Origin of the sequence: Mesorhizobium sp. M1169 (assembly GCF_040318345.1) — a bacterium.
In the GTDB taxonomy this organism is placed as follows: Bacteria; Pseudomonadota; Alphaproteobacteria; order Rhizobiales; family Rhizobiaceae; genus Mesorhizobium.
Genome location: NZ_JAMYME010000024.1, coordinates 1 through 93,828, shown reverse-complemented (window position 1 = coordinate 93,828; position 93,828 = coordinate 1). Strand labels below are relative to the sequence as shown.

General features: G+C 58.6%; 80 protein-coding genes, 2 tRNA genes and 9 pseudogenes. 26 read left to right on the top strand and 65 right to left on the bottom strand.

All coding sequences use genetic code 11. The annotated features are described in order from the left end of the window. Nucleotides 1-140: 140 nt before the first annotated feature. The 7 genes from NKH41_RS21960 to NKH41_RS21930 all read right to left on the bottom strand — a co-directional run bounded on the left by NKH41_RS21960 (nt 141) and on the right by NKH41_RS21930 (nt 8,344). Entirely contained in the window at nt 141-1,457 is a 1,317-nt protein-coding gene (locus NKH41_RS21960; protein WP_352934010.1) for an O-antigen ligase family protein, read from the bottom strand. Further along, nucleotides 1,454-2,713 carry a tetratricopeptide repeat protein gene (locus tag NKH41_RS21955; RefSeq protein WP_352934008.1) on the bottom strand — a complete coding sequence of 420 codons (1,260 nt, stop codon included), beginning with the start codon at nt 2,711-2,713 and terminating at the stop codon, nt 1,454-1,456. Before NKH41_RS21955 ends, NKH41_RS21960 begins: the two co-directional genes overlap by 4 nt. Next, the gene (locus NKH41_RS21950) at nt 2,601-4,985 is read right to left on the bottom strand and encodes a GumC family protein (protein WP_352934005.1); all 2,385 of its coding nucleotides are present in this window, start codon (nt 4,983-4,985) and stop codon (nt 2,601-2,603) included. Before NKH41_RS21950 ends, NKH41_RS21955 begins: the two co-directional genes overlap by 113 nt. Nucleotides 4,986-5,022: 37 nt before the next feature. Next, nucleotides 5,023-5,811 (bottom strand): polysaccharide biosynthesis/export family protein, encoded by a 789-nt coding sequence (locus NKH41_RS21945; RefSeq protein ID WP_352934003.1) that lies wholly within the window; start codon nt 5,809-5,811, stop codon nt 5,023-5,025. After that, complete coding sequence (locus tag NKH41_RS21940; RefSeq protein ID WP_352934000.1) at nt 5,811-6,620, bottom strand: tyrosine-protein phosphatase; 810 nt, start codon at nt 6,618-6,620, stop codon at nt 5,811-5,813. The genes NKH41_RS21945 and NKH41_RS21940 overlap by 1 nt, the downstream gene beginning before the upstream one ends. A 506-nt stretch (nt 6,621-7,126) precedes the next feature. Beyond that, nucleotides 7,127-7,609 carry a hypothetical protein gene (locus NKH41_RS21935; RefSeq protein ID WP_352933997.1) on the bottom strand — a complete coding sequence of 161 codons (483 nt, stop codon included), beginning with the start codon at nt 7,607-7,609 and terminating at the stop codon, nt 7,127-7,129. Between the two features lie 261 nt (nt 7,610-7,870). Further along, complete coding sequence (locus NKH41_RS21930) at nt 7,871-8,344, bottom strand: hypothetical protein (RefSeq protein WP_352933995.1); 474 nt, start codon at nt 8,342-8,344, stop codon at nt 7,871-7,873. A 322-nt stretch (nt 8,345-8,666) separates the two neighbouring features. Here NKH41_RS21930 and NKH41_RS21925 point away from each other — a divergent pair. Beyond that, nucleotides 8,667-8,902 (top strand): annotated as a pseudogene (locus NKH41_RS21925) (IS66 family transposase); the annotation flags it as partial. A gap of 12 nt (nt 8,903-8,914) precedes the next feature. Here NKH41_RS21925 and NKH41_RS21920 read toward each other — a convergent pair. Both NKH41_RS21920 and NKH41_RS21915 read right to left on the bottom strand, forming a co-directional pair. Further along, nucleotides 8,915-9,462: pseudogene (locus NKH41_RS21920) on the bottom strand (recombinase family protein); the annotation flags it as partial. Nucleotides 9,463-9,770: 308 nt separating this feature from the next. Then, nucleotides 9,771-11,051 carry a sugar transferase gene (locus NKH41_RS21915; RefSeq protein ID WP_352933992.1) on the bottom strand — a complete coding sequence of 427 codons (1,281 nt, stop codon included), beginning with the start codon at nt 11,049-11,051 and terminating at the stop codon, nt 9,771-9,773. A 362-nt stretch (nt 11,052-11,413) separates the two neighbouring features. On the opposite strand from NKH41_RS21915, the pseudogene NKH41_RS21910 reads away from it, so the two are divergent. Together NKH41_RS21910 and NKH41_RS21905 are read left to right on the top strand one after the other, a co-directional pair. Continuing rightward, nucleotides 11,414-11,641 (top strand): annotated as a pseudogene (locus tag NKH41_RS21910) (IS66 family transposase); the annotation flags it as partial. A 313-nt stretch (nt 11,642-11,954) separates the two neighbouring features. Next, nucleotides 11,955-13,703: a glycosyl hydrolase family 28-related protein gene (locus NKH41_RS21905; RefSeq protein ID WP_352933989.1), complete on the top strand. Its 1,749-nt coding sequence runs from the start codon at nt 11,955-11,957 to the stop codon at nt 13,701-13,703. Nucleotides 13,704-13,919: 216 nt separating this feature from the next. On the opposite strand, the gene NKH41_RS21900 is transcribed toward NKH41_RS21905, so the two are convergent. From NKH41_RS21900 to NKH41_RS21825, 16 genes are all read right to left on the bottom strand, one after another. After that, nucleotides 13,920-15,461, bottom strand: coding sequence for a GMC oxidoreductase (locus NKH41_RS21900; RefSeq protein WP_352933986.1), 1,542 nt, complete (start codon nt 15,459-15,461; stop codon nt 13,920-13,922). Continuing rightward, entirely contained in the window at nt 15,458-16,288 is an 831-nt protein-coding gene (locus tag NKH41_RS21895) for an aldo/keto reductase (RefSeq protein ID WP_352933983.1), read from the bottom strand. Before NKH41_RS21895 ends, NKH41_RS21900 begins: the two co-directional genes overlap by 4 nt. A 2-nt stretch (nt 16,289-16,290) precedes the next feature. Next, entirely contained in the window at nt 16,291-16,854 is a 564-nt protein-coding gene (locus tag NKH41_RS21890) for an LbetaH domain-containing protein (RefSeq protein ID WP_352933980.1), read from the bottom strand. A 169-nt stretch (nt 16,855-17,023) separates the two neighbouring features. Continuing rightward, nucleotides 17,024-17,752, bottom strand: coding sequence for a class I SAM-dependent methyltransferase (locus NKH41_RS21885; protein WP_352933977.1), 729 nt, complete (start codon nt 17,750-17,752; stop codon nt 17,024-17,026). Nucleotides 17,753-18,356: 604 nt separating this feature from the next. Continuing rightward, a complete protein-coding gene (gmd, locus tag NKH41_RS21880) occupies nt 18,357-19,478 on the bottom strand; it encodes a GDP-mannose 4,6-dehydratase (protein ID WP_352933974.1) in 1,122 nt (373 codons plus the stop codon). A gap of 9 nt (nt 19,479-19,487) precedes the next feature. Continuing rightward, nucleotides 19,488-20,282, bottom strand: a complete 795-nt coding sequence (locus NKH41_RS21875) for a glycosyltransferase family 2 protein (RefSeq protein ID WP_352933971.1) — start codon at nt 20,280-20,282, stop codon at nt 19,488-19,490. A gap of 46 nt (nt 20,283-20,328) precedes the next feature. After that, entirely contained in the window at nt 20,329-21,219 is an 891-nt protein-coding gene (locus NKH41_RS21870; RefSeq protein WP_352933968.1) for a glycosyltransferase family 2 protein, read from the bottom strand. Then, nucleotides 21,213-22,469: a glycosyltransferase gene (locus NKH41_RS21865; protein WP_352933965.1), complete on the bottom strand. Its 1,257-nt coding sequence runs from the start codon at nt 22,467-22,469 to the stop codon at nt 21,213-21,215. The genes NKH41_RS21870 and NKH41_RS21865 overlap by 7 nt, the downstream gene beginning before the upstream one ends. Then, on the bottom strand, nt 22,466-23,956 hold the full coding sequence (locus NKH41_RS21860) for a hypothetical protein (RefSeq protein WP_352933962.1): 1,491 nt from the start codon (nt 23,954-23,956) through the stop codon (nt 22,466-22,468). Before NKH41_RS21860 ends, NKH41_RS21865 begins: the two co-directional genes overlap by 4 nt. 64 nt (nt 23,957-24,020) lie before the next feature. Continuing rightward, the gene (locus tag NKH41_RS21855) at nt 24,021-25,049 is read right to left on the bottom strand and encodes a glycosyltransferase family 4 protein (protein WP_502906036.1); all 1,029 of its coding nucleotides are present in this window, start codon (nt 25,047-25,049) and stop codon (nt 24,021-24,023) included. A gap of 110 nt (nt 25,050-25,159) precedes the next feature. Then, nucleotides 25,160-25,861, bottom strand: a complete 702-nt coding sequence (locus tag NKH41_RS21850) for an acyltransferase (RefSeq protein WP_352933956.1) — start codon at nt 25,859-25,861, stop codon at nt 25,160-25,162. 4 nt (nt 25,862-25,865) lie between these two features. After that, nucleotides 25,866-26,978, bottom strand: coding sequence for a DegT/DnrJ/EryC1/StrS family aminotransferase (locus NKH41_RS21845; protein WP_352933953.1), 1,113 nt, complete (start codon nt 26,976-26,978; stop codon nt 25,866-25,868). Nucleotides 26,979-27,013: 35 nt separating this feature from the next. Further along, a complete protein-coding gene (locus NKH41_RS21840; RefSeq protein WP_352933950.1) occupies nt 27,014-28,336 on the bottom strand; it encodes an oligosaccharide flippase family protein in 1,323 nt (440 codons plus the stop codon). Nucleotides 28,337-28,452: 116 nt separating this feature from the next. Next, the gene (locus tag NKH41_RS21835) at nt 28,453-29,805 is read right to left on the bottom strand and encodes a UDP-glucose dehydrogenase family protein (protein ID WP_352933947.1); all 1,353 of its coding nucleotides are present in this window, start codon (nt 29,803-29,805) and stop codon (nt 28,453-28,455) included. Between the two features lie 148 nt (nt 29,806-29,953). Next, a complete protein-coding gene (gene nusG, locus NKH41_RS21830; protein WP_352933945.1) occupies nt 29,954-30,544 on the bottom strand; it encodes a transcription termination/antitermination protein NusG in 591 nt (196 codons plus the stop codon). 455 nt (nt 30,545-30,999) lie between these two features. Next, nucleotides 31,000-31,590 carry a biotin transporter BioY gene (locus NKH41_RS21825; protein WP_352478465.1) on the bottom strand — a complete coding sequence of 197 codons (591 nt, stop codon included), beginning with the start codon at nt 31,588-31,590 and terminating at the stop codon, nt 31,000-31,002. A 114-nt stretch (nt 31,591-31,704) separates the two neighbouring features. On the opposite strand from NKH41_RS21825, the gene NKH41_RS21820 reads away from it, so the two are divergent. Next, entirely contained in the window at nt 31,705-32,613 is a 909-nt protein-coding gene (locus NKH41_RS21820; protein WP_352933942.1) for an MBL fold metallo-hydrolase, read from the top strand. A gap of 13 nt (nt 32,614-32,626) precedes the next feature. On the opposite strand, the gene NKH41_RS21815 is transcribed toward NKH41_RS21820, so the two are convergent. Continuing rightward, nucleotides 32,627-33,412 carry a DUF1499 domain-containing protein gene (locus NKH41_RS21815; RefSeq protein ID WP_352933939.1) on the bottom strand — a complete coding sequence of 262 codons (786 nt, stop codon included), beginning with the start codon at nt 33,410-33,412 and terminating at the stop codon, nt 32,627-32,629. Between the two features lie 83 nt (nt 33,413-33,495). Next, nucleotides 33,496-35,124, bottom strand: a complete 1,629-nt coding sequence (locus NKH41_RS21810) for a fatty-acid--CoA ligase (protein WP_352933936.1) — start codon at nt 35,122-35,124, stop codon at nt 33,496-33,498. Nucleotides 35,125-35,301: 177 nt separating this feature from the next. Here NKH41_RS21810 and NKH41_RS21805 point away from each other — a divergent pair, with 177 nt between their 5' ends. Together NKH41_RS21805 and NKH41_RS21800 are read left to right on the top strand one after the other, a co-directional pair. Continuing rightward, the gene (locus NKH41_RS21805) at nt 35,302-35,688 is read left to right on the top strand and encodes a hypothetical protein (RefSeq protein ID WP_352503741.1); all 387 of its coding nucleotides are present in this window, start codon (nt 35,302-35,304) and stop codon (nt 35,686-35,688) included. Nucleotides 35,689-35,813: 125 nt separating this feature from the next. Continuing rightward, entirely contained in the window at nt 35,814-36,203 is a 390-nt protein-coding gene (locus tag NKH41_RS21800; protein ID WP_352933933.1) for a DUF427 domain-containing protein, read from the top strand. Here NKH41_RS21800 and NKH41_RS21795 read toward each other — a convergent pair whose 3' ends face one another. The 3 genes from NKH41_RS21795 to ppdK all read right to left on the bottom strand — a co-directional run bounded on the left by NKH41_RS21795 (nt 36,204) and on the right by ppdK (nt 41,000). Further along, nucleotides 36,204-36,941, bottom strand: a complete 738-nt coding sequence (locus NKH41_RS21795) for a polysaccharide deacetylase family protein (protein WP_352933930.1) — start codon at nt 36,939-36,941, stop codon at nt 36,204-36,206. A 141-nt stretch (nt 36,942-37,082) separates the two neighbouring features. Next, nucleotides 37,083-38,186 carry a glycosyltransferase family 9 protein gene (locus NKH41_RS21790; RefSeq protein ID WP_352933927.1) on the bottom strand — a complete coding sequence of 368 codons (1,104 nt, stop codon included), beginning with the start codon at nt 38,184-38,186 and terminating at the stop codon, nt 37,083-37,085. Between the two features lie 135 nt (nt 38,187-38,321). Next, complete coding sequence (ppdK, locus tag NKH41_RS21785; RefSeq protein ID WP_352933924.1) at nt 38,322-41,000, bottom strand: pyruvate, phosphate dikinase; 2,679 nt, start codon at nt 40,998-41,000, stop codon at nt 38,322-38,324. Between the two features lie 190 nt (nt 41,001-41,190). Here ppdK and NKH41_RS21780 point away from each other — a divergent pair, with 190 nt between their 5' ends. The 4 genes from NKH41_RS21780 (at nt 41,191) to NKH41_RS21765 (ending at nt 46,259) form a co-directional block, all read left to right on the top strand. Further along, complete coding sequence (locus NKH41_RS21780; protein WP_352750862.1) at nt 41,191-41,535, top strand: VOC family protein; 345 nt, start codon at nt 41,191-41,193, stop codon at nt 41,533-41,535. A gap of 122 nt (nt 41,536-41,657) precedes the next feature. Next, nucleotides 41,658-41,732: transfer RNA gene (locus NKH41_RS21775), tRNA-Gln, on the top strand. Between the two features lie 635 nt (nt 41,733-42,367). Further along, entirely contained in the window at nt 42,368-45,073 is a 2,706-nt protein-coding gene (locus NKH41_RS21770) for a beta strand repeat-containing protein (protein WP_352933922.1), read from the top strand. A 298-nt stretch (nt 45,074-45,371) separates the two neighbouring features. Beyond that, nucleotides 45,372-46,259 carry a LysR family transcriptional regulator gene (locus NKH41_RS21765; protein ID WP_352933919.1) on the top strand — a complete coding sequence of 296 codons (888 nt, stop codon included), beginning with the start codon at nt 45,372-45,374 and terminating at the stop codon, nt 46,257-46,259. Nucleotides 46,260-46,492: 233 nt separating this feature from the next. On the opposite strand, the gene NKH41_RS21760 is transcribed toward NKH41_RS21765, so the two are convergent. Further along, nucleotides 46,493-47,134: a hypothetical protein gene (locus NKH41_RS21760; protein ID WP_352933916.1), complete on the bottom strand. Its 642-nt coding sequence runs from the start codon at nt 47,132-47,134 to the stop codon at nt 46,493-46,495. Between the two features lie 138 nt (nt 47,135-47,272). On the opposite strand from NKH41_RS21760, the gene NKH41_RS21755 reads away from it, so the two are divergent. Continuing rightward, entirely contained in the window at nt 47,273-47,509 is a 237-nt protein-coding gene (locus tag NKH41_RS21755; RefSeq protein ID WP_352933913.1) for a helix-turn-helix transcriptional regulator, read from the top strand. Between the two features lie 286 nt (nt 47,510-47,795). On the opposite strand, the gene NKH41_RS34180 is transcribed toward NKH41_RS21755, so the two are convergent. From NKH41_RS34180 to NKH41_RS34170, 3 genes are read right to left on the bottom strand one after another with little or no spacing between them, the layout of a single operon-like run. Continuing rightward, on the bottom strand, nt 47,796-47,957 hold the full coding sequence (locus NKH41_RS34180; RefSeq protein WP_502906040.1) for a hypothetical protein: 162 nt from the start codon (nt 47,955-47,957) through the stop codon (nt 47,796-47,798). Next, nucleotides 47,923-48,222, bottom strand: a complete 300-nt coding sequence (locus NKH41_RS34175; protein ID WP_502906038.1) for a TIM barrel protein — start codon at nt 48,220-48,222, stop codon at nt 47,923-47,925. The genes NKH41_RS34180 and NKH41_RS34175 overlap by 35 nt, the downstream gene beginning before the upstream one ends. After that, the gene (locus NKH41_RS34170) at nt 48,188-48,541 is read right to left on the bottom strand and encodes a hypothetical protein (protein WP_502906039.1); all 354 of its coding nucleotides are present in this window, start codon (nt 48,539-48,541) and stop codon (nt 48,188-48,190) included. The genes NKH41_RS34175 and NKH41_RS34170 overlap by 35 nt, the downstream gene beginning before the upstream one ends. A gap of 736 nt (nt 48,542-49,277) precedes the next feature. Between NKH41_RS34170 and NKH41_RS21745 the strand changes: the two genes are divergently transcribed. The 4 genes from NKH41_RS21745 (at nt 49,278) to NKH41_RS21730 (ending at nt 55,107) form a co-directional block, all read left to right on the top strand. Then, nucleotides 49,278-50,465: a magnesium transporter gene (locus tag NKH41_RS21745; RefSeq protein WP_352686937.1), complete on the top strand. Its 1,188-nt coding sequence runs from the start codon at nt 49,278-49,280 to the stop codon at nt 50,463-50,465. Nucleotides 50,466-50,950: 485 nt separating this feature from the next. Further along, nucleotides 50,951-52,225, top strand: a complete 1,275-nt coding sequence (locus NKH41_RS21740; protein ID WP_352933910.1) for a tetratricopeptide repeat protein — start codon at nt 50,951-50,953, stop codon at nt 52,223-52,225. Next, nucleotides 52,222-53,046 (top strand): FecR family protein, encoded by an 825-nt coding sequence (locus NKH41_RS21735; protein ID WP_352933907.1) that lies wholly within the window; start codon nt 52,222-52,224, stop codon nt 53,044-53,046. Before NKH41_RS21740 ends, NKH41_RS21735 begins: the two co-directional genes overlap by 4 nt. A 15-nt stretch (nt 53,047-53,061) precedes the next feature. Further along, nucleotides 53,062-55,107, top strand: a complete 2,046-nt coding sequence (locus NKH41_RS21730; RefSeq protein WP_352933904.1) for a CHASE2 domain-containing protein — start codon at nt 53,062-53,064, stop codon at nt 55,105-55,107. 98 nt (nt 55,108-55,205) lie between these two features. Here the strand turns inward: NKH41_RS21730 and NKH41_RS21725 are convergent, their stop codons facing one another. Next, the gene (locus tag NKH41_RS21725) at nt 55,206-55,436 is read right to left on the bottom strand and encodes a hypothetical protein (RefSeq protein ID WP_352933901.1); all 231 of its coding nucleotides are present in this window, start codon (nt 55,434-55,436) and stop codon (nt 55,206-55,208) included. A gap of 63 nt (nt 55,437-55,499) precedes the next feature. On the opposite strand from NKH41_RS21725, the gene NKH41_RS21720 reads away from it, so the two are divergent. After that, a complete protein-coding gene (locus NKH41_RS21720) occupies nt 55,500-56,081 on the top strand; it encodes a type II toxin-antitoxin system VapB family antitoxin (RefSeq protein ID WP_352933898.1) in 582 nt (193 codons plus the stop codon). Beyond that, on the top strand, nt 56,081-56,509 hold the full coding sequence (locus NKH41_RS21715) for a type II toxin-antitoxin system VapC family toxin (RefSeq protein ID WP_352933895.1): 429 nt from the start codon (nt 56,081-56,083) through the stop codon (nt 56,507-56,509). The genes NKH41_RS21720 and NKH41_RS21715 overlap by 1 nt, the downstream gene beginning before the upstream one ends. 462 nt (nt 56,510-56,971) lie before the next feature. Here the strand turns inward: NKH41_RS21715 and NKH41_RS21710 are convergent. Beyond that, nucleotides 56,972-57,118: pseudogene (locus NKH41_RS21710) on the bottom strand (IS5/IS1182 family transposase); the annotation flags it as partial. A 138-nt stretch (nt 57,119-57,256) separates the two neighbouring features. Here NKH41_RS21710 and NKH41_RS21705 point away from each other — a divergent pair. After that, a complete protein-coding gene (locus NKH41_RS21705) occupies nt 57,257-59,008 on the top strand; it encodes an adenylate/guanylate cyclase domain-containing protein (RefSeq protein ID WP_352933893.1) in 1,752 nt (583 codons plus the stop codon). A 253-nt stretch (nt 59,009-59,261) separates the two neighbouring features. Here the strand turns inward: NKH41_RS21705 and NKH41_RS21700 are convergent, their stop codons facing one another. The 3 genes from NKH41_RS21700 to NKH41_RS21690 are packed head-to-tail and all read right to left on the bottom strand — an operon-like array spanning nt 59,262 to nt 61,733. Beyond that, the gene (locus tag NKH41_RS21700; RefSeq protein WP_352617938.1) at nt 59,262-60,053 is read right to left on the bottom strand and encodes a sugar isomerase domain-containing protein; all 792 of its coding nucleotides are present in this window, start codon (nt 60,051-60,053) and stop codon (nt 59,262-59,264) included. A 37-nt stretch (nt 60,054-60,090) separates the two neighbouring features. Beyond that, nucleotides 60,091-60,861, bottom strand: a complete 771-nt coding sequence (locus NKH41_RS21695) for a GntR family transcriptional regulator (RefSeq protein WP_352933890.1) — start codon at nt 60,859-60,861, stop codon at nt 60,091-60,093. After that, nucleotides 60,858-61,733: an ROK family protein gene (locus NKH41_RS21690; RefSeq protein WP_352933887.1), complete on the bottom strand. Its 876-nt coding sequence runs from the start codon at nt 61,731-61,733 to the stop codon at nt 60,858-60,860. The genes NKH41_RS21695 and NKH41_RS21690 overlap by 4 nt, the downstream gene beginning before the upstream one ends. A 485-nt stretch (nt 61,734-62,218) precedes the next feature. Between NKH41_RS21690 and NKH41_RS21685 the strand changes: the two genes are divergently transcribed. The 3 genes from NKH41_RS21685 to NKH41_RS21675 are packed head-to-tail and all read left to right on the top strand — an operon-like array spanning nt 62,219 to nt 65,314. Then, on the top strand, nt 62,219-63,511 hold the full coding sequence (locus NKH41_RS21685) for an ABC transporter substrate-binding protein (protein ID WP_352933884.1): 1,293 nt from the start codon (nt 62,219-62,221) through the stop codon (nt 63,509-63,511). Between the two features lie 43 nt (nt 63,512-63,554). After that, nucleotides 63,555-64,445 carry a carbohydrate ABC transporter permease gene (locus tag NKH41_RS21680; protein ID WP_023678713.1) on the top strand — a complete coding sequence of 297 codons (891 nt, stop codon included), beginning with the start codon at nt 63,555-63,557 and terminating at the stop codon, nt 64,443-64,445. Then, nucleotides 64,442-65,314 (top strand): carbohydrate ABC transporter permease, encoded by an 873-nt coding sequence (locus NKH41_RS21675; RefSeq protein WP_352933881.1) that lies wholly within the window; start codon nt 64,442-64,444, stop codon nt 65,312-65,314. The genes NKH41_RS21680 and NKH41_RS21675 overlap by 4 nt, the downstream gene beginning before the upstream one ends. A 631-nt stretch (nt 65,315-65,945) precedes the next feature. Here NKH41_RS21675 and NKH41_RS21670 read toward each other — a convergent pair. Beyond that, on the bottom strand, nt 65,946-66,095 hold the full coding sequence (locus tag NKH41_RS21670) for a hypothetical protein (protein WP_352451701.1): 150 nt from the start codon (nt 66,093-66,095) through the stop codon (nt 65,946-65,948). A gap of 57 nt (nt 66,096-66,152) precedes the next feature. On the opposite strand from NKH41_RS21670, the gene NKH41_RS21665 reads away from it, so the two are divergent. Then, nucleotides 66,153-66,278, top strand: a complete 126-nt coding sequence (locus NKH41_RS21665; RefSeq protein ID WP_352933879.1) for a hypothetical protein — start codon at nt 66,153-66,155, stop codon at nt 66,276-66,278. A 179-nt stretch (nt 66,279-66,457) separates the two neighbouring features. Here the strand turns inward: NKH41_RS21665 and NKH41_RS21660 are convergent, their stop codons facing one another. The 3 genes from NKH41_RS21660 to NKH41_RS21650 all read right to left on the bottom strand — a co-directional run bounded on the left by NKH41_RS21660 (nt 66,458) and on the right by NKH41_RS21650 (nt 68,387). After that, complete coding sequence (locus NKH41_RS21660) at nt 66,458-66,889, bottom strand: plasmid maintenance toxin (PemK-like) (RefSeq protein WP_352933876.1); 432 nt, start codon at nt 66,887-66,889, stop codon at nt 66,458-66,460. 9 nt (nt 66,890-66,898) lie between these two features. Then, nucleotides 66,899-67,198, bottom strand: a complete 300-nt coding sequence (locus NKH41_RS21655; protein ID WP_352678672.1) for a type II toxin-antitoxin system Phd/YefM family antitoxin — start codon at nt 67,196-67,198, stop codon at nt 66,899-66,901. Nucleotides 67,199-67,487: 289 nt separating this feature from the next. Further along, nucleotides 67,488-68,387, bottom strand: a complete 900-nt coding sequence (locus NKH41_RS21650; protein WP_352933873.1) for a LysR family transcriptional regulator — start codon at nt 68,385-68,387, stop codon at nt 67,488-67,490. A gap of 97 nt (nt 68,388-68,484) precedes the next feature. On the opposite strand from NKH41_RS21650, the gene NKH41_RS21645 reads away from it, so the two are divergent. Both NKH41_RS21645 and NKH41_RS21640 read left to right on the top strand, forming a co-directional pair. Next, nucleotides 68,485-69,333, top strand: coding sequence for an SDR family oxidoreductase (locus NKH41_RS21645; RefSeq protein WP_352933870.1), 849 nt, complete (start codon nt 68,485-68,487; stop codon nt 69,331-69,333). Between the two features lie 59 nt (nt 69,334-69,392). Beyond that, on the top strand, nt 69,393-69,815 hold the full coding sequence (locus NKH41_RS21640) for a RidA family protein (protein ID WP_352934013.1): 423 nt from the start codon (nt 69,393-69,395) through the stop codon (nt 69,813-69,815). Nucleotides 69,816-70,009: 194 nt separating this feature from the next. Here the strand turns inward: NKH41_RS21640 and NKH41_RS34165 are convergent, their stop codons facing one another. The 19 genes and pseudogenes from NKH41_RS34165 to fdnG all read right to left on the bottom strand — a co-directional run bounded on the left by NKH41_RS34165 (nt 70,010) and on the right by fdnG (nt 88,894). Continuing rightward, nucleotides 70,010-70,282, bottom strand: coding sequence for a 3-methyl-2-oxobutanoate hydroxymethyltransferase (locus NKH41_RS34165; protein ID WP_502906035.1), 273 nt, complete (start codon nt 70,280-70,282; stop codon nt 70,010-70,012). Nucleotides 70,283-70,299: 17 nt separating this feature from the next. Then, nucleotides 70,300-70,665 carry an aspartate/glutamate racemase family protein gene (locus NKH41_RS34160; RefSeq protein ID WP_502906034.1) on the bottom strand — a complete coding sequence of 122 codons (366 nt, stop codon included), beginning with the start codon at nt 70,663-70,665 and terminating at the stop codon, nt 70,300-70,302. Nucleotides 70,666-70,888: 223 nt separating this feature from the next. Continuing rightward, on the bottom strand, nt 70,889-72,121 hold the full coding sequence (locus tag NKH41_RS21630) for a MalY/PatB family protein (protein WP_352933867.1): 1,233 nt from the start codon (nt 72,119-72,121) through the stop codon (nt 70,889-70,891). A gap of 62 nt (nt 72,122-72,183) precedes the next feature. Next, nucleotides 72,184-72,942 (bottom strand): annotated as a pseudogene (locus NKH41_RS21625) (amino acid ABC transporter ATP-binding protein). 24 nt (nt 72,943-72,966) lie between these two features. Next, nucleotides 72,967-74,106 (bottom strand): amino acid ABC transporter permease, encoded by a 1,140-nt coding sequence (locus tag NKH41_RS21620; protein ID WP_352933864.1) that lies wholly within the window; start codon nt 74,104-74,106, stop codon nt 72,967-72,969. 3 nt (nt 74,107-74,109) lie between these two features. Further along, the gene (locus NKH41_RS21615) at nt 74,110-75,297 is read right to left on the bottom strand and encodes an amino acid ABC transporter permease (RefSeq protein ID WP_352933861.1); all 1,188 of its coding nucleotides are present in this window, start codon (nt 75,295-75,297) and stop codon (nt 74,110-74,112) included. A gap of 70 nt (nt 75,298-75,367) precedes the next feature. Next, nucleotides 75,368-76,381, bottom strand: coding sequence for an amino acid ABC transporter substrate-binding protein (locus NKH41_RS21610; protein ID WP_352451692.1), 1,014 nt, complete (start codon nt 76,379-76,381; stop codon nt 75,368-75,370). A 196-nt stretch (nt 76,382-76,577) separates the two neighbouring features. Next, on the bottom strand, nt 76,578-77,540 hold the full coding sequence (locus tag NKH41_RS21605; RefSeq protein WP_352475066.1) for a LysR family transcriptional regulator: 963 nt from the start codon (nt 77,538-77,540) through the stop codon (nt 76,578-76,580). 222 nt (nt 77,541-77,762) lie between these two features. Beyond that, the gene (locus NKH41_RS21600) at nt 77,763-78,050 is read right to left on the bottom strand and encodes an NADPH-dependent FMN reductase family protein (RefSeq protein ID WP_352771980.1); all 288 of its coding nucleotides are present in this window, start codon (nt 78,048-78,050) and stop codon (nt 77,763-77,765) included. Further along, nucleotides 78,014-78,238, bottom strand: a pseudogene (locus NKH41_RS21595) (aldo/keto reductase); the annotation flags it as partial. The gene NKH41_RS21600 and the pseudogene NKH41_RS21595, both read right to left, overlap by 37 nt. A gap of 159 nt (nt 78,239-78,397) precedes the next feature. Beyond that, on the bottom strand, nt 78,398-78,706 hold the full coding sequence (locus tag NKH41_RS21590) for a hypothetical protein (protein ID WP_352933857.1): 309 nt from the start codon (nt 78,704-78,706) through the stop codon (nt 78,398-78,400). A gap of 162 nt (nt 78,707-78,868) precedes the next feature. Continuing rightward, nucleotides 78,869-78,964, bottom strand: a tRNA-Sec gene (locus tag NKH41_RS21585). A gap of 123 nt (nt 78,965-79,087) precedes the next feature. Then, nucleotides 79,088-80,923, bottom strand: a pseudogene (selB, locus tag NKH41_RS21580) (selenocysteine-specific translation elongation factor); the annotation flags it as partial. Then, on the bottom strand, nt 80,920-81,711 hold the full coding sequence (locus tag NKH41_RS21575) for a tetratricopeptide repeat protein (RefSeq protein WP_352933854.1): 792 nt from the start codon (nt 81,709-81,711) through the stop codon (nt 80,920-80,922). The pseudogene selB and the gene NKH41_RS21575, both read right to left, overlap by 4 nt. Continuing rightward, nucleotides 81,698-83,119, bottom strand: a complete 1,422-nt coding sequence (gene selA / locus NKH41_RS21570; RefSeq protein WP_352933851.1) for an L-seryl-tRNA(Sec) selenium transferase — start codon at nt 83,117-83,119, stop codon at nt 81,698-81,700. Before selA ends, NKH41_RS21575 begins: the two co-directional genes overlap by 14 nt. 4 nt (nt 83,120-83,123) lie before the next feature. After that, a pseudogene (gene fdhE, locus NKH41_RS34155) lies at nt 83,124-84,045 on the bottom strand (formate dehydrogenase accessory protein FdhE). A gap of 114 nt (nt 84,046-84,159) precedes the next feature. Continuing rightward, complete coding sequence (locus tag NKH41_RS21555; RefSeq protein ID WP_352451684.1) at nt 84,160-84,858, bottom strand: formate dehydrogenase subunit gamma; 699 nt, start codon at nt 84,856-84,858, stop codon at nt 84,160-84,162. After that, complete coding sequence (fdxH, locus tag NKH41_RS21550; RefSeq protein ID WP_352774620.1) at nt 84,845-85,795, bottom strand: formate dehydrogenase subunit beta; 951 nt, start codon at nt 85,793-85,795, stop codon at nt 84,845-84,847. The genes NKH41_RS21555 and fdxH overlap by 14 nt, the downstream gene beginning before the upstream one ends. A gap of 12 nt (nt 85,796-85,807) precedes the next feature. After that, a complete protein-coding gene (fdnG, locus tag NKH41_RS21545; RefSeq protein WP_352933845.1) occupies nt 85,808-88,894 on the bottom strand; it encodes a formate dehydrogenase-N subunit alpha in 3,087 nt (1,028 codons plus the stop codon). A gap of 478 nt (nt 88,895-89,372) precedes the next feature. On the opposite strand from fdnG, the gene selD reads away from it, so the two are divergent. Further along, nucleotides 89,373-90,449, top strand: a complete 1,077-nt coding sequence (selD, locus tag NKH41_RS21540) for a selenide, water dikinase SelD (RefSeq protein ID WP_352933842.1) — start codon at nt 89,373-89,375, stop codon at nt 90,447-90,449. A 279-nt stretch (nt 90,450-90,728) separates the two neighbouring features. After that, nucleotides 90,729-91,616 (top strand): hypothetical protein, encoded by an 888-nt coding sequence (locus NKH41_RS21535; RefSeq protein WP_352933839.1) that lies wholly within the window; start codon nt 90,729-90,731, stop codon nt 91,614-91,616. Nucleotides 91,617-92,272: 656 nt separating this feature from the next. Here the strand turns inward: NKH41_RS21535 and NKH41_RS21530 are convergent. From NKH41_RS21530 to NKH41_RS21520, 3 genes and pseudogenes are all read right to left on the bottom strand, one after another. After that, nucleotides 92,273-92,581 carry an NAD(P)-dependent oxidoreductase gene (locus tag NKH41_RS21530; RefSeq protein WP_352774614.1) on the bottom strand — a complete coding sequence of 103 codons (309 nt, stop codon included), beginning with the start codon at nt 92,579-92,581 and terminating at the stop codon, nt 92,273-92,275. 54 nt (nt 92,582-92,635) lie between these two features. After that, the gene (locus NKH41_RS21525) at nt 92,636-92,827 is read right to left on the bottom strand and encodes a DUF6494 family protein (protein WP_023679340.1); all 192 of its coding nucleotides are present in this window, start codon (nt 92,825-92,827) and stop codon (nt 92,636-92,638) included. An 822-nt stretch (nt 92,828-93,649) separates the two neighbouring features. Then, a pseudogene (locus NKH41_RS21520) lies at nt 93,650-93,828 on the bottom strand (MFS transporter); the annotation flags it as partial.

Here is a 93,828-nt window from a genome sequence, read left to right as displayed (position 1 = left end):
CCCATCAAAAACTTGACCCGGCACCGCGGTGCTCAGGTCCTCATGGCCGCCGGATACACGTCTGCGGTCTTCACCGGATGGGTACAGCTTGTCTGACATCGTCCGCCTCATTCAGCTGACGGCCAGCCGCGACGGGGTCGCTAGGACGAAGTTCCGATGGGAACAAACAGCTTGTCACCGTTGTGATCGATCTCGATCATCTCGCTCGTGCGGCTCAAGCGTCCGGCAAATCCTTTGTGGAAGATGATGGCGTTCATATAGGCAAAGGCCATCGCCAGAGCCCCGGTTCGCAGCGGATAGTCGACCAGCGAATGAATGAGCAGAAAAGACACCGAGAGGAATGCCGCCTTCTGAAGGGGATCACGGCGAACCCTGGCCAGTGCAGCGAAAAGCAGTACAAAATAGCCTACCAAAAGCAGGATGGCAGGAATTCCCCCTTCGAAAGCAATTTCAAGATATTCATTGTGGGCATGATTGACGTATTTTTGAAAGATCATGCTTTCTCTTTCGTACATCTGATAGGCCTTTGGAAATGTCCCGAATCCAACACCCGTCGCCCAATTGCCCTTGATCCCCTCTATTGTGGTTAGGGCAAATTCTCCTCTCCCGAACGCCGGGTCGAGCGCCTCTGCATCGAGCTTAGTCCAGGCGCTTATCGTATAGATCGAAAGACCGATAAAAATCAGGAGAACGCCGAATCCACTCACCCTCGAACGGGCTGAAAGAAAGATCACGGACAATACTGTGATCGCCAACCCGATAAGAACGCCGGCGCGGGAACCGGCGGCCAAAAGAAGCAGCAAAAGCGCGATCAGGCCGAAGGATCCGGACAAGAGATGCCCGCGGAACAGACCATAATAGACGACGAAGGGAATAGACACAAAAAGCAACGCCGAAAAATGATTTACGTTGGCAAAAAGGCCGGCATTGATCGTAAAAGGCAACAGCCCGACAATAGCGACGTCGTCGGAGAGGGAATATTGAATTGCTCCCGCCAAACCATTACAGATAACACCCATGAAGAAAAACGGAAGGAGCGCGCTGACCTGCTCGGCACGCAAACGCAATATAGCCAAAAAAAACGCTGCGGCGGCCAGAAGATAAAGCAGGCATTCGACCGTCCGGCCGACCCCTACGCTGATGAAACGAAATCGGCTTTCTCCCATCCAGGGATCTCCGAGCAACAGCTCCGGCCGCAACCCGTTGAATATGGCTGACGGCAATGGGACGACTTGCAAGACCGTCCACGCCACGCCGAAAGTCAACAGCCATAGAATAGATCGGGGGATTCTCTGGCCGGGGATTTTCGAAAAGACGGCCGCGGCCGAAACAATGGCCGCAACCTCGATCAGAGTATCGGTGTACAGGCCGCTCGCAGTACCGCCCCCTATTAGCAGCGATACGACCAAGACCGTGCCGAGGAGATATTTATCCCATTCCGACGGCCGAGCGTTCAAGATGAAAGTCTCTCAATGCTCAATTTGTGCATTACCAAAGTGCCGACATATCGAAATCGCCAGCTCTCTGCAATCGCGGCGGTCTGCAACGTCAATAGTTGCATGGGGCAACCAGTCGGCACAACCGAGAAATCCTGGCCCAGCTTTCGGCGGCTATATGTGCCCTCGGGAATGTTGAAGATCGCAATTTCGCCGGCCGGGCCTAGGCATTTGACCGACCAGAACAATTCTTTTGGAAGCTTCAGATTTCGTGCAGAGGCTACGAGGGAAATTTTATACGAGCCTGGAGGCAGCTGAATATATTGTTGAAGGGCAGTGTTCTTGACTGGCGTGTTCAAGAACCGGATTGTTGCCCCCCCCTCGCCCTCCACAGCGTCCTGAGATGTTGCAAATGTAACTTCCAAGCCGGAGTGATCAGGGACTTGCCAATCGAAGGGCTTCCCGTCGGAGACGGGCTCAAACGTGCTGTTAAAAATGTATCCGCCTAGTTTGCGCTCTTCATCAGACAGACTGAAAAGAAACAGTCGATAGGCCGGTTCGTATTGCTTCTGACGAATATAGCCATTGATCACACCGGACAATTCGCTTGACGTGGGCGGCGCGGCTGATCCGGTCAAATCGAGCAGAAGCCGATTTGATAAGTCTAGCCCCGCCGGAGTTCTGCTAAGAGCGATGAACAGATTGGCTCTCCAGGGCGCCTGCGCCCTGATGGCCGTCAGCATAGCCTGGTACCCATCCGGATTCGAGAGAATCATCGGCAGACCTTCGGCGATCGCCGAAAATTGTTCCGGCCATCGCCGCAACAATATGTCGATCTCGCGAACTCCCTTGGGCAAATCACCCGTTTCTACTGCACGGCTAATGGATCGCTGCAGCGCATGGATTTCTGTTTTGGATAGCTTTCGGGCTTGATCGAAAACCCGGTAGGCCTCATCCTTTTCGCCCTGCCGGTATTTGATCTCGCCTATCAGACTGTAGAGACGCGCGTCCGCAACATCGAAGGCCAGCGCGCGCATAGCCCTGTGAAGCAAGACATCAAGATCAGGAGCATTGTTCGTGTCGTTCAGATCACTGGTGATTTCATCTATCACCGCGTCAACATTCAACGGATCCAGGGCAACAGAAACGGCTGGCGTTTCCGTTTCAAGAAATCGACTTAGCCCGATCGACAAAGCCAGCAACACCAGAACGGATGCGACGAACCAAACGCTTGAACGCCGCAGACTTTGCATAAGCGGGCTGGCCTGCTCCATCATCTAATTTGCCCTCAATCTTTGGAGTACTAGTGTCCGTGCCGTAGTTGTAATATTGGTAGTTCATGTATTTGTAGCCATAATTGTAGTCGAATTTGTTCACCGCAAACTTTGACATCGCGGCTCCCACTACGTTCGAGCCAGCAGATCGCAAGCGCTTCAGCGCGGTTTTTGCCGACTTGCGTGTCACCTGATTCGATGAAATGACCAGCAATGTGCCCTCAGCGAGCCGACTGAGGATCGGAGCATCCGAAAGACCAACGACTGGTGGCGCATCGACAATGACAATATCGAAGCGCTTGCCAAGATTGGTTATGATCAGAGCCATCTTTGGTGAGGACAGCAGATCCGCAGGATTTGGCGGGATCGTTCCAGAGGTCAAAACGGTCACATTGGGATATTTTGTCGCCCTGAAAATGTTCGCCAAATCGTCCTTGCGAACCGTATTTGTCAGCAGGTTACTGAGTCCAATCGTATTATCAAGACCAAACAGGCGATGAAGGTTCGGCTTTCGAAGATCGCCGTCGACAATGAGAACTCTTGCTCCAAGAGCTGCGAACTCCTGCCCGAGTTTGAACGATGTGGTCGACTTGCCTTCCGAAGGCTCCGAACTCGTGACAACCAGCGATCGTGGTGCGCCTTCCGCACCGGAAAATTGCAGCGAAGTTCGAAGCGAACGGTAAGCCTCCGACAACCCGGACTTCTGATCGGCGATGCTGGCTGTAAGCTCCCGGTCGTCAACGAGTGGCAAGATGCCGAGCATGGCCAATCCAAGCTCCTTTTCAACCTGCTCGGGGTTGGTAAAGGTATTATTCAACAACTCGATGATATAGATGATCGATGCACTGAAAGCGAGGAAAAGGGCCAGTGCAATCGCGAGATTGATGCTCAAACGCGGCGAATATGGGCGTTCCGGCTGAGTGGCAAAATCGGTGATTGCCGCGCTTTGCGTCTTGAGCTCGGAGCTGACGCCAACCTCGTTCAGCTTAGCTATAAAGTTGTCATATTGCGACCGGTTTGAATCGACCTCGCGCTTTAGGATTGTGTATTTTATGTTCTTGTCATTGAAGGTAACCTGCTGCTTTTCCATCTCGGCCAACTTGGACCTAAGATCGGCCTCTTTGTTCTGCGCCTCCTGGTATTTCAGCCGCAGTGAATCCGTTATTGCAAGCACACCATTGTTATAGAGACGCTGCAACTCCTTGATCTGCGATTGAAGCTGCTGCATTTCGGGAAAACCGGGCTTGAGAATGCCCAGCTTCTGCTGGTACTGGCTGGTCAAGTCCGCCAGCTTCTCACTGAGTTTCTGCAGACCTTCACTTTCCAGGACGGGGGACAAACTCGAGCCGCGGCCTTTATCTATCTGGTCCACCACCCGTCCGGCATCCAGACGATCCTGGATCGCCGTCGCAAGGGCGGTGTTCAGCGCCTCGATGTTAGACCCTATCAGCGACTTGTCGTCACCAGTTATCGTGATGCCAGCATCCTTCGCATACGCAACCAGTTCTTCTTCGGATTTCTGGAGCTTTTGCTTTACCTGCGCAACCTGTTCCTGGATGAATTGCCGTGCCAGGTCTGACGTCTCGCTTGTTTGGTCGAGGCGTTGATCAATAAAGCTTTGCGCAACCTGATTGGCTACATCGCTTGCATATTTCGGCTTCTGATCTACAAAGGTGATCGATAGCAAGCTGGTATTGGGGACCAAATTGACAGTGAGATCATCTAGAATGCGCTCGATAGCAATTGCTTCACGCTGCTCTGGAGTTTTCTCTTGAATGGAAGGCGATTTCGAAATTCCGAACGCACGATAGAAGACGTTGCCGAGAGAAAAGCTCGGCGTGGGAAAGAGGAAATCCGGCTTTTCAGTCAGCCCTAATTGGAACACAACACGCTGCGCCAATGCGCGGCTTTTGAGCTTTTCACGGGCGGTGAGGAATGCCCGCACGTCCGCATTCTCAGACACTACCTCGATATCCTGGAAGACCTTGGCCGAAGGAACTAGCACTTCCAATTGCGTTGTCGCCTGGTATCTTGGTGTCTGCATCATAGTAATGATGACGCCGGCGATGAGTCCTGCAGCCGCCATCATGGTGATAAGCCAGCGGTACTGGACAACGTAGAAGAGCAGCTTTAGCGGATTGAAGCTCTCTTCCTGCTCGGAGTAATCGCGGCCATACGGGCTATAGCTTTGTGCGCCGTCGTAATAAAGGTCGGCGGACAAGGCCTGGACATTTCCTGGACCTGCAATTTGATGCTGCCTGTTGCGATCGAGCATGGTGCGAAGTGATCCTATTCGACTGACCGGCTGCAGACTATATTCCCGGGATGACGGCAATTCGCGCGGCACTGGAGGCAATGCCTAGCGCGTCCTTGAGATTGTTCACCGCAATCTTCGTTTTTGAGGCAAAAACGACAACCTTGTCACCGCCGTAGATCCGCGGATTACGGGCCTTGCCAGCACGAATTGCCTCGACGTTGTAATTTGCCACCAGCGTATTCTGGCCGATATTGCGGTAAACGAACACCTTGCTCGCATCCCCAACTGGGCTGAAATTTCCTGCCAGAGCGATCGCATCCAGAAGCGAGGAATTACTCGTCACCGGAAAGATGCCGGCCCGGTTGACTTCACCATCGACGGTTATGCGTTGCCCAATCGACTCCTTGACGAAGATCGTCACATCAGGCGACTGTAGGTAGTTGGCACCGTAGGACGTCTCAATCTCTTGCTCCAGCTGACGGACGGTTTTTCCTGCCGCCGTAATGGTTCCGATAAGCGGAAGCGATATCTGGCCGCTGGAGTCGACTTGAACCGTTCTGCTCAAGTTGTCCACCTGGAATACATTCACTTCGAGTACATCGTTCGGAGACAAAGGCTGCTCGCTGCCGTTCTGAGTGTTTTGCGGCGGAGGCAGGTCCTTCACCACCTTCAGCGCGCCGCCGCCCGAAAGTGGCGTCGATGACGACGTCAATTGCAGCGCATCGACCGCACTCGAGGAAGTCGGTGTCGTCGACGAGGTGCTCGTGCATGCCGACATTGCAAGCGAAGCTAGCAAGACGAGTGCCGTGCCTATGTGGTGTTTTGCCAAATGAAAAATACCCATCACGCTATCCCGCCCTTGAATAGGCGGCCCAATCCTCCAAAACGGCCGGCATTACCGGCGGCTGGGTTTCTCGGACGTGCTTTTCCGATCGGCTCAATGGGCCGGTTCGCCAATATTTCCCCTGGACGTTTCAACACCATGTTGCGGGCCTCGTCTTCCCCACATCGCTTGGCAGCAGCAGCAACCGCCTTAGAAAGCCCAGGACGGCGGCGCGTTGCGCTATGAGTGTCCGATGCGATGATATCCACCCTACCCTCGTCAATCAGCTTTTCCGAATAATAAAGCGCCGTGCGTCCAAAAGCACCAATAATCGAGTCTGCGGTAAGCTGGATAAGGCAGCCGACCGCATTCAACCTCTCGATAACGTCGTAATTCGTTTTGATCCAGGTCAAACGCTCAGGATGAGTAAGAATCGGAATGAAACCGGTGTTTATGAGGCGTAGAGCAAGATCCTCCATTCGTGGAGGTAAGACATGATGCGGCGGTTCGAACAGAAAATAGCGGGACCTGTTCAAGGTAGGTACGCTGCCCGCCGCCAACTGGTCCGGAAGATCCGGCGCTATGTGAACATCGGCGCCGATGTAGAGAGCAAGTGGTATGGCGGCGCTACGCAGCGCCTGGTGCAACTCTTGAACAGCCCGAACGATGTTCGATGTTCCGTTCTCGTAAACGCCCGGTATCACGTGTGGCGTGCACGCCATGTGGGTCGTTCCGTCGGCCACCGCCAGCCGAGCCATTTCGAGCGATTCGGCAAGGCTGGGCGAGCCGTCGTCGAGGCCGGGCAAGATATGAGAATGTAGATCGATCATGGGCTTTTGTGACTGCAGCGAAGCAACGTGGCGGCGTAATCCCCAAAAAGTATAAATGCGTCACTCGCAAGACAGCGAATGACGCATTTGTCAAGTTCATACGATACGATGGACGCCAGGTTCCGGCTACCGGCGGAGAGAGTCGTCATCATCATGCAGGCCGACGATCAGCACCGCACCGGCGGCAAACGCTGCGCCTGATGTTTCCAGCGCTAGACACATGCCGCCCTCCGCAGGATTGATCTGATCGTCGCGTTTGCAGTATCCGAAACTTGCACCAACACGCAGCAGCAAAAAATTGCGATTCGACCATTTTGCCTGGGTAGACCGGCACTTCGCCCTTCATCCCGGCATGTTCGCCAGACATCTGCGTGTCGCCTTGGCTTAGGCGATCCGGCAGTCGCGACACAAGCATTCACGCCAAGCTCGCTCTGTCGCCAACAACAAACACAGCAGAAGCGCCACACGCCTCTGCTGCCGTTGCGTTATTTACTACGCGGTCAAACTTAGTCGCTAACGGCGTGGCCGTGATCTTTGTCCGCCGTTGCAGCCAGAACACCAGCCCCAAGAGCCATGCCGCCAAAAATAAGGGCCGGCGTGTAGTTGGTGCTGTTGGTATTGCCCGTCTGGGCGGTCTTCTCAGAACCCAAGACATTGAGGCAGATCTTATTCTCGACACGCGAGATATCGAGCGTCGAATTCGCCGGGACGCTCACATTGCAGCCACCAACCTGAACCGAAGCCGAGCCCTTGGAGCCAACCACGACACGGCTGCCGAAATCAAGCGCACCGCCGGCTTTCGCCGGGCCATAGCCAGCCACCTGCGAGATCATCACGTCGCCATTGACGCTGCCGAGCGATCCAATCGGATTAACGCCGTTATAGGCGGTTGCACAGGTGCACGACCCATCCTGCGCGAAAGACGACACCGGGGCGAAGCCGGCCAACACAACAACTCCGGCCAACGCACTTTTCAAAACTAGATTCATCCGCATCAATCCTTCTGTCTCACGTTACCTGAGGCCCACCCAACCGCCAAGGTACTAAAAAGCGCGTAACAGCTTTCTGCGCCAATTCCAACCCATTTCGCATATGCGAGATAATTTTTGGTTTCGGTGTGGTTGATAAAACACACTACTGACCGTTGGGATCTATCGCAATAGAGTCGGTCCCCAAAGCGAGCCGATCTGGCGTTCCTTGTGGCACTTTCGTCACCTCGTTTCGACGGTTATGTGAAGGCTCCGGAGGGGCTACGAGCCTGGCGCGCACGACTTGTAGGCCGAACCCGCCTGCGCGGGGAGCCCGCACAGGATGCCGGCCTCGATCAGTTTCGCAGCCAGATCCGTGCCGTCGGAGGTGAGGCACTGAACCACGGCGGCGTCACGGAAGTTCGGCGCGACATTGCCGTCGCACGGTGTCCCCACGCCCACGGGTTTGCATCTCAAGGCGAGCCCTTGATAATCCCGACGCATCGCCGCGGTCGCCAAGACGCGCATGGATTGGGGTTTGGTGAATGCAGCGCCGCACAACACAATCTTGCGGCCGGCGACGCGCAGATCGTCGACCGATTCGATGGCAAGCTTGCCATCGAAAGGTGTAAGGGCCGCCACCGGCTTAGGCACCGGCGCGAATCTATTCGTTCCCTTGTTGACGATGATAAGAAGAAAAGCGCCCACGAAGGCCAGCGCTATCAATGCAAGTATTGGTACTTTCCCGATCGACAAAGGTCCCACTCCCGCTTAGCTGGAGGCCGATTTCAAGAGATTTCACCCAACGAATGCCCATGGCTCAGGCGGCGATCAACCATCCTCAACAGATTGCCGCAGCGACGCAAGGGCCCGTAACCGGTCTCTTGCCAGAGGCCGTCTATTGACGCGGGATCTACTTGCCAGAATTTAATTACGACTATCGCGCCGCGGCGCCCGGCCGCAGACGGCCAATCAAGTCGGGTACCAAAGGCCACAATAGGGATCTCTGACCCGACGTCGATGCAACTTGCGTTGCCATGGCGCGAATTGACCGAAGTTTGTAAATGCTGCTCCGCAGGTTCTTGAAGCCAGCTGCTTGGCCCGCAGCCGGCACAAAGTGTTCGAGCAGGCCGATGTCGAAGCGGCTGCGAACGAGGGCGGACGGCGAGAAGCCCAACCGGGTCTATCCGCTAGCGGTTGAAGCCGTGAAGCTGAAGCGCATCGATGCGCCTGTTCGATCTCGAGCGCACGATCAACAGCCTGCCGACGGGCCAACCCAGCGCCGTGCGCCAAGGGCGGAGCGCGCCGCTGGTCGCTGGCTCGAGCGCGGGTGGTCTCCTGCAGTCGCATTTCGGGGTCGAATCCGACGCCATAATCGCGGTGCCAGACATAGCCGAAGGACACGGAGATGCGCAGTTCCCCGTGCTGGCCTTGGCGGGCGGCCTCGTACATGCGGCCACGCAGCACGCCGAGCTCGAACTCGCTGATGCTGCCCTTCATACCGCGCCGGCAGGCGATCGTTCAGCAATCCCGGATCGTAACTGCGTCCCAGATCGGACACGCGTGCATCGACCTCGCCGCACAACTCGAGCAGCCGATGCCAGTCCGGCCCGTTGCGTGAAAGGCGGGACGCCTCCAGGCAAAGCACAGCGCCCACCATGGCCGGTACACCGATCGTCGACAAGGCGTTCGAAACCGGGACGATCGACAGCCACGCTTGCGGTTCGTCCCAGATCCTCCTCGATCACCTCTACTTTGCGGAATCCCCAGCACCGCGCGACGTCGACAAGCTCATATTGCCGACGCTGGCCCTCAAGGTTGAGCTGTACCTGCGCCAGAGTGGAGTGACGGCAGGAAAGCTTGGCCGTTTGCAGGCTCCGGTCGCGGTGCCGATCGGCCCCTTCAGCCTTCAGCTCACACCCAAACCGGACCAATGAAGTCCTCAGATGGATATCGCTGCTCCGCTGTTTAACGCCGAGATGCTCGGGGCTCGATCGAGATGTTGCCGGAAGACGGTTGCCTGCCTCCAGGATTTGCGGCGCGTTCATCAGTTAGATTGGTCTTGTGATGGGAAGGACCGTTTCATGGCCGGCGCCTTGCGTCATCGAATGGATTTGGATCGTCTTCAGACAGTTATGGGTTGGCCAGCAGCAGGAGAAATAACGCATGTTCACCGCACATCCTAGCGCGCGCCGAACCCCGTCAACATCGTCTGGATCGTTCTCAGCACGATGACCAGGTCCAGCCATGGAGAAAAGTTTTTGATATAGTAAAAATCGTAATGCAATTTTTCCAGCACGTCGCTAATGTCTGCGACATGACCTTGATTTACTTGGGCCCATCCAGTTATCCCGGGCCGGACAATATGGCGATATCGATAGAATGGTAGTTCACTCTCATACCAGCGCGAAAGAGCCAGCGCCTCGGGACGTGGGCCGATCCAGCTCATCTCGCCCCGAAGTATGTTCAGCGCCTGCGGCAATTCATCGATACGCGATTTTCTAAGGACTTTTCCAACGCGTGTTATTCGAAAGTCCTTCACCTTAGTCATCGCCTTGTCACGATCGTCTACATCCAAGCTATCGTCCATCGACATCGTTCTAAATTTGTAAACCCAAAAAATCTTGCCATGAAACCCGATGCGTTCCTGCCGAAACAGTGCGGGGCCGGAAGAGTCCAGCCGTATGGCGAGTGCGACAACAAGAAGAATAGGAGCTAGAAGTATGAGCAACAACAATGCAGCGATCCAGTCGATCAACTGCTTCAGCTTGATATAGGCGTGATTGGGATTGAGCGAACCCAGCGTGTTTTCGGCCAGATGCTCGATCTCGACCCTACCGGTTAGCGACTCGCTGATGTGCCTGATGTGGTAGACTGGCACCCCGGATAGGGCGCTGTCGGCGATATAACGCTCCCATTCCCCCGGAAGGTCAGCCCGCAAATCCGCCACAACCCCGCTCAGCCCATCAAGGCTGTCGTTGGCAGAAGTCAACCGACTCCAAGTCACGCCACTAATGGTCAGGATCTTCTCTACCCCGCCACCCGGAACCACTGCCAGCCGGTAGGGTTCAAGTTGCCGAGTCCAAAGGCTCACACCGAAGTACCAGGAAATGGAAAGCAAAAAACTTCCAATCGCTTGGAACCGACTATATTCGTAGCGCAAGAGGAAGATGGTGAGCAGCGCAGCTCCATAAGTCATCGCAAACGTCGGCAGAATGTAAGAGGCCGCTGCGAAACCTGGGAAGTTTCCCATTCGTCGATAGGCGAAAAAGCCCAGAACATGGGCAACCCCGGCCGCAGCCATGGTGGTCTGGAGATTTGACTCCAACAAGACGTTGTAATCCATAGTCGACCGAATCATTGCGGGAACAAGGATCGCCACGAAGATGCCGCCGAGCAATTGAAAGCGAATCCGCAATAGCCAATGCTGGCGGATACCGATCGTCTGAACGGGAGCATTCAATGGAGTTCTCACTGTATGAAACAATTTAGCTAGCTTTGTTGAAGACGTTCCCTGCATACCCATGTCCGTCCAACTGACCTCTTTCTATATATATATTCTGCCCCAGATCAATCCATCCACCGATCGCGACATGCTTAGCGGAGATGACGTTAACGTGGCCAACTTTGATGTACTTTTCCGGCTAGCACTGTTTTTCAGCTTGATGCCCCCCAATCCGCGCTCTGGACGACACGCGTCGCGGTTCCAACCAAGTTGCAAGTTATACGTTATCATACGTTAGGGTTTGCGGCGTTGAATTCGTTTCGCACAAACTACGAATCCCGAGCCCCTTCAAGCCAGATCAGGCGCAAATCTAGGCCTGACAAGGCATCAATCTCGATCGTTCCACGGTCGCCGACTGGGTCGGCTGCGCCCGCCTGGCAACTGCGTCCGGTGCATGAGCGGCTGCTTGGCCGAAGTCGTCTCCAAGCTCTTCGCCGACCCAGACGATCGGGCGAGTGCTCGATCCCGGCCACGGCAAAACGAAGACAGGCCAACCCTTGGCCTATCCCTGCGATGACCAACCACGGAATGGCGGCCACCCGCCGGGCGGTCGCCTAGCCGCTCGGCTATCTCGCCAAGGTTCTCACCAAGATCGTCAATGGCCACCTGACAGCCAGATCGATGATCTCCTGCCATGCGCCTACATCCGGGCTCCCGAGATCAGAGCCGTGGGCTGAAGACCGCTTATGATAATTCGGGGCGTGGCGTTGCTGCTCTGGCCGAGCCGGCGTATAGGCATGTCGCATCATGAGACTCCCAGTTTTCAACCGACGAAAAGTCCTCGCCTGTCTCTCAAGCTTGGCTTGCGGCAAGCACACCCACCTCGCACTCCCAGACTATGAAAGCCGTTTAGCACTGTCGATGGCCAATGTCTCTACATGGCGAAGTGTGCTGCACGTCGGCGGCTATGCAGCAGCCAGAGATGGCGGTGCAGCATGTTACCGCCGTGTTTTGAGTGAACCCAACCATGCGGGCAAGGTACAGTCTCAGGACGGTGCCTGGTGGGAGATCATTGGAGATGTCGTTACACCGCAAATGTTTGGGGCAAAGGCCGACGGCCTTGCGGACGACACCCCTTCGATCCAGGCAGCGATCGATCGTGGGGGCCGCTATATATATTTGCCTGAAGGGATCTATATCCACACGCATATTGAGCTGGGCGAAGGTCAAACTCTCTTTGGTGCCGGCATGTACGGAAAGTCCATTCTTAAGCTGAAAGACGGTGCAGCTGATCTATTTTCTGCTGTCGGCCTGCGTGGATTAACTGCCAAGTCCGGCATTACGGAATGCACATTTCGGGATTTTGAGTACGACGGGAATACCGAGAAAAACCGAGACTGGGGCAGCGGATCAACGCGGTGGTCGAAAGATGAATACGATCTAATTTATACTCAGGGAATTTACTTTGGGACTCTCGGTAACAGGGTTCCGCCTCTTCGGGCATTTCTTGAAAACATATATATTCACGATACCGTGCGAAGCTCAATTGTTTGGGGTAGTACAAAGATATTTGGCAAAAACTGGCACCTAGCCAACTCAGACGCGGACCACCTAATCTACGAAAGCGGTTTCACCGGCTCTGATATTACAGATGTCGTTCTAGAAGGGTTTTCTCGAAACGGGTATATTGTTTGCGATGAGGGCATCCAACTTAAGAACTTGACCTTTCGCAACCTTTCCGGAAATCCCACAGCCTATGATGGGCAGCTTCTAATCGGAACTCGAAACAGCGGAAAAAATCCTGCGGCATTGATTTCTAATGTTACGGTACACAAACTTGACCCGGATGTCTTACGAGGATCAGGCACTCTGGCCATCGTGTTTCAATTTCTTGGTTCGGTCATTCTGAGCGGTTTCACCTACATCGGTGGCAATACTGCGCATAAAACGTCCATAGCAATTTTTTCTTGGAACAAACACCTTGGATCTGACCAACATTATGAGATTTACCATGTCAGCGCTAGCAATTTAGGATCCAGAACCCAACTGGTTCAGGTTGACAGCGTAGCCGCACCAATACGTGACCTGCTACTAAAAAGCATCACGCTCAGTTTCGCCGAAAAAATGGCCGTGGCAGACCAGTTTCTGGTTAATCTTCAGGGATCTATCGAAGGCCTGACGATTGACGGGCTCTCCATATCAGGACGGGGCACGAACAACTTCGCGTTAGCCGCTCCCAATAGGATTGTCACCGACGTGAAGTTTAAGAGGGTTTTTATGGAAAGTTGCAAAGGTTGGGTCCTTACAAAGGGAGGCAGCGGACACATAGCTTTTGAGCAGTGTGACTTCCAAGGCCCTGAGGTGAAAGGCCTGACCTCCGATGGCTCGACAGACAACGTGTTCACGAGCAACGTTCGCATTGGAAATGCCCCACGCATGAGCTCTGGTAAAAGTATCCAAAGTGGAAACGGCGTCAGCACAACATTCCAAATTCCTCATGGCCTTAACATTGCTCCGAAAAGCTTCAAGATTACTCCGATCGGCGCTGCTGGAATGGCTAAGCATAAAACAACTGCAAACTCGACCAACCTGGTAATAACATTTGACGCTGCACCGCCAGAGGGAAACGCCAATCTGGTGTTCATCTGGGTCGCGAAGGGTCCCATCTGATTTAGGTCATCGTGGTCTGGGTACGCCGGGCCGTTCTGCAGGTCAGTCGCCTCGCCGAAGTCCCTCACCAGGATCATCAGCGGCCAACCCAACAGCCACCCTGGGGCTACATCAACAAACCTGAGCTTGGGGCCGTGGCGTGAGAAGGGCGGTTTCCAAAGTGGGCAGCGGTTTTGTGACATTGATCGGCAAGCGGAGTTCACTGCCTGAAAATTGTTACCTCCCAGGCATCAGCTCAGCCTTGATCCGCTGGGCACAACGCAAAGTCAGAAGCAAAAGCATCATCGTAGGGTTTGCACCACCACCTGTCGGCAAGACGGACGTTGAGCAAACAGAAACATCTTGAAGGGCGAATACCCGAAGCTCACGATCAACCACGCCATCAGAGGGATTGTAAGCCATGCGAGTTGAGCCCGTCGGATGATATATCCCGCCACCTGATTTCATATCGATTGCGACATCCTCTGATGCCCGCAGGTCGAGTTTCGCAAGATGCGCAATCTCACTTCGACGCCAACTATCCTCAATGGCATCCGTTGCTCGCTGCATCGCGGCTACTTCCCGCTCACCAACAGACCAGTGAATAGAGGCGAGCGGCTGACCAAACACGTCTTTGAACTGATCGGACAAAGCTATTTGGTTCGACCGGTGCGCTCCTTGGTCGATCACCATGTGCATGTCAAGTCGACTTTCGTCAGGGTAAAGTAGGCGCTGATGGACCAAGCGCCACCAAACCGCACGCAGAAACCATGGCAACCCACGCAGGAGGTGCACGAAAACCATACTACTTGGAAGCTCACGCCGCTGCATCGACCGCAAGAGATCGCGGAGTGCCTCAAATCCGCTAGAATCTCCAGAAAAAGCAATGTGCGCGAAGCACGCGGGCACAACAGTACGCAATTGGGATTGAGGAGACAGTTCAAAGCGTAAATTTCGCATTACTCCGCCACGTTCAAAGCGAAACCCGACCAATTTATTGAGCTTTGGTCTGTTCGAAACTTTGAGCGTTGCTACCTTTGCAGACAGGTGGTCCTGAAAGTAACATCCGAGGCTGGAGCTCATTGAAGTGATCATGCCATTCGATACACGGTCTATGAGAAGTAGGATTCTAGTGCTCTCGATCGCACCGGCCGCTATAACTGTATGCAGGGGACGAACAACAACTTTGCCACCATTCAAAGCCTGAGCCTCGACCTCCGCAAGCCTCCCTCTATCGATCCCGAATCTCGTTGCGGTTGCATTGATAATTATCTCCAGCATTTTCGCTGCCCTCGCGCGACGATGCAAAAGAGTGTAGACGTTCCGCCGCGAAAACCGAGGCCATTTCGCTAATCGAGCGACGTGGTCCTCTCCCATGGGCGTAGTGCCATCTTCATAGGAATTGTTAGAAAATCCAAAAAGCCTTTCAATATTAGTAAGAAAAGGGCTAAGATCATCCCATTGAACGGGCCAAATGCTCGGATTAAGATCAACGGGCTGAAACGGAATAAGCGCTCCACCCCAGCGCGTCGAACTGCCGCCTAAGCAACGGAATCTGCCGTATTCAGCTCCAGCATAGGGCTCGCCCAGTTGATGTACTGCATTTAAGGGATGCGTCTCGCCTCGTTGTTCCTCGGCGCCAGATTCTAAGCAGACGACACGCAGGCCTGCTTCGGCTAGGGTTACGGCGAGTATAAGCCCTGCAGTACCTGCTCCTACAATAAGAACATCTGCTTGTCGCTCAAGCTTCTCCCCTGACACCTTTAAGTCAAATATCAAATTACTTTCTCCAATATCTCCGCGTATTGCCTAATCCGTTCCTTCTTTTTCGTACTAACTATAATAGCTCCTGTCGTATTACGCCGCAGCGCACCGCGAAGTATCTCATCAACAGAACGGGCTGGATTTATCGACAACGCCGACGAAACGTATCCGTATGTTATTTGCAACGGCCGCTCATATTTAAGAAGAACGTCGGCCTCCTCTCCATCTAAGCTGTCTAGAACCTGAACCAAATGAGATAGGCGATCGGCGCTGTCCAAGAACGGTACAAGTTTACTGGCTGTCGACGCGAGACCAAAGCTGCCAATTCGACCTCTTGACACTTCGCATTCCAGCCAGCGCTGCCATTCTTCGGATCGGACACAGGCAACGTCAGGCTCGTGCAGCAAATAGATTTCAATATGATCCGTTCGCAACCTAGATAGGCTAGCCTCCAGAGCCACCATGGCGCGTTTCAATTGAAAATCGACCGTGGGGCGCGAAATAGACGGAAATGCTCGACCAGCCGCTTTTCGCAGGAACACTGTTGACTGCCAACTATCTTCACCGCCAGGCGAGTATATCCCCACTTTCGTTGTCACTGTGAATTTCGTCCCGGCAGCGCGAAGAGCGCCAAGATCCCGCTCAGCCCAACCAAAACCATAGTACGGAGCAGTATCGAAGTGTGACAATCCCGCCTCTACGGCTGCGGAAAGCAAGGCAAGACGTTTCTTACGTGGCCCCGCATTAAACAATGATGCAGTTCCGAAAATTAGCCTCGGCACAACAACATTTGTCCCCGGAATATTGACGTTTCGAATTCGGGTATCTGGCGCACGAGTCATACTTACTGATCCCTGTATTCACGGGAAAACTGGGCACGAGTTTTAGCGGGTTTGGCTGGATTTCCCACATAGACCGTCCATGGCGCCAAGTCCCGAAAAGTGACCGCGCGGGCAGCTAAGACAGCCCCCTCACCGATGGTTACGCCTGGACCCAAGAAAGCTTCGGCGCATATCCAAGCATCTTTCTTAATCTTGATCGGGCGTGCCATCAGGCTAAAGTTCGGCCCATTGATGTCATGTGTTCCTGTGCACAAGTGCGCGCGCTGCGACACTACCACATTGATCTCTAAAACAATGGGGCCAACGCAATAGCATTCGACCCCCGGCCCTAGGCTGCTGTACGCACTCATCGTAAGATTAGAAGGGTCCCAGATTCGAGCTGAGCCATATACCTTTGCCGTCGGGTGTACATTCGCCCCGAAAATTCGCAACAGCTGTAGCCGCCAAGAATGAAGGGGAGCGGGTGTCCAAGCCGCAAGCGTGAACCACGCTATTCGCCAGAGTGCCCGAAACAGCCGATCTCGTAAAGAGAAGGTGGGGCCGCCAAGAATTGGATTGTCGTTCATTCTTTGCTACAATGAGCCCTTATTCTCAGGAGCCTCAAACACAAAATCGCGCGGAGTTGTCAAAACATGTTTCATTACGCAGTGTGTTTGGCTTCCGTCGTATAGCTAGAATCAGCTAACGCTTAACCGTGTCAGTGGCGCTTCATATGTCAATTGTTAACAGCGCGACCTAGCTTTCACATAAATCATCACAACGCTGCCTTGGATAGGGCTTTTGAACGAAGATCATCAGTGTCCCGGAGAAAAATGCTGGCATAATTCGATGTATGAAGTCCATAATGTTATACATGTACTGTCGTCCACAATGATAGGACGGCTCGGAACGATAGATGAAGCTCTCGTTATCCCATCCAGGGAAAAGAACTGCTATGTTTTTCAAACGGTTCATTTTATAGCGTTTCGGAAAGACGTCCTCTGACTTACGTCCTGGCTGTGCTCGTGAGAGCATGGCACTCTCAAATCGGTTGGGCAACAGACGAGAGAGCAATGCTACATAGCAGTATTTATGGGGAGTCCGAGCGCAAAACCACCCGCCGGGCTTTAAAACCCGCTCAACTTCATCGATAAATGACTTGGGATCATCGACGTGCTCTAAAACAAAATCGCATATTATCAAATCAACTGCGTCAGGTTGCAACGGGATATGGCCTTCTTCGATAAGAACTGCGCTGTCGCAAGCCCGATTATTCATCACCACGGGATCAACGTCCGCCGCAATCAGGCTCCTAACGTAGCCCTTCATTTTACGGAGGCTTGATACAAAATCCTGGCGACCATCTTCGAACCAAGCTGCACGGCCAGCGCCGAGGTCAAGAACCGTCATGTCGGAAGTAGCTAAGGACCGTATTCGAAGATAGAAATCTAGAGTTCCATCTCTCGTACTGAAGCCACCAATCATAACAGTTCCGTTCTTATCGCCTGTTGCAATTCTCAGATTCCAGCTGCCGCTTGTGTATGATCCAAGCTTTGCATGGAATGACTTGTGCTAACTGATGCCCAATGGGCCAAATCGAACCGCATTGCGTGGGCAAGCCCGCTGACCTTGGCCGAACGGATGGGACAACTGGCGCTTCATCGTTTTCCGAGGCAAAGTACGCTCCAAGGGCGGAGTGGTCCCCGAGTGATTACAGTCATCGATGCTCCCCGCAATCTCGTGCGCCTGTTCCGCGGGCGTTCGCTTCAATAGCGTGGCCGCTGAGCCAATTATTCATGACCTTTTCGCTTCTCCAGTTGGCGATCGCCAACAACACTCGACAGCAGCATCAAGATGGTCACCTGAACGAACGCTGTCCCGAAGTCCCCGCATCATAGGCTGACCTACGCTCAGTCGTCTTAGCCCGACAGCACAAATCGCGACATGGCATTTGAGCCGACCTTACCATATCGCAAGGCGAAGAGACACCGAGGTTCAACGCACTCTGGCCATCTTCCACCTCGCGGTCGCCATAAACTCACCATCAATGTCAATAGGCTTTTCGTTGACATTTATCCGGCCTGTTCTTTTACCCCCCCGTACCCACTGGCATTGCCAACCCGTGCAGTCGAAGGAGCGCGTGCCGGCGTGCAGCTTTCAGATCTTCTGTCATCATCTCGCTACACATTTCTCGCGCCGAAATCTGCGGTATCCAGCCCAGCTTCTCGCGGGCTTTGGTTGGATCTCCCAGTAGGGTTTCCACTTCCGCCGGGCGGAAGTACTTCGGGTCAATCTGAACCACTACCTGGCCCACACGGAGCGCCGGTGCCTTTTCGTTGTCGACTGCAACGACAGTCGCTGTCTCGTGAACGCCTTCGCCTTTAAAAGAGAGCTCAACGCCGATATCGGCGGCCGCCCACGTAATGAATTCGCGCACGGTGTATTGTCTTCCGGTGGCAATGACAAAATCCTCGGGTGTCTCCTGCTGAAGCATCATCCACTGCATTCGGACGTAGTCTTTGGCATGGCCCCAGTCACGCAAACTGTTGATATTTCCCATCCAGAGGCAAGACTCCAGCCCATGGGCGATATTCGCAAGTCCACGCGTGACCTTTCGCGTAACAAACGTCTCACCCCGACGGGGACTTTCGTGGTTAAATAGGATGCCGTTGCACGCGTACATCCCATACGCCTCACGGTAGTTTACAGCGATCCAATAAGCATACAGTTTAGCCACAGCATAGGGGCTGCGCGGATAAAACGGGGTGGTTTCTCGCTGAGGACTCTCCTGGACAAGGCCGTAGAGCTCGGAGGTCGACGCTTGATAAAATCGACACTTCTTCTCAAGACCCAAGAAGCGGATAGCTTCCAGCATTCGAAGCGTACCAATGGCATCTACATCGGCTGTGTATTCTGGTGCTTCGAAGCTGACAGCAACATGACTCTGCGCCCCCAGATTATAGACTTCATTTGGCTCGACCTCGCGCAATATCCGCGTCAAATTAGACGAATCGGTTAGGTCTCCATAGTGTAATTTGAGGCGAGGGCTCGGCCGATGAGGGTCTTCATAAATGTGATCGATTCGCTGAGTGTTAAGCATCGAAGCCCGGCGCTTGATACCGTGAACCTCATAGCCTTTCTCTAACAACAATTCAGCAAGATAGGACCCATCTTGCCCAGTTATTCCAGTAATAAGAGCGCGTTTAGGCATGACTATTCCTTACCCTTTACTGAAAAACTGGCCGAGTTTACCAATATTCTTAGAAACTAGGGTGCGGATGCCACCGATCCCATTTAGCCTTAGCGCACGATAGTCCTCATAGCTTTTTCGCAGGATGCGCTCAAGCGAGCGATTGCTCTCCCCACCAACTCGCATCTTTACTAGAACCTCTGGTATCCACACGGCGGAAATATTACCTTTTCCGAAATACCGTAGTATGCTGTCATAGTCTGCTGCGATCCGATATGTTGTGTCATAGCCTCCCCACTTCTCGATCACATGGCGTTTGAGAAATAGTGCAGGATGCGGCGGCATCCATCCCCGTCGAAGACGAGAAGGATGGTATTCACCAGACCTCCAGCGGCGAATTACCCGCGACGTGTCCATCGCGGACACGTAGTCCAGATCACCATAGACGGCGTCGGCGCCGCTGCTTTCAAAACACTGCGCGACCCGCAAGAGTACATCCGGGTGTGCGAGGCGGTCATCTGAGTGAAGAAGCCCGATAAAGTCCCCCGTACTGCGTGCGAGTGCCCGATTTAACGCATCATAGATCCCATGGTCCGACTCACTAACCAGATGCTGTTTTGGGCCAGCGTAGTTGTTGAGAATCCGAAGCGTGCCGTCAGTTGAACCTCCGTCTTGAACAATATGCTCATAGTCATCGTACCGTTGCTCCGCTAGACTTTCAAGCGCCTCGGCCAAAGTAGCCTCGCGATTCAACACCGCTGTAATGATAGAAAATTTCACCTTGTTCTGACTCATTTCCACTTCGATGACATTTGACTCAGCCACAACTACGCCCCGGCACGTCGACCTAGATACTTCAACATTCTTACAATTACACGATTATATCGAGAACCGCCCGGATTGCCGTAGGAGCGTCGACTTTTTCCCGATCCATATATCGCCGAACCTCCAATAGCTTCATATCGACGAGGAAGCGGTACCAAAAGCCTTGCAAAAGATGAAACGCCAGACCGCAGCGACCGTCTAGAACTCCAAATCGGAATAGATATCGGTAAAGAAAATACAGAAGAGCACGCCCTCCTCCCGGCAGCCGGGCGTAGACTTTTTCCTTGAACCAACGCTTTATACCCGCCTGACCGCCATTAAGGCCTGCCACAGTGTCATGAACGGCGAACCCATACTCCAAGTTTAGGAGGTCAACGACCTCACGGCTAGCGTACGAGTTATGCTTGTCAGTCCACCAGGTTAATGAATTTCGATTATCATCAAGTATTTCGCCATGAAATTCTTCAACTTCTCCCTTGACCTTGATATGTTCGTCCATCCAACGATCTTCGCAGCGGCCAGCGCCATGACGAAAGATGCGAAGGACCCGTATTGGGAACAATCCGCCATAGCGGATGGGCTGCCCCAAAAACGTCATGCGACGTCCAACGTTCACCCCAACAATATCCGCACCCAAAGTCCTCAGTCGCACCTTAATCTCGTGAGCGAGATCAGGCATAATGATCTCATCAGCATCTAGACGCATTACCCAGCCCGTGCCCAGTGGGAGCTGGTCCAAGGCCCAATTAAATTGAGTTGCGTAATTTCGCCATTGATTCTCCCGGACTTCTGCTCCTAGACTTTTAGCGATCGAAACTGTGCGATCCGTAGACCCGGAGTCAACGACAAAAATCTTCGTTGCCAACCCTATCACAGACGAAATTGCCCTTGCGATGTGTCGTTCTTCGTCGCGAGTTAGAATAATGACGGTTAACATTTTGAAGAAATACGCCGGTCGTTATTGGTGCCACTAGCTGCGTTGTGCGCCCATATTGTCTCATAAAGCGCTGCGAAAGCCTTGCCGGAAGCCGCCGGAGAGAATTCTTCAACAACCCATCTGCGTCCGATCAGTCCCATCGAACGCAAATCTCTTTGCGATAGCTCAGTTATCGCTTTCGCAATATCTCCATTTTCTGGCTCAATGCAAAGGCCGCAGCCCCTACTTTCCAGTTCCTTCCAAGGCGTTGCAGTTGTCGTAAGCACGGGAAGTCCGTGGGCTAGAGCCTCGGCAATAGCGATACCAAAATTCTCTGCAAATGTGGGCAGGACAAACAAGTCCGCCTCTGCAAACGCGGCAAACTTTGCGGCGCCGTCTACATGCCCCCGCAATCTTACTCGTCCACCGAAAGTGGCTGCCCTCTCTGTCAAGTGAGCAACATACACTGGATCTCCGGTCCCATAGATATCAAGGCTGACTCGCTCCGGCAATTGCTCCATCGCCGACATCAGCCGGTCCAACCCCTTCTTTGGATGCAGCCGACTAAGAAAAATGAGACGAAGAGCTCCATCAATCGCCTGAACACGGTTCGGCTGCGGCGGAATATCGACACTGTTCGGAATTACCACTACTGGTAGCCCGGGCATTGCACTCGCAGTCGCAGATCGTTCCTCTTCGGCAGTTGTGTGGATGAACGTGATTGGCGGACAGATACGCCGAGCAACACTTTGAAACAGGCGCTTAAGTCGTTTTCTAGGACTTTGGGCCCATTGTTCGGTCGCCTGTATAGCTCCTCGCGGAGACCAGACGACCGGCTTCCGGAAGAGCCTAGCAAGAAATAGGGTTGGAATTGTTGGAAAGCTATAAGTCGCGGTCAGATGCACGACATCGCACCGTCGTATTGCCGGGATTAGACGAAGGAGAATTTCCAGCGAAATGCTATGGCCAGCCACTCTCCGGGCATAATGAACACTGTATCCAAAATCTGGTCTCGACACTGCGCTGACTCTGTCCGATACATTCAACCCTGCAGCGTCTGTTGTTAGTACTTCAACTTTCATCCCGGGAGTCTTGGACATAGCGTCGCAAATTGCCAGAGTAGAGAAGATTGGACCACCCCAGAACGTGGCGGGGTAATAGCATGGCGTGACGTGAAGTATATGAAGTTGACTCCCCTTCCTAATGATCGGCCTATCACCCCTGCAAGGCGCGAACGAAAGAGCGCTAGACTTTTCAAGGCGAGCGATCACCGTGCGCCCTTTAGCATAAATAATAATGTCGCGACAGTCACCCTAAAGCCAATATATATCGACAGGCTACCTAAAATATTGGTCTGAAAGAACCCAAGTACGTCCATTACTGCCATCTTGTATGCGACCAAAACCAGAGGAAGATATATGAAATTCTTGCTTTCCATGTAGAAATACGACTGTCTGGTTAGCACCCCTAGAATGAGCCCCGTGCATGCGGAGATCAGCGCGACGCCCGCCCAGCCCATCAACCAGTATCCTTCCCCAAAAATGGTAATGGCTACGCGCCCAATCGTATCATCATTCCTTGACACAGTTCGGTTAAATATCTGACCCGGGCTAACGAGCTCGGGCTTATCAGGCCACAGAACCCGCGGAATCAAATACGCTAAAGGCGAAACGAGCCAATCTGTGCCCATGCCTGCATCGTATAGCTCCATTGCCCTAATTTGCGGTCCAGCATAATTCAACCTAACCCACCAAAGCTGATCTGGAAGCGACATAAGATCGACTAGGGTAGCTTGATCATGACCTGCTTCGCTGATGCTTTGAAAAAAGATACGAACTCGCTGCTCAAGGGGGGCTTGATCCTCAATGCCGCTATAGCTGTAAACGGCCTTTCGGGATGAGAGATTCACATTCTGAGTGGCGGAGAACAAGACCCCAGCAAATACTAGCCATATCGCCAGGGACTTGAAGCTGCGCTTGCCTAGGAACGTTCCTAGCGCTGGCATCAGCACAGCGAACATGACGGTCGTTTTCGAGAACTCTAATAGGCAAAGCCCAAGATATGGAACCCAGAGAAAAGGAAACATCCACCTCATGGTTCGATCACCGCGAGCGGCCATGAACGCCATCAGAAAAAAGCCAAGGTCCGGCACCTGGGCCAGATTACTCAACATACCAGGCACAACCCATTGCACATACCCCCACCGCGCAGGGATGAGCACTCCGTATTTCAGTGCGAGCCCGCCGAGAACAAACGTGAGAGAGATTACGCGGGCAGGAAGAGCTGACGCAGCCCGCCCCTTAGGGAACTCGCCATATCGAAGAGAAAATCCGAAGTTCAAAGCCGTAAGAAGCACGGTCGCGCCAAAGAAAGTAAGGACGTCGGCCCGCAACTGACCAGCTTCTCCTGGGTGGTAGAGCCCAAGCGCCATAAAATACTGCGTACTGTCGTCAGACAATATTGTAGAGAGATTTCCAAAACCAAAAAAAACTGCGCAACAGACCATAAATCCGATTGCTGGCGAGAACATCAGATCAGGATTATATCGAACCACGCGCCACACTATTAAAGCGAATCCGGCAATAACGGCTAAATGCCCTGGCAATAGAAGAGCCGTAAGTGTGTAATCTGTACAGCCATTTCGACATAATTGCGAAACAAGCAAAAAATATATTAGAATAGATCCAGAAAGGACTGCGCCCATCGAAACACTACGCTTGATACAGCGTAGGCTTCCGTTCAACCGGATCTTTTGCACTGGCGTTCTCTTGTCCGAGTCTGATGCGCCGGCAGCCATCTGTGCGAGAGAAGCGGAAATGGTTTCAGCCCTCCAGCATGCTGGAATAAATGGTCTGGTGCTTAGCTCGGAATGCCTGATAATCAAACCTCTCTTCCGCGACTGCGCGGGTTTCACGCTTAAAGTGAACCTCGTCTGCTTTCAGCAAATCCACAATGGCGGCTACAAGCTGTGCAGGGCTTCTCGGAGAAACAACTCTGCCATTACGATGGCCATCGATCGCTTCCTTTGACCCGTCCTCATCACCAACGACAATCGGAACACCACAGGCCATGGCTTCCAACGGACTCAGAGGGATGCCTTCTCCTCGGCCCTGTCCAAAGTCACTAACCAAACTGAAAACATCTGCATAGCGATAAATTCCAGGCAAATGCGCTTCGTCAACTGGACCAATGAAGGATACCAATTCCGCTATTCCGATTTCACGCGCGAGTTGTTCAAGGCGCGGGCGATCATCCCCCTTTCCAGCTATGACCAGCCGCGCTTCTGGCACTTGGGCACGCACAGCGGCGAAACTTTCGATTAGACGATCAAATCCTTTGTGCGCCGCCCCCTTTGCAAGCCGGCCCAAGCTCATGACGATCCGGTGAAACTTAGGGTTTGGCAACCCATAACGCTCAACGAGAATCGGATCACGCGGACCCGGCTGGAAGCGCTCCAGATCTACGCAATCCCAAATCACTTTGGGTTCTTTTGAATGCATTCGATGCGAAATCACGTAATCTGCGGTAGCATGACAATCAGCAATGATCAGATCATGCTCCCGCATCGCTCGTAATCTCTTATCAGAAAGCCCGCTCCATAGTTCGAGACCGTAGACATTAAGCAGCGTTTTGGCTCCTGAAACTTTTCCAAGCTGGCTAATCAGGGGGGAGAAATTGACGTGCGCGGAGTGAATCAACTGGGGGCGCCAAAGAAGTGCATCACGGGTTAGCCGTAACGCCATGGAAAAGCGATCCGACGCGGTGGCGGTTCCATTCGAGCCGTTCCAGTATGTACCGACAGGATCTTCAAAACCCGTTCCATCAGGCCCTGTCAGCGAATAAACCCGCACATTCTCCTCTCCTAAGATATTGCGCAAAGCCCTTATCTGATAGCGGGAATACCTGCTTATCCCCCCCTTATCAAAGCAACCCGGCGTTACGAATAAGACCTTACACTCTCTCATAGGATATTGTTACCCGTCGCGCCACTTCGATCGATTTCACGCAATATACTTTTTACGGGTGCGCCATAAACTGTATTTTTTTCTACTCTCCCCATAACGACTGAACCCGAAGATATCCAAGCACCTTCCCCAATTTCGGTTCCTGGAAGAAGCACTGAATTCAGACCTATTGCTGTGTTGCGGCCGACACGCACCGAAGCTGAAATTAAAGACTGTTCGTCGATCGGAGCCATAGAAGAAAACTTGTAAATCTTCCGGTCTGTGGGATCTGCCAAATTACGGTAGTGATGCGAGAGAGAGTAAATTTTGCTCCCACTCGCTACACTGCTATCTGAGCCGATAGTGAGCCCACCGTGCCCCTGCAAGACGACAAATGGTGAAATATGACAATTGTCACCGATCCTGACCTCGCCCTCCCTTACCCCGTCAAGCTCAGCTTTGCGGAAGAACGCTCCCCGATTGGGGTTCGGCTTGCCCGCCAGTATAACGACATAATTATCGATCCAAGTGTTTGCGCCGATTTTTACCCAACCCGGGTTTACGATGCGAACCCCACAATCAATTACTACGCCAGAACCCATCTCAGCGAGTCGGAGGCGGTAATAACGATTCCTCAACGATCGGCCAACCGCTCCGGGAATGTTCGAAATCAACGCCTCGACAAAGCAGAACAATAACGAAAAAAGCTGCTGAGACATTAGGTCACCAGCCGCGCTGGAAATGGTCGATCAGCACGGAGCAAATCTCATCGAGATCGCTCGAAGTATAATCCGCAGAAGTTGGCAAATTGATTCCGCGGGCGGACGCAGCATGAGAAACGGGTGTATCGGCGTCATCCAAATAAGGCATATCTGACATCGGAAAGAAATACGGTCGAGTATCGACCCCGTCTCGCCGCAGCCGCACGATTAGGTCATCCCGCGCTTCACGATTCATCCCCTCTACCTCTAGACAGACCATCCAGTAGGCGTTGGTAGCGTTTGGCAGAGTCCGATTCAATTGAATCCCGTTTACTCCAAATAGGCGGCTTTGATAACCAGAGAAAAGCATACGGCGGCGCTTGAGAAAGCTTTCAAGCTGCTCAAACTGCGCGCATCCGATCGCAGCCTGAAGATTCGTCATGCGATAATTGTACCCCAGCATATCATGCCAGTAACGTCGTTCACTGGACATTGCATGGTCTCGTAGGTGGCGACAGCGCGACGCAAAGGCATCACTGTTTGTCACGATCATTCCGCCCTCACCAGTGGTCATATTCTTATTCGCATAAAAGCTAAAGGTCGCTCCATGCCCGAGACCACCGACGCGCTGACCGTCAAGAGTGGCCCCATGCGCCTCTGCGGCATCCTCGATCACGAAAAGTCCATGCCGCTCTGCTAAATTCATGAGATCGATCATAGCCGCGGGATGCCCATAAAGATGAACAGGGATAATTGCACGTGTCCGTCCCGTGATTCTTTCCGCCGCAGATTCCGGATCCATACAGAGTGTGATCGGATCAACGTCGCAGAATACGGGCTTGGCACCGGCCATCAGGACGGCATTTGCTGTTGCTATGAAGCTAAGGTCCGGGACGATAACTTCATCCCCAGGGCCTACTCCGGCACTTATAAGGGCTAAATGCAGCGCTACGGTACCGTTACTGACCGACACCGCGTGACGAACACCACAGTAGTTGGCAAATTCAGTCTCGAGACGAGTCACGTAAGCGCCCAAGGATGAGATCCATCCCGATTTCACAGCGTCCGTTACATATTTAAGCTCGTTACCGCGCAAGGACGGCCGGGAAACAGGAAAGAACTTCTTCTCTGACATAATTGCTCCGGTCTAGAGTTCCACACTAATAATAATTATCGCGTCATGTGCCGAGATGCTAGTATATCGCAACGAATTCCAATGCGTCTTCGAACAGCCAACCAAGAGAAACTACTGATGGAAAGTGCCGTCAAGCTTGCAGCGACGGCGGTTCCAACGGCTCCGAACAACATACTAAATACACCCATGCATAAAAGCCCAAAAGCTAAACTACCCGCGGCTATTAGCGAATTCAGATGAGACTCTCCGCACATGTTAAGAATCGTAGACGACGACCCCACAAAACTAATTGTCAAGCATGGTAGCAGAAGGACGCATGTAACAGTATATATTCCAGAATACGCCACCCCAAACAGTACCTCGATTAGGCTGTGACCAAATATTACTATAAAGATTGAGTAAGCAGCGGCCGCAACAAATGATGAACGGGATGCGTGGATGGCAAGGGTGGACAAAATTGCCTTGTCATTGCGCGCCCAGGCAGCTGCTGCACGAGGCATCAGCATGCTGACTACGATGGAATGGAGATTGGCGGGAATAGCTCCAATAAGAGCGGCTACTTTGTATTTTCCAACGTCTGCGATCGGCACGAAAGCAGAAAGGATCACTACATCAGCGGCCGATTGCACGATCCCCAAGACGCCGATCAAGGCAAAAGGCGGAAGCTGACGCAGCCATGTTCCAATCTGCCCCCGGCGAACTTCAAAACCGCAAGGTTTTGGCTGCGTTTGACTAATAAAATACCTACTTAATAGAAGCGATCCGATGCAACCAAGAAAAAACGCGATAAGTGCCATCTCGACGCTTCTGGAAGAGGCAATAAAAAGAATCGAAGCGGAGAACAGAAGAAGCATTGGCTTAATAATGCCGTCGGAAAATTGAGCCTTCACAAGCAGGCCGCGCCCACTTAGAATGGCCAACGCACGCTGCTGCAATGCCATTGCAACGGAAATGGCTGCTGCCATGCCGATCACAGGTTCAAGGCCGCCTGTCCTCGATATAGCTTCTGGCGAGCACATAATGACGGCCCCCCCTATAGCAAAAACTGATGACGTCGACAAAATCAACCTGAGTGAAAAACGCTCGATCGCAGACGCTGTTCTCATTTCTCCGCGTGCGTAATTGGCAGCAATCTCTCGGACAATCAATGTCGGCAATCCTAGATGGAGACCTAAGCTCAATGCGCCACAAATCGCGATTACGAATGCATATATGCCATAATCAGCGGGACCTAGGTATCGCGCTAGAACAGTTACTGTTAAAAATCCGGCTCCGATGTTAAAGAATCTAATAAGCAGTAATGAACCGCCTTCCGAGACCATTCGATTTGGCAAAGCTTTCACAATGTCATACAGCACTCTTCCAGCTACCTTCCTTTGCAACACAACAACTCTTAATGTGCGGCCGAAAGATCGCTTGTGCTTCTTCCGGACAATATCCTGTAAACAGGTCCACACCAAGTGAACCAAACAAATTAGATCCGATTTGATGACAACATGGCAGAATCGAACATAGACCTCGTGTCGCCTCGGCCAACACTGGAATATGCAATGCCGTGCTTCATAACTTCTTCGCCACGATAGACGTTGCGAAGGTCAACCATTACTGGCGTCGCCATAAGGACACGAAGCCGTTTCAGATCCAGCGACCGGAACGCATTCCACTCGGTGACGATGACGATCGCGTGCGCGCCGTCGGCCACCGCGTAGGCGCTTTCCCCGAATTCAATGCCCTCGATCATCTTGCGCGCCTGCTCCATGCCGACCGGATCATAGGCCTTGATAGAAGCGCCCGCGTCCTGGAGTGCCTGAATGATGGCCAATGAGGGGGCATCGCGCATGTCGTCGGTGTTCGGCTTGAACGTAAGGCCGAGGATACCGATCGTCTTGCCGCGCACAGAGCCGCCGCAGGCCTCGACCACCTTGCGCGCCATCGCCCGTTTGCGCTGGTCGTTTATCGAGACCGTCGTTTCAATCAGGCGCACGGGGCTTGCCGCGTCCTGCGCGGTCTTGACCAGTGCCAGCGTATCTTTCGGGAAACAGGAACCGCCATAACCCGGCCCCGCGTGAAGAAACTTTGCGCCGATGCGATTGTCCATGCCGATGCCGCGCGCGACGTCCTGCACATCGGCACCCAACCGCTCGCAGAGATCGGCAATTTCGTTGATGAAGGTGATCTTCATGGCCAGAAACGCGTTGCCGGCGTATTTCGTAAGCTCAGCCGTACGCCGGCTCGTGTAGAATATCGGCGCGACATTCAGCGAGAGCGGCCGGTAGATCTCGCCCATGACCGCTTTTGCCCTTTCGGCATCGGTCCCGACAATGATGCGGTCGGGCCGCTTGAAGTCCTCGATCGCCGATCCTTCGCGAAGAAATTCCGGATTGGAGACCACCGCAAAATCGGCGGTGGGATTTTGCTCGCGGATGATGCGTTCCACCTCATCGCCGGTCCCCACGGGAACGGTCGATTTCGTCACCACGACCGTAAACCCCTTGAGCGCGCGACCAACTTCGGCGGCCGCGTCATAGACGAAGGACAGGTCGGCATGGCCATCGCCACGCCGTGATGGCGTGCCCACGGCAATGAAGACGACATCCGATTGAGAAACAGCATCCGCCAGATTGTCGTCGAAACGCAAGCGGCCTTGCGCAGTGTTGGTGGTGACGAGGTCGTCAAGCCCTGGCTCGTAGATCGGTATCTTGCCGAGTTTGAGCATGGCAAGCTTTTCCGCATCCCGGTCGACGCAGCAGACCTGATGGCCAAAGTCGGCGAAGCAGGCGCCCGAGACGAGCCCTACATAGCCGGCACCAATCATTGTTATTCGCATACAGCGTACCCTCAATCAGCGCCGACGAGACGATCTCGCCACACAGCGCCTAGTCCCACCGAAGAACGGCTACCGCACTCCCGGGTGAAAACCCGAGAGCCGATCCTACAACAATTTGCATCGCCTCGCCGCACCTTGATGCTTACGGCTATGCGATGGCGACGAGATCCCTGGTATCCAGATCGACAGGTATCTCGCCATTCATGATGGCAACCAGAACCCGAGCTCTTCCGGCTGGATCGAGCCGGTCAAGGCGACCGATCATTTCGGCGAAAGGGCCGGAAAGGATCCGAACCGAAGCGCCGGCTGCGAGGCCGCCGCTGAAATCGAGCAAGCCATGCCTGCCGGTCAATGCAATGAAGCGCTCTACCAGACCGGAGGGGACAGGCAAAGGTCGGTCCCCCTGCATGACGAGGGAGCGCACACCGAACGTTCCATTAATCGAGCGCCAACGTTGCAACGCGACGTCAAGCGCGATGAACATGTAACCGGGGAAATAAGCCGCAACTCGTGTTTCGAGCCGCCTGGCATGACGCACGGTTTTCTCGCAGCGAGGCACAAAGGGCTGGAACCCCTGGATCCGGAGATGCCGCTCGGCAACGTGCTCCTTTCCGGGAAAGACGCTGGCCGCATACCAGCGCGTTGCCGGCGTGGCGGTCGGCTCAGGCGACGGGGTTGTTGCCTTGCTCGTTGTTTTTTCCGCGCTACTCACGTGTCTCCCTTCGGCGGTCGGCGGCATGATCTCAGCTCAACGGTTACGACAGTGTGTGGATACCAGCAAACAACCAAGCCACTAGAGTCAAGGCGGTTGGGTTAAGAATTTCCTACACATTGCCCAGAAATTTAGCTGTGCCTAAATAATCACCGAGCCGCTTTCTTTTTCAGCTGGCTGAGATGCTATGTCGAGCAATTTATTTCCATACGGAAGTGCTTGGTTACGCTGCTTGTGACGAATCGCCCGTTGGTTCTGGTACTTAGTCCGTCGACTTGAAGCTAATGTGACGGAAGGCGTCGCGCACAAGCCTGCCGCCAGCGACAAAGATCCTGCACGGTCACACCAAGTACGGCGAAAACCATTCGGCAGGTTTTCGCGCAGAACTGGTCACCATCGAGTCATGGGGGTTCAGGCAATAACATGGCCACAGCGATGCAACGTGCAGGTCCATCTTTGACTTAAGTTCCGCTCGACCGGCTTCACGAACGCTTCAGCAGCGACCAGACAGCCGGCACCAGGCTCGCGGCCAGCGCAACCTTGATCAGATCACCGACGATAAAGGGCACCACCCCGAACTGCCAGGATTTTTCCGGGCCGATCAACAGCGCCAGCCAGGCAAAGCCCATTGCCATCATGACGATCTCGGCCACCAGCATGGCATTGAAGAGCTTGATAGGATGGCGATCCCAGCCACGGTCGGCAGCCCAGCCGACGATCGCCGCCATGACGACGAAGCCGGCTAGATAACCGCCGGTCGAACCGAGCATGTAAGCGATGCCGATGCCTTTTTCCGGCGTGCTCTGGAAGACCGGAAAGCCCATCGCGCCCTCAGCCATGTAGAGAAGCAGCGTTGCTACGCCGAGGCGCATGCCGAAGGAGGCAGCGATCAGGAAGACGGCGAGCGTCTGCATCGAGATATCGACCGGACCGAGCATGACCTTGGTCTTGGCCGACAAGACCAGCAGCAGCGTTCCGGCGAACGCCAGCAGAAGCTGTCCCGCCAGGCGGGCCGCGCCCTTTTCGGGCAAAGCGAGAGAAATGAGCGGACGCATCGTCGTTGCAATTGCCATGGTCTTCCCCGTTCCGGATTGCCGCCGAACGCGGCCTTGCGTTTTCCTATATTGGCTTCCGTGCTATGCGGCAATCGGTTTTGCCCTCGCCCCAAAAAAGGTCGCGACGTTCGCATGGCGCTGAAATTCGACACACGCTTCGACCCTGCCTACGGCCAAGGCGTAGCCGTTGCGCCCGACGTCCTTCGGATCACCGCCAGGAACCCAAGCCCGTTCACCTTTCACGGAACCAACAGCTATATCGTCGGACGCGAGACGCTGGCGGTGATCGATCCCGGACCGGATGACGAGGCACATCTTAGAACACTGCTCGAAGCGATCGGGACCAGGCCGGTCAGCCATCTCTTCGTCAGCCACACGCATCGCGACCATTCGCCGCTGGCGGCGCGGCTGAAGCAGCATACCGGTGCGGCCGTTCTGGCGGAAGGCCGACATCGTCCGGCGCGGCCGTGGCGTACCGGCGAGGTCAGTCCGCTCGATGCCAGCGCCGACACCGACTTTGCTCCTGATATCGCGCTGCCGGACGATATGGTGATCGATGGGGACGGCTGGGCGATCCGGACGGTGCTGACGCCCGGCCATACCGCCAATCATGCAGCCTTCGCGCTGGAGGGAACCGGCATCCTTTTCTCGGCCGACCACGTCATGGCGTGGGCAACCACGATCGTCGCGCCGCCGGACGGCGCGATGGCGGACTACATGACATCGCTCGACCGGCTGATCGAACGCGACGACCGGCTGCTGCTGCCCGGCCATGGCGGGCCGGTGACCGAGCCGCGCAACTTCATGCGCGGATTGAAAACGCATCGCAAACTGCGCGAACGGGCAATTCTGGAGCGGATCAACAGCGGCGACCGGGCAATCAAGGACATGGTGGAGGTGATCTATCGAGACACCGACCCGCGCCTGCATGGCGCGGCCGGCCTGTCGGTGCTTGCCCATCTGGAAGACCTGGTGGCGCGCGGCCTGGTCCACACCGATGGCGCGCCGGCTATCGACGGGATCTATTCGCCGGCAAAGTAGTATCCTCCCGATATCATTCCGCCGGCGCCACGCCCACCTGGCCGGCGACTTCCTGGTCAAGTTCGGCAAGGAAGTCGGTGATGCGCGCTGCATTGTCGCCAAGGTCATGGCGGCCGTAACGCGAGGCCGAGCGCATATCGACGATGATCACATCGCCATCGTCGGTCACGCGGATGGCAACATCGGCGGGAAGGCCAAGCAGCCAGCTCCTGGCCAGCGCATCGATCGTCACGTCGCTTTGCCCTGCTGCGTCGGGAAATGGCGCCGTGAGCTGCCAGCCGCGCCGATCGACCACGGTTTTGACCGCCTCCAGAACGCGATCGAAAGGCAAGGTGTAGCTGCGTCCGGTAACGAGCGGATAAGCTTCGATTTGCAGGCGCTGCTCGCCGGGCGTCGGCGGCAAAAGCTCGTTCATGTCCTTTGTCCGGGTAGAAATATCGAGCGCCGGCGGGTCGTCCAGATCCGTCGAGATGTCGCGCAGCGGCGGATAGGTCGCCGCCCAATAGGCCGCGACGCCGTAAGGGACCAGCACCAGAAGCGCCAGCAAGGCGCCGACGGTCAGGTCTTGGCCGCCGCGATCGCCGAAATTCCACAATCGCGCAAAGGCAAATCCGGCAAACAGAAGCGCAAACGTGGCCAGCAAGGCGACAATGCCAAGCACCCATAGGAAAGCTTGGGTCTCGACGAGGTCATAGCGATGGCCGATGAGAGCGGTCAGCAGCAGGACTGCCGAAAACGCGCCGGCGCGCCGCGACCAACCGGCAGCCTTCGACGTTTGTCGCTCGGGAATTCCCGTCATTGTTTTCCGCGCTGCCCCAACCCGAACAGAGGCATAGTGCCTTTCAGCGGCGGCTTGAAGGCGCAAAGACGCCGCATCTCCGGTCAGTCCGTCGGCAGGTGATAATCCCGGAACTGCTGGCGCAAGGTAATCTTCTGGATCTTGCCGGCAGCGGTGTGTGGGATTTCGCCAACAAAGGCGACGTCGTCCGGCATCCACCACTTCGCCACCTTGCCGTCCATGAATGCGAGGATGTCCGTCTTGGTCGGCTCCCTCCCCGGCTTGCGTACGACCACGAGCAAAGGCCGCTCGCCCCATTTGGAATGCGAAATGCCGATGGCGGCGGCCTCTGCCACATCGGGATGGCCGACCGCGACGTTCTCGAGCTCTATGGTCGAGATCCATTCGCCGCCCGACTTGATCACGTCCTTGGCGCGGTCGGTGATCTGCATATAGCCGCCGGGATCGATGTGCGCCACGTCACCGGTATCGAACCAGCCGTCTTGATCGAACTGTTCGGATCCGATGCCGCCATAATAGGCGCGCGCGACGGCCGGCCCGCGGACCTTGAGCCGGCCGAAGGTCTTGCCGTCCCATGGCAGTTCGTTGCCGGCGTCGTCCGTCACCTTCATTTCGATGCCGAACGGTGTAAAGCCTTGTTTCTGCTGGACGCCGAGGCGGGCCTCGCCCTTCAGCCCGGCATAGTCCGGCTTCAGGGTGCACAGCGTGCCGAGCGGCGACATCTCGGTCATGCCCCAGGCGTGGACGACCTGGACATCGTAATTGTCCTGGAACTTCGTCGTGATCGCGCGAGGACAGGACGCGCCCCCGATGACGACTTTCTGGAGATAGGGAAGTTTCTTGCCGGTCTCTTCCAGATGCTGGAGGAGCATCATCCACACCGTCGGCACAGCGGCGCTGAAGGTCACCTTCTCGGTGTCGAGCAGCTCGTAGAGCGAAGCGCCATCCATCTTGCAGCCGGGCATGACCAGCTTGGCGCCAATCATCGGCGCGCTCTGGGCAAGGCCCCAGGCATTGGCGTGAAACATCGGCACGACCGGCAGTATGGTATCGCGCGACGACAGGCCCATGGCGTCGGGCATCGCTTCGATCATGGCGTGCAGCACGTTCGAACGATGGCTGTAGAGGACGCCCTTCGGGTCGCCGGTCGTGCCCGAGGTGTAGCACATGCCGGCGGCGGTGTTTTCATCGAATGTCTTCCAGGCGAAGTTGCCGTCGGCTTCAGCGAGCCATTCTTCATAGGCAACCACATTGGGCAGCGCAGTCTCCGGCATATGCGCCGTGTCGGTCAGCACAATAACCTGCTTCAGCGACTTGACCGCGCCGGCGATCTTTTCGAGCAGCGGCAGGAAGGTCAGGTCGACGAAGATCGCCTTGTCCTCTGCATTGTTCATGATCCAGGTGATCTGCTCGGGAAAGAGCCGCGGGTTGAGCGTGTGATAGATCGCGCCGACACCCATGATGCCGTACCAGGCCTCGATGTGGCGCGCGGTGTTCCAGGCCAGTGTTGCGATGCGGTCGCCAAGTCCGAAGCCGTCACGCTCGAGCCGCTCGGCGACCTTCAGGGCGCGATGATGGATTTCGGCATATGTGCTGCGCACGATCGGCCCCTCGATCGAGCGCGACACGATCTCGCGGCTGCCGTGCTGCCGCTCGGCGTTGTCGATCAGTTTGTGGCAAAGCAGCGGCCATTCCTGCATCAGCCCGAGCATCTTGTTCCTCCCATTATTTTTTGCGCCATTGTGGGACGAACCGGCGAATTGTCCAGCGGTGACCGGGCTGGAGCGGTCCATAGGGCGAAATGAGGCCGAATTCGCCACAATCCGGCCATGCTCGGCGTTAACGTTCATTAACGGCGGGGCGCGATTGGCTAATGAAAGAGGTGTCGCATGGACGCGCAGCTCGACGACAAAGCCCTCGAAAATACGCTTGCCGAAAGCCTGGCCGATCTGGTGGCCGCCGATGTGGCGCAGGCCGATCTGGTGCCTGACGCCAAAACCGTTTCCGAAGATGAATTCGTCGAGGTCGTCGGCGGCGCCCTCGAAGCTGTCGGCGGCACGCTCTTGTTCAAGATGTGCGTCGAGAACGAAGGCGAAGCCCAGCACGTCGCCGCCGCATCGGTCGGCGATGGCGGCAATCGCCAGTTCCTGCTGCTCACCTTGCCGACCAACGGTGGTGCTTTGAAGGTCGAGACCACCTCGAAAAGCACCAATCCGGTGGCCGGCATCGCCGCCGCCTATGCCGGGCTGATGGACGCTTTCCAGGCCGCCGCCTGATTTTAGGCGCGATACCGGAGGAAAGCGCAAGACTGCCAGCCGCGGGCGATGCCCGCCGGTGGCTTGCAGGTCTTGCGCAACGCGCTTGCCAGACACATCTTGGGGTAGAGGCAAGGAGATCCGATATGGACCAGATCGCAAATCCGTCACCCGGCTTTCAGCGCAATCCGGACAAGGTGATCACCGTCGAGCCTTACAAGGGCACGGTGACGGTGCGCGCCGGCGATGTCGTCATCGCCTCGTCCAGCAAGGTCAAGGTGCTGAGCGAACCTCCCTATCCACCTGTTTTCTACATTCCGTTCGACGACATCGACTTCAAACAGCTTGGCAAGACCGAACACTCGACCCATTGCCCCTACAAGGGCGAGGCCAGCTATTGGAGCGTGCTGCCCGCCGGCGATGCAGGCAAGGATGCAATGTGGGCCTATGAGCGGCCGTTCGACGAGATGGCCGATATCCGCGACCACGGTGCGTTCTATCCAAACAAGGTGACCATCGAGGCCACGCCCGACTGATCAGTCGGTGGTGCCTTCATCGCCGACGCCATCGGCATCGTCGAGACGCACGAAGGTGAGGCCCTTGGCCTTCAGCGCCAGAAGTCCCTGCACCACGCCTTCGCCGGCCGCATGGGTCGGCTGGTTGATGTGAGCGATGATGACGTCGCCGTCCTTCGCCGCGGCAATGCGCCGGGCGGTCTCTTTTGCGCCGAGCAATGAGCCGCCATCGCCGTTGATCGAGAATCCGGCGATCTTGAAACCAAGCTTGCGGATCATCGCGATTGCCGATGGGCTGTATTCGGCGGTTGCGCCGCGAAACCATTTCGGCGCCGGTTCGCCGGTCACGGCAAGAGCGGCAGCACCCGATTCGACTTCGGCCAGCACGGCCTGCGGGCTGCCGGCACTGCGAATGCCGTAGATCTTTTGCGGCGTGTCGACGGCCGGGACGTGGCGGCCGCCATGGTTTTCCAATTCAAACAGTTCGGGATGCGCCCGCATGATCTCGACGGCGGCGGGGTTGTGCTTCAGCCAGATGCCGGTGACGAAAATGGTGGCAGGAATCTTGTTTTCCACCAGCGCCGAGAGAATCCGTGTGTCGGTCCTTCCGCCGCACGCATCGAGCGTCAGCGCGACGCGGCCGCCGCCCGCCTCGGCCTTGATGTGCAGCGTCGGTGCGACGAGCAACTGGGCGTTGCCAGGAGAGACAGCCCACAGCGATATCGCAACGGCGCAAAAATACTTTTGGAACAGGCGCATCGATTTATTTCCAGGTCGGCCGGATCAAAGTTGAAGCGGCGACCCCAAGACCGGCATCAAGGCGGAAATCGGGACGGTGCCCCTGCAAAAGCGTCGGCAGCGGCAATTTGACCGCCGGCCTGACCTTTGGCAAGCGCGAGGTCACAACGCGTGCTCCACGTCCTTAACCTTACGTGAAAGGATCGCGAGCACCGCGTCGACCACCGCTTTGACCTCAAGTCGCCAGACGCAGCAAGCCTTGCTCGGATCGGGTCGGCGGCACAGGTCCCTGGCTATGCACTCGCAAGGCATGGAGGGCCGCGGCGTAACACTGGCCACGCCGACAGGCCCCCAGACGGCCGGGTCGGTCAGGCCGAACAGGCCGACAACCGGCGTTCCCGCGGCCGCCGCCATCTGCATCGGGCCACTCTCGTTTCCCAGAAACAGGCGTGCCTGGCCGAGGACCGCCAGCAGCGTTGCCAGTGACAGCGCCCCGACCACGTTGACGACCGGCGAAGCGGCCTTGGCGACGATGCGCTCGGCCGATGCCCGTTCATCGGGGCCGCCGACAAGCAGGAAGTCCAACCCGGTCTGCCGCGAGATCTCGTCGATCGCCAGCGCAAAACGTTCCGGCTGCCATTGCCGCCCCCGGAAGCTCGCTCCTGCATGAACGGCTATGAAGGCGTTACGCCGGAGATGATGCCGGTCGAGAAGCGCCAATGCCCTGGCGGTCTCCAGCGGCAGCGGCTCAATCGTTGGGACCGGCGCACGCAACTTCACGCCAAGCGCCTCAAGCGGCGAAAGATAGCGGTAGAGATAATGCTGGCCACCAAAGCCAAACGGCTTGGCCAGGACGTTGGCGGGCTGGCGTTCCAGCCAGCGCAACGGTTTTTCGGGAGGATCATATCCGACGCGGGTCTTGGCGTTGACGAGCCTGACGATGATGCGTGAGGTTTTGGAATCGGCCAGGTCGATGGTCAGGTCAAACCGGAACCGGCGCAGAGCGCGCACCATCGCGTAAAGCTCGCGACCACGCTGCACAGGGGTGCCACGCATGCGTACGCGTCGGAACGACACCACGTCCGAGGCGATGCCATGAGCCAACAGGAAACTGGCAAAGTTCGCCTCGCAAAGGAACACGATCCTGGCCTTTGGATATTGGAGGCGCAGGTTTCTGGCGAGCGCGGAAGCGAGGACAAGATCGCCGATGAATTTCGTCTGGAGGATGAGAATCGAGCGGACGTGCGTGGGCGGGTTCTGCAACATCTGTTTCTGGCACCGGGGCGGGTTCGGGGGCCGGAAACTGGGCAGAAACGATGTCGGGATTTGGAGCCGACAGACGCACGTTCGCGTGAATTCGGTTACAAATCGGTAAGGTCAGACGCCGGTGGACTCCAACTCCTATCCGCGGCCGTTCTTTGCAGCCTGCACCGCCGCTTGCGCGGCGGCCAACCTGGCGATCGGCACCCGGTAAGGCGAGCACGAGACGTAGTCGAGGCCGACCTTTTCGCAGAAATGGATCGAGGCCGGGTCGCCGCCATGCTCGCCGCAAATACCGAGCTTGATGTCGGGCCGCGTCGCCCTGCCCTTTTCGGCCGCCATCCGCACCAGCTCGCCGACACCCTCTATGTCGAGCGACACGAACGGATCCTGCTCGATGATGCCTTTTTGCCGGTAGGTCTCGAGGAACGAGGCGGCGTCGTCGCGCGAGATACCGAACGTGGTCTGGGTCAGATCGTTGGTGCCGAAGGAGAAGAATTCGGCCGCCTCGGCGATGATTTGGGCGCGGATCGCGGCACGCGGCAGTTCGATCATCGTGCCGGTCAGATAGTCGATCCTGACACCGGTCTCCTCCATCACGCTTTTGGCGACCGCATCGATATGTGCCTTGACGAAGTCGAGCTCCTTCGCCAGCCCGACCAGCGGCACCATGATTTCGGGGACCACCAGCGCGCCGGCCTTCCTGCCGGCCTCGATGGCCGCCTCGAAAATGGCGCGCGCCTGCATCTCGGCGATTTCGGGATAGGAGACGGCAAGCCGGCAACCGCGATGGCCGAGCATCGGATTGAACTCGTGCAGCGCCTCGGTGCGCCGCCGGAGCTTGTCCGGCGACACATTCATGGCGGCGGCGACCTCGGCCACCTCCTCCTCGGTCTTGGGCAGGAATTCGTGCAGCGGCGGATCAAGCAGGCGGATCGTCACCGGCAGCCCGGCCATGATCTCGAACAGTTCGAGGAAATCCGAGCGCTGCATCGGCAACAGCTTGGCCAGCGCCGTTCGACGGTCCTTTTCCGTATCGGCCAGGATCATCTCGCGCATGGCAATGATGCGATCGCCGTCGAAGAACATGTGTTCGGTGCGGCAAAGACCGATGCCTTCGGCGCCGAAGGACCGCGCCATGCGAGCGTCCAGCGGCGTCTCGGCATTGGTGCGCACCTTCATGCGGCGCGCGCCGTCGGCCCATTCCATGATGGCGGCGAAATCGCCCGAGAGTTCGGGCTGCAGCATCGGTACCGCGCCTTTCAGCACCTGGCCGTTGCCGCCGTCGATGGTGATGATATCGCCCTTGCGGAACGTCGATCCCATCGCCATCAGCGTGCCGGCCTTGTAGTCGACGCGCAGCGAGCCGGCGCCCGAAACGCAAGGCTTGCCCATGCCGCGCGCCACAACAGCGGCGTGGCTGGTCATGCCGCCGCGCGTCGTCAGGATGCCTTCGGCCGCATGCATGCCATGGATGTCTTCGGGGCTGGTCTCGATGCGCACCAGGATCGCCTTTCGGCCTTGTGTCTTGGCCTCCTCGGCGTCGTTCGAGGAAAACACGATTTCGCCAGTGGCAGCACCTGGCGATGCCGGCAGGCCGACGCCGATGATATCGCGCGCCGCCTTCGGATCGATTGTCGGATGCAGCAACTGGTCGAGCGAGGCCGGATCAATGCGGGCGACGGCCTCCTCCTTCGAGATCAGCCCGTCCCTGGCCATGTCGACAGCAATCTTCAGCGCTGCCTTGGCGGTGCGCTTGCCTGACCTGGTCTGCAGCATCCATAATTTGCCGCGCTCAATGGTGAATTCGAGATCCTGCATGTCGCGGTAGTGCTTTTCCAGGCGGTCGGAGATGCTGACGAAAGCCTGGAAGGCGTCAGGCATCAGCTTCTGCAGCGACGGCTTGTCGGAACCGGCGGCAATGCGCGCCGCCTCGGTGATGTTCTGCGGCGTACGGATACCGGCAACGACGTCCTCGCCCTGGGCGTTGACCAGGAACTCGCCGTAGAGCTGCTTTTCGCCGGTCGACGGGTTGCGGGTGAACGCGACGCCGGTGGCCGAGGTGTCGCCCATATTGCCGAAGACCATGGCCTGGACGTTGACTGCCGTGCCCCAGCTTTCGGGGATATCGTGCAGGCGCCGGTAGGTGATTGCGCGGTTGTTCATCCAGCTGGAAAACACTGCGCCGATGGCGCCCCAGAGCTGCTCGTGCGGATCCTGCGGAAAGGGCTTGCCAAGCTCCTCCTCGACCTTGGCCTTGTAGAGCGCGATCACGCCTTGCCATTCGATGGCTGTCAGCTCGGTGTCGAGTTCATGGCCGAGGCCACCCTTCTGGTCTTCGAGGATTTCCTCGAACACTTCATGGTCGAGGCCCATGACGACATCGGAATACATCTGGATGAAACGGCGGTAACTGTCATAGGCGAAGCGCGCATCGCCTGAATCGGCGGCCAGTGCTTCCACCGTCTCGTCATTGAGGCCAAGATTGAGCACGGTGTCCATCATGCCGGGCATCGAGGCGCGCGCCCCTGAGCGAACCGACACCAAAAGCAGTTTCGAGGGATCGCCGAAACGGCGTCCGGTCAGCCGACCGATATGGTCGAGCGCGACCGCAACGTCCGCCTCCAGCGAAGCCGGGTACGTGTGGCCGTTGGCGTAATAGGCGTTGCAGACCTCGGTGGTGATGGTGAAGCCCGGCGGCACCGGCAGGCCCAAGCTGCACATTTCGGCAAGGTTGGCGCCCTTGCCACCGAGCAGATTGCGGTCGCCGGCACGGCCTTCCGCGGCGCCGTCGCCAAAGGTGTATACCCATTTGGTCATGCTTGCTCCCCGGTTGCAGGAGATTGGAAAGGGTTTGGCAAATCGAGCGATATGATGCTGCAGTGCGAAAGGCAAGGCATCGGCCAAGCCGGCCGGCCTCTACAATCGATTAAGGAAAAGCGGCACAGAAAAAGACTTGCTTTTTGGAAAGCTTTGTTGTAGAACATAACGAGAACAAAAGGGTAGAACGATGAGAATGGCCGGAAAGCTCGATTATCTGGAAATGCCGGCGACAGGCGGAACGCTGGACAGCGTGAAGGCTTTCTACAGCGCAGCCTTCTCATGGTCGTTCACCGATTACGGGCCGACCTATTCAGCTTTTGCCGAAGGGCTGGACGGCGGTTTTCAGGCGGATGGCCAAGATGCGCCGGCCAAGCCGCTGCCCGTGCTCTATTCCGAAAGGCTGGAGGAAACATTAAGCGCCGTCGAGAATGCCGGCGGCACCGTCCTCAAGCCGATCTTTTCATTCCCCGGCGGCAGGCGGTTCCATTTCGTCGATCCGGCCGGCAATGAAATGGCGGTTTGGGGTGAATAGGTCCGTTCAAAGTGACGATTGCAAAACTGGCGGGTCGGTCGCGCATAGTCGATATGTCGGCATTGAGCTTTCTCGCGGCTCGTCCTATAAGGCCGCGCGCACAGCGGGCACGCTCCGGCTGTTGGGGCGTCGCCAAGTGGTAAGGCATCGGTTTTTGGTACCGACATTCCCAGGTTCGAATCCTGGCGCCCCAGCCAGTTCTCCAATTTGACGGTCCCCCGAGTCGTAATCTCAGTTGCAGATATCTTGGTCGCGGGCTGGTATCTGCGGTATCTGTCCACAACAAATTGGTGTCTCCGGCAGAGAGCGCGATCCGCTGGCATCTTAGTTTAATGTCGGCTCAATTGGCCGGCAGTCAAATGCATCTTGTGGAGAAAAGCTGTTTTCTGCCCCGGTTTGGCGTTCGATCTTATAGTTTAGACTTTTATGATCCAAAAACATCAGATTTTCTTACCCTCCTTCAGATAAGTCAGGACATCCAACGCCTCTCTAGTAGCAACCGGCGCAATTATCAAACTAATTTTAATAAAATCCAATTTATTTTTAAATGTAAGTGATCTTGTTGTCTTGTACTGTCGTCCAACAAGTATAATGTCGTATAAGTATCAATAAGAATCTCCTCGGGAAAACAACGTGGGGGATATCAGATTTAAACTTGTTTTTATCGCGCAATTTCGAATATCCGTAAGTATATTTTTCGCCGCAACGTGAGAATCCTGCCGCCGATCAATCATTCTATCAGGGCGTGCGGGTATGTGATTTGGCGCTAATATACACCTTCTAGTAGGCAGGCATCCGCGGGGCGCTATCGAATCAAAATGAGGGAATATGGATGGCGACTCTCCATTACACGTCGGGCGGATCCGGCACGGACATTGCAAAAGCCGGATTCAACCTGGCTAGCGTGCAATATGTTGACCAGGTCAACGAGCTGCCAGAGGGCATGAAAGGCCTGGTCTATCTCGACGAGGCCAACGGCGTAACCCAGTCCTTTATCGACAAGGTTACTCCTTTCCTCGGCAATCCGAACGTATTTGGGTTCTTCCTGGTTGACGAGCCGGATCCCACCGGGCAATGGGGCACTTACGCCTCTGCTGCGAATCTGAAGGCAGAATCCGACTGGATTCATGAGCACTTTCCAGGCGCCAAGACCTATATCACGATGATGAGCTTGGGGACGTCGGCGAATCCGGATTTTAGGGGCACGTACAATCCCGCCAATACCGGTATCGATTACTACGGCGTGGATGTCTATCCGGTCCGCACGGATGGCCCGGTCGACTACAACATGATCGACAAATTCGTCGCTGCCGCTCAGGCATCGGGCATCCCGACGAGCCAGATCGTTCCAGGGTACCAAGCGTTTGGCGGTGGCGAGTATAACACCGACATGGGCGGCAAATATGTCGTGCCCACCGCCGCCCAGATGGAAACCATGATGGAGCACTGGGCAAAGCTGGTTCCGTCACCCGCCTTCGACTACGCGTACGCCTGGGGTTCGCAGCGAGGCGACACAGCGTTGGAGAGCTCTTCGGAACTGCAGGCCGTTTTCCGGCAACACAACCTCGCAACGACGGGGACCGAACCGCCTCCCGTCGATACAAGCGACACCTTGTATGGCACCAGCGGCGACGATGTCTTTCACGGCGCCGGCGGCCACACGATGATCGGCTATGGCGGCAATGACATCTATTATGTCGACGACGTCCGCGACAAGGAGGTTGAGACGGCGGGCGGCGGTACCGACAAAGCACTCGCCTCCGTAAGTCATGTGCTTGCGGCCGGGTCGGAAATCGAGCTTCTCGCCACCAGCAATGCGTCCGGCACGACGGCGATCAATCTGACTGGCAACGAGTTCGGCCAGGCCATCCAGGGCAATGCCGGCGCCAATGTCATCAACGGCCTTGGCGGCGCCGACAAGATGAGCGGCTATGGTGGCGACGACACCTACTATGTCGACAATGCCGGTGACAGGGTCATCGAGGCGGCGGGCGGCGGTACAGACAGGGTGTTCGCTGCTGTAAGCCATACGCTTTCGGCCGGCTCGCAGATTGAGCTTCTTGCCACCAGCAATGCGTCCGGCACGACGACAATGACCCTCAACGGCAACGAATTCGGCCAGACCATACAAGGCAATGCCGGCGCCAATGTCATCAACGGCCTTGGCGGCAGCGACATGATGAGCGGCTATGGTGGCAACGACACCTATTATGTCGACAATGCCGGCGACAGGGTCATCGAGGCGGTGGGCGGCGGCTCCGACAGCGTGATCACTTCGGTGAGCCATGCGCTTTCGACGGGCTCACAGGTCGAGCTTCTCGCTGCAAGGTATCCATCCGACACGACAGCAATGAACCTCAGCGGAAATGAGTTCAGCCAGACCATTCTGGGCAATGCCGGCGCCAATGTCATCAACGGCGGACGAGGTGCCGACATGATGAGCGGCTATGGTGGCAACGACACCTATTATGTCGACAATGCCGGTGACAAGGTCAATGAGGCGGTGGGCGGCGGCTCCGACAGCGTGATCACTTCGGTGAGCCATGCGTTTTCGACGGGCTCACAGATCGAGCTTCTCGCCACCAGCAATGCGTCCGGCACGACGGCGATCAATCTGACTGGCAACGAGTTCGGCCAGGCCATCCAGGGCAATGCCGGCGCCAATGTCATCAACGGCCTTGGCGGCGCCGACAAGATGAGCGGCTATGGTGGCGACGACACCTACTATGTCGACAATGCCGGTGACAGGGTCATCGAGGCGGCGGGCGGCGGTACAGACAGGGTGTTCGCTGCTGTAAGCCATACGCTTTCGGCCGGCTCGCAGATTGAGCTTCTTGCCACCAGCAATGCGTCCGGCACGACGACAATGACCCTCAACGGCAACGAATTCGGCCAGACCATACAAGGCAATGCCGGCGCCAATGTCATCAACGGCCTTGGCGGCAGCGACATGATGAGCGGCTATGGTGGCAACGACACCTATTATGTCGACAATGCCGGCGACAGGGTCATCGAGGCGGTGGGCGGCGGCAGCGACAAAGTGCTCGCCTCGGTGAGCCATGCCCTTTTGGCCGGCTCGCAGATCGAGCTCCTCGCCACCACCAATCCGTCCAGTACGTCTGCAATCAACCTGACCGGCAACGCCTTTGCCCAGACCATCCAAGGAAATGCCGGTGCCAATGTCATCAATGGTGGCGGCGGTGCTGACATCTTGACCGGTAACGGAGGCAATGATGCCTTCGTGTTCAACAGCGCTCTTGGAGCCGGCAATATCGACAAGGTCACCGACTTCAACAAGCTCCAGGACAAGATCCAGCTCGACGACGCCGTTTTTGCCGGGCTTAAGTTGGGCGGCCTTTCATCCGATGCTTTCTTTGCTGGCACGGCTGCGCATGATAGCTCCGACCATATCATCTACAACAGTTCAACCGGAGCGCTCTCTTTCGACAGCGACGGGATCGGTGGCGCAGCTCAAATACAGTTCGCCACTCTCTCTCCAGGTCTGTCGCTTACGGCAGGTTCGTTCCTTGTGATCTGAACGACCCGGAACGGCGGACCTTCAATTCGAGACGGTCCGCCGCCTTATCTTTGTTCAAGCACCGGATTTTCCAAGCAAAGTGACCGGTCTGAGTTGCGGTCTCCTCCTGGAGTGCAACGTCCCCTCCATAAAGGCTCACTCCAAAATGGAGTGGTATCGTCCTTGTCTTCGTGATCCTGCCTCTAGAAGAAGCCGGGATGGTCTCATTCAATGTCAATACTGAGATATGGGGATAGCCCGCCGGCGTCAAAAGCGCTCAAATGTCTGCAATTTGTCGCTGCCTTGACCTTGAGCAGAGATGCGGAGCTCGATTCAACTCACGACACTCAATTATGCGCTTGTGGTCGCAGAGGAGGGCAGCTTTCTGCGTGCCTCGCGACGCGCCGGGATCGATCACACCGCGCTCAGCAGGCGCATCCGCGATCTCGAATACGCGGTGGGTACGAGGATATTTCATCGCCATGCCCGCGGCGTCGGCCCGACCCCGGCCGGCGAGCGCTTCCTGGAGCGTCTGCGCTCCGTGCTGCTCGAGCTCGACAACACGCTCACACTGGCCAGGTCCGGCACCAGAGATGACCAACAAAAGCTTTCCATCGGCTCCAACGGGATCATCCTCGCCGGGCGAGCCTTGGATGCAATCATCGAGTTCGGGCAATCTCATCCCAATGTGACCGTCAGCTTGACAGAGAGTGCTTACCCTTCGCCCGAGGCTGCTCTGGGTGCCACTCAGGTTGACGTGGTCGTGACCTCCTCCTCCCGATTTACCGGCGGCGCATTCGAATTGACGCTGTGGAAAGACACTCTGGCTGTCGTCCTTGCCTCAAATCATTCTCTCGGAAGCCGTTCGGTGATCGAGTGGCACGAGTTGCACCAGGAAACGTTGCTGGTGCGCAGGGGCGAAGCATTTCAGATCGCCGACGCTGTTGGGCGCGGCGTGCAGCTTCCTCCAATCGTCGAACATCACGTCAGTGCCGGCATTCTTTTGCGCCTTGTCGGAAACGGGCTTGGAGTTGCTCTGATCCACGACGGAGATGCCAACAATATTCCTGAAGGTGTCGTCTGCCGCAAGCTGCGGATCGGGCGCAAGCCAATCCAGATCTGCAATTTTGCACGTTGGCGACCGGACAACGCCAATCCTGCCCTGCCGATCTTCATCGCGTTCCTGCGTGATCAGTATTCGTCCTGACGGCTGACCGACCGGCATACGCCCGGAACACTCGTCCCGGCTTCAGGCTTCCTCGGCCTTTGGCAAAGGCTCAGTCCGACCTCATGACCGGGTCAGCATCGGCGCTATCAGCTTTGCCGGATCGGCGACTATCTGTCCGGTCTCGCGGCCGAGCAATTCTGAACGGCGGCGGGCAGTTCGATCGTCATCTTGACCGGCCGGTCATGGCGGAGAGCATGGCGGGCCGTACTCGGTCAACCCGAAACTTCGGCAATGCGCACCAGATCGCTAAGCGCTGAACGGATTTGTGGCCAAGGAAATTCGGAGCATTCCTCCCATGTCTCGCCCTCGCGCAATACGGCATCCAGCTTGCCCGCCACGCCCGCAAGAGTGGTGGCCGGCGTCGTCGAGAACGCTTCCAGCAGATCCGCCGCGCGTTCGCCAGCCTCGCGCTCGGCTCTGAGCGCAGCAGTGTAACCGGTCTCCTCGGCAGCCGCATTCCAGCGTGCCTGATACATCGCGAAATAAGCTTCGGCCTTTTCACGAAGCGCCATCTCAGGCTCTTTGCCGAGCACTTCGTTGAGCGCCTCGATGGAGTGGACCGTCACTTCCCGCCCCTTGGGCAGGCGGACGATCACACAAGGAAGGCCGACGCTCTCTAGGAGCCTCGTCTCCAGACGCTGCTGCCTACGGCAGAGCCGTTCGGTCCTCTTATGGGCTGTCTCCCATTCCCGCCAAAGTGCCAGCGCTGGGTCTGCCGGCATACTCGGTGCAGCTGGACTTCCGGCAAATACATTTTTCTCAGCCACCAACGCCGTGGGCGTGATCATCCCAGCCGCAAGCACTCGCCTGCGGGTGACGAAAGATAAAGTCGTGGTATTGTCGGAATCAGCCATGATCCGAGCTCCAAGCAGCTTGGGTTGTGGTCAGGCTGGGCACGGTGCGTCAACACCGCGCCTAGCCGCTTAAATGCAGATAAAGGTACAGCTTGAGCAGCACATGCGCAACAAAAATCATCATAATATAGTGATTGCATGACGCCGATACAGTGTCGAATGGCTCGGGCGGCGCTGAACTGGGGAGTATTGGATCTAGCTCGGGAAGCGGGAGTCTCCACCCAAACGATAGTCCGCTTCGAACGCGGCGAGGCGCTTAAGCAAGCAACTGTCGATCGTATTTGTCACGCGCTCAAATCGGCCGGCATTGAGTTCATTCCGGAGAACGGTGGAGGTCCTGGCATTAGGCTGGCACGCCGATCTAACAACAGATGAACCATTACGGGGAAACGTCCCATTGGAATGAAACTGCGGCGAATCTCTCGCGACCGAGTGCCGCGTAGGACCCGATTTTCCCCAACGTTTTGCGACAGAAATACCTCGGTGTCAGCTCCAGTGAAATGCGGACGCATCCCATGCGAACCTGAAAACCGAGTTGGTGGGCAGGCATGCGGCTGCACCATGCAGGATACCCAAAGGCCGGCTGGCCAACGGGCAGGGTTTGGCACGTTTCCGGCCCTGCCCGCCCTCGACCACCAAGGGCCGGCATGCCACATGCTCGTCAGCGTATGGCAGACAGGCAGGCCTGATTGCATCCTGTCACAATCTCATCGAAAACAGGATGGGCAAGTCGCGTCACTTCCATGATGAGGACGGTCGCCTGCAAGAAGGCCAGCTCACTGAAGATGTCATCCCATGCGATATCGCCCCAGCCGAGCGGCATGTGCAGGTCGCCTAACCCAGCGCTGCATCCTCCTGCGGGAGATAGGTTCTGTGAAGCCCTGCGGGCGCCCGAAGGAGTCGTGGGCATGCAGGTGCCCTGCCACTGGCGCCATGGCCCGCAGTTGCTCGCGGAAGTTCAGGCCGCGGTGGGTGGATTCAATATAGGCGTGGCTGAAATCGATGAGCGCCATCAGGTTGGGATGGCCGACCGCCTTCACCGTCTGCGCCACCTCAGCCGGGCTCTGCCGGCACTGACCAGGTTCCATGGCGAAGAGGTTCTCGAAGGCGATGCGCACCCATAGGGCTTGCTGAACTCGGCAAGCTCGAACAACGCATCGCGCTCGCGTTCAGGGCCTTGGCAGCATCAATCTGGTAACGGTAGACCGCCGGGTCCGTGAGGTTCGATGAGACGACGCGGTGAACTGTATAGCGGAAATCGAACTTCCTCGTCAGCGCGATAAGCCTCTCGGCTCTCTCGGGGACGACGCGGCCACCGACCACGAGGTCGAGGGTCGTCAGTTCCAGTTCGACGGCTTCGACGCCCATATCGGCAAAGCTGCGAAAGTCCGCTTCAAGGCTCTCCATCTGCGATTGGAAGAGATTGAGTTAAAACCTGCGGCGATAATCTTGCTCATAAGCATCCCCAATGACGGGCGGCCAGGAATGCCAGGCCGGTCCGGATCGTTGTCAGGTGAGATGGCAATTACAGAACCGATGCCATTCTCGAAACGAGCTTCGTTCACCCCAGGTGCGATCGAGCGGTCTACGCTATTGCCAGTGGGCCTACATTAACTCGGATCAGACCGCGACGACCTCGAGTCTCACAAAGCAGACTGCCTGCCCCGAACCTGGAAGCTCTCAAGAGCACCTCTCGTTCAGACAGACTTGATGCTGAGAGCCCCTTTCTCAAGCTAAACTATTACAGGTTCACGCAAATCACCTTGTCATCGTGGCGAATTCATCAGCCTCCAGAGCTGGAGGAACCGGCAAGATGCGCGGCATGAGGCAAATCAATTCGACCGCCGGAGGCCCTGCCGCTGCAGAGTTTCCGGGTTTGCGTTTCATTGCTGCGGCGTGCTCGCAGATCCCAGGAAAAGACCGGTGAAGTTCGCAACACGTTGAATTCTCGGCGACACGCAGAGGTTACAGCTCGCCTTTATGTACGCCGCAACGGCTCAGATCTGTCTGGGTTCGGTCCACTCGGCGCCCGAGAGGCGAAGATTTCGGGATAGAGGCGCTTGAGCCACTGCGCGCCAGACAAAGCTATCCGATCCGTGTCATACTGTCAGGCAAGACACTAGCAATTTGGGGGCCGCAGCAAATGAAAGAAGAGAACGACGTTCAGAAGTTGGTGCGCACGCTGCGGGCTCGAGCACCTGATGACGCGGCTGAATTGCTGGCCCGAGAATCTCCCGAGTTCATCCGCGACACACTAAAGCTGTTGCCGGACGGGCACGCCCGTAAGGTGGCCGAGCATTTGCCACCGCACATGCGGCCCATCAGGTCTCATGGCGGTGGCAAGGATTTCGCGGTCCCCGACTCGCTCGTCGAGCTGATGGACCCGATTCCCGCCAGCGTTCCTGTCGCGACGACGGTTGCCGCCGCAGTGGAGGCGGTCAGACGCGCCAAGGTGCCGACCGAGCTCACTTATCTCTACGTCACGGACGAGGGCAATAAACTGGTTGGCCTGGTGGTCCTGCGCGATCTGATGCTGAGCGAAGCGGACGCGACGGTGGATCAGATCATGCTGCCCAGGCCGTTCGCCCTTAATGTCGGTCTGTCTTTGAGCGACGCCTGCAAGGCAGCAGTACGCCGTCAGTACCCTGTCTATCCGGTGGTGGACGCGGAGAACCGGCTGCTCGGGCAGGTTCGCGGCTGGCGCTTGTTCGAGCAGCAAATCATCGAGATTTCCGCCCAGTCTGGCCAGATGGTGGGTGTCCAGAAGGAGGAGCGTTCTTTTACGCCGCTGTTTTCAGCCTTCTTGAAGCGTCATCCGTGGCTGCAGCTGAACCTGCTGACGGCCTTCATGGCCGCTTTCGTGGTCAGTTCATTCACAGGCACGATCGAGAAGATCGTCGCCCTGGCGGCGTTCCTCCCGGTCTTGGCCGGGCAGAGCGGAAACACCGGCTGCCAGGCACTGGCTATGACGCTGCGTGGCCTTGCCCTGGGGGATGTGGACAAACGACCGAAGCTGCACCTGGTGATGCGGGAGGGCGCGCTCGGGATCGCCAACGGCGTGCTCGTCGGCCTTGTTGCGGCAGCGGCGATGTGGTTCTACGCCTCGCGGCAACCGGAGTCGGCGGCCCAGGCGCCCATGCTGGCACTTGTGATCCTGCTTGCCATGTCCGGATCGTGCCTCATGTCCGGAATCTCCGGCGTGCTGATCCCGCTGGGCCTGCGCCGGGTCGGCGCCGATCCGGCGGTCGCCTCGGCGATCTTCCTCACCACCGTGACCGATATTGTAGGCATGGGCCTGATGCTGGGCCTGGCCACCATGCTCGTGCTGTAGCAAGACACGTCCGGTGACGCGTCCCTGGGAGTCGGGGCGATAAGCTGACCTCGTCGCGTTCAACGAAACAGCAAGAGCCGTGCCGCATCGCGCACGCGTCGTGAGAAGCACCTTCCGGCAGCTCTCCGACCCCTTGCGCAACGCGACGGAAGACCTTTGGATGAGCCGTGAGTGACCTTGAAGCCTCATTCGGTGACCAGATACGCGCAGAATCGCGCAAACGATACTAATCTTGTCGGCCGCGCGATCCGCCACTGATGATGATTTGAGTTAGTTGCCACTGGTGCCGAATACTTCAGTTATGTACAGCAACGCTGAGAAGATGTTTTGACGACCAGCGCAGCCGAAATACGAATAACCCGATAGTTTGTTGCGCCGCTGCAACAGCTGCCGAGACTCGCATGGTCTGGTGACAGCTCAGTCGCCTTTTTCTTGGAGTCGTGCTAGATCCTTCGCACTAGTCGGGTTTGGGGTGGGTTCTCGGCATGCAATCTTCGTTTCGAACGATCTTCGGCTTCGCCGCGGCGCTGCTTTGTACCGGCGTATTGCCGGCCGGCGCACAAGGTCTTTTTACGGCCTATGATGATGCGTTTTCGGCCCGCATCGCCAGTCCGGCCGACAACGGAACGCTCGCCCAGTTCGTCACGGTTGCCGTCAACGCGGGACAATACGATCAGGCGATCTCCTCAATCGAGCAGTATCTGATCAAATATCCCCGCGATGCGCGCGCCCGACTGGCGGCCAGCCGATTGTACTATCATGTCGGCTCCTATGAATTGGCCCGGCGGCAGGTGCAGTACGGCATCGAAGTCGGCGGCCTTACCGCAAGTGAGCAGCAGGAAGCCGTTCGCCTGCTCGCCCGCATCGAGCGCGCGTTGCGTGGGGTCACCTGGGAACTCGCCCTGACCGGCGGCGTGTTCAGCGCATTTACCGATTTTGAGCCCGGCGGGGCGCAGGACGACGACAGCTTCGTCTCGCCTTATGGGCGGGCGGAAGGCTTTGTCCGGTGGGACCTCGGCACGCCAAGCGCCGACGCTCTCGTTCTTTCAGGCTCGTTGACCGCAACACAGCGCTTTTTCACGGAAGACCTGTCGGTTCCGGGCAGCGAGAAGACCTTTATCCACGGCAACGCCGCGATCACCTGGGACAAGGGACTGCCGAACAGTGGGCTCGATTCGCTGCGCCTGCTGCTTTCGGCGTTCACAGTTACGGATCGCTTCGACAGCGATATCCACGAGACCGGCATCGGCGTCAGTGGGCGCTTTCTTGTGCGCCCGACGGTCGAGACGACGCTTTTCGCAGGCGGCGGCTACATCGATCTAAGCGCCTCGCAAGGCATTTTCGCCGATAGCAGGGTTTTCTATGAGGCGGGCGGCAGCTACCGCTTCCGCAATGGCCAGGCGCTCGGACTGCGGCTGGTCGGCTCGAATGACTTCGCCTCCGGATCTGGCGAAATCGGCCACAGCTACACGGGCGAGGTCCGCTATGGCGGCCTGTTGATGAACGTGCCGGATCTTTTCGCATGGTCGCACCAGATCGCCTTTTCGGCCGGCCACAGCAACACTCCCGATCTGTCCGTCGGCATCGGCACAAATATCAAGAGCGACTTTTGGCGCATTGCCTCGGAAAGCGATTTTCAGCTGACGGAGGCGCAGAAGATCAGCGTCGATCTCGCCTATCGCGAAACCAACTTCGACATCGCCAACCGCGACCGAAAATCGTTCGAAATGCTCATGAGCTATACGTTGACGCTCAATTGAAAGAGGCCGCGATGAGGACCCCGTACCGTCAGATCGCCATTTTTATCGCCTGCCTTGCCTTTGCGGCACCATCCGCCGCTGAGACGGTCGGGTCGATGACGGCCTACCAGACCAACATCGTCCGCAACAACGGCGGGACAATGAACGTTGGGGCCGGCGTCGAACTCGGCGACCAGCTGCGCAGCAATCCCACCGGTCTTGGAATGCTGGTGTTCCGGGACGAATCGAGCGCCAAGATTGGTCCGAACACCAGCCTGACGATCGACGAGTTCGTCTACAATCCGGGCTCCGGATCGGGAAAGATCGACATCGGGATGAACAGCGGCCTGGCCCGTTTCTATGGCGGCCAGGTTTCGAAAGGCGGCGTCATGCAGGTTGCGACGCCGCATATGGTGCTCGGAGCCAGAGGCGGCATCATCGAAGTGCTGGTGGCAGCCGGCCAGACCGTGGGCATTCTGCGCGCCGGCCGCATGACCTGCACGATCAATGGCAAACGGCTGGTCATCACAAACCCGGGCTACGCCTGCACATCGGAAGATGGCAAGCTGCTGACCGGCTACGGCGGAATCGACACCTTCCCGATATTGGACAGCATCGACCGGATTGCCGGCACCGGCCTGCCAGGCGCACCGGGTCCGGGATTGGACGTAAGCGCACTTTGTGCGTCGGCACTCGGCGGCTCGCTCAAAGTCTGCGACTCCACCGACGGCGCATTGCCAGGAGTGGTCATGGAGTTCCCCGATACCCCAACGCCACCCGTGGGCGGCGGCGTGAATAAGGGCGAGTGTGAGGGTGAGGGTTGCTGCTACTACTGCGAATAGGCCTGGCCGCACGACATGAGCCTCTTGGTCGGTTGGCGCTGGGCTGATTGGCGGCAAGCTGCCAGGAGTAAAATATCCGGCCTTTTGGTCGTGCTCCTGCTGCTCGCTTGCCATTTGGCTTTCGACGGGCCGCTGTCGCGCCTGCGTGAGCGGACGTACGACTTCTACCAGTTTCTCGCTCCGCGCCAGGCGACGAGCAATCCTGTCGTGATTGTCTCGATAGACGACGCCAGCCTCAAGGCACATGGGCGATGGCCCTGGAACCGGGGCCTCTTGGCCGATCTGGTCGATGGCATCACCAACTCCGGCGCCGCGGTCATCGGGCTTGCGCTGGTGCTGCCCGAGGCCGACACCTCGCCTGAGGGCATCGCCGGAGACAAGCGCCTGGCAGCGGCGCTGGCCAAAAATCGAACGGCGCTTGCTGTCAGCCTGGGCAATGAGGCGACGGTTTCAGATGCAGGGCCCAAAGCCGGCTGGTCGATCGTCGGACAGGTACCCGACACACTTCCCGGCTTCGCCGGTCTGACCGGCTCGCTTGCCGAATTCTCCAACGCCGCCGCGGGCCTCGGCGTAATTCGCACCTTGCCCGATCCCGACGGCGTACTGCGCCATGTGCCGCTGCTGTGGCTTCGCAATACCGCTCAAGGCGTGCAGCTGTGGCCGTCCTTCGCGCTCGAGCTTCTGCGCCTTTACGCCGGGCAGGACGGCTACATAGCCCGGATGAATGCCGCCGGGTTCGACGCACTCAGGATGGCCGGCGCCATCGTGCCGCTCGAGCCGGAGGGGAGCATCCGCCTCTGGGAAACCGCCACGGATACGCCGCGTATATCTGCCAGCACTATCCTTTCGGGCGGCAGTGATCCACGGCTGCGGGACGCCATCGCCATTGTCGATCTGTCGGCCGTGGGACTGACGCAGTACCTGCCCACCCCGACACGTCCAGCGCGACCAGGCGCGGACATCCACGCCGATGCAATCGGCCAGTTGCTTGCCGGGCGCTACCTAACAGAGCCAACGCATGCGCGCACGGTGGAGCGGCTCTGGTTTGTCCTCAGTGCCGTCATTTTCATCGGACTTTCCGGAGTGCTCGCCGGGCGTGTCGTGCTTGGTGCCCTGGCTCTCGTGCTGCTTGCCGTCACGCCGTTCGTGTTCGGCGCTCTCGAATACAGCCTGCAGGGTGCACTCTATGACCCGCTGCAGCCGGCGCTTGCGACGATCCTGGTAGCCGGCTTCGAAGGCTATGTTCTCTACAGGCGCAGCGAGCAGCGCCGGTCCACCCTGGCACGGCAGTTCGCCCAGTATCTGTCGCCTTCCGTGGTGCAGCGCCTCGCAAGCTCAGACACCGAAGCGATCCTGTCCGGCGAGAAGCGCGAGATCACGATCCTGCTCAGCGACATACGCGGCTTCACGACGATGAGCGAACAACTCGACACCCAGGAAATCGCAAAGGTGGTCAACCACTTTCTCGGCATTGCGACCGATGAGATCCTCAAGCGCGACGGCACCATCGACAAGTTCATGGGCGACGCGGTGCTGGCCTTCTGGAACGCGCCGCTTGATCAGCCGGACCATCGCGAGCGCGCGCTCGACGCGGGCCTTGCCCTGATCGAGCGGGTGAAGCGCGAAGACGCCGCCTTCAGCGCGGACGGCCACCCCTCCATCGCAATCGGCGTCGCCATCGAGACGGGCATTTGCTCGGTAGGCAATTTCGGCTCCGAACGGCGTTTCGATTACACCGCGATCGGCTCTCCGGTGAACCGCACGGCTCGGCTCGAGTCGACGACCAAGAAGCTGGGCATCCCCCTGGTGCTTGGTCCGGGCTTTGCGGCAGGAGCGCCGATGCCGGTCGTCCAGGCGGGCGCCTTTGAACTCCAGGGTTTCAAGGGCGAGGTGCCGGTTTTCACCGTTCCGGAGATGCAAGCTGCTCACCAAGGTATGAGCCGCGAAGTGGAGAGCCAACGTGGTGAGCAGTCTGGCACCCCTCCCGTGGTGGTTGGTTCGCCGCCATCCGTGCAAATGGCACCGCTTGATCTTGCACCCCGAACCCGAAGCACACGCTGACCGGATCCAGCGGATCGCAGGTGCCGACCTGCTTTGTGAACTAATACTGCTGGGGAGGCCTAGGTGTCATCAAACGGCCCTTTAATTGCGGGTGGCTGTCAATCCGGATCAGCGCGACAGCCGATGAGACGCGGCAAGACGGCGAAGGGATCCGTCGAGGTAACCCCGGCAATGATTGTCGAGGCCGCCGAATTTTCGAGCGAGAAGATAGGCCGTGTTATCCAGTTCACCACGAATGGCAGCACGGCTTCGTTGAGTTCGCCGGCGCCATCATGTGGAGGCAGCGCCCTCGCCGCCGGATCATGCGCTCGGGATGTTCCCAAGAGCATCCAGCCGTAGCACTCCCCGAGCTGCCTAACGAGAGAGTTCGCTGGGCCGGGATTATGGCCGTTATGAACCTGACGCAATCGATGCAGCTGGCGCTGGCCTCGTCGGGCGCGCGGGCGGTCTATCGACATCAATCGGTCGCCGCGGATGTTGGGATGCGCATGCGTCGGCGCACGCAGCGTCGATACGCTTTGGGCATGTGGGCGTTGACAGTGACATGGCCGGAGCGACGTGTTTCAGACGCCGAGCAATTCCAAGGACTGAGCACCAGAACCGACCCTCCCGACGGATTTTCGCGAGCTGGATTCCTCCCTCCCTCCTTAGCAAAACCGCCGCTCGCGAATTCGCTGGCGAGTATATCTCCGAATATGATATACATATATCACTCAGAGGATATACAAATGCCGCTCTTCATTCGCGATCCCGACGTCGACGCCATGGCCGTCGAGCTGCAGCAGATTACCAACGCGCGCAGCAAGACCGAGGCCGTCAGAACCGCCTTGCGCCATGAGATCGAGCGCAACCGCTGCAGCGTCCCGCTGCGCGAGAGACTTGCCAAAGTCAAGGAAATGGCGCGGCGGATCGGGCCAGCCAACCCTGATTTCGATATGAAGAAATTCACCGACGAAATGTGGGGCGACGACTGATGTTCGTCGATGCCTCGGTGATTGTTGCCATCCTGAACGAGGAACCTGGCGCGGAAGAACTGGAAAAGCGGCTCGCGGCCGCGACCAAGCCGCTGTATATCTCCCTGCTCGTCCGGTTCGAGGCGGTCCAGGGTCTCGCGCGAGCGTCGGCCGAAGCCATCAAAAAGAACGCCAAGCCCACGGCCAACATGCTGGCGCAAGCCCGTGATACCGTCGACGCCTTTTTGATCGAGATCGCCGGCAAGGAAATCATGATATCCGGCGACATCGGCGACCGGGCGATCGAAGCCAGCATGAAATACGGCAAAGCCGTCGGGCACAAAGCCGATCTCAATTTCGGCGATTGTTTTGCCTACGCCTGCGCGAAGGCTCACCGGCTTGCCCTGCTTTACAAGGGCAATGACTTTTCACAAACTGATCTGGCGTAAGGCTTTCCTGGCCTTGCATCGCGGCGCGAGAGCCATGCAGACGCTCGGTGTCGTAAGCCGACTATTCCCGCTGATTATGAGCGATGAAAGACGTCGACCATCCGGTTCGCGAGGTCCGCATCGTTCCCGGTCCGATGCGGTATGTCTGCGATGATGACGCGAGCAAAATCCGCTGTCGTTAACGTCTTAAAATGCGCGGATATTCAGCTTGCATCGGAGCTGCCTGTCTCAGAAAATCGGCCGAGTGGCCGGATGACATGATGCTGCGTGGGATGCGCGAGCATTACCGGAAATCGAGCTTACCGAAATTGTCCAGGTCATTGAGCACGAACCGCTCAAACCAGACGGCTGACGTCGGCTGATCGAGCTGTCCAAAACTGCGGGTCGGTTCTCCAGCCGATTGCGACCTTCTCGGCTCAGGGTGAACAGTGGTAGCGGCGAGGAGGAACTCGTCGGGCGCCTGAGGTTCGCCGCCGATCCATAGGCGCTGTCGGCGGCCAAATACTCCGGCTTCAGGCCGAAGCGGTCCGCGGTCCTGTCAATCCTGGTGCGCGCGGCTCCCACCTCAGCCTGCCGGATCGCGCGGGTCGCCTCGACGTCCAGGGTGACGCGTTGAGCGGTCACTCCGTTCACTACCCAAAGCTGTGCTTCTTCGTCCGTATGCGGAACTGATTGGAGGGTATCTCGCTGGCCACAAACTGCGGGGCATCCGTCCGCAGCTGTGATAGGTTCGGGTATGGGCATGCAATGACCGAAGTACGCAAGCTCGCGGCAATCCTGGTGGCGGACATCGTCGGCTTCAGCCGTCTGACGGCGAGTGACGAGGATCGTACGCTCGCTCGCATCCGCACGCTGCGAAGCGACCTCGTCGACCCGACCATCGCAGTTCATCGGGGTCGGGTCGTGAAGAGCACCGGCGATGGCGTGCTGTCCGAGTTTCGGAGCGGCGTTGACGCGGTCCGCTGCGCTATGGAGCTGCAGGTAGGGATGCTCGAGCGCAATTCCGGATTGCCGGCAGAGCGTCGAATTGAACTGCGCATCGGTATTCATATCGGCGATGTTGTCGAGGAAGCGGATGGCGACCTGATGGGCGATGGCGTCAATATCGCTGCTCGTCTGGAGGGCATAGCGAAGCCAGGAACCATCTGCCTGTCTGAAGATGCCTACCGTCAGGTGCGGAGCCGGCACGACCTCGCGATTTGTGATCTCGGCGAGAGAGTCCTTAAGAACATTGCTGAGCCGATGCGTGTTTATGCGCTGGAGGTCGGTACGCCTGCCCGTCGCGAGCCACCTGTCTTAACCGGCGCCACACCGGCTCCGCTCGCCCTTCTCGACAAGCCGTCCATCGCCGTGCTGCCCTTCATCAACATGAGCGGCGACGCCGAACAGGAGTTCTTTACCGACGGCCTGACAGAGGACATCATCACCGATCTCTCCAATGTACCGGGCTTCTTCGTAATCGCCCGTAACTCCACCTTCGCCTACAAGGGCAAGCCTAGTGATGTCCGTCAGATCGCTCGCGATCTAGGGGTCAAGTACATACTTGAGGGCAGCGCGAGGCGGTCCGTCAAGCGTTTGCGTGTAAATGTGCAGCTGATCAACGCGGCGGAAGGCGGCAATCATGTCTGGGCCGAGCGTTTCGACCGCGAAATCGCCGACATCTTCGACGTTCAGGACGAGGTCACGCGACGCGTTGTTGAAGCGATTTCTGGCAAGCTCAGTGAAAGGAACATTGTTAGCCGTTTTCGACCGTCAAATCTCGAAGCCTATGATCTCTGTGTTAGGTCGCGAGGCAAATGGAACATTTCCAGATCAGACAACAGCGAGGCGCGTTCAGCTTTGGAACGTGCCGTTGCACTCGATCCAAACTACTGTGAAGCGCACAGCAATCTTGCCATCTCACTGCTGTTTGGCTGGATTATTTGGGGAGAACCACAGGTACCCGGCCGCGCAAAGGCTCTGATGCACGCACAACGGGCCGTGGAAATCGATCCCGGCGATTCCAACGTTCGCAGGATCCTAGGCTGCGTTCAGCTTTTTGAGCGCAATTGGGATGAAGCAAAATCTCAATTCGATGCCGCCGTTCGGATAAATCCCAACAATGCAGATGCGGTTGCATGGATTGGTGAGCTTCAAATCTACTTGGGCAAGCCGCAAGCGGCGCTGATAGCTTGCGCGGAGGCGCTGCGTTTAAATCCTCGTCCACCCGGTTGGTATTTCTGGATCGTGGGAATGGCGCAGATTTCCACCGGTCAGTACGAAGAAGCGGTCGTGTCCTTGAGCCGGGAAGAAACCTACGGGACAGGTTCGAGGGAGCACCTGATTGCCGCGCTTGCCCTTGGCGGCCGCTTGCCTGAGGCACAGGAGGAAGCCCGCCTATTTCTTGCGGGCAATCCAGGTTGGACGATCGGCGAACTAGTAGCGAACTTGCCATTTAGGAGCATGAGTGCTGCCCAGCCCTTTGTCGATGGCTGGCGTCTGGCGGGCTTGCCGGAGTAGGTGTATTTCGGCGTTGGTGAAACCCCCGCACGCCACCAGGTGGCGGACGTAGCGGCACCGGCGCGAGTCCGCGAAAGCGCTATCGACCGCTCCATCCCTGCAAGTTGCCGTCTCGGTTCCGGCCGCGGCCGGTCGAAGGATACGACCTGAAGGTCGGCTGCTGGCGGATTTGTCGAAAACGTCCTCGGCCAAACCATTCAAGCGGCTTGCCTAGAACACTACGTCCTAGTGTTTTGCGTGCGCTGCCCGGTTGTCAGTCGCCGCGCATGGTCGCCTGGAACGTCGGCAGATGCTTCCTTTGTGCCTCGAGCATTTTCTCGCGATAGACGCCATAGATGACGTCGGTGTCGTGCAGTGTGACGCCGGCAATTGTCGGCGAGGCAAAAACCGGCAGTTCGATGCCGCGTTTCGAAAGCGCCTCGGCGGTGCGGGCGATCAGCTCATGCGCCAGGATCATGGCAAGCACGGTCGACGAACCGGAGACCGGCCGGCTCCAGCCCTCGACCGGCACGATGGCATCCTCGATCGGCGAGCAGGTGTCGATGACAAGGTCGGCGGCATCGGCAAGCCGTTTGCCGGAAGAGTGCGTCGCCGGCTTGTCGAGATTGTTCTTGCTGGTTATCGCAACGACGAAGATGCCGCGTTTTTTCGCATAGAGCGCGGTGTCGATGCCGGACGAATTGCGGCCGCTGTGGCCAAAGATGATGATCGAATCGCCTTTGTTCAGCGGCTGGTGATCGAGGAATTTCTCGGCGTATTTCTCGGTCCGCTCCAGCCACAGAAGTTCGCGCACGCCGCCGGCGCCGAGCACGTTATGCCACATGACACGCGGGTCGGTCAGCGGATTGAAGCCGACATAGCTGCCGTAGCGCGGAAACACTTCCTGGACCGGCAACACCGAGTGGCCCGAGCCGTAAAGATGAACCAACCCCCCGCTCTCGAGCGTGTCGGCAAAGCGGCTGGCCGCTTCGCCAAAGGCTTCGGCATTGGCTTTCGAGGCCTGTTCGATGAGGGCGGCAAGGCGAGGTATGTAGAGATCGGACACGTCGGTACTCCTGTTATGTGTCGGCTTCGGTAATGGCTCAGCTTCTTGCGGTTGGCGCGGCGCGACCGGCACGCAGCGTCGAACGGATTTCGTAGCGGTCGCCCCGCATGACCGAGACGGTGAATTCGAACGGGCCACGCTCGTCGGTGGTGATGCGCTCGACCACGAAAGCGGGGCTCCCCGCAGGCAGATCGAGCAACTCGGCATCCGCCGTCCCGACCGCGCCAACACGGTAGTTTTCGCGCGCCGCGACCGGCACGATACCGTAATGGCGTTCCAACGCTTCGTAGAGCGAGCCCTGCAGCAGGCCGGCATCGAGAAAGCCGGGCACGCGCGCGGCCGAGAGTTGCGCAGTCTGAATACCGATCGGTTCGTTGTTGCCGAGCCTGAGCCGCCGGATGCGCACCACCGGGTCGCCCTCCTCGATCTCCAGCGCTCCGGCCGCGGCCGTATTGGCGGTGGTCAGGCTGCAGTCGAGCAAGCGCGAGCCGGCGACCACGCCCATATTGCCCATTTCCTGCGTGAAGCTGGTGAGTTCGCGGGTGCCGGCGACCAGGGTGGTGGAGCGCACGAAGGTGCCACGGCCATGTTCGCGCCTGAGCAGTCCGTGCTCCTCAAGATTGCGCAGCGCGTGACGCAGCGTGATGCGGCTCACCCCGAACAGGGCGCACAGTCTGTCTTCGGCCGGAATCTGGTCGCCGGTCGCCCACTCGCCACTCTTTACGATGGCGCGGATGGCCTCTTCCACCTGATACCAGAGCGGCTCGGGCCTTCGGCGGTCGGGCAGCTGGAAGCTGACTTGGCTCATCTTATCTGCCTCCACTGTGCACCAGCGAGACCGGCCAGCGAGGCGCCGACGAGACCGGCGCGGGAGCCAAATTCGCCGGACCGCAGCACGACATCGCGCAGATGCGGCGGCAGATGACGCTGCAGAGCCGCAAACAGCGGCGGTCCGACGACGTCCAGCGCATCGGCAAGCCCGCCGGAAATCAGGACCGCCTGGGTGTCAAGCAGCGCGACCGCACCCGCCAAGGCAGTGCCCAGCCGGCGCGCCGGCAGCTCCAATGCGTCAAGGGCGGCCGTCTTGCCACCCCGGGCCGCCTCGACCAGCCTGCCGCCATTGGCGAGCCCGATCTGGCGCGCCGCGGCGTCGAATGCCCGCCCGGAAGCGAAGCGCTCCAGCCAGCCGCTACGGTCCTCGCCTTCATCCTCGATGTCGGCGCAGGCCCAGCCGAATGAGCAGGCGCCGCCACGTACGCCGGCGACGATGTGGTTGTTGACCAGAACGGCGGAGCCGATACCGGTGCCGATCGCCAGCAGGATGGCATCGGACAGGCCTTTTGCGGCACCTTCGACCGCTTCGGCCAGCATGGCGACCTGCGCGTCATTGCCAACGGCAACGCGCAGACGAGGAAACAAGGCCGCGATGTCGATGCCGTCGAGATAGGGCAGGTTCGGAATCCAGCGGCAGACCGAGCCCTCGACAAGCCCCGGCACCGCTAAGCCAAGTGCCTCGACCAGACCGGCCTCGGCGCGCAAGGCACCGATTCGGGCGACGAAGGCATCAAGACTTGCTGGTGCGGGCTCGCGGCTGAGCATCTCCAGCCAGCGAACATCGCCGGTATGGATAGCGGCGCGCAAGTTGGTGCCGCCAAGATCGATGGCCAGAACGCGTGTCATCAAGAGCGACTCCGACTGGCTGCCGCCCGGTCCTCGGAGCGCCAGGTCCACGACGCCACGGCGTCGTCGGCTCTGGTCGGCAGTGCGGTAAAGACTCCGGTGCACGCGGCGCCAAAGCCGATCGGGCTGAGCGCAGCGTGTCGATGAACCATGCTCCGTCTCCCATTCGACATCGGCATCCTTTGCAAGCGGCGCACGGCAGCCGAGAGGCTGCCTGTCTCCGCCGCGGCAACGAAAAGTGGCTCAGTGTCATTATAACGACATGACTTCGATCGCAAGAGGTTTTGGGAATAGCCAGCAGTGAGAAACAGCTCGAGCTATCGCACTTAAACTCCTGTTTATGATCTGTGATCTCCCTTCACAAAACCGGAGTAAGAAAACGCCGCAACGCCGGCAGGAGCTCTCCACGAAGATAGCGCTTGCATCGTTGCTTCTGGTTGTCATAACGTCATGGACATCGCTGGTGTGGCTATGCGGAGGGTCGGATGTCTTTGGCTTGGATTTCGAAACTGGCACTTGCTGCAGGGTTGTTGGCCCCGCCCACCCTTGGTTGGGCGCAATCGGTCAACATCTCCTATCTGACCCACTGGTCGCCCGAAACGGTCGCTTTGCTGGACGCCGCGGCCAAGGACTACGCCAAGAGCAATCCGGATGTGACCGTCACCGTGCGCGCCGTCCCCTTCGGCGATCTCCTGACCACACTGCGTTCCCAGGGCGGCAGCTCGGACGGGCCGACGATCGGCGGCATCTATGATTTGTGGCTGCCCGAACTGGCGCGAGACAAGCTGGTCGCGCCCGCCCCCGATGCAGTTGCCGGCGAGGTCAAGAGTGCGTGGCCGGCCGGTGTCGTCAGTGCAGCCTCTGTTGGCGCCACGCTTTACGGCGTTCCAAACGAGATCGACGTCTACGCGCTGAACTACAACAAGGAGCTGTTCAAACGGGCAGGCATTACAGCCGCGCCGAAGACCTGGTCCGAATTGAAGGATGCGGCCCAGAAGCTGACCAGGAAAGATGCCGGCCAGCAAGGCTTCGGCATGATCAATTCCTGGGCGGCGGGCGTCGTCCATCCCTTCGCCTCGCTGCTGGTCTCCAATGGCGGCGAGCTGGTCAAAGACGGCAAACCGATGCTCGACAGTCCTCAAGCCGGTGAAACTTTCCAGCTTTACGAGGACCTGATCAAGTCCGGCGCCAGCGATCCGGCGATGGCCACGGCCGACGCCAACACAACCGGTCCCTTCCTAGACAATTTCGTCTCCGGCAAGACCGGCATGATCATCATGGCCAACTGGTGGGAAAGCGCATTGAAGAGCGGCATGGGCGACAAGTTCTCCAATATCGCCACCGCACCCATCCCGGTCGGTCCGAGCGGCGACAAGCCGCACTCGATCTCCTATTCATGGATGACCGTCGTCAACGCCAATGCCGGTCAGGCCGAACAAAAAGCGGCATGGGATTTCCTAGTATGGCTGAACAGTCCGAAGTCCGGCAAGAACGGCGCATCGGCAATGTCGGATATTCTGATGTCGATGGGCATCCTGCCGACGCGGACCTCCGACATCGAAGCCCATAAGGACAAGCTCGGTTCCGAGTTCCTGTCCGGCTATGTCAGCGTGCTTGCCGACGCCAAGCCCTTCCCTGTCGTCCCGGGCGGCCAGGAATTCAGCGAATCGCTGCAGCAGACGCTCGAGGCGTTGCAGTATGGGCAGCTCTCGGCCAAGGATGCGCAGGCGAACGCGCAGGCCGATGCCGTCTCGATCCTGGAGCGTGCCGCCAAATAGCGAAGGCGCTGTTTCGAGAGCCCGACGCTTTGGAAGCAGAGCGATGATCAAGACCTATCGTGCCTCGGCGGGCATCATGCTGGCGCCTGCCGTGACACTGATCGGCGTTTTCATCCTGCTGCCGATGCTGCTCACCATCTGGCTGTCATTCCAGGACTGGTCGACGCAGACGCCTTTTTCCAATGCGAGCTTCATCGGCTTCGACAATTTTCGCGAAATATTCGGGCCGACCTCGGTCGGGCGGGATTTCAAGCGAGCGCTGCTCAACACCGCCATCTACACGGCATTGTCGGTGATGCTCATCCTGCCCCTTTCGGTAGTGTTCGGCTTGATGGTCCACCAGCGCGATGTCGCAGGCGGTACGGCGCTGCGGACTGTGTTGTTTTCGACCTACATGGTGCCGATGATCGCCGTGACGCTGGTCTGGTCGAAGCTCTATTCGCCGAGCGAGGGGCCGCTCAACCAGGTGCTCGGTCTCGCCGGCATCGGCCCGCAACTCTGGTTGTCCTCGCCAAGATCGGCGTTGATCTCGATCGTCGTCCTCAATGTCTGGCAGCAGATCGGCTATTTTACGGTGCTGGCCGTTGCCGGGCTGACCCAGATCCCGGGCAGTCTTTACGAGGCGGCGACGCTTGACGGCGCCAACCGGCGCGAACAGTTCCGCTTCATCACCTTGCCGCTATTGAGCCGCACGCTCTTGTTCAGCGCCGTCATTGCCATCATCAACGCCGTGCAGGTGTTCGAGCCGGTGGCGCTGATCACCCAAGGCGGGCCGGTCGGCTCGACCAACGTGCTGACCTACCATATCCGCCGAGTCGGCATCGAGCGGGCACAAGGCGGGCTGGGCTCGGCCATGGCAGTGATGCTGATGCTGGCGCTGATCGTCATTGTGTGTGCGCTGTTTGCATTCGCCAACCGCAAGGATGACGAATGAGCGCGCCGGGCCGCTCAGCATCGAGCCAGTTGGCGCGCAAACGCCTGGCGGGCCGCAGAGCGCTGCTCGCCACGCTGATGCTGCTGGTTGCCGTGGCCTCCGCCTTCCCGCTGTTGTGGATGGTGCTCTCCAGCCTGAAAACGCCGGCCGAAACCATGCAGGTGCCGCCGGTGTGGATACCGCGCACGCCGAGCCTCGAAGCGTACGAGAAAGTGTCCGGCGTCATCAATGTCGGCCGCTCGATGTGGAATTCGCTCGTGATCGCCACGATCACCACCGCCGGCATTCTGGTCACCAGCATGATGGCTGGCTACGCCTTCGCCAAGCATCACTTTCCCGGCCGCTCACTGCTGTTTTCGGTGCTGATCGCCACCATGTTCCTGCCGCCGATCGTCACGCTGATCCCGCTTTACCGTCTCGTCGGATCAATCGGCCTGAACGCCAGCCTTGCCGGTATTATCGTGCCAAATCTCGCCAATGCGTTCGGCATTTTCCTGATGCGCCAGTTCATAGCCGGCGTGCCCGACGATCTGATCGACGCAGCGCGGATGGATGGGGCGTCGGAACTCCTGATCCTGTTCAAGATCGTCGCGCCGAGCGTGGCGCCAGCAATCGCGGCACTGGCGCTGTTTGCCTTCGTCTATCACTGGAATAGCTATCTCTGGCCGCTGACCGTTCTACAGGGCAATGCACACGAATATCCGATCGTCATCAGCCTTAGTCGCCTGCTCAGCTACAATCGAGGCGCTCTCAACACGGGACTGGTGATGGCTGGCGCGACGCTTGCCGTGCTTCCGCCACTGGTGCTCTTCGTCTTCCTGCAGCGCTTCTTTGTGGATTCGATCGTCGGCTCGGCGGTCAAGGGATAGCGTCGGCGGCACTGCCGGCATCCGTGTGGCTGTCATCGGGACGCGCTGGTGCGCTGAACGGAGCTAGGCAGATGACCGCGTTCTGAGAGCCATCAGTTCATCAGTAAACTGGCCGCGAATGCCTCCACCGTGTTAGCTGCAACTAGTGAATCTCACGCTTGGTACCCGCCCCAGGCCGTTTTCACAGCTGCCAGAAAAGCGGCGCGGCCCTGCTCGTTTGCGGACGTTCGGAAGGTCACGGGAAGGTAGTGATTGGACGCTGCGTTTAACCGGAGTCGGACCGTCTCGTCAGATCTGGCGAATATTTTCGTACCGCACCTTTTCGACGCAGTGCGTCCTGCTTGCCGAGCAGGCGGTAAGGGAGGCGCTGTTCCAGTGAGCAAGAATGTGATCCCCCACCCTTCGACGACTATCGCGGGAAGGACGTGCTGACCCAGCCGATGGTCGAGCTCTAACGTATCATCGCCGGCATCTACACCGATCTGGCGGCATCGCCCGATGCGGGCGGTGACCTGCCTCATCTCGGGAAGCTAGCCCCGATCGAGGAATTTGCGCCCCCGCGAGAAGCTCTCGCTCGAATAGTTGCTCGAACTCATGCGACGCGAGCTGGGTCAGAGCAGGACCGCGATCTTCAGCTGTTCGCTTCGCCCCGCCTGGCGATCATCGGCCGCTCGACAAGCCTGTCGAGGTGGACGACCCGCATGAGGACGCCGTCTATCGCTCGACCGAGCGCATGCCCCTGCCCGATCCGGCAGACTATCAAAAGCGCATCGATTTTCATTGAATCGCTCGGCGCTCGGCCAGCCTTCCCCATCTGATGCGGCTAACCGGACCGGTCATGCCGCTGGTGGTGCCGGCCCAGATCAACCTCGGCGATCGTGACTTGTCGGTGCGCTGGGCGAATGACGGCGTCGAAACCGAACGCGACGTGCTCCCCCAACGCGGACCGCGCTCACCGGCGTAGCGTCAGCCGAAGCCACGCGATGCGTCGCTGCTGGAGGGCGGCTGGCTGCGGGCGTCGGACGACCGATTCGCGCTGGTGCAGATGGATATCGACGGTGAGGCCTCAACCTGCCTGGAAGATGCCCTGATGGAGACTGCCATTGCCTCACGCTGCTCGGCATGCCGCAGCACCTGCCGACGTCACGCCGTACGCGACGTGCTCGTATGCGCCTGGCCTGTCGCGATGGCGACAAACCGGTGCTTGATCGCGGCAAACAACGCCGGTGGCAGCGGCCCGTAGTAGCCGCTCTCCGTCTCCAGCGGCCGGATGTCAGGCCCCGGCCAGGCGAACCGGTTACTTTCCGTCAAAACGATCCACGACCGCTCACCGTCAAGGCGCAAACGCAGCTTGACCGCAGCCGGAATCTCGATGGCATCATCGGGATCGGACGGCGGCGTATGAGTGATCGGCAGGACCCGGACGACCGGCGAGCCGTCCTCCTGCATGGCGACCAGCGCGAGCACCAGGCAGGGCCGGTCCTTGTCGCCTTCCTCGCGGCCTTCGCGGTGTTGCCAATGCCAGAGGTAGGAGTAACGGAAGACGTAGCCGACCTTGATTTCAGCCGGTAGCATTTTTTGCCGTCAGGCCTTTTGCCCCGTGGGATTTCGACCCGAGGGTTTTGACCCAGAGAGCTCGTCGTTGAGATGGTCGAGATCCGGCTCCATTTCAGAGGCTTCGACCGCGGCGATCTCGTCCGAGCCGAGCTCCGCTGTCAGATCGACCCGCCGGTCGCGCTTCGACAGCCGGACAAAATCCTCATAGGCCAGCAGCACCGTGCGCGGGCGACCGTTCTTGGTGATGATTACCGGGTCGCGGACCGCGGCATCCTGATAGGCGCCAAAATTTTTCGAGACGGCGGCGGCGGTGACGGTGGTGCTCATCGGCGAGACTCCTTTTATTCCGGAATATACGGGCTTTCCGGGCTTTCCGCAAATGTCGGGCAACATCTTCGAACTGATGCAGCCAGTCACCGCCTGATTATCGGCCAAGGAGTTAGTGTCAAAGGCGTCCTTTCCTGCGCCATGTCTAACGCAGTGGGTAGGCGCCCACACAGCCCAGCTCAGACGCACGGACTAACTTCAGACGCGCATGGCCAAGGAACCGGTGGCGAGGGCAGCTTTGTCCGGAGAGCGGCTGTTCCGCGCGAGGGCGTCGGCTTCGTTGATCTCGTTAGGGTTCTTTCTTCAGCAGGTCCTTTACAACATCGAGAAAAGCCCGCAGGGCGGGCGGCACGGCTCGATGTCCGGGGTAGTAGACCGCAACTTCTTCCGGTGCTGGCGTCCACGCGGTCAGGACCTTGCGCAGCCGGCCATCGGACAACGCCGCTTCGGCGGCCCAATCCGCCACATAGGCGATGCCCAGACCCTCTATTGCGGCTTCGACCATCAGTTCCTCATCATCAAGGACGATGGGGCCGTTTGCCCCGATCACCAGTTCCTGGCCTGCGCGTTCGAACTCCCATCTATAGAGCTTGCCGCTGGGCATACGGTGGCCGATGCAATGGTGGCGTTGCAATTCCTCGGGCGTTCCCGGCGCCCCGAAGCGATCGAGATAGGCGGGCGACGCGATACAGATGAACGTCAACGCGCGTGCAAACGGCACGGCGGTCATGTCTTTGGGAATTGATGTGATGAGGCGCACGCCGGCATCGAACCCGCTGGACACGATATCGATGAGCCGTCCCTCGACGACGATGTCCACGGTCACGTTCGGATGGCGCTCCGCCATCCGCGGAAGAACCGCGCGAACGAGAAGCCCGGCCACCAATCGCGGTGCGTTGAGGCGGACCGTTCCTGCGACATTGCCCCGGAACCCCGCGACGCTGTCGAGCGCCTCGTCCAGCGAGGCGAGCGCCGGCTGAAGACGGTCGAGCAACCGGAACCCGGCTTCTGTCGGCGAGACGCTGCGTGTGGTGCGGTTCAGAAGTCGCACGCCCATGCGTTCCTCGAGCGCACGCATCGCATGGCTCAATGTGGAAGGTGCCGTGCCGATCTCGTCCGCTGCGCGGCGGAAGCTGCGGTGTGTGGCAACGGCGACGAAGGCGGTGAGATCGTTGAGCGACGGGCGCATTGATGGGGATTTTGCATTATCCCATGCCGATTTCAACGGCTAATGCGCGCAATGCGATTGCCCTATCTCCTGCTGGGATCAATTGGAGAAATGAGAAATGGAAAAGACCTGGCTCATAACGGGTGTGTCTTCCGGTCTAGGCCGGCTGCTGGCGGAGAAGACCCTGATCAGGGGAGACCGCGTCGTCGGTGCCAGCCGCAGCGAGGACGCACTTCCCGACCTGCGTGCAAGTTACCCCGAACGGCTTCGCATCGTCGCAATGGACCTCAAGGACCAGAGCTCGGTCCGCGCCGCGGTCGACCGGGCCTTCGCGGCATCCGCTCGGATCGACATCGTCGTCAGCAATGCTGGCTATGGCCTGCTCGGCGCGGCTGAAGAGGCTGGCGATGTGCAGGTTCGCGACATCATCGACACCAATCTCATCGGCTCGATCACGCTCATCCAGGCGGCGTTGCCGCATCTGCGCAGCCAGGGTGGTGGTCGGATTCTACAGGTATCGAGCGAGGGAGGCCAGATCGCCTATCCGGCTTTCAGCCTCTATCACGCGACCAAGTGGGGTATCGAGGGGTTCGTCGAGTCCGTGGCGCAGGAGGCTGCTCCCTTCGGCATCGAATTCAGCCTTGTGGAACCCGGGCCGGCGCGGACCGGGTTCGGCGGCAATCTCGCGCGGACCAAGCCGCTCGCGGCCTATGAGGGAACACCCGCCGGTCAGATCCGCGACGCGCTGGGTGTCTCATGGGTGATCAAGGGCGACCCCGACCGCATGACGGACGCAATGATCAGGCTTGCCGATCAGGATGGTCCGCTCCCGAAACGGCTGGTGCTCGGTGCCGAGGCCTATGCCGGCATCCGCAAGGCACTCGGCGGACGCATCGAGGAGCTCGACCGGCAGAATGACATCGCGGTTGCGGCGGATTTCACAGACGAGGAGTTGGCGCGGCTGTGACCCCCGGCTCCGGCCCGCTGCTCGTGCCCACCTCTTATCAGGACAGAAAGGAACATGAGATGCCTACACGTGACGCCGTCTACCCGGCCAACCGGCACGCGTTATACGATATCCACCTCTATTCCGCAGCCATTCGGTCCGGCGATCTTCTCTTCGTGTCGGGTCAGGTCGGGAGCCGTGAGGACGGCTCGCCTGAGCCCGTATTCGAGGATCAGGTTCGACGGACCTTCGCCAATCTGCGCGCGGTCTTGGCGGCCGCCGGGTGCAGCTTCGACGACCTCGTCGACGTCACAACGTTCCACACTAACCCGGACGAACAGATCGAGACAGTTCTGGCCGTCCGAGCGGAAGAAATCGGTGCACCTCCCTACCCGAACTGGACCGCAGTGGGCGTCAATTGGCTTGCGGGCTTCGATTTCGAGATCAAAGTCATCGCCCGCATCCCTTCGACGACAAGCAGCCAGCCGGCGGACAAGCGCTGATCGCTCGCCCTGCAGTTCTGTATTGGCTATTTGGCTATTTGGGGCCGAAGGCAGCCTGTCAGCTTTTGTGTCCGGAGCGGAGATAGCTGACCTCCACCTGCGAGAACCGAGGTCGTGAACTGAACAAACAGATTAGGTTCGTTTGGTCAGCGTACCGCAAGGGAATCTCGCAGCCTGTTGTGTATCTTGGCTTTCTAAAGTTCGAGAGAGGTGCTGAAGGTCGAGAACTGTTCATCTGTGATCGGGACCACGTGCTGCGGCTCGGGATAAGCGCCCGTCTGCACGTCGGATATGAGCTCGCGATAGGCGGCAATACGCTCGCGTTGCAGCCGCTCATATTCGGCGGCGAAGTTGCGGTAGGTCTTGGCGTGGCGTAGCCTGTGGCCAGCGGTGTGGCCAAGCACGTCCTCGCTGAACAAATACTGCGCGTCGGCATTTGGGCCGGCGCTCATGCCGAGCATGATCATCGGTGTATTCCAGGTGATCAGTTCGGCGACCGGTCGGAGACCACCTCCAGCTCGGCGCCAAAGCAGCCTATGCCTCCACCTTCGCGTATGAGCTCCGAAATTCGTTCGGAGGCACCACTTTCAGATCTCTCCAACTCGAGGACCGGGATGTCGGAGGCAAGCACGCGCCGGAAGCGATGGGAGAACCCGTAACGGCGAATGTTGTCTTCAATCAGTGGCGCGGAACGCGACAGAGTGGCCACGACACAGAAGCTGTGAGCGACAAGGCTGACGGATGAAGCGAAGCCTTGCCTATACCGATGACGGGCTTGGTAGCGATGGCCCTTGCCGCGTCGAGACCGGTATCGTCTAAGCAGCCAATATATGGCGTCGACATTGTCCATTTCCGCCGCGACCACCTGCTTGAGCAGGCCCGGTACGGAGAGTGCACCGTCAAATGGCCCTTCGATCGCTCAGGTCCAGCCGTTGGCATGCATGCCCACTATCTCGTCCCTGGGCCTGCCACCGCCATGGCGGCTGCGACGATCCCCCTGGTCATCGAAGCGGTCGTGTTGGGATTGATGATGGCAATTCGCATTCGGGGCATCCTGGCTTGGTTCCGCTCAGTCACAAGGATGCCAGCGCGCTGGACATCCGCTCCAGCCCTCGGCGCAGCAGAGGACGCGGGCAGCCGACATTCAGGCGGATGAAACCTTCGCCGCCAGGCCCATAGACGCGGCCGTCATACAGATTGACCCCGGCCTGATCGACAAAGAACTTCTGAATTCCACCCACTCTACGATCGAGCGCGCACGCGTCCAACCACACCAGAAACGATGCGTCGGGCCGCATGGGCGTAATGCCTGGAAGGTATTCGCCGGCGAAGTCACAAACCAGATCAATGTTGCTGGCGATGTAGGGTGTGAGTTGATCGAGCCAGGGCGCGCCGGTGCTGTAGGCAACCTCCAGGGCCAGGCGGCCGAAAAAGTTTGCATTTACCATGAATGAGGCCTGCATCGCAGCAAGAAGCTGCTCGCGGCGCTTTTTGCTCGCCACCGCAATGGTTGCCGAAGGCACCCCGGCGAGGTTGAAAGTCTTCGTCGGAGCGGTGCAGATGAACGACTTCTCCGCGGCATCGTCCGAGATGGAGGAGAAGACGATGTGCGGGTGGTCCGACAACCTTATGTCGCAGTGAATGTCGTCGGATATGACCAAAATCCCATGGCGCTCACAAATGTCGTTCAGCGCTGTCAATTCTTCGAGCGTCCAGGCCATTCCGGCAGGATTGTGAGGATTGCACAGCAGGAACACCTTGGCGCCGCCGGCCGCCAGTTTCTCGAAGTCCTCCAGATCGAGCTCATACCTGTTGTTCTGCAGCCTCAGCTGGTTCGTGAGCAGAGCCCGCCCGTTTCCCTGAACCACTTCGAAATAGGGCGAGTACACGGGCGCCTGCACAATGACGCCGTCACCAGGCTTCGTAAAGGTTCGCAGTATCGCAGCCACAGACGGCATGATCGCCGGCGCGGGAAGCAGGGTCTCCAGTTTCGGTGACCAATTGTGCCGGCGTGTGAACCACGATTGCACGATCTCATAGTGGCGCGGATCGCGTCGTGTGTAGCCGTAGATTCCATGGTCCGCGGCCTCGCGCAGCCGAGCGATGACGGTTTCCGGGGCACGGAAATCCATATCCGCTGTCCATAGGGACAGCAGGTCCTGGCCTTCGACCTGAGGAGAGAACTCGTCCCACTGGTTGGCCCATTTGACGGATCCGAATTGCTGGCGATCGTGAATTTGGTCGAAATCTATTCCCACAATATTTTGTTGCCCAACCGCCGATGCGGGCGTGTCTGCACAAGCCATTTGATACTCACCTGGAAAAATCTATTGCCACGGCCACGGCCGCTTTGCGTCTGCGGACGGCCCTACTTGAGGATTTGCGCCAGAAACTGCCGCGCCCGTTCCGACCTACAGTTGGTGAAGAACTGATGGGGCGTGTTGGTCTCGACGATCTCCCCGCGGTCCATGAACACCACGCGATCGGCCACCTCCCGTGCGAAGCCCATCTCATGCGTTCACGCACAGCATCGTGATGCCCTCGCTGGCGAGCGACACCATCGTGTCCAGCACTTCCTTGACCATTTCCGGATCGAGGGCAGAGGTTGGCTCGTCGAAGAGCACGATCTTTGGGTTCATGCAGAGAGCCCGGGCTATCGCGGCGCGTTGCTGCTGGCCGCCTGACAGCTGCCCTGGGTAGCTGTCCGCCTTCTCCGCAATTTTGACTCGCGGCGCGCCAATTCCTCGGCCGCCATTCGCGGCATGTTTCTCACCCACACCGGTGCAAGGGTGCAATTCTCGAGCACCGTAAGATGGGGAAACAGATTGAAGTGCTGGAAAACCCTGCCGACGTTGCTGCGAACTTCGTCGCTCTTGCGCAGATCCCCGGTTACCGCTTTGCCGTCGGCGATGATCTCGCCTGACTGATGCTCCTCGAGATGGTTGACGCACCGGATCATCGTCGATTTGCCCGACCCCGAGGGGCCGCAGATCACAATGCGCTGCCCCTGTGGCGCCGACAGGTTGATGTTCCTGAGCGCATGGTATGAAGCGAACCATTTGTTGACGTCACGCAGTTCAATGGCCATCGCCTTGTTGAAGGGCTGTCCCTTCGTCGATGCGTACATTGCTTGTGGCATCATCGTCGCGTCCTAAGATTTGTGGCCGCGCGCCAATTGGCGCTCCATCGATTGCGAGTAACGGGACATGCCGAAGCAAAAGCCCCAGTAGACCAGACCCGCAAAGAGGTAGCCGGTTGATGAGATCGTCGGGCCTGCCCAGTTCGGATCGACGCGCGCCGTTTCGATGGCTTTCAGGAAATCCGCGATGCCGACGATGGCGACCAGAGTCGTGTCTTTGAACAGACCGATGAAGGTGGACACGATGCTCGGTATGACGATCGTCAACGCCTGGGGGAGGACGATCAGGCGCATTATGTCGAAGTAGCTGATCCCAAGCGCCTTCGCCGCCTCGTATTGGCCCTTCGGGATCGCCTGAAGGCCGGCCCTCACAACTTCGGCCATATAGGCGGACGAGAACAGCGCTATCGCCATAAGCGGGCGCAGGAGACGATCAGGCGTCAGATAGTCCGGGACGAAGAGCGGCATCATGAAGTTCGCCATGAACAATACCGTGATAAACGGCACCCCCCGGACGACTTCGATGAATGTGACGCAAACCGCCTTGACGAATGGGAGTTCGGACCTGCGTCCAAGCGCCAGGATAAGCCCGATCGGAAGCGAGAAGACGATGCCCACAATCGACATCAGCAACGTGATCAGGAGACCGCCCCAGAGCGTCGTATCGATGACAGACAAATGGAGCCAGGCGACCCCGCGCACGAGAACGAACGCGGCAACGGGGTAGACAAGGAAGAATAGCAACGCCGCCACTTTGCGCTGCGGAGCCTTCGTCCACAGGAGCCAAACGATGAGGATGGCGCCGATAGCCTGTGCGAGATCAACGCGCCACCGCTCGGAAGCCGGGTACGCGCCGTATCGCAGGTAGTCGAACTTCTCGGCAATGAAGGGCCAGCAAGCTCCTTGGCTGTTCGTGCGGCAAGCCTCGCGACCGCCGCTCCAGACCGCGTCGAAGATCGCAAAGCTCAGAAAGTGACGCAGCAGCCACACGGCGAAGAGGAGAAAGCATATTGTCAGCGCGCCTGAAGACGGCGTCGAAAACAGATTCTTTTTCATCCAGGTCACTGGACCTGGCCAAACGTCAGCGGGGGGCGCCATCGCTGGTATGAGCGCGCTGCTGACAACTGGCGAATGCATGGACTGATCGCTCATGCGTCACCTCTCGACGATCGCAAAATGTCGGTTACACGCGTTCATGGCCAACGACGTGGCAAGGGAGATAACGAGATAGACGGACAAGGTGATCGCCATGACCTGGACGGCGGCGCCGGTCTGGTTGAGTACCGTCCCGGCAAAGATCTGAACGAGGTCGGGATAGCCGATGAACACCGCAAGCGACGAGTTCTTGATTAGATTGAGATACTGGCTTGTCAAAGGCGGGATGATAATACGCAGCGCCTGCGGAACAACGACAAGGCGAAGCGTCGTGCCCGGCGCCAGCCCCAGCGCATACGCAGCCTCGCTCTGGCCCTTTGGCACTGCCTGGATTCCACTCCGGACGATCTCGGCGATGTAGGATCCGGTGTAGACCGACAGACCGATCAGGAGAGCGGCAAACTCCGGATAGAGTTGATGTCCGCCTTGAAAGTTGAAACCCCGCAGCTGCGGCGCGACAAACGAGACCGGCTCGCCAGCCGCCAGGAACACGATCAGCGGAAATCCTATCAAGGTCGCCAGGCTGACCAAAAATACCGGCAGCTGCTTGCCAGTTCGTTTCTGGACACTCTTCGCGCGGAACCAGAATGCAATGCAGCAGAAAACGGCCGCTACCAATGCCAGGCCCACAAGCCCCGCCCCCGGATGCCACTGGATCTCCGGAATGATGAGGCCGCGATTGTTGAGATAGATGCCGCCGGGGATGGCGATGGACGCCTTCGGGGAAGGCAACGGCTTGAGGACGGCGTTGTACCAGAACAGCAGCTGCAGCAATAACGGGACATTGCGCACAAGCTCGACATAGGCGGTCGCCACCTTCGAAACGATCCAGTTCGGCGACAGGCGGGCAACGCCGATGACGAAGCCAAGCAAGGTGGCCAGCAAGATTGCGAGGACGCTGACGTAGAGGGTATTGACCACTCCCACCCAGAACGCCTGACCGTAGGTGGATAGTGCATCGTACGGTATCAGGGTTTGATTGATGTCGAAGCCGGCAGCCTCATTCAAAAAATCGAATGAGAGCGGAATCCCCCGGACCCGCATATTCGATACGGTCTGCATGCCGATGCCCAGGGCCAAAGCCAACAGGCAACCTGCGAGCAAGAGCTGGTAGAAAACGCCGCGCACTTTCGTATCGTGCAGCGATAGGCTCCTGCGCGAGGGCGCTGGAAGCGACAAATCGGACATGGCGTGTTCCTATCGGGATCTGTGCAAGGCGCTGGCGGTAACGCGCCAGCGCCTTGCAACCATGCTTTGCCTAGCGAATCGGCGGAGCGTACTGAACGCCGCCCTTGTTCCAGAGCGCGTTCATGCCGCGCTCCATTTTCAGCGGGGAGTCCTTGCCGACATTCCGATCAAACACTTCGCCGTAGTTACCGACCTGTTTGATCACCTCGACCGGCCAGTCATCGCCGAGTCCGATGTCCTTGCCGATGCTGCCTTCCACGCCAAGCAGACGGCGGATGCTGGGATTGTCCGACGACTTCATCGCATCAACGTTTTTGGAGGTGACCCCGTATTCTTCGGAGGCCACCATGACGTAAAGCGTCCACTTCGCCACATTGAACCACTGGTCGTCTCCCTGCCGCACTGCCGGGCCAAGCGGCTCCTTGGAAATCAGTTCGGGAAGAACGATGCTGTCGTCCGGCTTGGCCATGCGAAGCCGCGATGCGTTCAAGGTAGAGGTGTCCGCCGACAGGACGTCGCAACGCCCCTCCTCGTAAGCCTTCACGACAGCTTCCTCGTCGGCGAAACCAACCGTGGTGTACTTGATCGACTGCGAGCGAAAATAGTCGGCAAGGTTCAACTCGGTCGTGGTGCCTTGGGTGACGCAAATCGATGCGCCCTCGAGCCCCTTGGCTGATGTGATGTTGTCCGCCTTGCGCACCATAAATCCCTGACCGTCATAGAAGTACGTCCCCGCAAAAAGTATGCCGAGAGACGTATCGCGCGACGATGTCCATGTTGCGTTGTGTGCAAGAATGTCGATCTCCCCCGACTGCAAGGCAGTGAAGCGATCTTTTGGCGTCAATGGGATGAACTTAACCTTTTGCGCATCCCCGAGCACGGCAGCGGCCACGGCGCGACAATAGTCGACCACAAATCCGGTCCATTTGCCTTCGTTATCGGGAAGGCTGAAGCCAGCCGTGGCCGAATTTGTGCCACACGTCAGCACTCCATTCTTTTTGACATTGTCGAGGGTTGCGGACCACGCCGAGGAGGCAGTGCACGCGATAGCGAGGGCAAGAAAGCCCTTGAACATCGATCTCATTTCGGTATTCCCCTGTTTTTGTTGAAGGGAATGTGGCCTCAAGTATGACTATTCGTCAAATTGACTGTTCTCATTGCGAAAATGAGCGTCATTCATAATTGAGGAGGCGCTCGCTCTCGGGTGAAAGGGAGCTTGAGTGCTGATCGGGCTAGTTTGCTTGGGGCGGGCTAATCGAATGAGCGACGGCGCGCGCGACCTATGGTGCAGCCAACCCCGGTGCTCCGACGGTTGACCCTTGGTCTCTCTCGGTCCGCGACTCGTTGTAGATGCTCATGATTATTTCCCGGAGCCATTTGGTACCCGGGTCATTCGCCATCTGGCGGTGAACAATGAGCCAGGCATTCACATTCGATATGGCAAGGGGCGGCGGGACCAGCGTCACCTCACTCCTCTCGTCCAGAATTTGCAGGATGGCATCGCCGCAATGGGTAATCAGTTCAGTGCCGCGAAGCGCCCAGGGCAGCACCAGATAATTCGAGATGGTCGCAACGACATTGCGCCGGAGACCATGCTGCTTGAGGGCGGCATCCGCGAGGCCTTCTGCCAGACCATCTGCGGAAATCTGCAGGTGAGAACTGGCCAAATATGTTTCCAGTGTCATTGCGTTCCTGGCGATCTTGCTTCCACTCCACACCGCGCAAAACAATTGATCCTGGCCAAGCTCCACCTTCAAGAGACCTGGGTCGTCGCGTATTGCCGCTCCCGTCAGCGCACAGTCGACTTGTCTCAAATAGACCGATGAACCGATTTCGGGTCCGTTTGCGGGAATGACGTTCAGCGTCGCGCCAGGCGCTTGCCTCGAAAATTCCCGTATGAGCCCTGGGATGAATATCATGGCGTGATAGTCAGTGAGTCCCACGCGAAAGTTGCGTCGCGTCGTTGCTGGATTGAAGATCTGATGCCGGTCGATCGATGCGCGGATAATCGCCAGCGCGGCAGAAATATCCGACAGCAGCTCAACCGCCCGAGGCGTTGGCCGCATCTCGCCTCCATCTCTCGTGAACAATTCGTCCTGCAACAAATACCGAAGTTTTGATAGGGAATGACTTACAGCTGATTGTGTTCTTCCCAATTCGGCAGCTGCGCGCGTTACGCTCCTTTCACGCATCATCACGTCGAACACTCTCAGCAAATTGAGATCGATATCATCGAAACTCATGAGACCTCCCCCGTTTTCGTCATGCCTCGCCTGCATGCTAACATCGCTTCCAACGCGCGAACGATGCCATGGCGAACAAATGCGACCCTTCGACCTGCGGGGTCAACGTTCCCTATTGGGAAATCAATACGTTACCGGAGGGTTCGCCAACCCATTTCCTTCGCATTCTCTCGTATGGTCTGGCGAACCTAAGGACCAGGGACGTCTACGACTCGCTGCCCCTTAGGCTGAGGCCAGACTGACCTGTTGGCGCTTCGGCTGCCGTGCCGAAACCAGGGTGGCGAACTGGTCCACCGCCTGCCCGGCCCGTGCCAGAACCTGCGGGTCCGTGAGCTTCCCGTCGGAAAAGTCGCTGTCATTGCCATAGACGGCGCTTGGCACCGTCAGTGCCAAGTAAAAGCCGAACAGGGGGCGAAGCTGATGCTCGATCACCAGAGCGTGGCGTTGACCGCCGCCTGTTGCGCCGATCAGGGGCGCCGCAGGCTGTTCTCGACCGTCTGGATCACCCATTTGCGCGAATGGCCGCCGAGATTAGGCCCCTTGTCGTGCGAGTTGACGAACTTGGTCGCCACGACCCAATGATCGCGCGTCGCCTTGATGCCGCGACCGACGACTTCCTCGGACTTGCCGTTGTGGTAGACGTCGGCGGTGTCAATGAAGTTGATGCCTTGCTCGCGCGCCTTGTCGATGATGCGATACGGCTCCTATGTCATGGGAGTGAACGGCTTCCGGCGTCCGCCCCCAAAGCAGCTGCTTGCGGCGGTGACCGAGGCGCCGGTTACCGCATCGTGTCGTCGGTAATAAAGCGACGTTGCGCTCTCTGCTTTCACATCCGGGTATGCCGAAAAGTCCGTCGGTCAAAAGTCGACCAGCGGCGTGTCCACGATCTGGTGCTCGAATAGCAACCAGAACGACGATCCCCGGGATTCGGAGTACCAATGCTCAAAAATCGCAAGGGCCTCGCCGATATTGGTGGCGGGTTCGTGCTCGGGCAGCTTCGCAGCCTGGAACAACGCAAGCGCAACGGGGCCAAAATGCGTGATCGCTTCCGTGCGCGCCTCGCTGTCCGCATTCCAGCCGAGCCGCAAGCGCAGGACGGCCAAAGCGCTGGCCACGGCGATCTCCTCACTTTCGGCTGAGGCCACGGCGTCCGAGATCGCCTGCATGAGGTTGAGCCGCCTGAAGGCGAAAGCGCGCTCCTGTTCCAGAACCGCGATCTGATTGGCCGCTTGTCGCCTGAAGCTTGCCTCGGTTGTCCTGGCGGTCTCAGCCGTCGTCTTCAGGTCATTGAGAAAGGAAGCCGTCGGATTCATCTTGGCTCACTAGGATGGCGGAAGAGAGTGGGAGTCGAACCCACCAGAGACCGACTCGCGGCCCCTCCCGGATTTGAAGTCCGGACGCCCCACCGGGGACGATGCTCCTCCAGAAATTTGCGCCATCGGCGGCTCACCCTCGCCTGTCAGGCGGAACAGGTCCAGCCTGCGCCTGTTCAGACGGCGCAAGTCTCCCCGCCGCAGCGTCACGCCGTGCCGATCGAGAAATTCGAGGATATGGATGGCGACCTTGCGTCCGCTGCCCACGCGATCGCGAAATTGAGCAGCGGTGAACTCGCCTGTGGGCATCGACGCAGCGAGGTCGCGCGCGATCTCGACGATCTGCGCCAACGCCTGGCGCTGGAAGAAGTGATCATGAGCGACCTCGTGGACCTTCCCCATGCGGCCGGCAAGCTTCAGAAGCCGCCGGATTTCCGTCTCCGGCGCGGCCAGCACCTCGGCAATATCCCACACTCTCGGCGGATGGAATCGTTCGGGTCCGCCGATGAGGGGCTGGATCTGCAGCCAGAGAGTTTCATCCTTTGCCGTCAGGTGCGCCTCATGACCGGGCAGCCGCACCCAGGCGCCGTCCAAGGCAACTTCTCCAGCGTGCGAAAGGCTCCGCAGAACTGCTATGAAAGAGGGGGCCGGCAGACGTGGATCAAGCCCAATACGCAGTCTCTCCATTCCTACGCCCGGCAAATCCGGATTGTCGGCATGGAAGGTCTCCAGGGTCGCGGCCAAGTCGCGCTTGAATCGCAACCAGCGCTCTGGCGACAGCACGAGAAGCATTTCTCCGACGGCAAAACGGACAAGCCCGAGTTGATCGATCAGGCCTCCCGTCTCGCAGTCACTGAGCGCCCTGTCGCGCGCGAAAGCCTTCAGGTCGAAATAGTGGGGCGGCGCATCAAGGAGTGCGGCGGCGGCCAGTTCGGGCGCCAATAGCGCATGGGCATCGAGTTGGACCAGCCGTTCCGGCGCGCGGCGTTTGCGGCTGGGCGCCCGCAGATCGAGAAAATGTCCGCCGCCGATGGTTCGCTGCGCGGAGGTGTCGCGCACCACGTAAACGTCGCCGGCAGCGGCCGCGATCGGACTGTCCAGCACCAATTGAACATTGGCCGTGCCGCCAGGCCCGATCGGTTCGTCTCCGAGGAGTACAATGCGTGCCCCCACCTCCGTCGCGGCATGGTGGAGCCGCACCGGAAACCATTGGCCGATCGGCTTGCGTTCACCCGGCAGAACGCGAAGGCTTGCATCGATCCGGTCCGACGGCGCGTGAAGCTTCGGATCGACAATTACGTCGCCGCGCCGGATCGCCTCCTTGAAAACCCTTTCGCCGGTCAGATTGAGCGCGCAGCGGTCTCCCGCCCGACCACGTTCAGCCGGCCGGTTCTGAGCGTGGATCGATCGGACCCGCGCAAGCAATCCCGACGGGCTTACGACCACGTTGTCCCCAGTACCGAGAGAACCCGAAAGCACGGTGCCCGTCACGACGGTGCCCACGCCGCGCAGCGTGAACGAGCGGTCCACCGCTAATCGAAAACGGCCCGAAACTGCACGCCGGACAAGATGAGACGCCTCCTCGAACAAGAGATACCTGAGTTCATCGATACCTTCGCCTGTAACGACCGAGACGGGAATCAGGCGGGCCTCGGCAAGCATCGTCCCGGTAAGCACCGAGCGGATATCGTTCGCCACCGCAGTGCGGCGCTCTGGATCGGCCAGGTCGCATTTCGTGAGCAGGACGGCGCCGCGCTTGACACCGAGCAGGTCGACGATGGCGAGATGCTCCCGGGTTTGCGGCATGACGCCGTCGTCGGCGGCCACCACGAGCAACACGAAGTCGATGCCGCTGGCGCCGGCGAGCATCGTGTGTACGAAACGCTCGTGCCCGGGAACATCGACGAAACCGATGCTATCGCCACCCGGCACCGGCAAATAGGCGAAGCCGAGATCGATCGTCATGCCGCGTGTCTTTTCCTCCTGCAAACGATCGGTGTCTATACCGGTCAGCGCATGCACCAGCGCAGTTTTGCCATGGTCGACATGTCCTGCCGTGCCAACGATCATGATGATGCGGCCTCCGGCCACGGCGCGGCGGCGCGACGCTCGGCCTCGGCCGCATCGCCCGCGCTCAATTCGGCGCGCACCGGAGCCAGATAGCGGCCGGCAAGGGCGCTGCCGCCTGCCTGGGCACGCAGGAGCCAAACGAGCGCGTCGACCGCGTCAGCCGGCACGCCCGTGCCAAGATGGCAGGCGGCACCGAGCATTGCCTGCCCTTCGGCGTCTCCTCGCATGGCAGCACGGCGCCACCAGCGGACAGCCTCGTCCGGATCGCGCGGCACGCCGAGCGCATTGTGATAAAGCATGCCGATCCGGGTCATCGCGGATGCGATGCCTTGATCGGCCGCGGCAAGCGCCCAACGTCGCGCCTCGCCGACATCGGGAACCATCACTTCGCCTTCCAGCAGCATCCAACTCAGCATATCCTGCGCCGGTCCGTCGCCAGTTTCCGCTGCGGCCCGATAGAGCTCGGCCGCCCGGCGAAAGTCCTGCTCGACGCCTTCGCCGCGGAAATAGAGCGACGCCAAGTTCCTTTGTCCGACAGGATCCCCTGCCCCGGCGGCGAGCGCCAGCCAGCGAAAGGCCATTTCCGCATCACGCTCGACGCCGAGCCCTGCGGCGAAGCAGGCACCGATATTGTTCTGGGCGCGGGCAACGCCCCGGTGAGCCAGCGGCTCCCATATGGAGAGAGCCAGGGCATGATCGCCTCGCCGCGCGGCTTCGAGGGCTTCGGTCATGCGTGCGGCCACAGGCGTCTCGGCTGGGCGGCGCGCAAGGCGGTCAAGCCAGCGCATCGGTTCCTCCCGGATTTAAGCCGGTTAGATTGGCGACGAAGTTCGCCTCGTCTTCCAGGCAGCGGAAATCGAGCACGAGCGCCTGGTTTTCGATGCGCCCGATCACGGGGACGTCCAGCCCACGCAGCGCAGCCGCAAGCGCTTCGAGCGCCCGGCCGCTCCCTGCGCGCGGCTTGAGTGCAAGCCCGGCGCTTGGCATCGTTTCGAGCGGCAGCGCGCCGGATCCGACTTGGCTCCGGCACTCCACCGTGTCGACCGCAAAGGCTTCGCCCACGGCGTCAGCAACCAGGGGAGCAAGGCGCTTTGCCTGCGCTGCAATCTCCCTCACCGAGCGCGAGAGCAGCCTTAGCGTCGGCAGGCGCTCGGCCAGGCGGTCGGGGTCGCGGTAGAGCTTCAACGTCGCCTCGAGCGCTGCCAAACGAAGCTTGTCGACCCTGAGCGCCCGCTTCATCGGGTTGCGGCGGATCGCTGCGAGCAGGTCCCTGCGACCGACGATGAACCCCGCCTGCGGACCGCCAAGCAGCTTGTCGCCGGAGAATGTGACGAGATCGGCGCCGTCGGCCACCGCCTCGCGCACGGTCGGCTCGCGCCCAAGACCGTAGCGGGCTAGGTCGACCAGCGTGCCCGAACCGAGATCATGGACCAGCGGTATCCCATGCGCCTTGGCGATTGAAGCGAGCTCGGGTGCCCGGATCTCGGCCGTGAATCCTTCGACCCGGTAGTTCGATGTGTGCACCTTGAGGATGAGCCCGGTCTCCGGGCCGATCGCCGCGACATAGTCTTTGCGATGCGTGCGGTTGGTGGTGCCGACCTCGACAAGCCTGGCGCCGGCGCGCGTCATGATCTCGGGCATCCGGAAAGAGCCGCCGATCTCGATCAACTCGCCTCGCGAAACGATCGCTTCGCGACCGAGCGCCAGCGTGTTGAGGACGAGAAGGACGGCAGCCGCGTTGTTGTTGACGACGGTTGCATCCTCGGCTCCGGTCAGCTCGCAAACGAGCGATCGAAGATGATCGTCCCGTTCGCCGCGCTCGCCTTTCTCAACATCGAATTCGAGAGCCACCGCTTCGCGCATCGCCAGCCGAACAGCCTCGACCGCCTCTTTCGCGAGGAGGGCTCGTCCGAGATTGGTATGCAGCACCGTTCCGGTCAGGTTGAAAACGGGGCGCAGGGAAGAGCGTTCGCGGTCCTTGAGCTGCACGAGCGCGTCGCCGGCAAGATCGTTTGCCTCCGGCACGATGGCTCCGGCATTGCGGGAGGCCATTCGCGCATCGGCGACGGCTCGGCGAATGGCCTCCGTCGCGGCCTGCCGTCCGAAGCGCTCGATTGCGGCCGCCGCCAGCGGGGTCCTCAGCACTTGGTCGACCGACGGAAGATTGCGCAAAGGGTTTGCGGATGAAGGGGTCATCGTATCAATAGCCAACAAGGAACGGATTGAACGATCCGCGGCGATGGCCACCCTCGCGGACGAGCAGGTCGAGGCCGAGCGTCGCCACGTCGTCGGCGACTGGATCGAGAGCCGGATCCTCGTGTTGGTACAGGATCTTTACATAGCAGCCGCATGCATCGCAGGTCTCGGCCTTGACCGTGCCAGGACCTCCCTCGATTTCCTGATAGCCTATCCCCTTGGTCGAGCCGCACAGCGTACATTTGACACGGACGTGGTTCCACAATGTTCCACACCAGCGCGCAGGCGCAGAACCGCGCCCCGTGTGCGCCGTGCCAACCAACGATGATCGAGGATACGGGCGGCCCACCGCAGGCCGGACAGGCGCCGTCGGCAACCGGAACCAGCGACGAGCTGTCGAGACATGCCGCGAGGCGGGCGAAGTGAACCTGCAGCGCGGCCGCGACATAGACATGCTCGGCAAGCGCGTTCATTGGGATCGCATCGGTGAGCACATTGCGCACCATGGATTCGACCCCGGACGCATCGATATTCGCCAGTCTGTCCAAGGCGGCTGCGGCTGCCTCGGGCTTTTCGATCGTGGCTGCCACTTCGAACAGGCGGCCGAGCGTCATTCCAAGGGCGGCATCCGAAGTGAATTGGTTGCGATCGAGCGGCGGCATACCGAAGGTTCGTGCGCGCTCGCGCGCCTCCGCGGCCGGCAATTCGACATCCGGCAAGCCGTCCTGGATGCGGTGCTGCGCATCCGTCAGTGCAGAAAGGAAGCGGAGATAGGGGCCGAGCTGGTGGTCATCCGCCAACACATTCAATCGCTCGGAGCGGCGAATGAACAAGGTCCGCGGATCAGGCAGGCGCGCAAAGGGTGGGGCCGAGACCTCGCCGATTACAGTCGGGTCAGGGCGTGACGGATCTTGTTGCCTTGGCATTTCAACCTCACGAACCTCACGGGCCACGTGGTCGGCTTGATACTGCTCCAGAGCAATTCCACGAAACGTGTATAACGGTTTTCCGTCCGGAATTGCGTAAAAACAAATACTCGCTCATTCGGCAGGATTCGATCCCGAACGTCCGTCCGGTTTGCCTGCGATCAGTTCACGCAGCCATTTGCGATGATGCCGCCAAGCCCAGCCGCCGGTCACCCGTCCGCGCGTCATGGCGGGAATGGTGCCGCGTACCCAGATGGCCGAGTAGAAATGGATAATCCAGACGCCGATGATCGCCACGGCAGCGATCGAATGAACAAGCAGCGCCACCCGCTGCTGGCCGATCGTGGTGTAAGCGGCGAAATATTGTTGCCAGATGACGATGCCGCTCGAAATCAGGATGATGATGAGGATCGACATTGACCAGAAGACGAGCTTCTGGCCGGCATTGTACTTGCCAACGTCGGGGACGTTGTCCTCGTGATTGGACAATACGTCACGGAAACGGGCGAGCCACGTTCCGTCCTCGGGCCTCCACAAGTTGGCCTTCCAGAACCGAAGGAAAAGCCCAAGGAAGCTGAAGAAGAGCAAGACGCCGATCCATGGGTGAATGAAGCGCGTGAACTGACCGCCGCCAAACAGCCCCGAGAGGAAGAACAGGCTCGGGTGAAACATGGCAAGGCCGGACAAGGCGAGCAGGATCAGGCTGGCCGCCGTGATCCAATGGTTGATCCGCGCGCTCACCGTGTAGCGGTCCACGATGACCGGCTTGCCGGGATGTACCTGCTCGTTCGGCTTCACGTCATATGCGGCCATCGTTGTCGCCTTCCGTCAGCTCTTCGGCATGCTCCTCATCCGCCTCGGACACCCTGTTCGGTCCCATCACCAGATGGTGAAGCAGGCCGACGCCGGCCGCCACGCCGAGAATGGTGAGGCCGGCATATTTGGTCACGCCCTTCCACGCCTCCACGAGCGGACTGATCTTCGGCTCCTTCGGCAGACCAGAATAGAGTTCCGGCTGGTCGGCATGGTGCAGCACATACATCACATGCGTCCCTCCGACGCCGGGCGGATCGTAGAGGCCGGCATTCGAATAGCCGCGCGATTTCAGGTCCTTGATGCGGCCGTCGGCGTGCTGTTTCATCTCGTCTTTTGTACCGAACACGATTGCCTGGGTCGGGCAGGCTTTGGCGCAGGCTGGTCCCTGGCCGACAGCCACGCGGTCGGAACAGAGCGTGCATTTGTAGGCCGTGTGATCGACTTTGGAGATGCGCGGAATGTTGAACGGGCAACCCTTGATGCAATAGCCGCAGCCAATGCAGTTCTCATGGACGAAATCGACGATGCCGTTCGAATACTGCACTATGGCGCCTGGCGCCGGACAAGCCTTGAGGCAGCCCGGGTCAGCGCAATGCATACAGCCATCCTTGCGGATCAGCCATTCGAGTTCGTTCGTCTCGGGATTGTCCCATTCGCTGTAGCGCATCAGCGTGAACATGTCCGGCGTCAGATCGGCAGGATTCTCATAGACGCCGGTATTGAAGCCGATCTCCGGATGCGTGTCGTTCCACTCGATGCAGGCCGTCTGGCACGCCTTGCAGCCGATGCATTTCGAAACATCGATGAGCTTGGCGACTTCCGTCAATTGCTGCTCGGGCGCGGGAACCGTCGAGGCAGAGCGGCGGATGAGGTCCTTGTCGGAAAATCGCGGTGCGGTATCCGTCGTCGAAGGATTTGGAAGTGGAGGAAACATCGCTTACTCCTCCTACGCTACCGGCCCGGCGATGGGCTCGATATTGACAAGGAACGCCTTGTATTCCGGCGTCTCGATGTTGGCGTCACCGACAAAGGGGGTGAGCATGTTCGGGCCAAAGCCTTTCTTCGCCGCTCCCGTGAAGCCCCAATGCAATGGTATTCCGACGATGTGGACGGTCTTGCCATCGCAGGTGAGCGGCCTGATCCGCTTGGTCACCATGGCCTTCGCCACAATGGAACCGCGCTTCGACCAGACGCGCACCCAGCCGCCTTTGGTGATGCCCTTCTCGGCCGCAAGCTGTTCCGAAATTTCCACGAAAAACTCCGGCTGCATCACCGCATTGGTGATGACGTGCTTGGTCCAGAAGTGGAAATGCTCGGTCAGTCGGTAGGAGGTCGCCGCGTAGGGGAACTCCTGCGAAGCCGATTCGGCGAACTGGGCCATATCGCCTTCGAACACCCGCGCTGCGGGGTTGCCGCGAACTTTGGGAGCTATCGGGTTCGCGATAGGCGACTCGAATGGCTCGTAATGCGCCGGGAATGGTCCGTCGCGCATCATGCCCCGGGTGAAGAGGCGCGAGACGCCTTCCGGATTCATGATGAACGGGCCTACTTGATCGGGCTTTGCCGTTGGCAAGATGTCGGGGACATCGTAGCCCGACCATTTCGTGCCGTCCCATTCAATCACCTTGCGGCTTGGATCCCAAGGCTTTCCGGTGAGGTCAGCCGACGCCCTGTTGTAGAGAATGCGGCGGTTGGCGGGCCATGAGAACGCCCATTTGGAATAGGCGCCGGTTTCGTCAGGATCGGTGGTGTCCCGCCTGGCCATGTTGTTGCCGTTTTCGTTGAAGCAGCCGGAATAGACCCAGCAGCCGCAGGAGGTGGAACCGTCGTCGCGCAGCGCGGCGAAGCCCGGCAGGAGCTTTCCGGCCTCGGCGAGCACCTTTGTCGGGTCGGCCGTGTCGGTTACCCTGGCGAGCGCCCTACCATTGATCTCCTGGGCAAGCTCCTCGGCCTTCGGATCGCCGGGATCGGCATAAGGCCAATTGAGCTTGACGATCGGATCCGCGAAGGCGCCGCCTTCCTTTGTGTAGAGCTCCTTCAGGCGCAGATAGAGCTGCGCCATGATCCAGGTATCGCGTTTGGCCTCGCCGGGGGGCGTGCCGCCGGCCCAATGCCACTGCAGCCAGCGCCCCGAATTGACCAGCGAGCCGTCGTCCTCGGCGAAGCAGGTGGAGGGGAGCTGGTAGACTTCCGTCTGAATCTGCGACGGATCGACATCGTTATACGGCCCGTGGTTCTCCCAGAACCGGCCCGTCTCCGTGTCCAACGGATCCATGATGACGAGGTATTTGAGCTTCGAGAGGGACTCGATCACCTTCTTCTTGTTCGGAGCTGCCTGTAGCGGGTTGAAGCCCTGGCAGAAATAGCCGTTCATCTTGCCCTGGTGCATCAACTCGAAAGCCCGCAGCAGATCGTAGCCCGGCAGGTCGAGCTTCGGCAGGTAGTCATAGGCGAAGCCGTTCTCCGGCGTTGCCGCGTTGCCCCACATTGACTTTTGGAAGCTTACGAAGAACTTCCTGTAGTTCTGCCAGTAGCTCATCTGGTTCGGCCGGAGCGGCTTGAAGCCCCGGGTCGACATGTAGGCTGCCAGATCGACCTCCTTCTCAGTCGGCAGCGTCAGATAACCGGGCAGCAGGTTCGACATCAGCCCGAGGTCGGTCAGCCCCTGGATGTTGGAGTGACCGCGAAGCGCGTTCATGCCGCCGCCGCGTATACCGATATTGCCGAGAACAAGCTGCAGCATCGCCATGGCGCGGATGTTCTGCGAGCCCTTCGAGTGCTGGGTCCAGCCGAGCGCGTACATCGAGGTCATCGCCTTGGTCGGAGCCGATGTCTCGGCGACCATCGCGGCCACCTTCAGGAACCGGTCCTTCGGTGTGCCGCAGATGCGCTCGACCATCTCCGGCGTGTAGACCGCGACATGCTTCTTGAGCAGATTCCAGACGCAGCGGGGATTGGCCAATGTCGCGTCGACAACGGCAAAGCCGTCCGTGCCTATGTCATAGTCCCAACTGGACTTGTCATAGTCTCGCTTCGCCTCGTTATAGCCGGAGAAGAGGCCGTCCTGATAGGTGAAGCCCTCCTTGACGACATATGTCGCGTTGGTGAAGGCCTTCAGATAGTCCCATTGCACCTTATCGTTCTGGATGCAGTAGTTGATCAGCCCGAGCAGGAAGGCGATGTCCGTTCCCTGGCGGATCGGCGCGTAAAGATCCGACACCGAAGCCGAGCGCGTAAAGCGCGGGTCGATGACGATGAGCTTGGCGCCGCGGTTGGCCTTCGCCTCTGTGACCCATTTGAAGCCGCAAGGATGCGCTTCCGCGGCATTGCCGCCCATGATGACGACGAGATCCGTGTTCTTGATGTCGGTCCAGGAATTGGTCATTGCGCCGCGGCCGAATGTTGGGGCGAGACTCGCCACCGTCGGGCCGTGTCAGACACGTGCCTGGTTGTCGAACACCAGCATGCCCGCGCTGCGGACCACCTTGTAGGTCGCGAACGCGGTTTCATTGGTCGAAGCCGAGGCGGCGAGGAAGCCGGTGGTGATCCACCGGTTGACCGTCACGCCGTCATTGTTCGTCGCGACGAAGTTCTTGTCGCGATCGTCCTTCATCAGGCGGGCGATGCGGCCGAGCGCGTCTTCCCAGCTTATCGGCTCGAACTTGTCCGAGCCCGGTTTGCGGATCATCGGATGTTGCAGACGGGTCGGCGACTTGACAAATCCGAGCAGGGCCGACCCTTTGGGGCACAAGGTGCCGCGATTGGTCGGATGATCAGTGTCACCCTCGATATGGGTTATCTCGGCCGGCTCGCCCTTTCTGAGATCGCCCTTCGAATACAAGATTATGCCGCAAGCCACCGAGCAGTATGGACAGGTGTTGCGTGTTTCGGTGGTGTTCGCGAGCTTGAAGGGCCGTATAGCCGCCGCGTGTGCGGCCTCGCTATCGCCGAAGCCGAGGGCTCCAAGCGTAGTACCGGCGAGACCCGCGCCTGCTGTTTGCAGGAACGCGCGTCGAGAAAGATCGATGTTCATGGGTTCCTCCCGAAGCCGGTGCCCCACAAGGCAACTCGAACCAACGGTTTAATCCGGGTAACTAGTCTCGGACCAAATAAAATCAATGCCAAAGAACCAGGTGCGTACGGTGCAGCAAAAGTGCCCCTCCGAACCGCCTTCCTGCAACAGGTTTGTGCCCGCAAATCGGCATTGTGTATTATTGTTGAATATTCTCGTCATCTTTTCGTGACCGCGATTGAGATTGACGAAAACGAACGCATTACCATACAGTAAAGCGTGGCGATGAAACAGCTCCCGCGGGTCGGGGCGCCTTTCGATCGATACCCAATGACGGCGATGCCTCGCACGCCGGATACGGTGCTTGCCTTTCCTAACTCAACGAAATCCGCTGAGAGCAAGCGTGCTCCAAACGCGCCGTGCGTTGGGCGATCGTTTTTTCCATTCCGGTTGACCTTGATCCCTACTAAAGCGTGCCAGCAGAGGAGGCTCGACGACCATGGCAATCGCCCTCTCGCCTGAAATCACCGAAGCGCCCGTTGTGCGCCTGACCAGCCTCGCCCATGGCGGCGGTTGCGGCTGTAAGCTGGCACCGTCAGTGCTGCAGCAGCTTCTCGCTAATCCGGCGGCTGCCAGTCCCTATCATCAGCTTCTCGTCGGCACGGAGACCGGCGACGATGCGGCAGTCTGGCAACTCGACGGCGCGACTTGCGTCATTGCGACCACCGACTTCTTCATGCCTATGGTAGATGACCCCTACGATTTCGGCCGGATTGCCGCAACCAACGCCCTGTCCGATATCTATGCGATGGGTGGCCGGCCGATCATGGCGCTGGCGATCCTCGGGATGCCTCTCGACAAGATCCCGACGCTCATGGTCCGCGAAATCCTGAAAGGTGGCGAAGCCGTCTGCGCCGACGCCGGAATCCCGGTTGCAGGTGGCCACTCGATCGACTCGCCGGAGCCGATTTATGGCCTCGCAGTCATCGGCACATGCCGACCCGGAGATATCCGACGCAATTCTGACGCCAAGCCGGGTGACGCCTTGATCCTGACGAAGGGGCTCGGCGTCGGCATCTATTCCGCCGCCATCAAGAAGCAGGCGCTTTCCGAGAGCGGCTATCGCGAAATGATCGCCTCCACCACCCTTCTCAACCGGATCGGATCGGAGCTGGCGCAGGACGCGAGCGTCCACGCCGTCACCGACGTGACCGGATTTGGCTTGCTCGGACATGGCCTCGAGATGGCACGCGGTTCCGGGTGCACGCTGATAATTTGCAGCCACGACGTGCCGCTCTTTTCCGAAGCTGCCTCGCTCGCAGTCGACGGCCACGTCACCGGCGCATCGCGGCGCAACTGGGCGAGCTATGGCGACGCGGTAAGCTTACCTCCCGGCATGCCCGAGTGGCGACGCCATCTTCTCACGGATCCACAGACTTCGGGCGGGTTGCTGGTTGCTTGCCAGACCGACCACGCAGCGGCGCTCGTCGAGAGGATCGTCGCGGACGGCTATCCTTCGGCTCGCATCATCGGCCATGCCAGGCCCGGCGCGCCGACAATCGTAGTAGAGGCCTGAACGGCCGCTCCGCTTCCCGCCAGATGACGGGGTGCGCCCTCCAGTTCGCGGCACTCCACCTCCTGCCACCACTGGATCGGCAGGCAAAGACGCCGCCTGCCCTGTCCACGCTGGATTGGCGGCGAACGCTGCGGACTGTTTTGGTGACCGGCGTCTGTTTCCGATAGAAGTGAGGTGGTGTGCGGCCGTCGCTATCCGCTGATGGTGACTTGCTTTCCATGTTTGATATCTTAGTCTAAGATTGTAGTCGGCCGGGGCACAGTCCAGCAGGAGGGCAGGATGTCCAAGCGCGTTCCATTTACTCCGGGAGATTTAACGGACCATCAAAGGGGCACCGATGACGTCCTTGTGGGCGACAACAGTGTAAACGGCTTGTTTGGGGATGCTGGCGGCAGCATGTTCGACCATGCTCGGGGTGGAAATGATACCCTAACCGGGCCCAACAACGTCACCGGTGGCGACGTCCGCCATCTTCTCTCGGGTGACGCGCTGTTCCAATTCGATTTCGCTCGGGGCGGCAACGATACCCTGATTGGCGTCAGCAACAGCAGCAGCGATGCCGGGGTTTTCAATGAAGTCTGGGGCGAGGCAGCAAACATGTTCAACTCCGCTCGGGGCGGCAACGATACCCTGATCGGCGGCAACAACACTGGCGGTGGCGGTTCCCTAGTTGACAATGCTCTCGTGGGCGACGGGGCAAATATGCACGACTCTGCTCAGGGCGGCAACGATACCCTGATCGGCGGCAACAACACTGGCGGTGGCCAGGTTATTGACTCTCTCTTCGGCGATGCATTCGTTTTCTTTGACTCCGCCAAGGGCGGCAACGATACCCTGTACGCTGGGACCGCTGCGCCCGGCAGCTTGGTCAGTAACCTAATGTGGGGCGATGGGGAATTTGACAGCGCTCAGGCTCAAGGCGGGAGCGATCTGTTTGTATTCAAGGACGATGGTCCAATGACAGTCGGAATCAATAACAGAATCGAAGACTTCAGCCAGAGCCAAAAGGACAAAATTGAGTTTTGCGGCGTGGAGGATGTGCAATCTTTCAATGATCTCACAATCACCAGAATTGGAACTGGAACCATCATTACCGCAGGAGCGGATCAAGTCACACTCGATAACTTCACGAGCACGTTGACCGCACATGACTTTCTGTTCGTGTGAAAGCGGAATTCCTTTCGCCGCACGAACGCCCCATAACTGTTTAAGCATTTGCTATTGGGTGTCCCAGACGGCTAACGTGCTGCGCTTCTTGAATCCGCTTCCCACCGAGCCCGTGTGAAAACTCAGCGCATCAGGCAAAAGCGTGGAACGTTGTTTTCCGGACCGCCGTTGTCACCTACTCGAACAGCAATAACGCGGACCAGCTGCAAGCCCCACCCGTTGCGCTGCAGTTCCTATTAAGCCGTGACGAAAAGAGCATGTTTCAATGCGGCCTCGGCGCGTGGTCAACGTGAGAAAGGTACCTCTTCCAGCCTGCAAATCGGACCTCGCCCCTCCCTACGCTCTCATATGACGCTGGCGTACAAGTATATTTGCTATTTCGAGCATCAGCTTTGCAATATCAAGAATAATATTCATGGTTTGCACGTCATAATAGCGGCTCTTGGAAAGCATGCCTTGCCGGTCTTAGCCTTAAATCGCCGATGTCTGGCTACGAATTTCCGTTGCCGCGCTCGCCGTGGTTGACGGAAAGGTTCTCGCTTGGCTCTTTGAAAGCATGCTCACGCTGATGATGCATTAGCCGGGTGACGCGCGCGCTGATGTCCGCGCTTCATAAGATCGGAAGCTGCTTAAATGGGTAAACACACTACTTCGATTCAATAACCCCGTTCGAGGTCGATTTTGTTGGACAGAGGCTCTCCTCTTGCGACTTGGCCGCAGAGATCGGCGACCTGGTCGATTCCAGAATCCACCCAGAAGCTCGCGACATGAGGTGTGATGGTCACCCTGGGATGAGTCCACAACGGCGACGAAGCCTCCAGCGGTTCACGCTCAAACACGTAAAGGGTGATGGCCGTGAATTGACCCGGAGCCAGCGAGCTTCCGCTTAGGGTCGGTCTTTCCGTTCCCTCAGAGTCGCAGGAGCGTGGGGTGAGCGGTACTACATCGACCCGGCCAGACGCCATTCCAACCGCTGATCCGTCTCGACCGCTTTCGGCCGCTAGGTCGCTTCGCCCGGCTTATGGAAGTTCGATCTCGCCGTCCACCACGTGGTTGAGGCCGGTGCCTTCCGCCGTCAGCGTCATGCGGACCTTCAGCTTCTTGCCGCCGATTTGCCCTTCGCGCACCGTCTCCTCGATCTTGCGCTGGGAGGTGACGCCGACTTCCTTCAGGAACTTGCGGATCGACATATTGACGGCGTCTTCGCTCATGGCGGAACTCCTCTGTGTCCGGAAGGGATTGTAAAGGAAGGCAAGGGATCAAGGAAGCAGGACGGTGACGTACGGTTTTATTGAAATAGACCTCGAGCCGGGAGGAGACGTCGGGTCCTTAAACTTGATCGACCCCTGGCAGGAGGAGTGGAACCGATCGACGTCTTGCGCAGAAGGAGCACTATGACGGCCATCTCGGCCTTGATCTGACCGATCAGGAAAAGAGTGATCTGATCGAGTACCTCAAATCGATCTGATCAGCACTCGGCGCTTCTTTGGGTTCGATTGGGAGGAAAGACCATTAAAGAAGATCGTGGTGAGATAAATTGCGGGTCGGCACAACGTAAGCCAGGCCAAGCGCTGTCTCGCCGGAAATTTCTTAAGGCGTCGACGACCGGCGCGGCGATTTGCCGGTGCAGGTGGGCTTGCTTCCTGCATGACAGGTCAGCCTGCGGCGCTCGGCACCGAAACAACCCCAAAGCCTGTGGCGCTTTATTAGGATGTTCCAAACAAAGGTCGCCGCTGCGCCGGGTGCACCCATTTCCTGAAGCCGAATGCATCCGAGAGTGTCGCGGGTGAAATCAGCCCCGATGGTTGGTGCCGCTTTTACAAAGCACGGCCTGCCTGATCGGCAGAAACCAGCGGAGACTTTCGTTGTCTGCTGCGCTGCGGGTGATGGCCTGCAGGCATCGCGTCGAGGATGTCGGGTCACATTAGACATTCGACAAGTCCGGAGTCAGAGCCGAAGTGATCGATGACTTTTCCAACGTTTGCCTTCGCGATTGACCCATCCTGGTCAAACACCCCAAACCGGCGGCTGCATCACCTTTCCTCCGGCGGCTTGAGGTGCCGAAACTGCAGCAGCAGCAGCAGATCATAAATGATTTTGAGTGTGCCGCAGATCAGGAGGGGCCATGCCCGGAACGAGGCAGCGAACAGAGCGCCCGCCAGGGCGGGACTGGCTGCGGCAGCCAAACTGCGCGGTACCGATGTGAAGCTTG

Coding starts and splice junctions, on each gene's coding strand:
- NKH41_RS21955 (WP_352934008.1), bottom strand. CDS start 2,713: ATGATGGAGCAGGCCAGCCCGCTTATGCAAAGTCTGCGGCGTTCAAGC.
- NKH41_RS21950 (WP_352934005.1), bottom strand. CDS start 4,985: ATGCTCGATCGCAACAGGCAGCATCAAATTGCAGGTCCAGGAAATGTC.
- NKH41_RS21945 (WP_352934003.1), bottom strand. CDS start 5,811: ATGGGTATTTTTCATTTGGCAAAACACCACATAGGCACGGCACTCGTC.
- NKH41_RS21940 (WP_352934000.1), bottom strand. CDS start 6,620: ATGATCGATCTACATTCTCATATCTTGCCCGGCCTCGACGACGGCTCG.
- NKH41_RS21935 (WP_352933997.1), bottom strand. CDS start 7,609: ATGAATCTAGTTTTGAAAAGTGCGTTGGCCGGAGTTGTTGTGTTGGCC.
- NKH41_RS21905 (WP_352933989.1), top strand. CDS start 11,955: ATGGCCAATGTCTCTACATGGCGAAGTGTGCTGCACGTCGGCGGCTAT.
- NKH41_RS21895 (WP_352933983.1), bottom strand. CDS start 16,288: ATGACTCGTGCGCCAGATACCCGAATTCGAAACGTCAATATTCCGGGG.
- NKH41_RS21890 (WP_352933980.1), bottom strand. CDS start 16,854: ATGAACGACAATCCAATTCTTGGCGGCCCCACCTTCTCTTTACGAGAT.
- NKH41_RS21885 (WP_352933977.1), bottom strand. CDS start 17,752: ATGATTGGTGGCTTCAGTACGAGAGATGGAACTCTAGATTTCTATCTT.
- gmd (WP_352933974.1), bottom strand. CDS start 19,478: ATGCCTAAACGCGCTCTTATTACTGGAATAACTGGGCAAGATGGGTCC.
- NKH41_RS21870 (WP_352933968.1), bottom strand. CDS start 21,219: ATGTTAACCGTCATTATTCTAACTCGCGACGAAGAACGACACATCGCA.
- NKH41_RS21850 (WP_352933956.1), bottom strand. CDS start 25,861: ATGTCTCAGCAGCTTTTTTCGTTATTGTTCTGCTTTGTCGAGGCGTTG.
- NKH41_RS21845 (WP_352933953.1), bottom strand. CDS start 26,978: ATGTCAGAGAAGAAGTTCTTTCCTGTTTCCCGGCCGTCCTTGCGCGGT.
- NKH41_RS21835 (WP_352933947.1), bottom strand. CDS start 29,805: ATGCGAATAACAATGATTGGTGCCGGCTATGTAGGGCTCGTCTCGGGC.
- nusG (WP_352933945.1), bottom strand. CDS start 30,544: ATGCCGCCGACCGCCGAAGGGAGACACGTGAGTAGCGCGGAAAAAACA.
- NKH41_RS21825 (WP_352478465.1), bottom strand. CDS start 31,590: ATGGCAATTGCAACGACGATGCGTCCGCTCATTTCTCTCGCTTTGCCC.
- NKH41_RS21820 (WP_352933942.1), top strand. CDS start 31,705: ATGGCGCTGAAATTCGACACACGCTTCGACCCTGCCTACGGCCAAGGC.
- NKH41_RS21815 (WP_352933939.1), bottom strand. CDS start 33,412: ATGACGGGAATTCCCGAGCGACAAACGTCGAAGGCTGCCGGTTGGTCG.
- NKH41_RS21810 (WP_352933936.1), bottom strand. CDS start 35,124: ATGCTCGGGCTGATGCAGGAATGGCCGCTGCTTTGCCACAAACTGATC.
- NKH41_RS21805 (WP_352503741.1), top strand. CDS start 35,302: ATGGACGCGCAGCTCGACGACAAAGCCCTCGAAAATACGCTTGCCGAA.
- NKH41_RS21800 (WP_352933933.1), top strand. CDS start 35,814: ATGGACCAGATCGCAAATCCGTCACCCGGCTTTCAGCGCAATCCGGAC.
- NKH41_RS21795 (WP_352933930.1), bottom strand. CDS start 36,941: ATGCGCCTGTTCCAAAAGTATTTTTGCGCCGTTGCGATATCGCTGTGG.
- NKH41_RS21790 (WP_352933927.1), bottom strand. CDS start 38,186: ATGTTGCAGAACCCGCCCACGCACGTCCGCTCGATTCTCATCCTCCAG.
- ppdK (WP_352933924.1), bottom strand. CDS start 41,000: ATGACCAAATGGGTATACACCTTTGGCGACGGCGCCGCGGAAGGCCGT.
- NKH41_RS21780 (WP_352750862.1), top strand. CDS start 41,191: ATGAGAATGGCCGGAAAGCTCGATTATCTGGAAATGCCGGCGACAGGC.
- NKH41_RS21770 (WP_352933922.1), top strand. CDS start 42,368: ATGGCGACTCTCCATTACACGTCGGGCGGATCCGGCACGGACATTGCA.
- NKH41_RS21765 (WP_352933919.1), top strand. CDS start 45,372: ATGCGGAGCTCGATTCAACTCACGACACTCAATTATGCGCTTGTGGTC.
- NKH41_RS21760 (WP_352933916.1), bottom strand. CDS start 47,134: ATGGCTGATTCCGACAATACCACGACTTTATCTTTCGTCACCCGCAGG.
- NKH41_RS21755 (WP_352933913.1), top strand. CDS start 47,273: ATGACGCCGATACAGTGTCGAATGGCTCGGGCGGCGCTGAACTGGGGA.
- NKH41_RS34180 (WP_502906040.1), bottom strand. CDS start 47,957: ATGCCGCTCGGCTGGGGCGATATCGCATGGGATGACATCTTCAGTGAG.
- NKH41_RS34175 (WP_502906038.1), bottom strand. CDS start 48,222: ATGGAACCTGGTCAGTGCCGGCAGAGCCCGGCTGAGGTGGCGCAGACG.
- NKH41_RS34170 (WP_502906039.1), bottom strand. CDS start 48,541: ATGGAGAGCCTTGAAGCGGACTTTCGCAGCTTTGCCGATATGGGCGTC.
- NKH41_RS21745 (WP_352686937.1), top strand. CDS start 49,278: ATGAAAGAAGAGAACGACGTTCAGAAGTTGGTGCGCACGCTGCGGGCT.
- NKH41_RS21740 (WP_352933910.1), top strand. CDS start 50,951: ATGCAATCTTCGTTTCGAACGATCTTCGGCTTCGCCGCGGCGCTGCTT.
- NKH41_RS21730 (WP_352933904.1), top strand. CDS start 53,062: ATGAGCCTCTTGGTCGGTTGGCGCTGGGCTGATTGGCGGCAAGCTGCC.
- NKH41_RS21725 (WP_352933901.1), bottom strand. CDS start 55,436: ATGCTCTTGGGAACATCCCGAGCGCATGATCCGGCGGCGAGGGCGCTG.
- NKH41_RS21720 (WP_352933898.1), top strand. CDS start 55,500: ATGAACCTGACGCAATCGATGCAGCTGGCGCTGGCCTCGTCGGGCGCG.
- NKH41_RS21715 (WP_352933895.1), top strand. CDS start 56,081: ATGTTCGTCGATGCCTCGGTGATTGTTGCCATCCTGAACGAGGAACCT.
- NKH41_RS21705 (WP_352933893.1), top strand. CDS start 57,257: ATGACCGAAGTACGCAAGCTCGCGGCAATCCTGGTGGCGGACATCGTC.
- NKH41_RS21695 (WP_352933890.1), bottom strand. CDS start 60,861: ATGAGCCAAGTCAGCTTCCAGCTGCCCGACCGCCGAAGGCCCGAGCCG.
- NKH41_RS21690 (WP_352933887.1), bottom strand. CDS start 61,733: ATGACACGCGTTCTGGCCATCGATCTTGGCGGCACCAACTTGCGCGCC.
- NKH41_RS21685 (WP_352933884.1), top strand. CDS start 62,219: ATGTCTTTGGCTTGGATTTCGAAACTGGCACTTGCTGCAGGGTTGTTG.
- NKH41_RS21680 (WP_023678713.1), top strand. CDS start 63,555: ATGATCAAGACCTATCGTGCCTCGGCGGGCATCATGCTGGCGCCTGCC.
- NKH41_RS21675 (WP_352933881.1), top strand. CDS start 64,442: ATGAGCGCGCCGGGCCGCTCAGCATCGAGCCAGTTGGCGCGCAAACGC.
- NKH41_RS21670 (WP_352451701.1), bottom strand. CDS start 66,095: ATGAAAATCGATGCGCTTTTGATAGTCTGCCGGATCGGGCAGGGGCAT.
- NKH41_RS21665 (WP_352933879.1), top strand. CDS start 66,153: ATGCCGCTGGTGGTGCCGGCCCAGATCAACCTCGGCGATCGTGACTTG.
- NKH41_RS21660 (WP_352933876.1), bottom strand. CDS start 66,889: ATGCTACCGGCTGAAATCAAGGTCGGCTACGTCTTCCGTTACTCCTAC.
- NKH41_RS21655 (WP_352678672.1), bottom strand. CDS start 67,198: ATGAGCACCACCGTCACCGCCGCCGCCGTCTCGAAAAATTTTGGCGCC.
- NKH41_RS21650 (WP_352933873.1), bottom strand. CDS start 68,387: ATGCGCCCGTCGCTCAACGATCTCACCGCCTTCGTCGCCGTTGCCACA.
- NKH41_RS21645 (WP_352933870.1), top strand. CDS start 68,485: ATGGAAAAGACCTGGCTCATAACGGGTGTGTCTTCCGGTCTAGGCCGG.
- NKH41_RS21640 (WP_352934013.1), top strand. CDS start 69,393: ATGCCTACACGTGACGCCGTCTACCCGGCCAACCGGCACGCGTTATAC.
- NKH41_RS34165 (WP_502906035.1), bottom strand. CDS start 70,282: ATGATCATGCTCGGCATGAGCGCCGGCCCAAATGCCGACGCGCAGTAT.
- NKH41_RS34160 (WP_502906034.1), bottom strand. CDS start 70,665: ATGGACAATGTCGACGCCATATATTGGCTGCTTAGACGATACCGGTCT.
- NKH41_RS21630 (WP_352933867.1), bottom strand. CDS start 72,121: ATGGCTTGTGCAGACACGCCCGCATCGGCGGTTGGGCAACAAAATATT.
- NKH41_RS21620 (WP_352933864.1), bottom strand. CDS start 74,106: ATGAGCGATCAGTCCATGCATTCGCCAGTTGTCAGCAGCGCGCTCATA.
- NKH41_RS21615 (WP_352933861.1), bottom strand. CDS start 75,297: ATGTCCGATTTGTCGCTTCCAGCGCCCTCGCGCAGGAGCCTATCGCTG.
- NKH41_RS21610 (WP_352451692.1), bottom strand. CDS start 76,381: ATGAGATCGATGTTCAAGGGCTTTCTTGCCCTCGCTATCGCGTGCACT.
- NKH41_RS21605 (WP_352475066.1), bottom strand. CDS start 77,540: ATGAGTTTCGATGATATCGATCTCAATTTGCTGAGAGTGTTCGACGTG.
- NKH41_RS21600 (WP_352771980.1), bottom strand. CDS start 78,050: ATGGGTGATCCAGACGGTCGAGAACAGCCTGCGGCGCCCCTGATCGGC.
- NKH41_RS21590 (WP_352933857.1), bottom strand. CDS start 78,706: ATGCAGGCGATCTCGGACGCCGTGGCCTCAGCCGAAAGTGAGGAGATC.
- NKH41_RS21575 (WP_352933854.1), bottom strand. CDS start 81,711: ATGCGCTGGCTTGACCGCCTTGCGCGCCGCCCAGCCGAGACGCCTGTG.
- selA (WP_352933851.1), bottom strand. CDS start 83,119: ATGACCCCTTCATCCGCAAACCCTTTGCGCAATCTTCCGTCGGTCGAC.
- NKH41_RS21555 (WP_352451684.1), bottom strand. CDS start 84,858: ATGGCCGCATATGACGTGAAGCCGAACGAGCAGGTACATCCCGGCAAG.
- fdxH (WP_352774620.1), bottom strand. CDS start 85,795: ATGTTTCCTCCACTTCCAAATCCTTCGACGACGGATACCGCACCGCGA.
- selD (WP_352933842.1), top strand. CDS start 89,373: ATGGCAATCGCCCTCTCGCCTGAAATCACCGAAGCGCCCGTTGTGCGC.
- NKH41_RS21535 (WP_352933839.1), top strand. CDS start 90,729: ATGTCCAAGCGCGTTCCATTTACTCCGGGAGATTTAACGGACCATCAA.
- NKH41_RS21530 (WP_352774614.1), bottom strand. CDS start 92,581: ATGGCGTCTGGCCGGGTCGATGTAGTACCGCTCACCCCACGCTCCTGC.
- NKH41_RS21525 (WP_023679340.1), bottom strand. CDS start 92,827: ATGAGCGAAGACGCCGTCAATATGTCGATCCGCAAGTTCCTGAAGGAA.